At 57.9% G+C, this 114,622-nt stretch carries 107 protein-coding genes and 13 pseudogenes; 53 read left to right on the forward strand and 67 right to left on the reverse strand.

Annotated elements, in window-relative coordinates; all coding sequences use genetic code 11:
• Positions 1–257 precede the first annotated feature (257 nt).
• Complete coding sequence (locus J2X76_RS30035; RefSeq protein ID WP_310221372.1) at positions 258–737, forward strand: hypothetical protein; 480 nt, start codon at positions 258–260, stop codon at positions 735–737.
• A gap of 593 nt (positions 738–1,330) precedes the next feature.
• Here the strand turns inward: J2X76_RS30035 and J2X76_RS30040 are convergent.
• From J2X76_RS30040 to J2X76_RS30050, 3 genes and pseudogenes are all read right to left on the reverse strand, one after another.
• Entirely contained in the window at positions 1,331–1,990 is a 660-nt protein-coding gene (locus J2X76_RS30040) for a DUF6766 family protein (RefSeq protein ID WP_310221374.1), read from the reverse strand.
• A 60-nt stretch (positions 1,991–2,050) separates the two neighbouring features.
• On the reverse strand, positions 2,051–4,198 hold the full coding sequence (gene catE, locus J2X76_RS30045) for a catalase C (RefSeq protein WP_310221376.1): 2,148 nt from the start codon (positions 4,196–4,198) through the stop codon (positions 2,051–2,053).
• Between the two features lie 107 nt (positions 4,199–4,305).
• Positions 4,306–4,677: pseudogene (locus J2X76_RS30050) on the reverse strand (cysteine hydrolase family protein); the annotation flags it as partial.
• Between J2X76_RS30050 and J2X76_RS30055 the strand changes: the two are divergent.
• Both J2X76_RS30055 and J2X76_RS30060 read left to right on the forward strand, forming a co-directional pair.
• A pseudogene (locus J2X76_RS30055) lies at positions 4,677–5,039 on the forward strand (DUF892 family protein); the annotation flags it as partial. The pseudogenes J2X76_RS30050 and J2X76_RS30055 sit on opposite strands and share 1 nt — an antisense overlap.
• Positions 5,040–5,167: 128 nt before the next feature.
• Positions 5,168–5,665 carry a ferritin-like domain-containing protein gene (locus J2X76_RS30060; RefSeq protein WP_310221378.1) on the forward strand — a complete coding sequence of 166 codons (498 nt, stop codon included), beginning with the start codon at positions 5,168–5,170 and terminating at the stop codon, positions 5,663–5,665.
• 231 nt (positions 5,666–5,896) lie between these two features.
• Here J2X76_RS30060 and J2X76_RS30065 read toward each other — a convergent pair whose 3' ends face one another.
• The gene (locus tag J2X76_RS30065; protein ID WP_310221380.1) at positions 5,897–6,829 is read right to left on the reverse strand and encodes an NAD(P)/FAD-dependent oxidoreductase; all 933 of its coding nucleotides are present in this window, start codon (positions 6,827–6,829) and stop codon (positions 5,897–5,899) included.
• Positions 6,830–7,437: 608 nt separating this feature from the next.
• Between J2X76_RS30065 and J2X76_RS30070 the strand changes: the two genes are divergently transcribed.
• The 3 genes from J2X76_RS30070 (at position 7,438) to J2X76_RS30080 (ending at position 9,484) form a co-directional block, all read left to right on the forward strand.
• The gene (locus J2X76_RS30070) at positions 7,438–7,701 is read left to right on the forward strand and encodes a hypothetical protein (protein WP_310221382.1); all 264 of its coding nucleotides are present in this window, start codon (positions 7,438–7,440) and stop codon (positions 7,699–7,701) included.
• A gap of 9 nt (positions 7,702–7,710) precedes the next feature.
• Positions 7,711–8,004 (forward strand): hypothetical protein, encoded by a 294-nt coding sequence (locus tag J2X76_RS30075; RefSeq protein WP_310221384.1) that lies wholly within the window; start codon positions 7,711–7,713, stop codon positions 8,002–8,004.
• A 469-nt stretch (positions 8,005–8,473) separates the two neighbouring features.
• A complete protein-coding gene (locus tag J2X76_RS30080) occupies positions 8,474–9,484 on the forward strand; it encodes an HWE histidine kinase domain-containing protein (RefSeq protein ID WP_310221386.1) in 1,011 nt (336 codons plus the stop codon).
• A 318-nt stretch (positions 9,485–9,802) separates the two neighbouring features.
• Here J2X76_RS30080 and J2X76_RS30085 read toward each other — a convergent pair whose 3' ends face one another.
• Positions 9,803–10,360 (reverse strand): HWE histidine kinase domain-containing protein, encoded by a 558-nt coding sequence (locus J2X76_RS30085; protein WP_310221388.1) that lies wholly within the window; start codon positions 10,358–10,360, stop codon positions 9,803–9,805.
• 127 nt (positions 10,361–10,487) lie between these two features.
• Between J2X76_RS30085 and J2X76_RS30090 the strand changes: the two are divergent.
• Positions 10,488–11,197, forward strand: a pseudogene (locus J2X76_RS30090) (IS5 family transposase).
• 12 nt (positions 11,198–11,209) lie between these two features.
• Here J2X76_RS30090 and J2X76_RS30095 read toward each other — a convergent pair.
• A pseudogene (locus J2X76_RS30095) lies at positions 11,210–11,422 on the reverse strand (PAS domain-containing protein); the annotation flags it as partial.
• Between the two features lie 388 nt (positions 11,423–11,810).
• Between J2X76_RS30095 and J2X76_RS30100 the strand changes: the two are divergent.
• The 4 genes and pseudogenes from J2X76_RS30100 to J2X76_RS30115 all read left to right on the forward strand — a co-directional run bounded on the left by J2X76_RS30100 (position 11,811) and on the right by J2X76_RS30115 (position 15,670).
• A pseudogene (locus tag J2X76_RS30100) lies at positions 11,811–12,246 on the forward strand (DNA-binding protein).
• Positions 12,236–12,409 (forward strand): hypothetical protein, encoded by a 174-nt coding sequence (locus J2X76_RS30105; RefSeq protein WP_310221390.1) that lies wholly within the window; start codon positions 12,236–12,238, stop codon positions 12,407–12,409. Before J2X76_RS30100 ends, J2X76_RS30105 begins: the two are co-directional and overlap by 11 nt.
• A 670-nt stretch (positions 12,410–13,079) precedes the next feature.
• Positions 13,080–15,263, forward strand: coding sequence for a PAS domain S-box protein (locus J2X76_RS30110; RefSeq protein ID WP_310221392.1), 2,184 nt, complete (start codon positions 13,080–13,082; stop codon positions 15,261–15,263).
• A complete protein-coding gene (locus J2X76_RS30115) occupies positions 15,260–15,670 on the forward strand; it encodes a response regulator (RefSeq protein WP_310221394.1) in 411 nt (136 codons plus the stop codon). The genes J2X76_RS30110 and J2X76_RS30115 overlap by 4 nt, the downstream gene beginning before the upstream one ends.
• A gap of 232 nt (positions 15,671–15,902) precedes the next feature.
• Here J2X76_RS30115 and J2X76_RS30120 read toward each other — a convergent pair whose 3' ends face one another.
• Positions 15,903–18,086 carry an ATP-binding protein gene (locus tag J2X76_RS30120; protein WP_310221396.1) on the reverse strand — a complete coding sequence of 728 codons (2,184 nt, stop codon included), beginning with the start codon at positions 18,084–18,086 and terminating at the stop codon, positions 15,903–15,905.
• Positions 18,087–18,471: 385 nt separating this feature from the next.
• Here J2X76_RS30120 and J2X76_RS30125 point away from each other — a divergent pair, with 385 nt between their 5' ends.
• Together J2X76_RS30125 and J2X76_RS30130 are read left to right on the forward strand one after the other, a co-directional pair.
• The gene (locus J2X76_RS30125; RefSeq protein ID WP_310221398.1) at positions 18,472–18,990 is read left to right on the forward strand and encodes a hypothetical protein; all 519 of its coding nucleotides are present in this window, start codon (positions 18,472–18,474) and stop codon (positions 18,988–18,990) included.
• Between the two features lie 50 nt (positions 18,991–19,040).
• The gene (locus tag J2X76_RS30130; RefSeq protein WP_310221552.1) at positions 19,041–19,610 is read left to right on the forward strand and encodes an exopolysaccharide biosynthesis protein; all 570 of its coding nucleotides are present in this window, start codon (positions 19,041–19,043) and stop codon (positions 19,608–19,610) included.
• 16 nt (positions 19,611–19,626) lie between these two features.
• Here the strand turns inward: J2X76_RS30130 and J2X76_RS30135 are convergent, their stop codons facing one another.
• The 6 genes from J2X76_RS30135 to J2X76_RS30160 form a co-directional block, all read right to left on the reverse strand.
• On the reverse strand, positions 19,627–20,151 hold the full coding sequence (locus J2X76_RS30135; RefSeq protein WP_310221400.1) for an NUDIX hydrolase: 525 nt from the start codon (positions 20,149–20,151) through the stop codon (positions 19,627–19,629).
• A 203-nt stretch (positions 20,152–20,354) separates the two neighbouring features.
• Positions 20,355–20,654: a hypothetical protein gene (locus J2X76_RS30140; protein ID WP_310221402.1), complete on the reverse strand. Its 300-nt coding sequence runs from the start codon at positions 20,652–20,654 to the stop codon at positions 20,355–20,357.
• 32 nt (positions 20,655–20,686) lie between these two features.
• Positions 20,687–20,869 (reverse strand): hypothetical protein, encoded by a 183-nt coding sequence (locus tag J2X76_RS30145; RefSeq protein WP_310221404.1) that lies wholly within the window; start codon positions 20,867–20,869, stop codon positions 20,687–20,689.
• An 86-nt stretch (positions 20,870–20,955) separates the two neighbouring features.
• Positions 20,956–21,096: a hypothetical protein gene (locus tag J2X76_RS30150; RefSeq protein WP_310221406.1), complete on the reverse strand. Its 141-nt coding sequence runs from the start codon at positions 21,094–21,096 to the stop codon at positions 20,956–20,958.
• Positions 21,097–21,217: 121 nt separating this feature from the next.
• Positions 21,218–21,643 (reverse strand): hypothetical protein, encoded by a 426-nt coding sequence (locus J2X76_RS30155; RefSeq protein WP_310221407.1) that lies wholly within the window; start codon positions 21,641–21,643, stop codon positions 21,218–21,220.
• A 224-nt stretch (positions 21,644–21,867) separates the two neighbouring features.
• Positions 21,868–23,028: a M20 aminoacylase family protein gene (locus tag J2X76_RS30160; RefSeq protein WP_310221409.1), complete on the reverse strand. Its 1,161-nt coding sequence runs from the start codon at positions 23,026–23,028 to the stop codon at positions 21,868–21,870.
• 544 nt (positions 23,029–23,572) lie between these two features.
• On the opposite strand from J2X76_RS30160, the gene J2X76_RS30165 reads away from it, so the two are divergent.
• The 3 genes from J2X76_RS30165 to J2X76_RS30175 all read left to right on the forward strand — a co-directional run bounded on the left by J2X76_RS30165 (position 23,573) and on the right by J2X76_RS30175 (position 27,457).
• On the forward strand, positions 23,573–24,478 hold the full coding sequence (locus J2X76_RS30165; RefSeq protein ID WP_310221412.1) for a LysR substrate-binding domain-containing protein: 906 nt from the start codon (positions 23,573–23,575) through the stop codon (positions 24,476–24,478).
• A 158-nt stretch (positions 24,479–24,636) separates the two neighbouring features.
• Complete coding sequence (locus J2X76_RS30170; protein ID WP_310221414.1) at positions 24,637–26,286, forward strand: tannase/feruloyl esterase family alpha/beta hydrolase; 1,650 nt, start codon at positions 24,637–24,639, stop codon at positions 26,284–26,286.
• Positions 26,287–26,395: 109 nt separating this feature from the next.
• Positions 26,396–27,457, forward strand: coding sequence for a serine hydrolase domain-containing protein (locus J2X76_RS30175; protein WP_405030128.1), 1,062 nt, complete (start codon positions 26,396–26,398; stop codon positions 27,455–27,457).
• A gap of 361 nt (positions 27,458–27,818) precedes the next feature.
• On the opposite strand, the gene J2X76_RS30180 is transcribed toward J2X76_RS30175, so the two are convergent.
• The 5 genes from J2X76_RS30180 to J2X76_RS30200 all read right to left on the reverse strand — a co-directional run bounded on the left by J2X76_RS30180 (position 27,819) and on the right by J2X76_RS30200 (position 32,569).
• Complete coding sequence (locus J2X76_RS30180) at positions 27,819–29,321, reverse strand: tripartite tricarboxylate transporter permease (RefSeq protein ID WP_310221416.1); 1,503 nt, start codon at positions 29,319–29,321, stop codon at positions 27,819–27,821.
• A gap of 3 nt (positions 29,322–29,324) precedes the next feature.
• The gene (locus tag J2X76_RS30185; RefSeq protein ID WP_310221419.1) at positions 29,325–29,984 is read right to left on the reverse strand and encodes a tripartite tricarboxylate transporter TctB family protein; all 660 of its coding nucleotides are present in this window, start codon (positions 29,982–29,984) and stop codon (positions 29,325–29,327) included.
• A 146-nt stretch (positions 29,985–30,130) separates the two neighbouring features.
• The gene (locus J2X76_RS30190) at positions 30,131–31,111 is read right to left on the reverse strand and encodes a tripartite tricarboxylate transporter substrate binding protein (protein WP_310221421.1); all 981 of its coding nucleotides are present in this window, start codon (positions 31,109–31,111) and stop codon (positions 30,131–30,133) included.
• Positions 31,112–31,173: 62 nt separating this feature from the next.
• A complete protein-coding gene (locus J2X76_RS30195; protein ID WP_405030129.1) occupies positions 31,174–32,253 on the reverse strand; it encodes a 4-oxalomesaconate tautomerase in 1,080 nt (359 codons plus the stop codon).
• 169 nt (positions 32,254–32,422) lie between these two features.
• On the reverse strand, positions 32,423–32,569 hold the full coding sequence (locus tag J2X76_RS30200) for a hypothetical protein (protein WP_310221423.1): 147 nt from the start codon (positions 32,567–32,569) through the stop codon (positions 32,423–32,425).
• Between the two features lie 173 nt (positions 32,570–32,742).
• Here J2X76_RS30200 and J2X76_RS30205 point away from each other — a divergent pair, with 173 nt between their 5' ends.
• The 6 genes from J2X76_RS30205 to J2X76_RS30230 all read left to right on the forward strand — a co-directional run bounded on the left by J2X76_RS30205 (position 32,743) and on the right by J2X76_RS30230 (position 39,349).
• Positions 32,743–34,284, forward strand: coding sequence for an ABC transporter substrate-binding protein (locus J2X76_RS30205; protein ID WP_310221425.1), 1,542 nt, complete (start codon positions 32,743–32,745; stop codon positions 34,282–34,284).
• A gap of 125 nt (positions 34,285–34,409) precedes the next feature.
• Positions 34,410–35,381 carry an ABC transporter permease gene (locus J2X76_RS30210; RefSeq protein WP_310221426.1) on the forward strand — a complete coding sequence of 324 codons (972 nt, stop codon included), beginning with the start codon at positions 34,410–34,412 and terminating at the stop codon, positions 35,379–35,381.
• Position 35,382: 1 nt separating this feature from the next.
• Positions 35,383–36,282, forward strand: coding sequence for an ABC transporter permease (locus tag J2X76_RS30215; protein WP_310221428.1), 900 nt, complete (start codon positions 35,383–35,385; stop codon positions 36,280–36,282).
• On the forward strand, positions 36,279–37,256 hold the full coding sequence (locus J2X76_RS30220; RefSeq protein WP_405030126.1) for an ABC transporter ATP-binding protein: 978 nt from the start codon (positions 36,279–36,281) through the stop codon (positions 37,254–37,256). Before J2X76_RS30215 ends, J2X76_RS30220 begins: the two co-directional genes overlap by 4 nt.
• Entirely contained in the window at positions 37,253–38,242 is a 990-nt protein-coding gene (locus J2X76_RS30225; RefSeq protein ID WP_310221430.1) for an ABC transporter ATP-binding protein, read from the forward strand. The genes J2X76_RS30220 and J2X76_RS30225 overlap by 4 nt, the downstream gene beginning before the upstream one ends.
• A gap of 42 nt (positions 38,243–38,284) precedes the next feature.
• A complete protein-coding gene (locus J2X76_RS30230; protein WP_310221432.1) occupies positions 38,285–39,349 on the forward strand; it encodes a serine hydrolase in 1,065 nt (354 codons plus the stop codon).
• On the opposite strand, the gene J2X76_RS30235 is transcribed toward J2X76_RS30230, so the two are convergent.
• Complete coding sequence (locus J2X76_RS30235; RefSeq protein ID WP_310221434.1) at positions 39,346–40,305, reverse strand: LysR family transcriptional regulator; 960 nt, start codon at positions 40,303–40,305, stop codon at positions 39,346–39,348. The two genes, J2X76_RS30230 and J2X76_RS30235, sit on opposite strands and share 4 nt — an antisense overlap.
• 466 nt (positions 40,306–40,771) lie before the next feature.
• On the opposite strand from J2X76_RS30235, the pseudogene J2X76_RS30240 reads away from it, so the two are divergent.
• Positions 40,772–41,777: pseudogene (locus tag J2X76_RS30240) on the forward strand (IS110 family transposase).
• Between the two features lie 252 nt (positions 41,778–42,029).
• Here J2X76_RS30240 and J2X76_RS30245 read toward each other — a convergent pair.
• The 14 genes and pseudogenes from J2X76_RS30245 to J2X76_RS30310 form a co-directional block, all read right to left on the reverse strand.
• Positions 42,030–42,962, reverse strand: coding sequence for a LysR family transcriptional regulator (locus J2X76_RS30245; protein WP_310221437.1), 933 nt, complete (start codon positions 42,960–42,962; stop codon positions 42,030–42,032).
• The gene (locus J2X76_RS30250) at positions 42,952–44,085 is read right to left on the reverse strand and encodes a PLP-dependent cysteine synthase family protein (RefSeq protein ID WP_310221439.1); all 1,134 of its coding nucleotides are present in this window, start codon (positions 44,083–44,085) and stop codon (positions 42,952–42,954) included. Before J2X76_RS30250 ends, J2X76_RS30245 begins: the two co-directional genes overlap by 11 nt.
• 9 nt (positions 44,086–44,094) lie before the next feature.
• Complete coding sequence (locus J2X76_RS30255; RefSeq protein WP_405030127.1) at positions 44,095–44,472, reverse strand: RidA family protein; 378 nt, start codon at positions 44,470–44,472, stop codon at positions 44,095–44,097.
• Positions 44,473–44,495: 23 nt separating this feature from the next.
• A complete protein-coding gene (locus J2X76_RS30260; protein WP_310221441.1) occupies positions 44,496–44,720 on the reverse strand; it encodes a hypothetical protein in 225 nt (74 codons plus the stop codon).
• Complete coding sequence (locus tag J2X76_RS30265; RefSeq protein ID WP_310221443.1) at positions 44,713–46,203, reverse strand: carboxylesterase family protein; 1,491 nt, start codon at positions 46,201–46,203, stop codon at positions 44,713–44,715. The genes J2X76_RS30260 and J2X76_RS30265 overlap by 8 nt, the downstream gene beginning before the upstream one ends.
• A gap of 1 nt (position 46,204) precedes the next feature.
• Positions 46,205–46,999, reverse strand: a complete 795-nt coding sequence (locus J2X76_RS30270; protein ID WP_310221445.1) for an ABC transporter permease — start codon at positions 46,997–46,999, stop codon at positions 46,205–46,207.
• A gap of 8 nt (positions 47,000–47,007) precedes the next feature.
• The gene (locus J2X76_RS30275) at positions 47,008–47,895 is read right to left on the reverse strand and encodes an ABC transporter permease (RefSeq protein WP_310221447.1); all 888 of its coding nucleotides are present in this window, start codon (positions 47,893–47,895) and stop codon (positions 47,008–47,010) included.
• Positions 47,892–48,959, reverse strand: a complete 1,068-nt coding sequence (locus J2X76_RS30280; protein ID WP_310221449.1) for an ABC transporter ATP-binding protein — start codon at positions 48,957–48,959, stop codon at positions 47,892–47,894. Before J2X76_RS30280 ends, J2X76_RS30275 begins: the two co-directional genes overlap by 4 nt.
• 24 nt (positions 48,960–48,983) lie before the next feature.
• Complete coding sequence (locus J2X76_RS30285) at positions 48,984–50,066, reverse strand: ABC transporter substrate-binding protein (protein WP_310221451.1); 1,083 nt, start codon at positions 50,064–50,066, stop codon at positions 48,984–48,986.
• A gap of 128 nt (positions 50,067–50,194) precedes the next feature.
• Complete coding sequence (locus J2X76_RS30290) at positions 50,195–51,211, reverse strand: dipeptidase (RefSeq protein WP_310221562.1); 1,017 nt, start codon at positions 51,209–51,211, stop codon at positions 50,195–50,197.
• On the reverse strand, positions 51,211–51,849 hold the full coding sequence (locus J2X76_RS30295) for a 2-hydroxychromene-2-carboxylate isomerase (protein ID WP_310221453.1): 639 nt from the start codon (positions 51,847–51,849) through the stop codon (positions 51,211–51,213). The genes J2X76_RS30290 and J2X76_RS30295 overlap by 1 nt, the downstream gene beginning before the upstream one ends.
• On the reverse strand, positions 51,842–53,323 hold the full coding sequence (locus J2X76_RS30300; RefSeq protein ID WP_310221455.1) for an NAD(P)/FAD-dependent oxidoreductase: 1,482 nt from the start codon (positions 53,321–53,323) through the stop codon (positions 51,842–51,844). Before J2X76_RS30300 ends, J2X76_RS30295 begins: the two co-directional genes overlap by 8 nt.
• Positions 53,324–53,745: 422 nt before the next feature.
• A pseudogene (locus J2X76_RS30305) lies at positions 53,746–53,997 on the reverse strand (transposase); the annotation flags it as partial.
• A pseudogene (locus tag J2X76_RS30310) lies at positions 53,996–54,378 on the reverse strand (IS5 family transposase); the annotation flags it as partial. The pseudogenes J2X76_RS30310 and J2X76_RS30305, both read right to left, overlap by 2 nt.
• 49 nt (positions 54,379–54,427) lie before the next feature.
• Here J2X76_RS30310 and J2X76_RS30315 point away from each other — a divergent pair.
• Positions 54,428–54,604 (forward strand): annotated as a pseudogene (locus J2X76_RS30315) (ArsB/NhaD family transporter); the annotation flags it as partial.
• A gap of 63 nt (positions 54,605–54,667) precedes the next feature.
• Here the strand turns inward: J2X76_RS30315 and J2X76_RS30320 are convergent.
• From J2X76_RS30320 to J2X76_RS30365, 10 genes are all read right to left on the reverse strand, one after another.
• Positions 54,668–55,327 carry a GntR family transcriptional regulator gene (locus J2X76_RS30320; RefSeq protein ID WP_310221456.1) on the reverse strand — a complete coding sequence of 220 codons (660 nt, stop codon included), beginning with the start codon at positions 55,325–55,327 and terminating at the stop codon, positions 54,668–54,670.
• Between the two features lie 167 nt (positions 55,328–55,494).
• Positions 55,495–56,958 carry an ATP-binding cassette domain-containing protein gene (locus J2X76_RS30325; RefSeq protein ID WP_310221458.1) on the reverse strand — a complete coding sequence of 488 codons (1,464 nt, stop codon included), beginning with the start codon at positions 56,956–56,958 and terminating at the stop codon, positions 55,495–55,497.
• Positions 56,955–57,890: a branched-chain amino acid ABC transporter permease gene (locus J2X76_RS30330; protein WP_310221460.1), complete on the reverse strand. Its 936-nt coding sequence runs from the start codon at positions 57,888–57,890 to the stop codon at positions 56,955–56,957. The genes J2X76_RS30325 and J2X76_RS30330 overlap by 4 nt, the downstream gene beginning before the upstream one ends.
• A 4-nt stretch (positions 57,891–57,894) precedes the next feature.
• Positions 57,895–58,767, reverse strand: a complete 873-nt coding sequence (locus J2X76_RS30335; protein WP_310221461.1) for a branched-chain amino acid ABC transporter permease — start codon at positions 58,765–58,767, stop codon at positions 57,895–57,897.
• A 34-nt stretch (positions 58,768–58,801) separates the two neighbouring features.
• The gene (locus tag J2X76_RS30340; protein ID WP_310221463.1) at positions 58,802–60,055 is read right to left on the reverse strand and encodes an ABC transporter substrate-binding protein; all 1,254 of its coding nucleotides are present in this window, start codon (positions 60,053–60,055) and stop codon (positions 58,802–58,804) included.
• Between the two features lie 128 nt (positions 60,056–60,183).
• Positions 60,184–60,612, reverse strand: coding sequence for a carboxymuconolactone decarboxylase family protein (locus tag J2X76_RS30345; protein WP_310221465.1), 429 nt, complete (start codon positions 60,610–60,612; stop codon positions 60,184–60,186).
• Positions 60,613–60,727: 115 nt separating this feature from the next.
• Positions 60,728–61,483, reverse strand: a complete 756-nt coding sequence (locus J2X76_RS30350; protein ID WP_310221467.1) for an SDR family NAD(P)-dependent oxidoreductase — start codon at positions 61,481–61,483, stop codon at positions 60,728–60,730.
• Positions 61,480–62,247: an SDR family oxidoreductase gene (locus J2X76_RS30355; RefSeq protein WP_310221469.1), complete on the reverse strand. Its 768-nt coding sequence runs from the start codon at positions 62,245–62,247 to the stop codon at positions 61,480–61,482. Before J2X76_RS30355 ends, J2X76_RS30350 begins: the two co-directional genes overlap by 4 nt.
• A 35-nt stretch (positions 62,248–62,282) precedes the next feature.
• A complete protein-coding gene (locus J2X76_RS30360; protein ID WP_113125931.1) occupies positions 62,283–63,467 on the reverse strand; it encodes a serine hydrolase domain-containing protein in 1,185 nt (394 codons plus the stop codon).
• Positions 63,468–63,522: 55 nt separating this feature from the next.
• Positions 63,523–64,353, reverse strand: a complete 831-nt coding sequence (locus J2X76_RS30365; protein ID WP_310221471.1) for an N-acyl homoserine lactonase family protein — start codon at positions 64,351–64,353, stop codon at positions 63,523–63,525.
• A gap of 123 nt (positions 64,354–64,476) precedes the next feature.
• On the opposite strand from J2X76_RS30365, the gene J2X76_RS30370 reads away from it, so the two are divergent.
• Entirely contained in the window at positions 64,477–65,397 is a 921-nt protein-coding gene (locus J2X76_RS30370) for an NAD(P)-dependent oxidoreductase (protein ID WP_310221473.1), read from the forward strand.
• 46 nt (positions 65,398–65,443) lie between these two features.
• On the opposite strand, the gene J2X76_RS30375 is transcribed toward J2X76_RS30370, so the two are convergent.
• From J2X76_RS30375 to J2X76_RS30385, 3 genes are read right to left on the reverse strand one after another with little or no spacing between them, the layout of a single operon-like run.
• Positions 65,444–66,289, reverse strand: a complete 846-nt coding sequence (locus J2X76_RS30375; protein ID WP_310221475.1) for a fumarylacetoacetate hydrolase family protein — start codon at positions 66,287–66,289, stop codon at positions 65,444–65,446.
• 35 nt (positions 66,290–66,324) lie between these two features.
• A complete protein-coding gene (locus J2X76_RS30380; RefSeq protein ID WP_310221477.1) occupies positions 66,325–67,059 on the reverse strand; it encodes an SDR family oxidoreductase in 735 nt (244 codons plus the stop codon).
• A complete protein-coding gene (locus J2X76_RS30385) occupies positions 67,056–68,207 on the reverse strand; it encodes a mandelate racemase/muconate lactonizing enzyme family protein (RefSeq protein WP_310221564.1) in 1,152 nt (383 codons plus the stop codon). Before J2X76_RS30385 ends, J2X76_RS30380 begins: the two co-directional genes overlap by 4 nt.
• 82 nt (positions 68,208–68,289) lie before the next feature.
• Between J2X76_RS30385 and J2X76_RS30390 the strand changes: the two genes are divergently transcribed.
• From J2X76_RS30390 to J2X76_RS30420, 7 genes are all read left to right on the forward strand, one after another.
• Positions 68,290–68,976, forward strand: a complete 687-nt coding sequence (locus J2X76_RS30390) for a GntR family transcriptional regulator (RefSeq protein ID WP_310221479.1) — start codon at positions 68,290–68,292, stop codon at positions 68,974–68,976.
• Between the two features lie 233 nt (positions 68,977–69,209).
• Positions 69,210–70,325, forward strand: a complete 1,116-nt coding sequence (locus tag J2X76_RS30395; RefSeq protein ID WP_310221566.1) for a sugar ABC transporter substrate-binding protein — start codon at positions 69,210–69,212, stop codon at positions 70,323–70,325.
• A 70-nt stretch (positions 70,326–70,395) separates the two neighbouring features.
• Complete coding sequence (locus J2X76_RS30400; RefSeq protein WP_310221481.1) at positions 70,396–71,313, forward strand: sugar ABC transporter permease; 918 nt, start codon at positions 70,396–70,398, stop codon at positions 71,311–71,313.
• Positions 71,314–71,316: 3 nt separating this feature from the next.
• Positions 71,317–72,162, forward strand: coding sequence for a carbohydrate ABC transporter permease (locus tag J2X76_RS30405; RefSeq protein ID WP_310221483.1), 846 nt, complete (start codon positions 71,317–71,319; stop codon positions 72,160–72,162).
• Positions 72,163–72,172: 10 nt separating this feature from the next.
• Positions 72,173–73,252, forward strand: a complete 1,080-nt coding sequence (locus J2X76_RS30410; RefSeq protein ID WP_310221485.1) for a sn-glycerol-3-phosphate ABC transporter ATP-binding protein UgpC — start codon at positions 72,173–72,175, stop codon at positions 73,250–73,252.
• A 145-nt stretch (positions 73,253–73,397) separates the two neighbouring features.
• Positions 73,398–73,805, forward strand: coding sequence for a hypothetical protein (locus tag J2X76_RS30415; RefSeq protein WP_310221487.1), 408 nt, complete (start codon positions 73,398–73,400; stop codon positions 73,803–73,805).
• 85 nt (positions 73,806–73,890) lie between these two features.
• On the forward strand, positions 73,891–75,228 hold the full coding sequence (locus J2X76_RS30420; protein WP_310221488.1) for a PepSY domain-containing protein: 1,338 nt from the start codon (positions 73,891–73,893) through the stop codon (positions 75,226–75,228).
• 256 nt (positions 75,229–75,484) lie between these two features.
• Here the strand turns inward: J2X76_RS30420 and J2X76_RS30425 are convergent, their stop codons facing one another.
• Both J2X76_RS30425 and J2X76_RS30430 read right to left on the reverse strand, forming a co-directional pair.
• Positions 75,485–76,183: a nucleotidyl transferase AbiEii/AbiGii toxin family protein gene (locus J2X76_RS30425; protein WP_310221489.1), complete on the reverse strand. Its 699-nt coding sequence runs from the start codon at positions 76,181–76,183 to the stop codon at positions 75,485–75,487.
• Between the two features lie 11 nt (positions 76,184–76,194).
• On the reverse strand, positions 76,195–76,458 hold the full coding sequence (locus J2X76_RS30430) for a hypothetical protein (protein ID WP_310221490.1): 264 nt from the start codon (positions 76,456–76,458) through the stop codon (positions 76,195–76,197).
• Positions 76,459–76,806: 348 nt separating this feature from the next.
• Here J2X76_RS30430 and J2X76_RS30435 point away from each other — a divergent pair.
• Both J2X76_RS30435 and J2X76_RS30440 read left to right on the forward strand, forming a co-directional pair.
• Positions 76,807–77,432 (forward strand): annotated as a pseudogene (locus J2X76_RS30435) (plasmid pRiA4b ORF-3 family protein).
• Between the two features lie 148 nt (positions 77,433–77,580).
• On the forward strand, positions 77,581–78,294 hold the full coding sequence (locus J2X76_RS30440; protein ID WP_310221492.1) for a hypothetical protein: 714 nt from the start codon (positions 77,581–77,583) through the stop codon (positions 78,292–78,294).
• A 207-nt stretch (positions 78,295–78,501) separates the two neighbouring features.
• Here J2X76_RS30440 and J2X76_RS30445 read toward each other — a convergent pair whose 3' ends face one another.
• Positions 78,502–79,932: a chromosomal replication initiator DnaA gene (locus tag J2X76_RS30445; RefSeq protein ID WP_310221494.1), complete on the reverse strand. Its 1,431-nt coding sequence runs from the start codon at positions 79,930–79,932 to the stop codon at positions 78,502–78,504.
• 372 nt (positions 79,933–80,304) lie between these two features.
• On the opposite strand from J2X76_RS30445, the gene J2X76_RS30450 reads away from it, so the two are divergent.
• From J2X76_RS30450 to J2X76_RS30500, 11 genes are all read left to right on the forward strand, one after another.
• The gene (locus tag J2X76_RS30450; protein ID WP_310221496.1) at positions 80,305–82,494 is read left to right on the forward strand and encodes a hypothetical protein; all 2,190 of its coding nucleotides are present in this window, start codon (positions 80,305–80,307) and stop codon (positions 82,492–82,494) included.
• 176 nt (positions 82,495–82,670) lie between these two features.
• Positions 82,671–83,264 carry a recombinase family protein gene (locus J2X76_RS30455; RefSeq protein WP_310221498.1) on the forward strand — a complete coding sequence of 198 codons (594 nt, stop codon included), beginning with the start codon at positions 82,671–82,673 and terminating at the stop codon, positions 83,262–83,264.
• Positions 83,261–84,229 (forward strand): tyrosine-type recombinase/integrase, encoded by a 969-nt coding sequence (locus J2X76_RS30460; protein ID WP_310221500.1) that lies wholly within the window; start codon positions 83,261–83,263, stop codon positions 84,227–84,229. Before J2X76_RS30455 ends, J2X76_RS30460 begins: the two co-directional genes overlap by 4 nt.
• A gap of 79 nt (positions 84,230–84,308) precedes the next feature.
• Complete coding sequence (locus tag J2X76_RS30465) at positions 84,309–85,214, forward strand: hypothetical protein (protein ID WP_310221502.1); 906 nt, start codon at positions 84,309–84,311, stop codon at positions 85,212–85,214.
• Entirely contained in the window at positions 85,201–85,731 is a 531-nt protein-coding gene (locus tag J2X76_RS30470; protein ID WP_310221504.1) for a restriction endonuclease, read from the forward strand. Before J2X76_RS30465 ends, J2X76_RS30470 begins: the two co-directional genes overlap by 14 nt.
• 124 nt (positions 85,732–85,855) lie before the next feature.
• Entirely contained in the window at positions 85,856–87,487 is a 1,632-nt protein-coding gene (locus J2X76_RS30475) for an AAA family ATPase (RefSeq protein WP_310221506.1), read from the forward strand.
• Positions 87,484–88,623, forward strand: a complete 1,140-nt coding sequence (locus tag J2X76_RS30480; protein WP_310221507.1) for a UvrD-helicase domain-containing protein — start codon at positions 87,484–87,486, stop codon at positions 88,621–88,623. Before J2X76_RS30475 ends, J2X76_RS30480 begins: the two co-directional genes overlap by 4 nt.
• 141 nt (positions 88,624–88,764) lie before the next feature.
• The gene (locus tag J2X76_RS30485; protein WP_310221509.1) at positions 88,765–89,352 is read left to right on the forward strand and encodes a DUF6088 family protein; all 588 of its coding nucleotides are present in this window, start codon (positions 88,765–88,767) and stop codon (positions 89,350–89,352) included.
• Positions 89,342–90,286, forward strand: a complete 945-nt coding sequence (locus tag J2X76_RS30490; protein ID WP_310221511.1) for a nucleotidyl transferase AbiEii/AbiGii toxin family protein — start codon at positions 89,342–89,344, stop codon at positions 90,284–90,286. The genes J2X76_RS30485 and J2X76_RS30490 overlap by 11 nt, the downstream gene beginning before the upstream one ends.
• A gap of 291 nt (positions 90,287–90,577) precedes the next feature.
• Entirely contained in the window at positions 90,578–90,796 is a 219-nt protein-coding gene (locus tag J2X76_RS30495; RefSeq protein ID WP_310221513.1) for a hypothetical protein, read from the forward strand.
• A 10-nt stretch (positions 90,797–90,806) separates the two neighbouring features.
• Positions 90,807–91,163: a DUF2958 domain-containing protein gene (locus tag J2X76_RS30500; protein WP_310221515.1), complete on the forward strand. Its 357-nt coding sequence runs from the start codon at positions 90,807–90,809 to the stop codon at positions 91,161–91,163.
• A 43-nt stretch (positions 91,164–91,206) separates the two neighbouring features.
• On the opposite strand, the gene J2X76_RS30505 is transcribed toward J2X76_RS30500, so the two are convergent.
• Complete coding sequence (locus J2X76_RS30505) at positions 91,207–92,697, reverse strand: Shedu immune nuclease family protein (protein ID WP_310221517.1); 1,491 nt, start codon at positions 92,695–92,697, stop codon at positions 91,207–91,209.
• 343 nt (positions 92,698–93,040) lie between these two features.
• Between J2X76_RS30505 and J2X76_RS30510 the strand changes: the two genes are divergently transcribed.
• Both J2X76_RS30510 and J2X76_RS30515 read left to right on the forward strand, forming a co-directional pair.
• Entirely contained in the window at positions 93,041–93,823 is a 783-nt protein-coding gene (locus J2X76_RS30510) for a ParB/RepB/Spo0J family partition protein (RefSeq protein ID WP_310221519.1), read from the forward strand.
• 30 nt (positions 93,824–93,853) lie between these two features.
• Positions 93,854–94,231, forward strand: coding sequence for a hypothetical protein (locus J2X76_RS30515; protein ID WP_310221521.1), 378 nt, complete (start codon positions 93,854–93,856; stop codon positions 94,229–94,231).
• A gap of 47 nt (positions 94,232–94,278) precedes the next feature.
• On the opposite strand, the gene J2X76_RS30520 is transcribed toward J2X76_RS30515, so the two are convergent.
• From J2X76_RS30520 to J2X76_RS30560, 9 genes are all read right to left on the reverse strand, one after another.
• Positions 94,279–95,235 carry a hypothetical protein gene (locus tag J2X76_RS30520; RefSeq protein ID WP_310221523.1) on the reverse strand — a complete coding sequence of 319 codons (957 nt, stop codon included), beginning with the start codon at positions 95,233–95,235 and terminating at the stop codon, positions 94,279–94,281.
• A 68-nt stretch (positions 95,236–95,303) separates the two neighbouring features.
• The gene (locus J2X76_RS30525; RefSeq protein WP_310221525.1) at positions 95,304–95,573 is read right to left on the reverse strand and encodes a BrnA antitoxin family protein; all 270 of its coding nucleotides are present in this window, start codon (positions 95,571–95,573) and stop codon (positions 95,304–95,306) included.
• Entirely contained in the window at positions 95,518–95,811 is a 294-nt protein-coding gene (locus J2X76_RS30530) for a BrnT family toxin (RefSeq protein ID WP_310221527.1), read from the reverse strand. The genes J2X76_RS30525 and J2X76_RS30530 overlap by 56 nt, the downstream gene beginning before the upstream one ends.
• A gap of 161 nt (positions 95,812–95,972) precedes the next feature.
• Positions 95,973–96,962 (reverse strand): hypothetical protein, encoded by a 990-nt coding sequence (locus J2X76_RS30535; protein WP_310221529.1) that lies wholly within the window; start codon positions 96,960–96,962, stop codon positions 95,973–95,975.
• Positions 96,963–96,986: 24 nt separating this feature from the next.
• Positions 96,987–97,529, reverse strand: coding sequence for a hypothetical protein (locus J2X76_RS30540; RefSeq protein ID WP_310221531.1), 543 nt, complete (start codon positions 97,527–97,529; stop codon positions 96,987–96,989).
• Positions 97,530–97,536: 7 nt separating this feature from the next.
• The gene (locus J2X76_RS30545; protein WP_310221533.1) at positions 97,537–97,956 is read right to left on the reverse strand and encodes a hypothetical protein; all 420 of its coding nucleotides are present in this window, start codon (positions 97,954–97,956) and stop codon (positions 97,537–97,539) included.
• Between the two features lie 106 nt (positions 97,957–98,062).
• The gene (locus tag J2X76_RS30550; RefSeq protein ID WP_310221535.1) at positions 98,063–99,163 is read right to left on the reverse strand and encodes an XRE family transcriptional regulator; all 1,101 of its coding nucleotides are present in this window, start codon (positions 99,161–99,163) and stop codon (positions 98,063–98,065) included.
• 12 nt (positions 99,164–99,175) lie between these two features.
• Entirely contained in the window at positions 99,176–99,799 is a 624-nt protein-coding gene (locus tag J2X76_RS30555) for a hypothetical protein (RefSeq protein ID WP_310221537.1), read from the reverse strand.
• 85 nt (positions 99,800–99,884) lie between these two features.
• The gene (locus J2X76_RS30560) at positions 99,885–101,021 is read right to left on the reverse strand and encodes an RHE_PE00001 family protein (RefSeq protein WP_310221539.1); all 1,137 of its coding nucleotides are present in this window, start codon (positions 101,019–101,021) and stop codon (positions 99,885–99,887) included.
• Between the two features lie 523 nt (positions 101,022–101,544).
• Between J2X76_RS30560 and J2X76_RS30565 the strand changes: the two genes are divergently transcribed.
• A complete protein-coding gene (locus J2X76_RS30565) occupies positions 101,545–102,462 on the forward strand; it encodes a recombinase family protein (protein WP_310221541.1) in 918 nt (305 codons plus the stop codon).
• Here J2X76_RS30565 and J2X76_RS30570 read toward each other — a convergent pair.
• From J2X76_RS30570 to J2X76_RS30580, 3 genes are read right to left on the reverse strand one after another with little or no spacing between them, the layout of a single operon-like run.
• Complete coding sequence (locus tag J2X76_RS30570) at positions 102,449–103,513, reverse strand: TniQ family protein (RefSeq protein ID WP_310221543.1); 1,065 nt, start codon at positions 103,511–103,513, stop codon at positions 102,449–102,451. The genes J2X76_RS30565 and J2X76_RS30570 overlap by 14 nt on opposite strands.
• Positions 103,510–104,427 (reverse strand): TniB family NTP-binding protein, encoded by a 918-nt coding sequence (locus J2X76_RS30575; protein ID WP_207770913.1) that lies wholly within the window; start codon positions 104,425–104,427, stop codon positions 103,510–103,512. Before J2X76_RS30575 ends, J2X76_RS30570 begins: the two co-directional genes overlap by 4 nt.
• Entirely contained in the window at positions 104,424–106,061 is a 1,638-nt protein-coding gene (locus J2X76_RS30580; protein WP_310221545.1) for a Mu transposase C-terminal domain-containing protein, read from the reverse strand. The genes J2X76_RS30575 and J2X76_RS30580 overlap by 4 nt, the downstream gene beginning before the upstream one ends.
• Positions 106,062–106,326: 265 nt before the next feature.
• On the opposite strand from J2X76_RS30580, the gene J2X76_RS30585 reads away from it, so the two are divergent.
• Positions 106,327–107,271 (forward strand): aromatic alcohol reductase, encoded by a 945-nt coding sequence (locus J2X76_RS30585; RefSeq protein WP_112973373.1) that lies wholly within the window; start codon positions 106,327–106,329, stop codon positions 107,269–107,271.
• A 58-nt stretch (positions 107,272–107,329) separates the two neighbouring features.
• Here J2X76_RS30585 and J2X76_RS30590 read toward each other — a convergent pair whose 3' ends face one another.
• Complete coding sequence (locus tag J2X76_RS30590; protein WP_035209835.1) at positions 107,330–107,755, reverse strand: helix-turn-helix domain-containing protein; 426 nt, start codon at positions 107,753–107,755, stop codon at positions 107,330–107,332.
• 263 nt (positions 107,756–108,018) lie between these two features.
• Between J2X76_RS30590 and J2X76_RS30595 the strand changes: the two are divergent.
• Positions 108,019–109,167: pseudogene (locus tag J2X76_RS30595) on the forward strand (tyrosine-type recombinase/integrase).
• Between the two features lie 90 nt (positions 109,168–109,257).
• On the opposite strand, the pseudogene J2X76_RS30600 reads toward J2X76_RS30595, so the two are convergent.
• Positions 109,258–109,634, reverse strand: a pseudogene (locus J2X76_RS30600) (alpha/beta hydrolase); the annotation flags it as partial.
• Between the two features lie 45 nt (positions 109,635–109,679).
• The gene (locus J2X76_RS30605; protein ID WP_310221547.1) at positions 109,680–109,811 is read right to left on the reverse strand and encodes a hypothetical protein; all 132 of its coding nucleotides are present in this window, start codon (positions 109,809–109,811) and stop codon (positions 109,680–109,682) included.
• Positions 109,812–109,960: 149 nt separating this feature from the next.
• Here J2X76_RS30605 and J2X76_RS30610 point away from each other — a divergent pair, with 149 nt between their 5' ends.
• From J2X76_RS30610 to J2X76_RS30620, 3 genes are all read left to right on the forward strand, one after another.
• Positions 109,961–111,175, forward strand: coding sequence for a flagellin (locus tag J2X76_RS30610; RefSeq protein ID WP_310221548.1), 1,215 nt, complete (start codon positions 109,961–109,963; stop codon positions 111,173–111,175).
• Between the two features lie 529 nt (positions 111,176–111,704).
• Positions 111,705–112,088, forward strand: coding sequence for a DUF6632 domain-containing protein (locus J2X76_RS30615; RefSeq protein WP_310221549.1), 384 nt, complete (start codon positions 111,705–111,707; stop codon positions 112,086–112,088).
• 617 nt (positions 112,089–112,705) lie between these two features.
• Positions 112,706–113,854 (forward strand): IS110 family transposase, encoded by a 1,149-nt coding sequence (locus J2X76_RS30620; protein WP_310221551.1) that lies wholly within the window; start codon positions 112,706–112,708, stop codon positions 113,852–113,854.
• Positions 113,855–114,121: 267 nt separating this feature from the next.
• On the opposite strand, the pseudogene J2X76_RS30625 reads toward J2X76_RS30620, so the two are convergent.
• Both J2X76_RS30625 and J2X76_RS31700 read right to left on the reverse strand, forming a co-directional pair.
• Positions 114,122–114,481, reverse strand: a pseudogene (locus tag J2X76_RS30625) (DDE-type integrase/transposase/recombinase); the annotation flags it as partial.
• A 57-nt stretch (positions 114,482–114,538) separates the two neighbouring features.
• Positions 114,539–114,622, reverse strand: an 84-nt coding sequence (locus J2X76_RS31700; RefSeq protein WP_405030106.1) for an IS3 family transposase, incomplete at its 5' end; no start/stop codon positions are given.

The raw sequence follows: 114,622 nt of genomic DNA on the forward strand, positions 1-114,622 counted from the left end.
AGGGATAATCGGATGGCGCCTGTAAAGAACCGCCAGCGGATCAAGCTCCCCGCGCCGATCTACATCGTGCTTGGCATCGACCTGCTGATTGTCGTGCTTTATATGCTGGGTGCGTTTTCCTGAACGGCGAAGATAGGGGGACAGCCTACACTACCGTCAGCCTGCCTCACGCCCGTGCCGGCAGTCGAGCCAACGCATACATTGTCACTTTTTGTGAGAATCTGGCTCCGGGTATTTTTTGCCGGAGCTTTGCATGAGTGACATTTGCCGATGAGATTGACGAGGCGCTTTGGGATGAAGCTTGCCGGCGCGCGGATGCGATTCGAAGCTTCCTGGTGCGTAACTCCACCGGCGCGACTGCGGCAGAAGTTGCGGATTTAGCGGCAGAGCTCAGCCTGAGCCAAGCGGCAGCGTACCGCCTAATCAAGCTCTTCCGCGCCGGCGGAACTATCCTGTCACTGGTGGATCGCAAATGTGGGAGGCCAGAGGGTCATCGCACCCTGGATGAGAAGCGAGAAGAAGTCGTCCGGTCAACCATTAATGCGTTCTACTTGAAGCGGACCCGGCCGACGATCTCGCAATTGGTCCGGGACGTGCAGACGAACTGTATCTCGGCCGGGCTGCCCACGCCTGCAAAACCATCCTACCGCTTCATATGCGGTCCGCTCTGCTTGCGGGAATTGCCATCGTCGAGCGCGCGGGACCGGAGATGCTCCGAATGCTGCGTGGTCACATGATGGGTGACAACCGGGTCCGCTTTACCGAGGCAACCGAGCGGATGATAGCCCAAGCGCGCAGGTCGAACGCCCGGTCTCAGATGCTATTAGTTTGAGAATCCCGTGGCCACGATTCTCACAGTTAAATGCCCAGCCTGAACCAAACTGCCGCATTCTTACAATTAAGTGCAAGGCGACAGATGACGCCGGCAACACCGTCTGGCGGGTTGCTTCGTCCGACGGCAAGTTCACGCCGCAGCCAATCGGCACGGACCAAGTTTCGATAGACCCGCAAGTCTCGACGAATGCGAAAACGGATCGCACTACTCCCGATGCGATTCCCGGCCTCGGACAAGAAACGACGGGTTCGACCGCCCAATCCCAGACGCCGCGGGCCTCGGCCGACGAGCGCCTGACCACCAGGAACCACTTCCGGGCAACCGGACAAGTTCCAACCTGTGCAGATGCAGATCGCTCCTGCGACCGGTCCCTAACAAAAACCTTTGATCGGAGGCTTCAGCCATGCCGACCATATTTGGGTCAGAACGAGAGCTGCCTCCTTAAGGGCCGCTGAGCGTTCAATCTCCGGGCGCTCTCCGAGCAATAGTGAAGGTTCAGGAGCCGGTTTCACTATGGGGCGACGCGACGGGCTTCGATTCCGGAGATCCCCTGAAGCGCAGGAAAATCGACAGGACAACCAGAACGGCGGTCGACAGGAACTCGGATTGCCAGTTCTGAAACGACTCGAACCAGAATTGCGTGCTTGCGAGATGATCCCAGATCGACTGGATCGGTTGTCCGTGCGTCAAGGCCTCCACATTCTCCGCTTCGGCGCTGTAGCGCAGGTGAAGCAGAAAACTCAGAAGGAACAGAATGGCCAGAGCCAAGCCAAGTGAATAGGAATAGAGCTGCCGCGTCAGGCCCCCTAGGCGGACCGGTAAAGGCGCGGTGCGGTCATTTGCCTTGTCGGCGGGGTTTTGATCCTGCGCCGCTCTCTCGTCCGGGTCCTTGGATTCTGACGATCCGCGCTGGAAAAGAAAAGCCGTCAGAACGACATAAGCCGACATCTGCAGAAACTCGCTCTCCCAATTTTCGAAAAGGGCCGAGAGAAAATGGCCTGAGGTGGCATAGGCCGACAGTGCGATGGCCTGACTTCCATGCGTAACCAATTCCTCGTTGTAGACATTCCAACCGGTCAGGTACATCCCAACGATTGTTGCAAGTGACGCCACCGCCAACACCATCGTAAGGCCGTTGTCGCGCAAAATATGCATTACTTTTCCCTGTGAACTTGGTGCTAAGGGGCGCCGCAAAAACGGCGCCGGTTGCGCGTGCTAACCTTTGATCGGCGGTGAGGCCTTCCCAAGCTTTACCGATGGCTCGCGGCCCCAGACGCGGAGTTTGCCAAGTTCCGACACGAAGGCGGACAGACCCTCTTCTCCCGGCAGAGCCAGGACACCTTCGTCAAGATCGTTGGCAATCCCGGCCTTCTCCAGCAGCGGTAACGCCGACAGGTCGTAGCCAATGAACTTGCAGTGCTGGAAGGCGTCAGCGACGAAGTCTCGGGCGGTCGCCTCCTTCACCAGATCGTCAATTGCCGCGGTCGACGTGAGAAGGGCAACGGCATCGAAGAGAACCGATGGTCCGCCGTCGATCATGTGATGCGCCTCGATCCAGGACCCATCAGATGCCGTCACGCCACCGACCTTCGGCGCAATCAGTTCGAAAACCGCCTTCTCCTTGGTGATCGCCGTGGTCAAGCCCTTCAGCAACTTGGCATCAAGCCCGTCGGTGATCAGGATCCCAAGCTTACGCCCCTCGAAACGCTTGGGGCCGCGCTTGACGATGCTAAGCGCTGGCGAGGGCTCGAGATCCTGACGGGTCGGCATGGCCGCATCGGCTGGCTTAGGCATCGACCGGAACCCCAGTTTTTGCGCGACGGTCGTTGCCAGGGTCTCATCGATGTTCATCAGATGTGATACCATGCGTTCCCGAATGACCGGCGCTTCGACCTTGCTGAGCTCAAAGGTCAGCGCCATTGCGATGTGGCGCTGCTCCGGCGGGGTCTGGCTGATATAAAACTGACGGGCTTGGCTATAATGGTCGGCGAAGCTTTCTGGACGAAGCCGGACCTTCGGCCCCTGTTCTTCGGACGGAAAGTGCCGGTAGCCCTTCACCGGGGACTCCCGCGGCCCCTCGTTGCGCGAGTTCGGCTGATAGTTGGTCCGGCCCACCGGGTTGCGCATGGCCATATGGCCGTCCTGCTGAAAATTGTGGAACGGACACTTCGGCGCATTGATTGGCAGATGCGTAAAGTTCGGGCCGCCCAGGCGCTTCAGCTGCGTATCGAGGTAGGAGAAGTTGCGCCCCTGCAGCAGCGGATCGTTGCTGAAGTCGATACCCGGCGGCACGTTCTGGGTCATGAAGGCGACCTGCTCGGTTTCGACGAAGAAATTGTCGGGCATGCGATCGAGCACGAGTCGGCCGATTGGCTGAACCGGCAGGATTTCTTCCGGGATGATCTTTGTCGGATCCAGGATGTCGAAATCGAAGCTGTCGGCGAACTCCTGGTCGAACAGCTGGACGCAGAGCTCCCATTCCGGGAAATTGCCGGCCTGGATCGACTGCCAGAGGTCACGACGATGAAAATCCGGATCGGCCCCATTGATCTTCACCGCCTCGTTCCAGGCGACCGACTGCAGCCCCAGCTTCGGTTTCCAATGGAACTTGACAAACGTCGACTCTTCTTTGGCATTGACGAACCGGAAGGTATGCACCCCGAACCCTTCCATGAACCGGAAGGAGCGTGGAATGGTGCGGTCCGACATGATCCACATGACCATGTGCATGCTCTCGGGCGTCAGGCTGATGAAATCCCAGAAATTGTCATGGGCTGTCTGCGCCTGGGGGAATGCTCGATCCGGCTCTTGCTTAGCGGCGTGGACGACATCTGGAAATTTAATGGGATCTTGAATGAAGAACACCGGGATGTTGTTGCCGACAAGATCCCAATTGCCTTCCTGCGTATAAAGCTTGACCGCGAAACCCCGCACGTCGCGGGCAAGGTCGAATGAACCCTTGTTGCCTGCGACCGTCGAGAAGCGCACAAATGCGGGCGTCCTGCCCCCGGGCCGCTGAAATAGATCGGCCCGCGTGTAGGCCGCCAGCGATTCATAGGTTTCGAAAAACCCATGTGCGCCATAGCCACGTGCGTGCACTACCCGCTCGGGAATGCGCTCGTGGTCGAAGTGGAAGATCTTCTCACGGAAATGAAAGTCATCGAAAAGAGCTGGGCCGCGGGCGCCGACGCGCAACGTGTTCTGATCGTCCGCTACCGGGCCACCTTGGGCGGTTGTCAGTGTCGGCGTGTCGCCTTCGGCAATCTGGTGAAGCTCTCCGCCTGCCCCTCGTAGCAGTTTTTGATCGTGAATGGTCGCGGTCTCTGGTGTTGACGCGCGTTTTGGGGCGGATTTTTTCGGCATGGAGCGCTCCGGGCGGGAAGATGACATTGATGATGAAGGTTGACTTCACGAAACGGTGAGTGCTGGAGGTTTGTTCCATGGTCTCAGTGGACGTGGCTGGCGCCTCGTTAAGCAACGCTCAGAAATGCTTCTGTCTGTATGATCTCAAGCTGAACTAAGTATCGAGCCCCGAGAAGCTCCAGCGAGTCGTCATGGGCGCCGTCGGCTCGGCTGCACACAGCATTCTTCAGTACGATGACCTTGTATCCCAGATCGACCGCGCCGAGTGCCGCCGCCTGGACGCAGACATCGGTTTCTCCGCCTGACAATACGACGGTATCGATGCCGTCCTCCAAAAGTGTCTTGTGCAGTTTGCCGTTCACCCATGGAGAGTAGGTCATCTTGTCGAGCACCCGGGCTGGAGGAACCAGTGCTTTTAGAGAGGCAACGAGATCGACCATCTCCAGGCCCAGCTGCGTAGTGGTCATCATTGGCCACTGAGACAGAGGGTCAGATTCGCCGGATTGAAGACGTGCTCTCGGGACTGGACGAGGACCATTCCTCGCTCAAGGATATGGCCCTGTCGTTCACAGGGGCGATGGCCGCGATGGGTCACACCATGGCAGGCGACGAGATCCTTAAGAATTCGTTTGCGAACTTTGGCTTCGAAAACTACGAGATGGCGGCGTACAAGTCACTGCTGACAGTCGCCAAAGCGGGCGGCTACGGCGCCGCGACTTAAGCGCTTCACGCAAATCTTGCCGAGGAAAAGGCGATGGCGGCGTGGCTCGATGAAAACATCATTGCGGTCACCACGAAGTTCCTGTCGCTTCGAGAAGCTGGGGAGCAAGCCAAGGTCTAGGGACCGGGCGACATCTCCTCCCTTGGCGAGCATCGGCTTGGCTGCGCCGGGCCCACCTGGTTGCACATTGGAACATTCCCCCGATAGTCGGCGTTGGGTCGGCAACATCTATGTCAAAGGAGAATCCCATGGCTGAGAAGACATTGAACGACCTGTTCCTCGATACCCTGAAAGACATCTATTTTGCCGAAAAGCAGATCTTGAAGGCTTTGCCAAAGATGGCGCGCGCAGCGCAGTCAGAGGAAGGCAAAGCCGGCTTCCTGCAGCACCGGGAAGAAACGCAGGGACAAATCGAGCGCCTCGAGCAGGTGTTCGAACTCCTCGGCAAGCCGGCCCGCGGCAAGACCTGTGAAGCCATCCAGGGGATCATCGCCGAAGGTGAAGAGATCATGGAGGAATATAAGGGTACCGTCGCGCTGGACGCTGGTCTCATTTCTTCAGCGCAGGCTGTCGAACATTACGAGATTGCCCGCTACGGCACATTGATCGCCTGGGCGAAGCAGCTGGGGCTTAAAGAGGCCGTGCCGCTCCTTCAGGCAAACCTTGCGGAGGAAGAGGCAACCGACAAGAAATTGACGCAGCTCGCCGAAGCTTCTGCGAATGTTAAGGGCAAGAAGGCAGCTTGATTGCAGCGAAATCGGGAAAGGCGCCGTCTGGCGCCTTTTTGCGTTTGGGGATAGACGACAGCTATCCCGCCGGCGCCATTTCCCGGAGGGCTTTGACGGACAAGGAGAGACTATCAGGTCTGACGCGCTGACCAAGGCAAGTGCGGTATTGAGCTGCTCCTGACTAAACGGTTTCAAAAGACGCGCCAGCCCCGCCCCCTGAGATTGATCTTTACCTGCAGGCCGGTCATCTCAGCGGACCAATGCTGACAACTCGCACAGATCATTCCGGATCGTCGTTGCCGCGACTCCGGCCTGTCCCATCGCATGGCTGATCTGATCCAGGCCAATCACCACGTCTCCTGCGGCATAGAGGCCAGGTACGCTCGTGCGTTGGTGACTGTCGACGCAAATGCATCCTTCCTCCGACACCCTCGCTCCCAGCCCTGAGGCGAGTTCCGATCTGACGTCCGATCCCAGCGCGGGGTAGATGGAGTCGAACTGGAGCGTGCCCTCGCCTGTGTGGATTACGATCGCGTCTCGTTCGACCTCGATTTCCAACGGGCCACTCTTCACCAGGATACCCAGTTCCTGCAGCCGCGCTTCCTCGCTTGCCTCGAGGTCATGCTCGCCGGAGGGCGACAGCAGGGTAATATTTCGGCTATAACTTCTGAGAAACAGTGCTTCCATATATGCTTTCAAGCCATGACCGATAATCGCCACGCGCTTGTCGGTCACTTCGAAACCGTCGCAAACGGGGCAGTAGCGGATAAGCCCTCGTTTCAGCGCCTCATCGTGCTCGGTCTTTGGCATCGAAGGCATGCGGTTAACAACGCCCGTGGCCATGAGCACCGTTCGCGCCGGCATGGCACCATCGGAAAAGGAGAGGACAAAGTTTTTTTCTGCCCTGCGCAAGGCCGTCGCGCGTTGATCGAGGATATCGGCGCCGTACATGATGGCTTGAGCGCGCATCCGTTCGAGCAACTCGGCGCCGCTGATGCCGCCGGGAAAGCCCGCATGGTTATGAGAAACGGGGATGCTGGCCGCCCGGCTGGTTCCATCGTCTAAAACCGTCACAGACAGGTGATAGCGCGCAAGATAAATCGCGGCTGTTAATCCTGCCGGTCCACCTCCAACGATCACGCAATCTCTTAATGTTGGATCCTCCATCCTATCGTCCGTCATGGGCGCTCGCCCTGAGGCCTCGCGAGTACGGAACAACGGCCGAGAGGGATAGTTCCCTATCGCTATGAATCACCATTCGGGAGACCTCGTTTTGGATACAGCGCTGATCGTCGGATATCTGCGTCTGTCTGTTCCGTCTGCAGCTTTGTTCCACAGGCCTGGGAAGGTCGTTCGCAGCGGAAGACACCGAAGCGAGTTCGGTGAGGATGTGATGTCTTACCGTAACAGGCTTCGTTCTCTGGACCGCCTTCGGCGTCACGCGGCCCGAGTGGCCAATCATCCTTACGAACGCCGCCCGCTTTCTACCGTCGGCGTTTATCCTTCTAAAGAACGAACAATTCATCTGAATTTTGCGCCTCCTGGCGAGCTCGTTCTTGCTCGAATGCGGCGACGGCCGGTGATTTTGAGGTATTCATTCGCTCTTCCTGGCTCGGTGTCATGCAGCCGGTTTTCCGTGGCTCGCCGGAGAACTCGCACCAGGCGCCGTAGTTCCAGACCGGGTTTGGCCTCGAAGCGACGTTTCCAGTGTCTGATCCGGTCTCCTACACGGTAACCTCGATTCCAACAGGGCTGCATGCCCCGACCAAGAAGCTACGGGTGAGGCTCCCTTGGTCGACATCGCCCTGGCAAGCGTTCGTGAGCATACGGATATGTCCGCGAGTGTGACATCGGACGAAGAACTGGCCGCCCTCCGGGCCGAGGTGAACAGGTTAAGCGAAAACGTCGTCGAAATCGGATCGGCGTCGGTCCGGGTCTTGCGAGCAAGGGGCGAAGACATGCTCGAAGATGCTCGTGACCGCATCAAGGCTCAGCCGGTAAAAGCGGTTGCCTTGGCCGTGCTGGCCGGGTTCTTGTTCGGCGCCGTTCGCTGAGGCTCTCCCGTGGCCGCCCTCGTCGAAATCCTGCTTCCAGTCCCCCGGAACAAGGGACCAGCTTATCGGAACATCCGCGAGCAGCTTACGGAGACGTTCGGAGGCGTCACATTTTACGCGAACACGCCGGCCGAATGCCTCTGGAAAGATGGAGTGGAAACCGAGGCAGATCAAATAATCGTTGTCAAAGTCATGGTTGATGAAATCGATGGTGAATGGTGGCGTGGTTATCGGCAAGAGCTGGAAGCGACCTTCGAACAGGAGGAGATCGTCATCCGAGCAACGCCAATCGAGCGGCTTTAGAAATGGCGAACTCCCAGCTTCGGAGGCGGGCGCTTGGGATTCTTCGGGCTCGGCGTCCAAACGTAGTCCATTGGTTCTGAGAAGAAGCAATTCACCACACGAGGGTCAAACCAGCAGCTAACTCGATTGCCAAAAACGTCGACGTACCTGTCGCCCGTCTTATGGGTCGGCGGGAAAAAAGCGGTGGCCGTTTCAGGCGCGTGTGCTGGGAAAACTGAAGTCAAACAGTCGCGGCCAGAGCGGTCCTTCGGCTGTCACCGCTAATCAGGCCAAATAGCATCGCCGAAGCACTTGGTCGCGCTGTGCCATCGGCCGGGACCTAAGCCTTCAACGGCTCAATGACCGTGCCCCTTAATCCTGCGCGATCCTTGCGGAGCCTTGCAAGGTGGTAATCCTGGCCTTGCCCATGCGCATGGGTGCGGGCTATGATCAAGTTTTACGCCGCCGACCTCTCGGAATTTTCAGGCTCATGAACGACACCCAGCCCCGAAACACCAGAGCCCGTGAGCGCTTCCTTGACGCCATCCTGCAGAGCGCGATCGAATATTTGGATGGTCTTGTAACGAGCTGGAACGAAGGCGCTATGCAGGTCCTCGGCTGGGCGCCTGAAGAAGTGATCGGCAGGCCCGGCGCGATCATCTTCACGGAACAGGATAAGCAGGACGGGATCCCGCAACGCGAGATGACCGCCGCACTTGATCAAGGCGGCGGGACCGACGAACGCTGGCACCTCAAGAAAGATGGCAGTCTGTTCTGGGCCTCGGGGCAGATGATGGCGCTTCGCTCAGAGGATGGTGCTGTGGAAGGGTATTTGAAAATTCTGCGCGATCGCACGGACCAGCATGAAGCTCAGGAGCGGCAGCGCATGCTAATGCATGAGCTCAGCCACCGGATGAAGAATACGCTGACGGTCGTACAGGCGATCACAAGTCAAACGTTTCGGAATTCCGCCACGTTGGAAGATGCAGCCGCCTCGATCTCGGCGCGCCTCACAGCCTACTCGAAGGCCCACGACATCCTTCTGCAGCGCGACTGGCTGGCGACAACACTAGCTGCCATCGTTGAAGCGACAGCCGAAAGCGTCGGCATTAAGGAATCCGGCCGATTTCGTATGCATGGGCCTTCGGTTGAAGTCGGACCACAAGCCGCGCTGGCGTTTTCTCTCGTCCTGCACGAGCTTGCCACGAACGCCTCGAAATATGGTGCCCTATCGACCGAGCCAGGCGCTGTCGAAATGAGATGGGCAGTGGTATTGCACGATGGCCTAGAAAGGTTGGCGTTTACGTGGACCGAAAGCGGCGGCCCGGAGGTCAAGCCGCCGGAGAGGACTGGATTCGGGAGCCGCCTCATTACCTCCACCCTTCAGAGTTTCGGAGACGTCGTGGTAGATTACTGGCGGGAGGGTCTTCTCGCCAGTTTTGAAGGCGACCTAAGGAAGCTACAGTACAAGACCTATGCCGACGCCGCCCAGGCGGACTGAAAAGCATTTTTGGGCTCTCAGTTTGCCTGTCCGGTCGTTGAGAGTTCAACGGCGTCTACTGAGAATGATGCCTGTCATAGCTTCAGGGTTTGGATTTGAGGTCAGCGCCGACACGATTCAGCGACGGCAACTCGATCGCGATGCGAAGGCCTTGGTCCTGCCACTCACGCATTATCCGCCCGCCGAGCTGCCTCTCGAGCACGGCACCAAGCAAAACGGTCCCAAATCCCTCTCGCGGCGACACCTCGCTCGCTGTGCCACCCTGCTCATACCATTCGATGATCAACGCGTTGTTGTCGTCTCGCCGCCACGTGATCGTCAGGTTGCCTTCGGGATGCGAGAGCGCACCATGAACCGCTGCATTTGCGGCCAGTTCAGCAACGCAAGACCGAGCGGCTGGACTGATGGCGCAGGGACCATAACAGATGGGCCGGTAATCTCTACGTTTCTGTCGCCATAGATGCCGACCTGGAGGCGTATGATGTCGCGAAGCGCGGCCTCCTGCCAGCCGTTCTCCGCAAGGAGCATGTGCGTTCTGGCAAGCGCTTGAACGCGCTGCTGCGCAGACGCAGCATAGGTGGCCGCGTTATCGGCGGGGGTCAGGCGGACAATGCTATCGACGATGGCAAGGACGTTCTTTGTCCGGTGGTCCACCTCCAGGAGCAACCGGTGCTCCGCCTCTTCAAGGGTCTGAACCTTTCTATATTCGGTGATGTCGATCTGAGACGCGAAATAGTACGCGAGTTGGCCGTCGCTGTCCCTGATTGGACTAAGATACAGTTGGTTCCAGAAGGCGCTTCCGTCCTTCCGATAATTGAGGATTTCAACGGTGCCTTCACGCTCCGCCTTGATGATGGCTCTAGGAGCAATCGACATTCAGGATTCAATTCGGTTTTGATGTGTGATTCATAGCCCTCCAGATTTTTCCGTCTGGAGAGCTATCATGGTGAAGTCTAAGCGCTACGAACTGACACCTGAACAATAGCGCAGGATCTGCGACCTATTGCCCGGTAAGCCCACCGATCCCGGCCGTTCCGGGGCAGACAATCTCAATTTTATCAACGGTGTGCTCTGGGTCCTGCGCTCGGGCGCACATTGGCACGATCTGCCTGAGCGCTACGGCAAATGGAAGACCGTCCACAAGCGCTTCACGCGATGGGCCAATGCTGGCGTATGGGAACGTGTCTTCGATCATCTGATTGAAGCTCCCGACAATGAATATGTCAGTCTCGATTCAAGCCTCGTGCGCGCTCACCAGCAGGCAGCGACCGGAAAGGGTGGTGCCCAAAAAGGGGGGATCAGGCTCTGGGGCGTTCCAGAGGAGGACTGACGACCAAGATCCACATGGCCGTCGATGCCTTCGGACGGCCGCTGAAGCTGATCCTTACGCCCGGCCAGCGTGGTGATGCGCCACTCGCGGCAACCTTGCTCGAAGGCCTTTCACCACGCCGAGTGCTAGCCGACAAAGCGTATGATTCCAATGCCCTGCGTAGTCTCATCGCAGACATGGGAGCTGAGGCCGTCATCCCATGTAACCCAACGCGAAAGCGGCCAATACCCTACAACTTCGAAGCCTATAAGGTGCGCAATACCGTCGAACGATGCTTCAACAAACTGAAGCACTTTCGACGGATCGCAACGCGCTTCGACAGACGCGCATCATACTTCTTGAGCTTCCTACAACTGGCCGCAGCAATGATATGGATGCGATGAATGTCGATTCAGCCTAATCTCGGCGACTGCCTCTCTCGCGGTGCTTTCGCCCTGAAGAAGTCTGCAATTCCGTCCCAGCAGTTCCCTCGCTGGGTAACCAGTAAGGTCGAGGAACGCGTCGTTCGCAAGCACGATCGGGTAGTCGGGCTGCCGCGCGTCAGCGACTACGATCGGCATCCGCGTTCGCTGAAATGCGAAGGTCGCCAGTTCTTTGTGATCGGCCATGCCTTGCGTCGACGCCGCAGCCGGCTTGTCCCCATGAATGTCTGACGGCTTGGCTTCAGTCACGGCCTACCTTTTCGCTTGTTGGATTTCAAACGTCGAAGCGAGACAAATGTTTCGCCCGCGACCGTCGCTTTGCGCAGGGACTGCTGATGAGTGAGGTGCTGCGCGGACCGAGACATTTCCGAGCGCAGCGTGAAAATCTGCAACGAGGCTCGTAATGTGTTCTTGGTCGGCACTTTGCGGGCGTATTCCATGGGAACCGGCACAGGAAACCAGCAGCCGCCTTTACGTCGCAGCGGTCAACGAAAGGCGTTTCGCCGACGGTCGGCGCAAAAAGGCCGGAGACAACATCTCACTCACTATATAGGCGGCCTAAGGAGATATCGTTATGGCCAGCCAGATAGTTCATTTCACCGGATTGTCGGATCCGCGACAGAAAGACAGCAACGCCCTTGCTAAAGCTGGTTGCCGGCGACAGGCTTGAACTCCATGCAGGCGGGAAGGAGCGAACGCTCTCGACCCCACCCTCGGCCGCCGCGGCTGTTTAAGCCCTTCTGGCGCATATGTTGCGCGGCGACCGTATTGCGGTGCTGGGCGAAGACCAGGAACTGAGCCCGGCCGAGGCATCGGCCATTCTCGCCATCTCCCGTCCGCTCGTCGTCCTGCGCATGGACCGGGGACCCGCCATCCCGCTATGTAGGCAAACACCGCCGCACCCTCCTGAAGGATGTGCTTGCGCTGAAGACTAAGCTCGACATGCGGCAGGTGGCAATGGAGCGCTTGCCGAGGACACAGAAGACCTGATCGGGACCCATGGCCTCTAACCCGCCGGTCGCGGTCTATGACGCCTGCGTTCTCTATCCCTTCCACCTACGCAACATCCTGATCCAGTGCGCCTTCGACGGTCTGGTCGAGGCGCGCGGGACCGACGACATCCATGATGAGTGGATGCGCAATCTGGCCGCCAACACGCCAGATTGTCGGTAGAACCCTTGGAAGCTGGCGCGGCATGAGGGTCTAGCGATGGTTTACGAGTGGGATGCCCGACGTGCAAGACGTGCGTCGTTAGTGAAGATGATCTCAGCCCTGGTGGCAGGTTTGATTATCGCCGGGGTCCCTGCCTGGATCGTGACCAAAGCTATTGACCTCTAGAAAAGGTCGCATCTTTCCTTTCCAAGCCGCGATGTTGAAGGGCGTCGCTGCGACGGCGTCCCTTTGGTATCCTTGCGGCAGGTTACCTGATGCGCTGCGGATTGGGCTGGAGCAGCCGACGTCAAAACGGTGAGCGCTGGTCCATAGGGGGAGGATGCCATAGCCTTCTGCTCGGTGCGCTCAATCTCGCTAATCCTATACCAGCCTGGTCTTCATGACGGCCGGACGATAAGCGGCAACCGTTCGCGCCCGCCTGGGGAATGTGGATTCGGCCCGGCGGGCGCGCCGGCGCCCCATTCTGCGCGATCAGTTGGTCGTGATTAGTGGAAGACCAAGCAGACCGGCAGCAACCACCGCGGGACCAATGTGTCCGCCATCCTTTCACAATCATGCCCTCGCCAGGAACGAATAGCCGCCTCGGTCGTTTCAGCGTGTTACCTAATCTGCTTTTGGGCGGAGGATTGGGTGCGCAGGGCGCCCGAAGGAAGCAGGTGTAGGATCGCCTATGTCAAATGTCGAGGAATTCCCCATCGCTGCGCGAAAGCTGAGCGAATATGATGCGTTAATGGCGGCGCTGCCCGGCGTACTCGACGCCATCCCCGGGGGCGTTTGGCTCTGTGACCATGACGGTTGGCTGGTCCGTTACAATGCGGAGGCTGTTGAACTTTGGGGGCGACCTCTATCGCTGGAGGAGACACCGGAGCGCTTCTGCGGCTTGAACCGTCTTTTCCTTCCCGACGGCACTCCACTCGCACACGAACTTTGCCCGATGGCGAGGGCAGTCTTCACCGGTGCCGCAACTCGCAATGCCGAGCTCGTGGTAGAGAGGCCGGATGGTCGGCGCTTCGCCGCTCTGGTCAATACCCGGCCACTGAAAGATCGCGACGGCAGGATACAGGGAGCCATAGCCTGCTTTCAGGATATTTCCGACCGAAAGGTTAAGGAAGACGAAGCTCGTCGAAAAGGGGACGACCTCGAGGACTTTTTCGAAAACAGCGCCGTCGGACTTCACATCGTTAGCGGTGACGGTATCATTCAGCGAGCAAACAAGGCAGAACTTGCTCTCCTGGGGTACACAGCCGAAGAATATATCGGCCGCCACATAGCGGAGTTTCATGCCGACGCACCTGTTATCGGGGACATTCTCCAGAAACTTTCCTGCGGCCAAAAGCTTGACCGTTATCCCGCGCGGCTCCGCGCCAAGGACGGGTCGATCAAGCATGTGCTGGTGACGTCCAATAGCCGCTTTCAACACGGCGCATTCGTCAACACACGCTGTTTTACCACCGACGTGACCGATCTTTTCGAGTCTGAGAACGCGCGCCGCGAAAGTGAGGAGCGTCTGGCGGCCACGTATGAGGCTGCCACCATCGGGATTGCTGAGGCAGACGCCGAGGGCCGCCTGCTTCGCGTCAACGATGCGCTCTGCGGGATGTTAGGGCGCTCTCGTGAAGAGCTGCTCAGCATGACCTTCTTCGATTACACTGAGGAGGAAGATCGGGAGCAAGACGCGGCTCAGTACACGCGTCAGATCAAGGGAGATTTGAACTCCTATTTCCTCCGGAAACGCGCCATCAGGCCGGATGGTAACACGGTGTATCTCGACGTTCACAGTTCTACCGTGCAGGATGAGGCTGGTGGATTTCGCTATGGCGTGCGCGTCCTGCAGGACGTGACAGCAGCCAAACAGATGGAGGACCAGATACGCGCAAGCGAGCGGCACATGCGCGATCTTCTGGAGGCGCTGCCAGCCGCCGTTTATACGACCGACGCGACGGGCCGCATCACCTTCTACAATAAGGCGGCCGTGGATATGTCGGGACGGACCCCTCAACCCGGCGACATGTGGTGCGTTACCTGGCGCCTCTACAATCCGGACGGCAGTCCTTTGCCACACGACCAGTGCCCTATGGCCGTGGCATTGAAAGAAGATCGTCCCGTGCGCGGGGCGGAGGCAATCGCCGAGCGGCCGGATGGTAGTCGCGTTCCCTTCATCCCCTACCCCACGCCCCTTCATGACGCCGAAGGTAATCTCATCGGCGCGATAAACATGCTGGTGGATATCAGCGAGCGCAAACAGGCCGAGAACAGCCAGAAGACCCTCATCGATGAGCTTAATCATCGGGTCAAAAACACACTCGCCACCGTGCAGTCGCTGGCGGGGCAAACGGCACGATATGCTGACGGCGTGCACGACTTCATAGAGCGGTTCGAAGCAAGGCTGCTGGCGCTGTCACGTGCCCATGATCTGCTGACCAGGCACCACTGGAAGGATGCACCGTTGGATTTGCTTGCCGGGGAAATACTGACACCAATGGCCGGCGAGGCCGCGGGTCGGATCAAAATTGAAGGCCCCGCAGTCGTTCTCGATCCGCGCACCGCGCTGAATCTCACGATGGTCCTCAACGAACTCGCCACGAACGCCATCAAATATGGAGCGCTGTCATCGGACGTTGGCAGGGTCTTAGTTAACTGGGACCTCCAGAAGGACGAGATTCTGCCGAGGCTTGTCCTAGAATGGCTGGAATCTGGCGGACCGGCGGTCAGCCCTCCCACGCGACGGGGCATCGGCAGCCGGCTGATGGAACGATGTATAGAACGAGATCTGGCAGGTGAGTTTGACCTCGCCTTTGAGCCCGCTGGCGTCAGTTGCCGTATCACGGTTCCTATTGAGGCGGTTCAGGCATGACCGATTACTTTGGACTGAAGGTTTTCGTTGTTGAGGACGAAGGATTCGTGGCCCTCATGATCGAAGACATGCTCGAGGATCTCGGCTGCGAGATCGTGGCGTCCGCAGCGCGGTTGGCGGATGCACTCCGGCTTGCTGCCACCGTTCAGGTTGACCTGGCAATACTGGACGTCAACCTGGCTGGCCAGCCCAGCTTCCCCATTGCAGAAATCCTTCAAGAGCGTGGCATACCCTTCGTATTCAGCACTGGGTATGGGCAAAGCGGCCTATCTCGTGAATTCGCTGACCAACCCCTGATTGGCAAGCCTTTTTCGATCAAAGAGCTGCAGCAAACGATCGCGTTCGCACTCGGGACGAATAGTCCATGGATACGGAGAGCCGGCGGCGACCAAGCCTCACCATCTTAAAAGCCTTCGGACGTGGAGGCAACTCATCGGCGGGGGGTGTCGAAATCAAATCCTGTCGAGCTTGCGGATCGACGGTATATATCGGCCGCCGGAGTTTCGACCGGGTATTGTCGGAGTCGACCATCCGCGGGAGAACCGTTGATGGTTGCGAAGGAGCTTCTACCGGAGCTGTCTGGCGCGCAAATCACCCAAACCCCTGCCTCTTCTCGGTTCGGTCGTCTAAGTGAACCGTTTATAAGTCAAGCACGTCCCTGACGCGCGTTGCCAGGTCTTCGAATGAGAATGGTTTTGGCAAAAGGTGGACACCCTTATCCAATCGACCGTGATGGACGATCGCGTTGCGGGAGTAACCCGTGGTGAACAGGGCCTTCATCGTGGGATAAAGCTCTCTCGCTCTCGCAACCACGTCGGCACCGCTCATACCTCCGGGAAGGACGACATCCGTAAAGATCAGATCCACCGGCCCATGAGCCGCCAGCGCCTGCAGCGCTGTCGGGCCATCCTTGGCCTCCAGGACCTGGTACCCCAACTCGCGCAACGATTCCACCGAATAGGCCCGAACTTCGGGGTCATCCTCGACGACGAGGATTACTTCGCCATCGGCGGCTTCTGGAATGAGCGCGCTCTCGGCCACCTCTTCCTCGGCGCCTTCGGCAACCAACTTCGGGAGATAGATTTTGACAGTCGTGCCTTCGCCGACCTCCGAGTAGATCTTCACATGGCCCTTTGATTGCTTAACAAAACCATAGACCTGGCTGAGGCCTAAACCAGTGCCCTTACCCTGATCCTTGGTCGTGAAGAAAGGTTCAAACACGCGGGACAACGTTTCGGCGTCCATGCCTACCCCAGTATCGGAGACGCTGATTGCGGCATACTGGCCGGGTAGGACCTCGGCATGCATCGCGGCATAGGCTTCATCGAGATGAGCGTTGAATGTCTCGACCGTCAATTTCCCACCATCTGGCATCGCGTCGCGTGCGTTGATCGCGAGGTTGAGCAAGGCACTTTCAAGCTCATTGGGATCCGCTTCTGTCTTCCAGAGACCACCCGCGAGCACCACCTCGATCTGGTAGATCTCCCCCAGCGTGCGATGAAGCAGTTCCGACATCCCGCGGATGAGCGCGTTGGGATCGACGGGTTTTGGGTCGAGCGCCTGACGGCGAGCAAAAGCGAGAAGCCTCTGTGTCAGTGCCGCCGCCCGGCGCGCACCATTCATCGCCTGAGCGGCGGCGCGGCGCAGGCGCCCGGATTCTGGCGGCAGGTTCCGCATCAGCGTATCGAGATTGCCGACGATGATCTGAAGCAGGTTGTTGAAGTCGTGGGCCACCCCACCCGTCAGTTGCCCGACCGCTTCCATCTTTTGCGCCTGGCGAAGAGCGTCCGCGTTGCGCGTAAGCTCATCGGTCTTTTGCCTCACAAGATCTTCGAGATTGGCATTGAGTTCCCTCAGCGCTTCCTGAGCGCGCTGGCGCTCGTCCAATTCACGCTGCGCCGCCTCGAAGAGCCGCGCGTTATCGATGGCGACTGCCGCCTCGCCGGCAAGACCGGCCAAGCCTTTTTCGGATTCCTCGTCAAATACGCCCGGATCAGCATGACCGAAGAACAGCCCACCGATTACCTCCCCCGTTCGCGAGATCACGGAGACCGCCAGATAGCTGCGGACAGGGAGATGGCCTTCCGGCATTCCGTAGCGAGGCGGATTTTTTCCGTAACGAGGATCCTTTGTGATGTCGTCGGATCGGACAATGCCTTCCCCGAGAAACGTCGGCGCAAAAACCTCCGTATTGCGGGGCATCGGGAACTTCGAGAAAGCCTCGTGCGGAACACCCGAAAGAGTGTAAAGCATATAGCTCTCGCCCGCCGCATTGATGACGTTGTAAAAGAAAGCCCCGAACTGCGCTCCGGTCAGATCCACCCCCGCGTCCGTCACCAGCTGAACAACCTTTTCCAGGTCGGTTTCACGAGCGAGGTCGGCGCCGGCCCGATTAAGAATTTCCAAGGCCCGGGTGCGCTCGCGAAGGATCGTCTCAGTTTGTCGCTGCTCGGTGCGATCCCGAAGGATCTTCACGAAACCGGCAAGCACCTGACCGTCATCGAAGAACGGCGTCGTCTCGCCGACCGCCCAGATCCGACCCCCATCCTTTCGCATCCGCCAGCCTTCGCCTCCGCCCTTGCCCAACAGGCGGGCGTCGGAAAGTTCCGCTGCCAGCATGGCTGAAGCGCCTTCCTCAGCAGGGAAGATCTCGATCAGCGTTTTCCCGAGCATTTCTCCCTGCGACCAGCCCAGCAACCTCTCGGCACCTTTGCTCCAGCCGGTGATGGCGCCTTCTGAATCGAGCGTGATGATTCCGGTGTCGATTGCGCTGTCGAGGATCTGTTGGAGCCGTTCGGCGGGGAAACGGATTGATGGTGTCATTCTATTCCTGATCCACGGGCCGTATTTGATGATCAAAAACTGGAGCTTACCACAACGCAAGAGCACGGGAAGTGGTTCAACAATTGCTGCAGATCGCTTCTGGCGGCCTCTATGCGCTCACTTCGAAGCCGTCCCAGATATTACCCCTTGCTGGGTTATCATAATGAACAGAGAGTTAGAGCGTCGCCCCCTGCGAGGGCCTCCTCTTGAACTTCTCACAATCCAGGAACTAGTTATTCGGCGGATGATCGCTCGAAAGAGATTCTGAAGATGGGTACGTGAATTCCACCACGATACCTGACCGTAACTTCGCAAGACCTTCTGAGCTGCCTTGACCTCGACCTCGCCTTCCACGGGCCACGTCTGTGTGACAAGGTAATACGACATGCGGAATTCCTCTCAATTTGCGCGATGCAATGTGAGCGGTCGGAACGACTTGCGCCGTCAGGGGCATAACGGCATTGAATCCAGCCATTCAGTTTCCCACATCACTCTCGACCCGCTGGTCCGGGCCCCTCTGGTGAAAGTCCTCGGCGCTTTCATGATGTCGGACCTCAAACCGACAAATGCCGCACGCTACGAGGGCCTGACTATGATTGCAGATATTGCTGCATGGATGTTCACACTGTTCGTTGTCGATCCGCTTCACGCCGAGATGCGGCAACATCTCGAACGCGCGAGCGCGCCGGTTGAGATCGTGCAGCAGTCGCGCCAATGTCTGGTCGTCCAGGTACCGCTCCTCATCGAAAAGGCCGGCAACGAACCAGGCTGGGCGATTGCCACGGTCGTCGGCATCTCGACGGGATGGACGTCACCGGAGCGGCTGTTTGACGGAGCCGATCCGAACTGCAGCGCGCTGCGTGGACTGATCGGCGCAGAAAACGCACGCGAGGCGGAAGGCTGACCTTGGCAACGCCTGGCTTCGAGCAATCTACGAGCACAGCGTCCAAGACCTTGTCCCGTCTTGTAGCGGAGGCACGGAGCCGGGAAGGCCTTACAATAGCCGACGCCCTTGACCTTATGGGAAAGTCCGGCTTTGGCTTTGTCATGTTGCTTCTGGCTCTGCCAGCGCTGATCCCTATTCCCGGCCCTTTCGGGATGGTCTTCGGATCCGCGCTTGCGATTGTTTCGATTCAATTCGCGCTCGGATTTAGATCCTTGTGGCTGCCATCGCTCCTTGCCGATCGCCGCGTATCGACGAATGCATTCGAGGCGTTGGAGCGGCACGCGTCACCGCTGGTTCGAAAGATCGAGCATTTCGTCCGGCCGGGTCGAATGGAGACGTTTGCCGGGCCGCGCATGCCTTACCTGCTTGCACTTCCGGTCTTCTGCCTTGCGGTCGCCGTCGCTTTACCAATTCCGTTTGGAAACCTCGCCCCTGTCGCAGCACTCTGCGTTATCGCTATCGGACTAATCGAGCGTGACGGGCTAGTGGTTCTACTCGGCCTTGGCGTGACCCTGATCGCGCTGGCCGTGACAGGAGCCCTCCTCTACACGGCAGCGGGTCTCATCCCCTGGATTTGAACCTAGCCTGCCGCTATCACCGTCTATTCTTGTCGTGCGGCTTGAACGCGACGAGTATCGATTTCAGCTCGACCTCCCGGACACGTCGGGCGGCTTCATCGGGGCTGACCCAATGGCGCTGGCGTTGGCCGTGCTCCTTGAAATTCTCGCGGATCTCGGTGACTGCGATCTCGAAGACGTCCACGATGCACGGGGCCACGTCCCCATTATCCAGCTCTTTGAGATAGGTGTAGCGGCCAACCGGCTTCTTGCGCACATCGCCGCGTACCCCGGCTTCCTCCCAGGCCTCAATCGCCGCTGCCGCATGTGGCTTGCGCCCCTTCATCGGCCATCCCTTCGGGATCACCCAGCGACCGCTGTCGCGCGAGGTAATCACCAGGATTTCGATGGCATCGGTTGCCGGCTGGCGGCGAATACACAAGGCATCGAACTGCTGGCGGAACTTGCCATTGAAGAGCTGATCCGGCGTCGCAGCCAGCCTTTGCAATAGCCGTTGCGATTTGGTCGGCTTTTTCGGCCTTGCGGCGTGCTTGTCCTTCATGCCGATGACGTTGCAAAAACCCAGCGTCCTGCAAGGTGCCGATGATCGGCGCTCCGGCTCGAAAACACAGGGCCGATCATGCTCCCGCGTTTTTGATACATTCATGCGATGGGAGTCCACATTCGCGTTTAAAATGACCTCGATCAGCCGGTCCTGTGGCGGCGTTGAGAGGCTAGATTCTCGAAGCGTTCGGCGCCGTGACTTCAATCCGTCGTTGGATCGGAGATCAGGCGTATCAGAGTTCCGTCATTCGCCGCGGCGCTGATTGCCGTTGCGATCAGCCGGAGCGGTCCGCGCGCGATGAGCGCCTCTGGCGGAGGGCGTTTTCCGGGGCCTGCATCGACAAAGGCTGAACACTCATGATCTGAGTTCAGTGTTACTATGAATGATGTCGCGACGATTGCTTCACCACAGGCGGCGCACCGGAGAATGTACGAGCCGAAATGGACGACAGAGTCTGTTTCATCCAATCCGCAAGACGTGCAGGCGAGCAACTTGTCCATGTGGAATTATACCCGAACGGTCTGATGGCGAGCTATGAAGCGGCAGCCAAAACGATCGCGATAACGAGCAGCAATGGCCCCATCCACTTGAAGTGACGAACCAACGGTAGCCGGCTTGCCGGATTTCTCGATAAGGGCAGATAACCAAAGCCCACGGACGTCATCCACAGGCCGGCGCAAAGCATGATGAATTCGTCTATATAGGCCGCGATCATAGCTCTCCCGCTTTCGACGCATTGCGTTAAGTTGGCCTGCTCGCCGATGGCTTCCTGCCGGTGCCAATGGGAGCAGGGATGGCCGGTTATGTCGGCGGAACACCGTCGCTTTGTGCGTTGTCGGGCTGCTCCAGAGGCTTGATGCGAGTGACACCCCAAAAGCCTTTCAGCAAGATACCGATCAAAACGACAACGCCAAGACTCATCAGCACGTTATACAAGGTCATAGGCTCTTCCGCACTTGCTCTACCCTTAGCAATATCTGCTTGCCTGGTCGCTTATGGCAAGTGGATAGTAAGTCGTCCCAAAATTTCGAGCTCCAGCGCCGACGGTGGCGGCTTCGGACGGCTAGGTTCGAGCGAGGGAGATCGGCCTGGATTCCTGAATCACATAACGTTCGTTTTCGTCGAGTTCGTCGGGGTCGACCAAGACAACGGATTGCTGCCCGCCACTCGATACTTTTACGAATGAGTAGGGATTGGCAGTCGCATCGTTTGCCAGCAGCAGAGATGTGTCAAATATTACAGCGAAACGAGAGGCGCTCTCGAGGATGTCTGGATGTTCCAAAGGCTCGGACAGATAGATAGTGATGAGCTGGGAGTAGGGATCGGCGCTTCCCGGCTCGACCACGCAGGTGACCGGAAGAGAGCCAATCTCGCTGATGCTGTGGACGACGGAAACACTATCAAAAGAAATTGCGAGCATCGCCGCGATTCCACGCTGCAGCCTTTCGTCCTCGATCGGCCTCTCTAAAACCGCATCAAACCAGATCATTGCCGATACCTACAATTCCGCTTTCGACGTTTCAACAGCGCTTGGCGCCACCGGAACCGAACCTCCTTCGACAGGTGCAGCTGGGCGAGAGCCGCTTGACACACCTTCGCCGGCACGGGTGCGTGTCCCTGTCCGGTGAGAATGTCTGCTCTCGGGCAGGCGCATCAATGGCCTCAATGACCGGAACGAAGGAGCGAAGCGGAAAAGGCTCGGACTTATTGCTGTCATGCTAACGGCAAACCAGCCTCCACGATCGCCTTGAAATACGCGACACCGAACGGAATAGCGGCGTCGTTGAAGTCGTAGCGAGAGTCATGCACGGAAGGCCCATCCCCGTTTCCGATGAGCATGATGTTTCCCGGCCGAGCTTCGAGCATAAACGCGAAGTCTTCTGATCCCATCAGCGGCTCTATTGAGTCATTGACGTTTTCTGTCCCCACCAGCGATCTCGCTATGCTCACTGCGAAAGCCGTTTGACGCGGGTGGTTCACGGTCGGCGGAAACATCCGCTTGTAGGTGACCGTTGCTTTTGCTCCATAAGCCTCGGCAACATGCACCGCGATTTCCGTTACTCGTGTCTCTATAAGATCGCGCGTGGCGGGATCGAAGCTCCTCGTCGTGCCGCCCATCTCGGCGGCCTGCGGAATGACATTTCCAGCCTTTCCGCCCGCCATCCAGCCTACTGTGACGACGGCGCATTGACGAGGATGGACATTGCGGGAAACTATCGTCTGCAGTGCCAAAAGGATGTTCGCGCCGACAACAAGCGGATCAACGCTGACATGGGGTGACGCACCGTGAGCGCCTTTGCCTTCGATCTTTATCCGAAAGCCATCGGCAGATGCCGCCAGTGGACCATTGGCCGTCATAAACCGTCCGATTGGCAACCCCGGCTCTGTGTGCATGGCGTAGACTTCATCGATCTCGAAGCGCTCCATCAATCCGTCGTCGATCATCGCCTTTCCGCCACCGCCACCTTCCTCTGCTGGCTGGAAGATAACCACCGCCTTCCCGTCAAAGGCTCGGGTCCGTGCCAGGGAGCGAGCGGCACCCAGAAGCATCGCGGTATGTCCATCATGCCCACACGCGTGCATCACGCCTTTGGTCGTCGATGCCCAGGGCACTCCCGTCTCTTCCTCGATCGGTAGCGCATCCATATCAGCCCGCAGTCCAATTACCTTCCCGCTAGTCTGCTTTTGGCCGTGAATGATGCCGATGACACCCGTCCTGCCGATGCCCGTGACGATTTCGTCGCAGCCGAATTCGGCTAGCTTCGCTGCCACCAAGGCGGCTGTCCTGTGAACCTCGAATTGAAGTTCAGGGTGTGCATGAATGTCGCGTCGCCATTCGACGACATCGGCGTAATCGGCATCGGTGCAGTCCATGAGATACCCCAGCGGCCTAGCGGCGTTGAACCCGATTATAGGGCCCGTCCAGCGAGTAATGTCGAACACCGGCGCAGTTGCCGTCAAGACATAGCCAATGCGGTGTCTACTTTCTGGGCAGGGCATGGATGGCCGCCGCTACTACCGAGATTCGCGCGAAGCGACCGTCGACCGCATGGGTGGCAACAGGCCTGAGCACTGCATTAAGGCACTCTTTCGCCTTGATGGGACCCGAACCCAAGCCCCCTTGTCGCGGGAGCTAAGGCCTTGATCTCGCGGCATAGCCAGTTTTTCGATCTTTTAGTTTTTGTCTTCAGATGTAAATGCGCTTTACTTGGCTCAAAGCCACTGTGAGATCAACCTTTCGCTGAGTCGAGCGATCAGCAAGCAGACCCAGAAGATGCCCGGGGGCGAACCACAGCAGCAAATATTTTGCTAAAGGATTGACTACAATCCAGTTGCTAAGCTGCTAGATTGGCGCTGGTGGACATCATCTTTCGACATCTCAAAGCGCGCTTCGCCGCGGGAATACAAGGTAAAGTGCATGCGTGTTAACTGCGAGATATTCGACCTTCGCGCGTTTCAGACCGTCGTCGAACTGGAGAGTTTCCACCGGGCCTCAGAAGCGCTCAATATTTCTCAGCCCGCGCTGACGCGCCGAATACAAAAGCTGGAGCAGGCTGTCGGGATCACGCTTCTCGAACGCACCACGAGACATGTAGCGCCAACCGCAGCAGGCCAGGAGATCATGCCGCTGGTAAGACGAATGCTGGAAGAGTTTGACAGCTCGCTTTTTGCTATGAAGGACAGCGGATCTCAGCGGCGCGGTCTGGTGACAATGGCCTGCGTGCCGACGGCTGCTTTCTACTTTCTGCCCAGCGTCATTAAGGCGTTCAACAACGATTATCCGCAGATACGATTCAGGATCCGCGATTTAACTGCGAATGAGGGATTGCAGGCTGTCGCGCGGGGCGAAGTCGAGTTTGGAATCAATCTGATGGGAAATTCTGATCCCGAACTGTCGTTCGAGCCATTGATCGACGATCCTTTCGTGTTGGCGATAAGGCGCGATCATCCGCTCGCCGCTTTTGACGAAATTCAGTGGCCGCAACTGGAGGGCCACCATCTAGTCGTCGTCGATCGGTCAAGCGGCAATCGGACCTTGCTAGATTCCGCTCTCGCTCGCTCGAACTTGAAACTCGACTGGTTCTATGAGGTCACTCATCTGAATACCTCGTTAGGTCTGGTCGAAGCGGGACTGGGTATTTCTGTTCTACCACAGTTGGCAACACCCCGGGACGAACACCCGTTTCTCGTGACACGGCCCATCGTCAATCCTGTGGTGACACGCACGATCGGCGTCGTGAGGCGCAAGAGCTCGATTCTATCACCTGCTGCTGATCGCTTCATTCAAATGCTGCTTACGGTCTGGAAGCGAGCGGAAAACTGATTGCGTCGTAACAGCGCCGATTGCATTGATGCGAATCACTTAATAATTGAGCCGATATTTGCATTTAACCTCGATATCTGGCCCGCGTACTATCGGCCACGATGTTTCCGAAAGAGCATCGCAACCGGCCTCACCGCCGGTCGGATAGGGAGGAAATCATGCGAATTTATTCGAGAACGCTTTCGCCGATGGCGTTGGCGGTCAGTGTTTTATACGCTTCAACATCACCCGCATCGGCGCAGGCAGGCGATCCCGCTGCGCAATGTTCGGCTTTGAACTCAGTTACATTGCCTGCAGGCACGATCACTCTGCCGACATCAGGCGCAAAGGTGACATCAGCGATATTCATGGTGTCCAGCGACTTGGGGAACCAGCAAGGCGAGTTTTGCAAAGTCTTGGGCGAGACGTCACCCGTCGATCCCCAAGCGCCCAAGATATTATGGCAGGTGAACTTGCCGAGCAGCTGGAACGGGAAGCTTCTGCAATATGGCGGCGGCGGCTATAATGGCAGCATTCCGCCGACAACAGAAAAGATCACGCTTGGCCTCGACGTGGTGCAGACCCCGCTCGCGCAAGGTTATGTCACGTTTGGCAGCGATTCGGGTCATCAGGCGCCCAATGCCGACGATGCCTCTTTCGGTAAGAACGACGAGGCCATGCTCAATTATGGCTACATGCACATCAGGAAGACGCTCGACGTGGCAAAGGCGCTCGTCGAAAAGCGCTACGCCAGGCCAATCAAGAGAGTCTATTATCAGGGCGGCTCCACAGGCGGCCGGGAAGGTTTGACGGCGGCGTCCCGCTGGCCTGATGTCTATGATGGCATTCTGACGAATTATCCCACCGCCAACTTCGTTGGTCTCAGGCTTTGGGGTGCAGGCCTTGCCCGTGCCGTCTATGACGACAAATCGGCTGGGTGGATCCCTCCGAAGCTGGTCGAGACAATTGCAAAGGATGCGATTGCAAGCTGCGACGCGCTAGATGGTGCAAAGGACGGTCTGATCAGCGATGCATCCGGCTGCCGCAAGCAATCCGCCACGCTGGTCGAAAAGCTCAGTTGCAGGGCGGGCGAAACCGGTAATCCGGAAAACTGCCTCACGAAGGCCCAGATCGACCGGACCCTCAAGATTTATCACGGGGGATACACCTTGTCGTACCAACTGGCGAACGGCATCGACAGCTACCCCGGCTATAACAGCCTCGAAGGCATCCTGATGCAGCTCGGTTCGGAGCCGCAGATACGCAATCCGCCTGTCTCGGGACCGAATGCCCATCATTCCAGCCGCTCGTTCGAATTCCTCCAGAACTTCGTTGTGCGTGACCAGTCGCTCGACCTGCTGTCCTTCGACATTCGCGATCCCGGCAAGTTCAAGGACCGCATCGTCGAACTGTCCGGCGTCATCGGCGCAACGCAGACAGACTGGTCGGCCTTTGCCAACAAGGGTGGTAAGATCATCTGGCTTCAGGGAACCGACGACCCGAGCGTCAGTCCTTACGGCAACGCCAAACTCTACGAGGCCATCGTCGCAAAGATGGGTCGTGAGAAAGCAGCCGAATTCGTCCGCTTCTATCTCGTGCCCGGCCTAGCCCACGGCGGCGGACGTTTTTCGCCCACCTGGGACAACCTGACCGCTCTCGACAACTGGGTCGAAAACAGCGTTCCGCCAATCAACCCGATCGTCATGGATGCCACCAAATCCGATACGCGCGGACGCACCCGGCCTCTTTGCGAGTACCCCTCCTGGCCGAAATACACCGGCAAAGGCGACATGTCCCAAGCCTCCAGCTTTACCTGCGCCCGCGATTGACACCATCGCAGCGGCCACAATCTCATTTTCAGGAAAGAACGTTATGACCCAAGACTTCACCCTATCGCGACGCTCCATGCTTGCCGTTTCCGCAGCGGGTTCGGCTGCCATGGCCGGCCTTTTTGCGCCTCGCGCCGCTGCCGCAGCCGATCCCACCTGCCCTGACGCTTCCTCGGGCGAGCCTTGGAAATCCGTGAAGGATATTTCGGCGGCCGGCTGGTCGGCTGAGAAAGTCGCGAAGATGGAAGAGAAGCTCTACCCGATGGCAACGACGTCGCTGGCGATCGTCAATAAGGGAGAAATCGTCTATCGCTACGGTAACATCTCCGACGTCAATTATCTTGCCTCCGCTCGCAAAAGCGTGCTTTCGATGCTGTTCGGCAAATACGTTGCGGAAGGCAAGATCGATCTCGACATGACGATCGGCGAAATCGGGATCGAGGAAGACGGGGGCCTTCTGCCGCTCGAAAAGACCGCAAAGGTCAGAAATCTGCTGATTTCCAGTTCCGGCATTTATCATCCGGCCGGAAGCCCCGGAGGAAACGAGAACACGCCGGAGCGCGGCAAAACCGCTCCGGGCTCGACATTTCTCTACAACAACTGGGACTTCAACGTTCTGGGCGCGATCTTCGAGAAGCGCACCGGCCGCAAGATATTCGAAGCGTTGCAGACCGATCTCGCGGAACCGCTGGGCTTCCAGGACTATGATATCGGTCGGCAGCGGATGATGGGTTACGAAAACCAGTCGCGTTATCTGGCCTACCACCTATTCCTTTCGGCGCGCGACATGGCGAAGCTCGGCCAGTTGATGCTTCAGAAAGGTAAATGGGACGGCAAGACGATTATACCCGAAGCTTGGGTGAGCGAGAGCACGAAAATGCATGTCACGCCAGAACGGACCAAAAGCAAGGAAGGTCTCGGTTACGGCTATTTGTGGTGGATACCGACCTCGACGACCCCCGCTTTAAAAGGCTCGTTTCTGATGAACGGCAATTTTGGCCAGTTCGTTCTCTGCATGCCGGCGATCGACACCGTGATCGTCCACCGCCGCGCCGTCACCGATGAATTCGCAGTAGCGCGCAATCTCGGTAAAACCACCTACGAACCGACAAAGGTCAACGCTGCCGAGTTTCTGCAAATTGTGGAAATGGCCGTCGCCTCACGCACCTAGGGTCCCGCGTGCAGACCTGGAGCGCGTCGAGGTTAATCCCGTCCGCGCGCGATCGCTATAGAAACAGCACGGGTAATGGCGGGCCTGTTATCCGTGCTGACGCGCGTCTCGGTCAAACATGCCTGTGAAATCACGTATTACCCGACCGCCGCTCCAGCGGCCGACCGGTATCGCTTCAGGCCAGTTCGATCACGGCGTCGTTCACCATGCCTCTGTTCATTTCAGCATCCACCGCGGAGCGCTTCTAGTCGGTGTAGAATAAGGGCCCAGTTCTCCACCGGAGGCGGTTCTCGCAATCGATAAAAAATGGCGGCCCTAATGATGCCGCCATTTCTTTGAGTATATTTCGTGCTGTGTTGACCTATTCCGTAAAGACCTCGTCGCGGCTCCTGCGCAGGCTCGGCAGGAACGAGATGACGAGAACGACGACCGCGATCAGCAGCAAGGTGGCCGAGATTGGGCTTGAGACGAAGGTCATCAAGTCACCGCGTGACATCAGCAGCGCCCGACGGAAGTTTTCCTCCAGCAGGCGGCCGAGTACGAAGCCGAGAAGCAGAGGTGCTGGTTCGAAACCGAGCTTGCTTATCGAATAACCGACCAGGCCGAAGACGGCGATCAAGATAACCTGAACCGGCTCGGAGTTGATCGAGAAGATGCCGATGCAGCAGAACATCAGGATCGCCGGGAACATCAGCTGATACGGAACCTTGAGCAGCCGCACCCACATGCCGATCATCGGCAGGTTGATGATGAGCAGCATGAGATTGCCCACCCACATAGAAGCAATCATGCCCCAGAATAGATCCGGCGTATTGGTCATGACCAGCGGACCCGGAACGATGCCATGAATGGTCATCGCACCGACCATCAGCGCCATGACGGCATTCGGCGGGATGCCGAGGGTGAGAAGCGGGATGAAGGAGGTTTGCGCTCCTGAATTGTTGGCGCTTTCAGGTCCGGCAACGCCTTCGATCGCGCCCTTCCCGAAACGGCTTGGGTTCTTCGCGAGCTTTTTTTCCAGAGAATAAGAAGCGAAAGGTGCAAGCACGGCGCCATTGCCCGGGAGGATACCGAGAATGGAGCCGATAATCGTGCCGCGCGCGATCGGCATTGCGGAATGCTTGAAGTCCTCCTTGCCGGGCAGGAGGCGACCGATCGTCTGGCGCACGACGTCGCGGGTCTCGACATTGTCGAGATTGCGCAGGATTTCGGCGATGCCGAAGACGCCCATCGCCAGAACGGCGAAGTCGATGCCGTCATAGAGGAAATCGAGACCGAGGGTCATGCGGTCCCGGCCGGTTTCGATATCGACGCCGACGGTGGAGAGCAGGATGCCCACGAGGATCATTGCGATCGCTTTGAGGACCGAGCCATGCGCCAGCACAACGGCGAGGACCAGACCCATCAGCATCAGGGCAAAATATTCGGAGGGGCCGAAGACCAGCGCAAGGCCGGTCAGTGGCTTTGCCAGGGCTGCAATCGTGAGCGTCGCAAACGTGCCGGCGATGAAGGAGCCGATTGCTGCGATGCCGAGTGCGACACCCGCACGACCCTGCTTCGCCATCTGGTGGCCATCCAGCGTGGTGACGACAGCGGTTGCTTCCCCGGGAATGTTGACGAGGATCGCCGTCGTCGAGCCGCCGTATTGCGCGCCGTAATAGATGCCGGCGAGCATAATAAGTGCTCCGACCGGGTCAAGTCCAAAGGTGATCGGCAGCAACATCGCAATCGTGGCGATTGGCCCAACGCCGGGCAAAATGCCGACCAGCGTGCCGACGATGCAGCCGATGAAGCAAAGGCCGATATTCTTGAGCGTCAGCGCGACAGCAAAGCCGAAGCCGAGGTTGGAAACAAAGTCCATCATGACTTATTTTACCTCATCGTGCTTGGCGACCTGCAGAGACGCAGAGGAGCCTCGCGTCGTCAGGTACAGGATCACGGCAATGCCGAACATCACGGCAGCCGTTACGCGCAGGGCGGTTTTATAGGAAATGCCGGCAAACAGATTTTGACCGACGAAGCGCGGCAGGATCGGAATGGGCAGGTTGAGCATGTCGCCGAAAAGGACCATGCAGAACGGTGTCAGCGCCAGGGCGAGAAGCACGAGATCGCGCAGCCGCGCTTCAGGTGACGCATAACCGCCGATGATGATGGCGAGCGGACCAGAGATCACAAGCCCCAATTCTGGCGTGTCCAGATTACCGAAATGCATTGGCTTGATCGTAAGCGCAAAAATGACAATTGAGCAGGCCACCAACAGAGGGCCGCGAAGTGTCCAGATGGCTTCCTCGTGATCCGATGGCTTCGTCAGGCCGGTGATAAGGAGCGCTATACCGCAAATGCCGATCAAGGCTGCGATCGCCTGCGGCAGCATGGCAGGACCGACAGAGTTAAGGGTTCCGCGCGGCAAGTCGATCGTCAACCAGATCGCAGATACCGCGAGCAGGAGCAGCACAATGCCGCCCGCCACGTTTTGCGGAGATCTGATCCGTCCTGTCGGACGGGCCGCACTATTTTGAGATGTCATGGTGCATTTCCTCCTTATCGCTCAAATATCGCGATGCCCTAGAATGCTGCTCCGGATACGTTTGCTCTTGCGCTACAGAAAACGCTCCGGCTTATGACGGAGCGTTCTTTTGGGGAAAAGCGTCCAGGGATGAGCTTTTCTACAGTTTACTTGATGCTGATGCCGGCGGTTGCGAGGAAGCCCTTCCAACGCTCGGATTCCGCTTTCATCATGGAGGCGAATTCTGCGGGGCTATCGCCGACGAGCGTGGTGCCTTCTGCTTCAAGGCGATCCTTGATTTCCTTTGACCCCATGGCCTCAATTGTCGCCTTGCGCAGCTTCTCGTTGATAGCTGCGGGCGTGCCTTTCGGAACGACGAAGCCGTACCATGCAGCCGAAACGTAATCCGGATATCCGCTCTCGGCCACGCTCGGGGCGTTGAAACGCTTGACGCGCTCCTTTGTCGTGACGGCGAGCGGGACCATGTCGCCGCTGTCGATCAAACCAAGGACGGAAGGAGCGGTGGTGATCATGAAGTCGCCACGGCCACCCAGCATGTCGTTGAGAGCCGGGCCTGCACCCTTGTAAGGTACGTGAACGGCCTGGATACCAGCCATCTTCAACAACATCTCGGTCGCCAGATGGCTGGCTGAGCCGTTGCCGGCCGAGCCATAAGTGAGTTTGCCGGGATTTGCCTTACCGAACGCCATCAGGTCGCTGAAGCTCTTGTACGGCGAATTCTTCGAAACGACGACAACGAGTGGCGAGCGCGCGATCAGTGTGACCGGGTCGAATGCGGTCAGCGGATCAAGCTTCATGTTCTCAAACAGATGCGGGTTGACGACCATCGGGCCCTGGTTGGCCATCAGGACCGTGTATCCATCCGGATCCGCCTTGGCCGCAAGCTGTGAAGCGACGTTGCCGCCCGCGGTGCCATTGTTTTCCACGACCATCGACTGGCCGAGCTTTTCACCGACGCCATTGGCAACGAGGCGGGCAATCGCGTCAGTCCCGCCGCCCGCGGCATAAGGCACGATCAGCTTGACCGGTCGGCTCGGATAATTGTCCGATTGGGCGTGGGCCGCACCGAGAAAGGACCCGGATGCGAAGACTGCCAGCATGGCAGTGAGAACGCGACGTTTTATCATTTGTATTCCTCCCAGTTGATGGGGCATCCCAAACGTTCTTTCGGATGCCCGGTGATCTAGATTTATTCCGTGACGAGCGGCGGCACGATCACGACCCCCTCGAAAATCCGCCGTGCGGTCCTGATCAGGCTGGCGTTGCGTACGTTTCCAGAAGCATCGAAATCGAGTTCGATCTGGATGACGCCGGACGGATGCTCCACCATCACCGAACCGGTACCCCCCGCAGCGATACCGTGGGCGATAGTGCCCACGGAGCGGCTTGCCACGGCAACGCATAGCGCGCCCGTCACCGCATGGCTGCGGTGCGTCTTATGCGGCAAAAGATATCGAGAGGTAATGGTCCCGTCGGAACGGCGGGGACGGGAGAGTATCCCGACCTTGGGAATGACCAATTTGGAGACGTCGCCCAGTCCCATACGGCGACCCGCTTCAAGCCTCAATGCTTCGATCTTGGCGAAAAGCTCCGTTCGCGCGTCGAGTTCGTCCGGCGTCTCATCGCCGGAAAGATCCAGGTCTTCTGCACGAAGCAGCATCATCGGCATTCCATAGTCCGCCAACGTCACCTCTATACCGTCGATGACTTCGAGTCTCTGTCCACTTGGGAACAGCCCGCTGGTCTTCGATCCCATCGCATCCATGAAGGTGAGCAGGATCGGCGCGGCAGACCCCGGGACGCCATCAATCGTCGTGGCACCCTGGTAGTTTACGCGCCCGCCGGGTGTTTGAACGATCGCACGCACGTGTGTCGATGTGTTGCGATTGAAGATGCGGACTTCGGTTTCTCCATCTACGGCTTCCACCAAGCCTGCATCGATCGCGAAAGGACCCACTCCAGACAGCATGTTTCCGCAATTCGGATTGGTGTCTACCGTGGCCTCCGTTACGGAAACCTGCGCGAATAGATAATCCACATCCGCATCGGGTTGCGTCGAAGGCGCTACGATAGCGACCTTGCTTGTCAGTGGATGTCCGCCACCCAAGCCATTCAACTGAAGAATATTGGGGGAGCCCATGATCTCGATCAAGGCTCTGTCGCGCAGCGCGGGCTCCGAAGGAAGGTCACCTTCCAATAGATAGGGACCTCGGGACGTACCCCCACGCATCAGTACGGCCGGAACTCGGCTCTCCGACATCCACTTCATCATGCACCATATTCACTGTCTCGATTATTGGTGAATACGGTCGCGACACAGAATACTCAAATGCAAATATCGGCGATATTAATGCGCAAATCACATCAATCGCCGATCCCCATCTTGGAGGTATCCGCCGCCCCGGTGGCTGGCGCGCTAGGCGGCGGAAGATAAGTCTTTAGGCAGCCAGGTAGCGCAGAACGGTCTGGAGGATGCCGCCATTGTTCATGTAGATGACCTCGTCGAGCGTATCGACGCGGCAAAGGATGTTGATTTCCTTCACCGTGTCGTCGCGATAGGCGACCTTCAACACGACTGGTAACAATACCGTCCCATATTCGCTCTACGAATAACGGATAGGAAAAATATTCATTTGATCGATGTGAAGTATTCCGCGATCTTAAAAAAAGGAGGCACGCCGCCGGTTACCCGACAGAGCGACTTCGTCTCTAAGCAAAACAACAAGAGGGAACCATGTCCTTGAAAAGAACACTTCTGATGGCGTCGGTCGTCGCCTTCGGCGCGCATCCGCTGTGGGCTGAAGACCTCAAGATCGGCCTTGCAGGTACAGTTACGTCGATCGACCCACACTTCTACAACGCCTCGCCCAATAACAGCATCGCGATGCAAATCTTCGACCGCCTCACGGAACGGACGGCGTCGGGACAATTGGTGCCGGGCCTGGCCGAAAAGTGGACAAGTGTCAGCGACACTCAATGGCGCTTCACGCTACGGGCCGGGGTCAAGTGGCATGATGGCAAGCCTTTGACATCCGACGATGTGGTGTTCACGCTAGGCCGCGCCGGCACAGTACCGAACAGTCCGGGCGGGTTCGGCGGTTTTCTGCGCAATGTTGCGAAGGTCGAGGCCGACGGAGAGTTGTCGGTTCTTGTCACGACTAAAGGACCGGCCCCCACCCTTCCCGGAGAACTCGCAAACGTCGCGATCGTGTCACGGCACGCAGGCGCATCCGCCGAGACCGGTGACTATAATTCTGGCAAAGCGGCAATCGGTACTGGCGCGTTTCGCTTCGGCAGTTTTCGCCAGGGTGATGAAGTCGTTCTGGAAAAGAACCCTGACTGGTGGGGGCCGAAGGTCGAGTGGGACAAAGCAGTTTATCGCATGATCGGCAGCGCCAGCGCCAGAACGACAGCCGTTCTGGCGGGCGACGTCGGTGTGATCGACGCTCCGGCAGCAACCGATATCAGCCGTTTCAAGTCGGACTCAAAACTCAATTTCGTGTCGGCACCCGGCCTCCGCGTGATCTATTTGGCCCCGACAGTATCGGGAGACGCCTGGAGCGCCTTCGTGAAGAGCGCCAAGGGCGAGCCGCTCAGCAAGAACCCCTTGGCTGATGTCCGCGTTCGAAACGCGCTGTCGATGTCGATCAACCGCGAAGCGATCGTTGACAAAATCATGAGCGGCACGGCAACTGCCACCGGACAGTGGCTGCCACAAGGCGCATTTTCTTTCACACCGGACATCAAGGTCCCGGTTGCCGATGCAGCCAAGGCGAAGGCGCTTTTGGCCGACGCTGGCTATCCGGAAGGCTTCCGGTTGACCGTCCATGTCCCGAACGATCGCTATCCCAATGCACCCGCCGCGGTTCAGGCGATTGCTCAGATGTGGACCCGGATCGGCGTCGCCACCAACGTGGAAGCGCTTCCGTGGACCACTTTTTCTTCGCGCAAGGACGAATTCGCGGTCAAGCTTCTCGGACTTGGAAATGCGACATATGATGCGAGCTCGATGCTGGTGAACGTTCTTGGAACCAAGGACGCTAAGCGTGGCCTCGGCGCCGCAAACGACAGCGGATATTCCAACGGGCGGCTCGACGATCTGGTCGGCAAGGCAATGGCTATCTACGACGATGCAGCGCGCGAAAAGGCTCTGGTGGAAGCGGTAAAAGTTGCGTTGGACGATGGCGCGATCATCCCTCTCTACATGCAGAGCAACGCTTGGGTCACGAAGAAGACCGTTTCCTATGAGCCACGCATCGATGAACGGACGCTCGCCAAGGACGTCAGGCTCACGAAGTAAGCTTGTCTACGTTCGCAATCAGACGATAAACGCCATACGTCTCAAAAGACCGCCATGCCGCATTCCTCGTCTATTGGAATGCGGCAAATCGGCGATCATGCTACGGCGCGATCAGCGGAACAACCATGACCATATGGATCATTCAGCGGGCAGCACAGGCTGTCCTCGTCGCCATGGCGATGGCGCTCATACTCTTTTTGAGCCTGCACTTTATCGGTAATCCCGTTGAAACGCTTCTTCCGGCCGAGGCAACGCACGAAGAACGCTTGCGACTGATCGCCGATCTGGGATTGGACAGACCGCTCTACGAGCAGTTCGTCCTGTTCCTCAGAGGGCTCGTTCAGGGCAACATGGGTGTGAGCTACGTGTACAAGGAGCCTGCCGTGACCCTCATCCTGTCGCGGCTTCCCGCCACGCTCGAGCTGGCCTTAGCCGCGGTGTTGCTGTCGCTGGTCGTGGGAGTACCGCTCGGACTGATCGCGGGGCAGAAGCCGGAAAGCTTTCTTGCCCGCACGATCATGACCGGGTCGATCCTGGGCTTCAGCCTGCCTGTTTTCTGGATCGGCATCTTGCTGATCATGACGTTCAGCGTCTACCTCGGCTGGCTGCCGAGCTCCGGCCGTGGCCAAACCGTCGAATTTCTCGGCATCCCCTGGTCGTTCCTGACATGGGACGGGTTACGGCACATGATCATGCCCGCCGTCAGCCTGGCGTTGTTCAACATCTCGATGGTGGCGCGGCTGACCGAGGCCGGCGTGCGCGAAGCAATGACGAGCGACTACGTCCGCTTCGCTCGGGCAAAGGGGATCAAGGCACGACGCATTCTCAACGTCCATGTTCTGAAGAACGTCATGATCCCGGTGGTTACCGTCGTCGGCCTGGATATCGGCCAGACAATCGCCTTTTCCGTAGTGACAGAAACGATATTTGCGTGGCCGGGATTGGGCAAGATCATCATCGACAGCATCGCGGCTCTCGACCGCCCGGTCATCGTCGCCTACCTGATGCTCGTCGTCGTCATGTTTGTCCTCATCAATCTGTTGGTCGATATCACCTATCGGCTCCTCGATCCCCGTATCCGGCTTCAGGGAGAATGACATGCAGTCCGCCATGACCAACCAAATGCTCAAGGACGGCGTCGGCTTCCTGCGCCGGTTCTGCAACTCTCCGCTGGCCTGTCTCGGATTGGCCGGAACGCTCCTGATCGTTCTGGCAGCGATCTTCGCGCCGCTTCTCTCGCCGCAAAACCCCTACGACCTGATGCAGCTCGACATCATGGACGGCAGACTGCCGCCCGGCAGCGAATCCATGGCAGGCTTCAGATTTCTGCTCGGCTCCGATGGCCAAGGACGCGACATTCTGTCGGCGATCCTCTACGGGCTGCGGATCAGTCTCGTCGTCGGGCTTGGATCGGCGGCACTGGCCTTCGTCGTGGGAACGACGTTTGGCCTCGTCGCGGCCTATGTGGGCGGCCGCACGGAAACGGTGATGATGCGTATCGTCGACCTCCAGCTGTCTTTTCCGACGATCCTCTCCGCCTTGCTCATCCTCGCTTTGCTGGGAAAAAGCATCGGAAACGTCGTCTTTGCGATCGTGCTGGTGGAGTGGGCGACCTATGCTCGAACGGCGCGAGGATCGGCGCTCACGCAGATGCGCCGCGAATATGTTGAGGCGGCTCGCCTTCTGCGCCTGCCGCACTGGAACATCCTTCTACGCCAGCTTCTGCCCAACTGTATCTCCCCGCTCGTCGTCCTCCTGACGATGCAGGTCGCGCGGGCCATCACCCTGGAGGCGACATTAAGCTTCCTGGGGCTGGGTGTACCCATCACCGAACCTTCGCTGGGCCTGCTCATCTCCAGCGGCTTCGAATTCGTGTTGTCCGGAATCTACTGGATCAGCCTGTTTCCGGGCGTGACGCTCGTGGTGACGATCTTCGTCATCAATCTGGTCGGCGACCGTCTGCGCCAGATGCTTGATCCCAAAGGAGCGCAACGGTGAGCGACTATCTGCTCGATGTCAAAGAGCTTACGACCGAAGTTTCCGGGCCGGAAGGCAAGACGCCTCTCATCAACAACATAAGCCTCCAGCTTCGTGCCGGGGAGGTTATGGGACTGGTCGGAGAATCCGGATCTGGCAAGTCCCTGACCGGACTGTCCATCATGGGACTGCTCGACCGTCCGGTCCAGGTGGCCGGCGGGGCCATCAGGTTCAAGGGCCGTGATCTGCGCAATCTGTCGGAGGAGGAGCTACGCCAGATCCGCGGCGACCGCATCGCTATGATCTTCCAGGACCCTATGTCGACCCTCAATCCTGTCCTGCGGATCGACACGCAGATGATCGAAACGATCCAGGCGCATGCTCGGGTGGGAAAAGAAGAAGCCAGGCAGCGGGCGCGTGATACGCTCGGTATGGTGGGCATTCCCAGTCCCGACGAAAGACTGAGCGCCTACCCGCATCAGTTTTCCGGCGGTATGCGCCAGCGTGTTGCCATCGCCATCGCCCTGCTCCTTTCTCCCGATCTGATTATCGCCGACGAGCCGACGACCGCACTCGATGTGACGATCCAGGCGCAGATATTGTCTATCGTGCAGAAGCTGGCACGCGAAAATGGAACGGCGTTGATCTGGATCACCCACGACCTCTCTGTGGTCGCCGGCCTCGCCGACACTCTATCGGTCATGTATGCGGGCCGCATCGTCGAACAGGGCCGGACCAGGGAAGTCCTCCGGCGGCCTTTCCATCCATATACCCACGGCCTCCTCGGTAGCTTGCCTTCGCGTAACGCGCGCGGTCGCCGGCTGACGCAAATTCCTGGAACGACGCCGCCGATCGCCAGCCTTCCGCCAGGCTGCGCTTTTCGACCGCGCTGTTCACGTGCATCAGACGTCTGCCTTACGTTGCCGGCATTGGACAGGGTGGAGGCGAGGAAAGTCCGCTGTTTCCATCCCGTAATGGAAGGAGCGATCTCGTGACCGACCGTGTGCAAGTCAAAAATGTGAGCAAGCGCTTTTCACGGAAATCTGGGTTGATCGAGCGCGGCGCCGAGGCGCTGCACCTGAAAACACCGAACCCGGTCGTTCATGCGCTCGATGATGTCAGTCTGACAGTCTCCACCGGCGAAGTCGTCGGCATTGTCGGAGAATCGGGATGCGGCAAGTCCACGCTCGGACGCGTGATTGCCGGCCTCCTCGAACCGACGGAGGGCGAAGTCAGCCTGCAGGGCAAGCCGATCGCCGAGCATTCGGCACGCGAAATCGCGGCGGCGCGCTTGAAGGTTCAGATGATCTTTCAGGACCCCACGTCGTCCCTCAATCCCCGGCAGCGGCTCAAGGATATCATCGGCGTCGCACCTCTTTATCACGGGATGACGAACCGCCGGTCAATGGGCGATTATGTTGCCGAACAGATGCGACGTGCCGGCCTCGATCCCGCGCTGGCCGACCGCCTCCCGCATCAACTCAGCGGAGGGCAGAGGCAACGCGTCGGCATTGCCCGTGCGCTGGCGGTCCAGCCGGACGTACTGATCTGCGACGAGTCCGTCGCAGCGCTCGACGTGTCCATTCAGGCGCAGATCATCAACCTCTTCCTAGACCTGAAGGAGGATCTTGGTCTCACCTACATCTTCATCAGTCACGACCTCTCCGTAGTCGAACACATTTCGGACCGCGTCGTCGTCATGTACCTTGGGCGCGTCGTCGAGGAAGCGCCCGTCGAGGAGCTCTTTGCCAGCCCGGCCCATCCATACACGCAGGCTCTGCTGGCCGAACGGCCCGATCTGGATGCCGAGAGGAAAGATTACGCGACGATCAGCGGAGAGATACCGAGCCCTCTTGCCCCGCCCCCCGGCTGCCATTTCCATCCGCGCTGCCCGTTTACAATGGACCGCTGTCGCGTGGAGCGACCAGCCCTTCGCCAATTGTCCGCCGGCCATCACAGTGCGTGCCATCTCAACGCTTAACACCGCTTCGATTCGCATTCCGCATTATCAAAAGGACTATCCATGACAGATGCAGCCCTGTTTCCGTCTTCCCTTGCCGTTCCAGGCGCGTGTTGGGAGGCCGTAGCGCCGACAGATCCGCAAGCGTTGCCGACAGAGGTTAGCAATTCCGTTGATGCTGCTCTGAACGCCTTGCCAACCACCTCCTTCGTGGCCGCGCGCGGCGGCAAGACACTTTACAGCTACGGCGATATTGCGCTTCCTAGCTACCTCGCCTCGACCCGCAAGAGCATCCTTTCCATGCTTTTCGGCAAACCCGTGGCTGACGGCGTCATCGATCTCGATCTGACGATGGAGGATCTCGGGATCGACGAAGATCATCCTCTGCTCCCGCTTGAAAAAACGGCGCGGCTGCGCGACCTCCTCATCAGCTCTTCGGGCGTCTACCATAAGCCCGGCAGCCCGGGCAGCAACACAAAGAACGTCCCGGAACGAGCCTCGAAGACGCCTGGATCCCATTTTCATTACAACAACTGGGATTTCAACGTTCTGGGAGCCGCGTTCGAGCAACTCACGGGCCGCAGCGTCTTCAAGGCGTTCGAGGAGGAATTCGCTGGCCCGTTGCAATTGGAAGACTTCGACCCGGCGAAACAAAGGATGCTGGGTTATGAAGGCGCATCCCGATATCTTGCCTACCACTTCTTCCTTTCTGCCCGCGACATGGCCCGGCTCGGCGTTCTGATGTTGCGCAACGGGGCATGGCAGGGCAAGCAGATCATTCCCTCACCATGGATCCGGGAAAGCACGCGGATCAGGGTCACGGCCGAACAGATGAACGAAAGCCGAAAGTCGCGCATCGCCGGTTACAGCTATCTCTGGTGGGTGCCGGTGGCGACACCGGAAACGCCCGAATGGAAGGATGCTTACATCGCAGCGGGACACTTCGGCCAATTCGTTCTATGCCTGCCGGCGCTCGATATGGTGCTCGTCAATCGCCGCGCGATACCCGACGACCTGGCGATGGCACGCAACGACGGGAGCTTCACCGAGGAATTGCCGGCGGTCAACATGGAGCAATTCCTAGCAGTAGCCGATCATTTCGTCTCCGCTGCAAGGAAGCCGTCTTAAGGCGTTCCCATACCGTCATCCGGAAAACAGGCAGAAATCTGTGCCCTCAGCCACTGGCTTGCCGAATCCTTCTCGTTTTCGGCAAGCCATATCATGCTGGTGGACTGTCGCTCCTCGCTGAAAGGCGAGTCGAAAAGCAGAAGATTGTGCGATTTTTCGAAAAGGCGCGCGACGCTTTCCGGCATGATCGCGACCAGATCGCTCTGAGAGACCACCGCCACAGCCGCTGAAAAATGCGGGACTACCGCAACGACCCGCCGCTCGCGTCCCAGGGTATCGAGGCGTTCATCGATCCATCCGCGCCGATCCGGTGCGGATGTGACTTTGACATGCCCAAGTCCCAGAAGGCTTTCGAGTGTCAGCGGTGTCTTCGCAGCGGGATTTAAGGCGGACATGATGCAGACCCGCTTTTCGGTAAACAGCGGCGCGCAGCGGTATTTTGGGGGAAAGTTATCGGACGTCATAACGGCGACGTCGATTGTCCCTTCATCCAGATAGCTCTGAACCAGCGTCAGGGAGCTCCTGCCATTGGACAGAAGCGTCCGCGGCATGTGGATGACTTCGATAACGCTCTGGTCAGCTTCGGCTCGAACCCGCTGCAGCAGCAAAGGCATCAGCACTACCGAAAAATAATCATTCATTCCGATGCGAAAAGTCTTTGCCGAAAGGTGCGGATCGAAGCGATGGCGCGAGAATAATACGGACTCGGTCTCTTCGATTATCCGCCGCACGCTTGGAAAAATCTCGGAACAAAAGGTTGTTGGTACGAACCCTGTCGAGGTTCGAACAAACAGGCTGTCGCCAGTCACCGCCCTCAGCCGCTTGAGCGCATGGCTTACCGCTGGTTGGGAGAGGCCCAGAAAATTTCCTGCTTCCGTGACGTTTCCTTTGATCGCCAGAGCATAAAGGACCTTGATTAGATTGAGATCGACCGATCCGAGAGCGAATTGACGCACGTTACCGCCTTAATGTTTATTCTTATTTCGCCTCCACGACCAGCGGTCGATCGCGAGCTTTACAGATGCTGAAGCCTTCGACGAACCTATCATAGATAGCGTCATCGATACTATATCCTCTTGCGAAGTGCTAACAGACGCTTACCCTCGAAGGCTTATCCCCCGCATATTACCACAAAGGGAGAGACGCCCTCTAAGATCGAAGAGCTTCGCTCACAGGCCCCCTGCCAAGGTGCTGGATCACTGGCAGTATGCCGTAGCAGCTAAGAATGCTCAAAGATCCACTACTGCTTCGAACATGGGTCGTTTAGTGCCCGCCAAATCCCCGGACGCGATCTCCCACTTGTTAAGTGTTAGGAGTAATGTGCCGTTATGACCAGTCATCGGGTAATTTGTGGCCGCCTCCCTCGGACCTGAAAGATGGATCACACTTCTGGCTATCCAAAGCTGAAGGAAGGACGCAGCCATGACGTATTATGCCGGGCTGGACCTGTCGATGGAAAGCACGCAGGTCTGCATTGTGGACGAAACTGGTAGGAAGGTCACCTCGATGAAGGTCGAGAGCAGTCCTGATACGATCGCATATGCATTGCGCGAAGTCGGCGGCGTCGAACGAGCTGTTATAGAAACCGGACGTATGTCGCCGGCGATCTGCCATGGCTTGCGTGCTCTGGATATTCGCATTGTCTGCATCGATGCCCGGCAGGCACATCAAAGCCTAAAGGCATTGAAGGCCAACAAAACCGATCCGCATGACGCAGCCGGCCTGGCCCAACTGGCCAGAACCGGGTTCTACAAGGAAGTGCACGTCAAATCTCCCGCGGCGCACGGCGTGCGAAGCATCATTACGACACGCAACCACCTGGTCGAATCTTGAGTGCGCCTCGACAACATGATCCGCGGTCTGTGCGCGACCTTCGGCTTCAAGCCCGGGCCTGGCCAAGGCAAGGCATTTATCGATCGGGTGATGGAGGCAGCTAAAACACCGTTTAGGTCAGAGCATCACCGCACTACTAGCAGTGAGAACAGCCCTGACGGCGCAGATCAAGGAGATGGATCGTGTTTTACGTGAGCTCGCTCATCGATCGCAATCTTGCCGGCAACTCATGAGCATCCCCGGTGTCGGTGTGCAAACGTCTGCTGCTTTTGTCGCTGCCGTTGATGAAGTCGGCCGCTTCCGACAATCACGCACTGCCGGTGCCTACTTTGGCCTCGTCCCCAAACGTCATCAATCAGGAGAAATCGATTGGACGGGTCGGATCACCAAACAAGGTGACAGCACGGTGCGGAAACTCCTCTACGAAGCGGCCAACTCGATCCTCACACGCAGTCGCGGGAGCTTTGCGCTCAAGGGCTGGGCAATGAAGATCGCCAAGCGGCGTGGACTGCTGAAGGCACGGGTGGCGCTGGCGCGTCGTCTTGCCGTCATCATGCATGCCATGCTGCGCGATGGCACTTTGTTCGAAGCATGAGGTGAGATAAGATTTATTTGCCAGCGGTGAAGCCGGATAGCTGATCCGAGGGCGGTGTCCCGAGAGGGAACGCAGGGACGAACGATCTGCGAAGGTTACCGGATGGGTCAGAAGCCCGCATCGAGTCAATGCAACGTTCGACCTTGTGAAACCCGATACAGCACGATCGCTGCCTGCAGCCATCAGTGCGGACAGATCCTTGAAAACCTCAAGGGACAACACCGCCAAGCTCTGCAATTTACAGATCTGATCCTAGGCGGGGATGTCCTTGTGTCTGCGGAAGTTCGGTAGTTCAGCTGCCCGATGGCCGATGGCCGCAATAAGATGCTGCACGGTCGAGGATAAGGGTGCGCCGGTGGCGGTAATAACACCCCAGTAAAACGGAATATGAAAAGCCAGCGGCAGGATCGCGACGTCCTTGACCGGCAACCCGCTGATCGTTACGGATTCGACGATCGCGACGCCGAGCCCTGCCCGCGCCAGCGACAGCGACACATAGGTCGCATTGCTGTCGATCACGCCCCCGGTCTCAATCGACTGCCCGGCCAAAGCCTTGTCGATGCGCATCCGCAGCCGGTAGGGGTTGGCGGATGCAATCAGCCGACGCCCCTGCAGATCTTCCGGCCGGAGCATATCGCGAGTGGCGAGAGGATCCGAAGCGGCAACGACCGCGACGCACGGCACTTCGCCGATCCAGTGGACGTCTACACCGGGATTATCGAGCGGAAGGCTGGCGATCCCGACATCCGCAGTCCTTGCCACCACCGCCTGAACGACGTTTTCCGACGCCGTGCTCTGGAGATGCACATGCTGCGGAAACTGATCGGCAGGAATATCCTGCAGCGCCAGAGGAACGACACTCGCGGCAATGGCCGGAATGGAGGCCAGCTCGACGGGCCTCGCTTGTGCTGCCTCGATACTCCTCGCCCGCTCGCTGATCGTGCGCAGACCGCTCAGGAAAAGCTCCGCCTGCGTAAAGAAGGCAACTCCCTGCTCCGTCGGGCCGATGCGCGGTCCATTGCGATGGAGGACTGGAAACCCGAGTTCCTGCTCCAGATCCTGGATCAGTCGTGTAATGACCGGCTGCGACTTGCCGAGTGCCTTGGCGGCGCCCGTCATGCTGCCGATCGAGATGACCGCGACGAACGCTTCGAGTTGTCGTGTATCGAGATAATCAGGCGGCATCGGCAGTCCTGAACTCGCCTGTGTCGATGAAGGTCTCCAGCATCTCGCGATAGGGACTGATATCGATCCGGTTCTTCTCCAGCCAATCCGGATTGTAGTAGGTCGCCGCATAACGATCACCGTTATCGCAGATCAGCGAAACGAGCGATCCTTCCCTTCCCTCCCGCATCATCGATGCCGCGATCCAACAGAGACCGTAGAAGTTGGTTCCGGTGGAGCCGCCAACCCGTCGGAACAGCCGATCCGACAGGACATGCATGGCGGCAATCGACGCAGCATCGGGGATCTTGATCATGTGGTCGATGATGCCCGGAATAAAGGACGGCTCGACGCGCGGCCGACCGACACCCTCGATACGCGATGGCGTCGAGCAGGTAACGTTCCGATCACCCGAAGCATAAGAGGCGTAGAACGCCGAATGTTCGACATCGACGACACAAAGGCGGGTCGAGAGGTTGCGGTAGCGAATGTAGCGGCCGATCGTGGCGGAGGTGCCGCCCGTTCCCGCATTCATGACCACCCATTCCGGCTCTGGATGAACTTCCGCCTTCATCTGCTCGAAGATCGACTTGGCGATATTGTTGTTGCCGCGCCAATCGGTCGCCCGTTCGGCAAAGGTGAACTGATCGAGATAATGTCCACCCTTCTTGGCGGCCAGCCGTTCCGCCACGGTATAGACCTCGGCGGGACTGTCGACGAAATGGCATCGTCCGCCGAAGTGCTCGATCGCATCGACTTTCTGACGGCTGGTCGAATGCGGCATTACCGCAATGAAGGGCAGATCGAGAAGATGCGCAAAATAGGCTTCGCTGACCGCCGTTGAGCCGGAGGAGGCTTCGACCAGCGTGGTTCCCTCGCGGATCTGGCCGTTGCAGATGCCGTAGAGGAACAACGAACGTGCCAGACGGTGCTTGAGGCTGCCGGTCGGGTGAGTGGACTCGTCCTTCAGATAAATCGAGATACCACGCAACCCCTTGAAAACGGGCTTTACCAGATGCGTATCGGCGGAGCGGCGACCGTCCCCCTGAAGGATACCGATAGCCATCCGGCTCCATTCGCGGTCTTCGCAGGCTGGAAGTTCGGACAGGGGCGGACTGGGCAGGCATTTTGCGTTTTCGGTCATCGGCATATCCTATGCAAGTTCGATAACCGCTTCCACCTCGACCTTGGCGCCTTTCGGCAAGGCCGAAACTTCGAAGGTGGCGCGCGCCGGATAAGGCGCTTCGAAGAAGGCACCATAGGCTTCATTTATGGCCGCAAAGCCGGAAAGCTCGGTGAGCAGGATCGTCGTCTTGACCGTTTTCGAAAGGCTGGTCCCGGCAGCTTCCGCAATCGCGGCAATGTTGCAGATACATTGCTTCATCTGCTCAACCGCATCCTGCGAAACGAATTCTCCGGTTGCCGGATCAATTGGCAACTGGCCGGATACGAAAAGCAGGCCACCGGCGATACGAGCCTGCGAATAGGGCCCAATGGCGGCCGGTGCCTTTTCGGTCGATATGGCAGTCATGATCAAGCTCCCTCTGAATTCTATTATTTGACCGCGTCGGAATGGCCGAGCGCATACATCAGCCGGTTTGCCCAGCGGAAGATCGGAGCCGCATGAATAGGATCGATGATCTCGCCTGTCGACAACCTATTCTCCCGGAGGGCATCTATATGTCCGATGCCATTCACGAATTCCAGACGCTCGCACCCTATCGCAACCAGGGCCGGTTGCGGGTGAACGCCGGCCACTCGATCTATCTGGTCAGTCATGCGGAGTTCCCCACAATACCGTACGATGGTCGAAAGGGTCCGTCACGACATGGAAATTACCGTTTCCCATGTGAAGAACGTGCGGCACGGAGGCCGAATATTGTGGCCAATCACCGCTTGGCATCCGTGGCGCCTCACCACGGACGAAGGAGACCCAGACGTCGTGCACGCCTTCCGCAAATTTGCGATCGGCCACAGCCTGACGGGCTGGCAGGTGGCTCACGTCCATTCCGCGCCGATACCAGACCTCTCCGACTTCAGCTCCATGCGGAGCACCAAGCTCATCAGCGTCGATAGTCCCGTACAGATATTTGTAGACCGGCTGATGAGCGGAATGCAGCCGCGCGAAACGCGTGGTCGGGTTCTGGAAAACCAGGTCGCCGCCCACTGCACGCCATATGCCGCGCGGCGAGTGATCCGGTAGCGCTTGGCGATAACGGCGGACAATCTCGGCACCGGTCGGGCCCAGCGGCAATACGCGCTCATGCAGCAAATTCGCCGCGATATCGAAATCCATCTCCGGCTGCGCGGTCGCGTGAGTGACGTATTCGCCGGTCGTACAGCCGATCATCATAGGGACGGCGGCAGTCTCTCCTCGCGCGGCCGCCTCCTCGGGATGGTATGGAAGCGAGACACCGTCGATGATAGGAACGAAAGGCACGCCGAGCATCGAGGCCGAGCCATCACGCTCGAAATCGTGCTGTTCATAGGATTGGTTGCAGAGATCCCGCTGCGCGACGAGCAGTACCTCGAACGGTATGTCGCGAAGTTCCGCTTCGGTGATCTGCAAGTATTCGAGCATGCGCCGGTTGAGCTTTTGCGCATCCTCCATGGTCGAGACGCCGGTGCTGGCGCCGCTTTGCGGCATCGCCCGCGAGAAAAGTCCGTGAGCGGCGGGCATCGCCATCACCGCAGCGATCGAGAACCCACCGGCCGAGCGTCCGGCAAACGTCACCCGCTTCGGGTCGCCGCCGAAAGCGGCAATATTGTCACGCACCCATTCCAGGGCGGCGATCTGGTCCAGAAGGCCACGATTGTCCGGGGAACCGTCGTTCAGGTGCAGGAATCCGAGCGCTCCCAATCGATAGTTGACGGTTACCTCGACCACGCCGCTTGCCGCAAACGATCCGCTCTGCAGCACAGCCTCGTTGGCGGAACCGACCGCGTAACCGCCGCCATGAATCCAAACCAGAACCGGAGCCGAACCGGAGACGGACGGCGTACGGATATTCACTGTCAGGAAGTCGGTGCCGAATTCCAGCTTCGATGCCGCTGCCTTTCCGACTGGACCATAGGTCGGGATTTGCGGACAGACAGCACTGAGCGTCTTGGCAGCACGAATGCCGACCCAGGGCCGGACCGGCCGCGGCGCCACGAAACGCAGTTCGGGCGTGATCGGGGCAGCATAGGGAACACCGAGAAAGACGGCATAACCGTTTTCCTCGAAGCCCTCGACGATACCGGCACGCGTTTCAACAAGCATGTCAGAGCGCCCTGCGCAGGCCGATCAGCTTCTCGACCGCGACCACCACCCCGACCGAGATCAGGATCAGAATGACGGAAAGCGCTGCGATCTGCGGATCGGTGGAATATTCAAGGTAATGGTAGATTTCCGTCGGCAGGGTAGACGCCTTCACCGAAACGATGAAAAGCGAGATCGTCGCCTCATCGAAGGAAATGAGAAAGGCGATGACACCACCCGCGATCAGACCGGGACGCACCAGCGGCAGCGTGATGCGCCAGAACACCATTCGCGGTGACGCGCCATGCACGAGGGCCGCCTCCTCGACGCGGGTATCGACAGCCATCAGGCTCATGGTGATCGTCCGCACCGTATAGGGAATGGTAATCCCGAGATGGGCAAGCACGATGCCCGGATAACTGTCGAGCAATCCGAGCGGCGCGATCACCAGCATGATGCCGACCGCCAGCACGATGTGAGGCACCAGAAACGGGGCAAGGATGAGAAAATTCACCGCCGCCTTGCCGCGGAACTTGTAGCGCACCAGCGACAGGGACAGGAGCATGCCCGCAGAAACCGCCACAACGCCGACGATCCCGCCGATGATCAGGCTGCGCCAGAAAGCCGAAATGAATTTCGCGTTGTGGAAGACCTTCACATAGGACCCGAGGGAGAAGCTCTCCGGCGGGAAGGCCAGATATTGGCGCGTATCGAACGAGATGATGAAGACGATGATGATCGGCGCCAGCAGAAAGATATAAAGCAGCGTGATCAGTGTATTCCAGGTGATGCGGGCGAGAAGTGCGTTTTCCTGCATGGCCGGCCTCACGCTTCAAGCGCGCGCAAGGCGCGCTGATAGAGCAGGATGATGCTGCTGAAGAGCACCAGCAAGATGACAGAAAGGGCAGCCGCGAGGGGCCAGTTCAGCGTCACGGTCGCTTCGTTGAAAACCTCGGTGCCGAGCACAAACACCCGCCCGCCGCCCATCAGCCGCGGCGTCACGAAGGACGAGATCGCCAGAACGAAAACCAGCAGTGCCCCGGTCAGCACGCCGGGCAGGCTGAGCGGCAGGATGATGCGGGTGAAGACCTTGAACCTGTTCGCCCCGAGCATCGCGGCCGCCTCCTCCAGCTGCGCATTCAGCCGACCGAAACCGCTCAGCATGGCGAGAATGGCGTAAGGCATCAGGATTTCGATCAGCGCGACGGTTGCGCCGAAACTGTTGTTGGTGAGCTTGATGACACCGCTGGTGGCCGATAGCGATTGAAGCGTGCTGTTGATAACGCCCCGATCGCCGAGGATGACCATCCAGCCATAGGTTCTAACGACCGAAGACGTCAGAAGCGGCGCGACGGCCAGGGCAGTCAGCACACCGCGAAAGCGGCTTTCCGTTCGCGCCAGAAACAGTGCAATCGGATAGGACAACACCACGGCGAAGATCGCGACATTGAAGCCGAGGACCAGCGTATTCCAAGCCACCCGCCAGTAGAACGGGTCGAACAGCACGGTGGAATAGGACTGAACGGTCAAGTCGCCGCCGCCGAATGCGCTCATCGTGGAGGATGCAAAGGAGGCTCTCAGCAGCCAGATGAGCGGCAGCAGAAAGGTGATGACCAGTGCCGCAAGCCCCGGCAGGAGCAACATCAGCAGGATGCCACGCGAGACGCCGGCTGTGGGAGAGGTCGCAGCCGGGACTGTAGCGGCCGCACTCATGGCGACACCTGCCCGACCAGCGTCACGTCCTCCGCTGCGACCGATAGCGTGACCGCACTACCTTTTTCAGGCAGCATGCCGGCATGTGTGGGAAGATCGGCCTGCAACAGCCGGCCGCCGCAGCGAACATAGAGGGTCAGCGTCTGTCCGCGATAGACGATGTGCTCCACCGTCCCGGTAAAGCTGTTCGGCTGGCCCGCATCGGCGACGAGGCGCAGCCTGTGCGGCCGGATCATCAGCTTGACGGCCGATCCGAGCGGAGCGTCGCCAACGAAGCGTAGCGCCTTCAGGTCCTCAACCATGGCAAGCCCACGCTCGACCACCTTGCCTTCGAAGAAGGTACCGGCACCGATGAATGAGGCAACGAATTCTGTCTGGGGCCGGTCGAAGATTTCCCGCGGTGTGCCGATCTGTTCGAGACGCCCGGCGGACATGACCGCCAGGCGGTCGGCCATCGACAGTGCCTCGTCCTGGTCGTGGGTGACGAAGATGGCGGTCACACCCGTTCGAGCCTGAATATCGTGGATCTCGTCCCGCATCTCGTCGCGCAGTTTCGCATCGAGGTTCGAGAGCGGTTCATCGAGCAGCAGCAACTCCGGCTCGATCACCAGCGAGCGGGCAATCGCCGCGCGCTGCTGCTGGCCGCCCGAGAGCTGGCTGACCTTGCGGTCGCCAAGCCCCGTCAGCTTCACGAGGTCGAGTGCCTTCCTGACCCGCTCCTCGCGCTCGGCGCGACCGACCTTGCGCATTTCGAGCCCGAACGAGATGTTCTGGGCGATGGTCATGTGAGGAAACAGGGCATAGGCCTGAAAGACCATGCCCATGTTGCGCTTATAGACGGCGATCGACGAAACATCCTTGCCGTCCAGCCTGATCGCTCCGGAAGTCGGCGCGATCAGGCCTGCGATCATGCGCAGGATCGTCGTCTTGCCGCAGCCGGAAGGTCCGAGCAGGGCCAGCATCTCGCCGCGCGGCAGCGAGAAGCCGACATGGTCCACGGAAGGCTTCTGGGCGCCTGGATAGGTCTTCACGAGATTGTCGATGATGACGTGATGATCAGCCATGACGGCCAGTTTCCCCATAATGGCTCAGTTGAGCGCGATGACTTCGCGGCTGATGCGCTGGATCCAGGCCGAATATTTGTCGGCGACGAAATTCCAGTCGAGCGACATCTGGGCAGCCTGGGCTTCCTTGGAACCGTAGATGCGCGCAGCAACGGCATCCGGCAGGCTCACCTTGCTGTTGACCGGACCATAGAAGCTCTTTTCGGCAAATGTCGCCTGCGCTTCGGTGCCGAGCGCGTAGTTGATGAAGAGCTGCGCCGCCTCGGCATTCTTGGAATTTTCGACAAGACCGACCGTGTTCGTTTGGCCGATCGAACCTTCCTTCGGAGCGGCTACGCCGATTTTGCCGCCCTGTGTGTCGTGCAGATATTGCGCGCGGCCATTCCAGCAGATCGAAAGATCGACTTCGCCGCTCTGGATCACCGCATAGCAATCCGGCGCCGGCTCCCAGGTGGAGACGTTCGGCGCGATCTTCTTGAGAAGGGCGAGTGCCGGATCGATGCTCTGCTTGTAGTCGGCGCCTGCCAGCTTGTCGAGGATCGGCAGCAGGATGACACCACGGGTATCGCTGAGCTTGGCGGCGATCTTGCCCTTGTATTTCGGGTCGGCGAGATCATTCCAGCTGGTCGGCGGCTGCTTCACTGTATCCGTGTTGTAGAGGATCGCCAGATTGTCCTGCGAGAAGGCGATCGCCTTGTCGCCTTCGAGGCGTGCCCAGGCCGGCATTTCTTCCAGCGCCTTGACCTTAGCCGGATCGAGCTTGGTGAAGATGCCATCCTTGGCCGCCTTGATGGCGACTGCAACGTCGATCAGGGCGACGTCAACCTTGGGGTCTGCCCGCTGCAAGGTCAGCAGCGCCAGGGTCTCGGCAGAATTCTTGCTCTGCTGATAGGTGACGCTGATACCCGGATACTTCGCCTTGAAGGGATCGATGATGAATTTCTGGTAGTTGTCGGCAAAAACGCCGGAAAAGCCGACGATATTGACCGTCCCCTTGACCGCGGCATCCTGAGCCTGGGCGCCGCCCAGGAGCGTGAACAAGCCGGCGGCGACCACGCCGGCGCGGATGAACATCCGCGAAATTCCATTCTGCATGTAAGTCGTCATGTCTGTCTCTCCAGTTATGAGCGAGGCCTACTTCTATCGCCGCGCAGTTCCCCGGGCTCGCAATGCCAAGCCCTTGTTTTCCGTGGTTCGGCAATTTCCTTCCCTGCAGCTGCTCAGGCCGGCAAGGATCATGCGGTCGGCGTCCAGGCCCGATCGAGTACCCGTAGCCAGTTGCGGCCAAGCAGCTTCAGAACGAGTTCCTCACTCCAGCCGCGTGCCAACATGCGCGCCGTCAGGTTCGGCATTTCGGTCATGCGCTGAATACCCTTCGGCTTGGAAATCTTCACCGACCCGAACTCGGTCAGCGTGCGAGCCGTGCCCTTATCCTTGTTGGCCCAAAGCAGCCATGGACCTGGACGCGGGCGATCCAGTGAAAAGTCTGTCCCGATGCCTACATGATCTTCGCCGACCAGATCGATGATATGGGCCATGGCGTCGAGATAGTCCTCGACGGTAGCATCGTTGCCGGCGGCAAGACCCGGCGCGAAGAGGCTTACCCCGATCAGGCCGCCCTTTTCAGCGCAGGCCACGAAGAGCTCATCCGGCTTGTTGCGCTTCACATCCTTCAATGCACGCGGCAGGATGTGGGAAATGCAAACCGGGCTTTTGGAACGTGCGATGACATCAGCGCTCGTCTTGTCGCCCACATGGCTCAGGTCGCAGAGCACGCCGACGCGGTTCATCTCGGCGAGAATTTCCCTGCCGAACCCGGTCAGGCCGCTATCGACCTCTTCCAGATACCCGGCGCCAGAATAATTCTGGGTGTTGTAGGTCAGCTGCATGATGCCGACGCCGAGATCCTTGAATATCTCCACGTAATCCAGCTTGTCTTCCAGCGGCGACGTGTTCTGCCAGCCGATGATTATCCCGGTCTTGTTTTCCGCCTTCGCCGCATGAATGTCTGCAGCGGTGCGCACCGGGCGGAGAATGTCGTCGTTTTCCCGCAGGAAACGCTTCCATTCAGAGACATAACCGATGCCCTCGCGGAAATTCTCCCAGAGCAGAGAGGAGACGTTGACCGCCGTCAGGCCACCGGCGCGCATTTCCTCGAATATCGAGCGGCTCCACTGGCAGGTCTGCAGGCCATCGACGATGATCGCATCGTCATGCAGTGTCTTGGCGGCAGTGTTTTCGGCAGCGGACATCATGCGGGTTCCTTCAATGCATCGGTCGTCTCGCGGCCTGTTTTCAGCGCCCTGTCGACGAAATCCAGCCGGTCCTGTCCCCAGAACAGTTCCTTGCCAAGGACATAGGTCGGCGTGCCGAAAATGCCGAACCGTTCGGCTTCGGCGAGATTTCCATGCCATTCCTCGACAATCGCGTCCGGTTGCGGATCGACAACCAGAGCCGCAGCGTCCGCCCCGGCAGTCGCAAGCGCGATGGCCCGCAAAGTTTCGAGATCGGCGATGTCGCGATCTTCGGACCAGAGGGCTCGCTGAACCGCAAACGAAAACGATATTGCGTCGAGACCGGCATTCTGCAATGCAATCACGGCCTGCGCAGCCGGCTCGATGGTGCGGCAAGGATAGAACTTCGGCTTCAGATTCAGAGGCATGCCGAGAAACTCCCGCCAGCGGCGCAGTTCGACTTCATGGTAGAGCTGGCGGGCATCGGGCCGCTTGCGCAACGGAATTCCGCCATTCGCTTCGATGATCCGGATCGGCCGCAGCCGCACTCGAGCACCGTTGTCTCGAGCAATCGCTACGGCCTTCTGCGCACCGAAATAGGCCCATGGCGACGAGATGCCATAGAAAATCTGCAGATCCGGGATTGGTTCACCCATTGGCACGGTTCATTTCCTCATAGATGTCTGCGTCGGTCCACTCGTCACCGAGGAGTTCCGGGGTATCAAAGCCGAGGAAGCGATCGAGATGATAGGCGCGATCCTCGACGAACAATGACCTGGCCAGTCCCGTCGCAAGGCGCGTCGCCCCTTCACTGATCGAAGGAATGCCGCTTGTGATCTTTCCGTGCGACGGGACTGCCGGATAGGCGAAGCAGCAGATCCGCGAAATCGCGGCTGCCGTTGCCGGATCGAGATCCGGTTTCGCCTGGAATTCAAAGGCCGGACCGAGGTAAGGTGCCGCCCCGATTCCGGCGTGCTCCCATCCTGCAGCCGGTGTATGGACGTCCCGCCAGAGCAGGACCTTGTCCTTCAGGGCCGCGAATTCCGCGCGCTTGTCGAAATCAATGGAGAAGCCGGTTGCGAAAATCACCAGATCGGCGGCATACCGGCCCTTAGGCGTCACCACCTCGACAGCACCGTCAGCCTCGGCCAGATCGTCGACCGGGCTGCCGACATGGAAAAACGCGTTCGGATGCCGCGAGACCCGCAGGACACTGTGGCGGGGCGGCGGAATCTGCGCCCGCTCGCCGGCGACCATATAGGTCCATTTGTCCGCATCCGGCAGGCCGAGATAACCATGCGTCATGCCCTGGCTGCCCACGCCGGTGAACTTGTCGACACGGGGGATATCCGCGCGGCGAACGAAGATATCGACGCGGGCGGCACCGGCTTCGAGGGCCGCCGCCGCATTGTCCATCGCCGAGGCGCCGGCACCGACGACGGCGACCCGCCTGCCCTTGAGCGCGGACATGTCGATCAGATCGGCGCCGTGCTTCACGAAGCGCTTCGGCACGCGGGCCGCTACATCGGGCAAGGTCGGCGCTCCGAGGCCATCAAGGCCGGTCGCCAGAACCACGCGGCGGGCGAGAGCCTTCTTCGCCGTCTCGCCGTCGCCAAGGTCGAGCGCCAGGAGGCCATCCGACCGCAGCTCAAGACCGGAAAGCGCCAAACCGTTTGCGACATCAAGGCCGAGAACGCGGCGGTACCAGACGAGATAATCCATCCACATGGGACGCGGAATAAGCCCCATCTCCAGATAGGCCGGCGCACCGTATTGGGCCTCGAACCAGGCGCGGAATGTCAGAGATGGAATACCGAGCGCCGGTCCAACGGCTTCCTTGCGCGTCCGCAATGTCTCCATCCGCGCATAGGTGATCCAGGGTCCTTCAAATCCTGCGGGGGCGCGATCATAAGCCCGAACATTCTCGATGCCGACTTTCTTCAACGCCGCGAGCGTGACGAGACCGCATAGGCCCGCACCCACCACCGCAACGTCCAGAACCGGGGCGCCGTTCACCTCGGTGGCCAGCATCCAGGCCTGTGGCGGCTGGTTCAACCATAGAAGGTCGAGTTTAAGGCGGATTTCCAGTGCACCGAGAGACGCCGGACGCGACATATCGTACGTTTCCATCGCCAACCTTATTATTCCGAAATAACATTATAAGCACGGTACCATGTGACTTGTGGAATGTAAATGCGATACATGCCGAAGGATCAGGCAAGCATAATCTTTAAGCATCAGATGCAGCGAAGCCTGGTAGCGAAAGGTCCGCGTCCTCTGGCGAGGCAAGCCCTGTTCAGGATTCATCACAGCGGCTGGTCCCCTGTGAGTCCTGGCAATTATGGTGCAGCCTGAAGACCGAAATCGTGACCGGCGCCGGCCGCCCCACCCGTATTGACTAAACCAATCTGCGGCCTTGCAGATTGGTTTAGTGATAGGCTTGTGGGGGATCGGGAAAATCGGTAACCGGCCGGTCGCTCACGGGATCGGTCGACAGGCCGGCTCAGTGTGATTAGGCATGGAATAAGGGGTCTGACGCAATCTCGATGACATCAGGGCGCTCCGACAATAAGTGCTTCGAGGAGATCCAGCTTTCCGCGCCCGTACATCTGCCGCTTGATAAGTTTGAGCTTGGTAATCTGTCCCTCAGTCTGGCCGTTTGACCAACTTGAAGTGGTTGCGTTCTGGACCGCTGCTCGGTCGCGGATGACGCCGTTGGCGAATGACGCGACCAGGCTTCCTGCTACGCGGTCGATCCACGTATCGAGATCATCGTTAGACTTGCGTCGCAGCATTTCGTGAAAGCTCCGTCGTCAGGCCGCCGCGCGAACGTCCCATGCAGGGATCGGCAGATCCCCCTTTTTAGCGTTGGCACCATGCTGGTGAACGCGAACGCAAGAACTGTCGATCATCACGATGTCTCCATCGTAACGCTTTGAAACGGCGTCCAGAAGGCGATCCCAGACGCCCGCCTTGCGCCAGCGGGAGAACCGATTGTAAAGCGTCGTGCGCGGACCGTAGCGTTCCGGCACATCTCGCCAAGACGAACCAGTCCTGAAACGCCACAGGATGCCGTTGATCACTCGGCGGTCGTCGACACGTTCGATTCCACGGCTGTTGTTCGGCAAAAGGGGGGCAATGATAGTCCATTCTTCGTCGCTCAATTCGTGACGGCGCATGGCAATCTCCTTTCAAGGAGAGTGAATCACACACCGTCAATAAGATGAACCCCGTTTATGGGGACACTGCCTAGGGCCAAACCTGTCGGTAACAGGATCGCTCGCGACAATCCTCTGGTCGTCAGCGCTTAGGCGTGAGGGCTTGCACGTCGGCGCACTGGATTTCGCCAGACTGGGCATGATCGTTATGACGCCCGCGTTAATATTGGCCCCGGCGGCTTTGTTTGTCTGACTGACAATACCGCATCACGAGAGCCGGCAGAGAACCGCAAATGGCAACTTGCTGCTTGTCGCGTTAGCCGATCTTCTGATCGATCGCTTCTAGTGCAGAGGCGGCAGCAGCTTCGATGTGTGCAACACAGAGCTTGTAGGAGAGCTCCTCATCCCGCGCCTCTAGTGCATCCAGGAACTCACGAAGTTCACGAAGGGATTGCCGAGCACGTTCCGAGCGCGAAAGGGATACGACCCTGAGCTGTGACGCCCTGGTGTGAATCCGCTTTAGCATGTCGCCTGCGATCGGGTTTCCCGCTCCTTCGAGTAAAATCTCGTAAAATCGAGTTTTCGCTGTTATGAAAGCCTCCGCGGAGAAGTCCTCGTAGACATCCGCGAGGTGATTGACGCTGCGTCGAAGCGCTCTCAGTTGCTCGTCGGTTGCGTTCCGTGCGAAGAGCCGCGCGGCCAGGCCTTCCAGAGCAGACCTAACCTCGTATATGAGGCGTGCGATCTCAGGTGTGACAATACTGACGCTCAGGCCCTTGTTTGGCTGCAGTGTCACCAAACCGTCCACTTGCAGTTCCCTCAATGCCTCCCGCAGCGATGGACGCGAGACGCCCAGCATTTCGCACAACTCACGTTCGACCAAACGAGCTCCGGGTGGAAATCGCCCAGTCGCGATCGCCATTCTCAGTCGCTCCGCAACCTGCTCGCGCAAGCCAGGAAAGCTTTGGATACGCATTGAATCATTGCTAGCAGTGTTCAATAGGTCAAACTTCCATTCAAATTTCGCGGACGGTCACCATGGCCGGTTTATCTATAACTGAGACAACTTTTCATATTGTCATGTTGTATGTCAATATTCCAGGCTGGTGCAGGCCGGCCACCTTCATGGAATACAGGTCCCCGTCACAGAATCTTGCCGCCGACCTGCTCGACGAACTGGTCGGCCGGGCCCGACCATTCGATGGCGCCATGCTCGATCAGGTAAACACTGTCAGCATGCCGGGAAGCGAAAACCATGTTCTGCTCGGCCAACAGAAGCGACAGTTCGCCGCTCTTGCGGAGGGTCTCGATGGATTCCGAGATAATATCCATCACAATCGGCGCCAGCCCTAACGTCGGCTCGTCAATCAGGAGCAGTTTCGGCTTCATCATCAACGCGCGGCCGATCGCCAGTTGTTGCTGTTCGCCGCCCGATAGCGTTCGCGCATACTGCCCACGCCGTTCGCCCAGTCTTGGAAAGATCTGTTCGACAAAATCCAGCCGCTCGCGTTTGTCGGCAGAACTCAGATGCATGCCGCCAAGCTGCAGGTTTTCATGTACGCTCATGTCGCCGAAGAGCTCGCGCGACTCCGGGCAAAGCACGATTCCGGATCTGGCGATTTCATGCGCCGGCGTCCCGGCGATCGATTGCTGCCGGAATAAGACCTCGCCGCGAGAGGGTAAGAGGCCCGCGATTGCGTTAAACAGAGAGGTCTTGCCCGCGCCGTTCAAACCGACCACCGCTGTTACGCCCCTGTCGACGACATCTATGGAGATATTGGAAAGTGCCTGGGCCTTGCCGTAGGTAACATTGAGATTTCTGACGCTCAGGACAGGCGGCGCTTCGCTCTCACGCTTGCGGACGTGCGCTCCGCTCGTTTCGCTTTGGCTGCCAAGATAGACACGTCGAACATCAGCATTTGCGAGTACTTCGCGTGGGCTGCCCTCGGCGATTTTCTGGCCAGAACTCATGGCAACTGCACGATCAACCAGGGCCGCAACGCTCTTGACGTTGTGATCGACGAGGATCAGCGCCCGTCCCGCCCCTCTCAGGTTGCGAATAAGGTCGGAAAACTCCCGCACCTCCCCGGCGCTCAAGCCCGCAAAGGGTTCGTCCAGCAGCAACAGATCCGGATCGCGTGCCAGCGCCTTGGCGACTTCAAGCCGGCGAAGACCGGCGAACGGGAGCTCGGAGGGGAATTTCTCCTCCATTCCACCAAGACCGACCAATCGCAGAGATTCGAGCGCCTTATCGCGTTGAGCGTCCGTAACGCGCAAGTGCGTCACCTTGTTGGGCAGGCAGGCCAGAAGCACGTTCTGTAGTACGGTCTGTTGCTGAAGCGGGCGCGAGTGCTGGAACACCATGCTCACCCCCATGCCCGCGATACGGTTCGGCGCCCAGCTGGCAATGTCGACGCCATTGAGGTGGATGGAGCCGGCGTCCGGCTTGTGGAGCCCCATGACCAGGGACATCGTCGTCGATTTTCCTGAACCGTTTGGTCCGATCAGGCCAAGGATTTCGCCTTTGTCCACATCGAAATCGACCTTGTCCACGGCGGTCAGACCACCGAACCGCTTGGTAAGCTGCCTTGCTTCCAGAAGTTTCATGATGGTCTCCGAGCAAGCCGAACAAGCCCCAGCAAACCGCCGGGCAGGAAAAACAGGACGATCAGGGCGATCAGAGCGACTGCAAGCTCACTCAAAGAGCCGAGGGGCCGCAGATATTCGGAGGCGATGGCCATGAACAAGGCACCCAGGATCGGTCCGAATACGGTACGTCGCCCGCCCACTATCGCTGCGATGATGATCTGCACACCGACAGACGCATCGACGAAGACATTCGTGGATGCGGTGCCGAGATAGAAGGTCATCAACCCTCCGGCGAGCCCGGAAAAGAAAGCACTGATACAGAACGCGGTGAGTTTGTATTTGACGATGTTGAAGCCAAGAACCTGTGCATTGACCGGGTCCTGGCCGATCGCTTCCAGGATGAGACCAAAGGGCGATTTCACCAGGAGGTAGAGGACCAGAGCGGTGACCGCCGCAAGCCCAAGGGCAATATGAAAGTTTGTCGCCGCTTCGACGGCGATCACATCGGGTACGGCGATGCCGATCTCGCCGCCTGTCTTGTCGGAAAACAGAATGATCAACTGGCGCATAATAAGGACGGCGACCAGCGTCACCAGTCCGAAATAAGGGCCACGCAACCGAAGTGCTGGAAATGCCAGTACCGCACCGGCGACGACGGCGCCCGCGGCGCCCGCGGCCACGCAGATGAGCGGGGTCGCCACGCCATTGCTCGACATCAGCGCGGCAGTATAGGCGCCTGTCCCGATCAGGAAGGTGGCGCCGAAATTCGCCTCCCCGGCGTAGCCGAAGAGCAGATCCCAGCTCATCGCATAAACCGCGAAGAAAAGGCCGAGGGTCAGAATGCTCAGCGAATATTCCTGAAGGCCGACATAAGGCAGCACAGCCGTAGCGAGGCTGACGATAGCCAGCCCGATCAACGGACGGCGGATGGAAAAAGTATTGCCAGCCATTGGATTAGCGCCTTCCAAATAGACCCTGCGGGCGTACATAAAGCACGATAATCAAGATGATCAGCGCGGGAAGTGTTCTGACCGACGGGCTTATCAGGTAAGCGGTGCCGGTCTCGATAAAGCCGATGAGATTGGCGGCAATCAATGTACCGCCAACGCTTCCCAAGCCACCCAGAACTACGATCGAAAATGCGGTTGCGGTCAGTTCAAGGCCACCGCTTGGCGAAACGCCGAGGATCATCGCCACCAGAACCCCGGCGAGACCAGCAAGGCCGCCATAGATCGCCCAGACCACGATATGAACGGCGTTGAGGTTGACCCCGCATAGGGTGAGGCCCTTAGGATTGATGGATGCAGCCAGGATCGTTTGGCCGGACCGGGTTTTCGACACATAAAACCAGAGTGCCGCAATCACGCACCAGGACAGACCAGCGACTAGAACACTGGAAATCGGAGTGCGTACGCCGAAGATCTCGACAATGCCCGGCACAAGTTGAGGCACGCTCACAGGAACGTCACCGAACAGATAGGACAGTGCTTCCTGCAGGATGATGGTCCAGAGCAGCGTTGCAACGAGCATGAAGACGTGCTCATCGGCGACGCTGAGTTTCATGAGCGTGCGCAGTGGACGGATGATCAGGATAAAGGTCAGAAGACCGATCACGATTCCCGTCAGGATACCGAGCACGATGGCCAGCAACGGGTTCAGCTGCGCCGTACCCATCAGATACCACGTCGCGATGCCCGATGCGGCGAGCGTGGTTCCATGTGCCAGGTTCAAGATACCGCTCACACCGTAGAGGAGGGTAAACCCGGTGGTTGCCAAAGCATAGATCGCGCTGATCAGCAAGCCGCTGACAATGACTTGAATTAACATTCGGGTTCCCTCCCCAACGCTGCCACGGCAGCGCTTATTTCGGTGCGCTGTTTACGAAAGCCGGAAAGGCGATCTTGTTCTTGGCGATATCGGACGGCCATACGGCGACCTGCTTGCCATCTTGCCACTGGATGGCGACGCCGGTGACGAAGTCCTTGCCGAACTTCATGTCATGGGTCAGCGGGTCATTAGGTCCCTGGAAAACGATCCGGCCACTCGCACCGACGAAATCGGCTTTTTCGAGTTCCGTGACGATGGCGTCAGCATCGGTCTTGCCGGCCTTTTCGATGGCGTTTTTCAAGAGATAGATTGCATCGTAAGTGGCATAGGAGTGGGCAGCCGGCGTGGTGCTGAAGCGCTTTAGATAGGCCTCGCCGAACGGCACGGTCTTGGGCGTCAGTGCGGAGTCCTGGGAGGCAGCCGTAAAGGTCACCAAGCCTTGGGTCGCTCCGCTGGTCTCCTTCCAGAACGAGCTTGCGCCCGCCTGTGCGTTATAGCCCATCAGCAGCATCGGCACCTGCTGGTTTGCCCACTGGACCACGGGCTTGTTGCCGATGATGCCGACGCCGGTGACGATCACGTCCGCCTTCATCGCCTCAATCTTCTGGAAGATCGGCGTGAAGTCGCTGGTGTCGGTTGCAACCTTGATGGTCTCGGCGACGTCGAGGCCATGCTGAGGAAGGCAGGTTTTCAGAGCTTCATCATAGCTCTTGGTCCACGCGGCATCTTCCGTCATCAGGACGGCGCGCTTGTATTTGAGCTGCTTGACGGCAAGATCGCTCACCGACTGGCAAACGCCGTCCGCGGTGGAGCTAGCCGGCAAAATGGTCCGGAACACATATTTGTAGGCGGGGTAATTGTCATGGACGAGCTTGCCGACCTGATCGGCGCCCGCGCCGGTGACGATGTAGGGCACTTTCAGGCGAGCGGCCCAGGGCGTCAGCGTGATCGCGATCTCGCTGAGGAAGGTCCCGACCATCGCGCTGACCTGGTCCTGACGGACGGCGCGCTGGAAGGCGAGCGTCGCATCGCTGGCGGAGCCCTGGTCGTCGTACTGGATCAGTTCGATCTTGCGGCCTTTGACGCCGCCGGCGCCGTTGATTTCCTCGACCGCCTGCGTCGCGCCATTGAGAATTGCGGCGCCGTTGATCTGGGCGAATTTCGCCATGACCCCGATGCGGATCGGCCCGTCGTCCGCCGCGCTCGCCTGAACGGACATGGCTGCGGCGATGAAGCCGCCAAGCGCGAGTTTCGATAGGGCTTTCAGGCCTGAATGGACTTTTGTCATGCTATCCTCCCTGGGTGTGAGACCTTGTCTCGGATAAAGGAACCGATTTTCGGCGCGCGGCCATTTCGTCTGCGCATCCGTATTCGCGGGCAGTTCTCCTCCCGCCCGCAGCTGAAAATTCAGATATTTCAGGCGCCGGTGCTCGGCGTCGGAGAAACGACATTCATTTCGAGCAGCACCTCGTTGGCTGCCTTGAAGGCGTCGAGGCCTGCCGGAATCCCACAATAGACGGTCGCGTGTAGCAGAACCTCTCGGATTTCCTCGGCGGTCAGGCCGTTATTGACGGCGCCACGCACATGAAGCTTGATTTCGGCGGCGCGGTTGAGCGCGGTCAGCATGGCAAGGTTGAGCATGCTGCGCGTCTTCAGATCCAGCGTATCGCGTCCCCATGCGTAACCCCAGCACCATTCGGTGGTGATGCGCTGGAACGACATCATGAAATCGTTGGCATTGGCGAGAGACTTGTCGACGTATTCGGTTCCCAGCACCTGCCGACGCAGCGCAAGGCCTTTGGAAAACATATCTTCGATGGTTTCGTCCTGGGGTTTTGTAGACATGGACAGGTCCTCGTTTCTTGGCTCCTACGGAGCCGCTGCGTAGGTCGGGAACATATTGGGCAAGTCGGTTGCCTGGAGACGAAGGCGCCAACGTCGCCCCGTCTCCAGCATCCGCTCACATCGATTTGACGGAAATTCCGCCATCCACATGCAACACCTCGCCGGTGACAAAGCTGGCATCCGGGCTGAGAAGAAAGGCGATGCCGGCGGCGATCTCGGCTTCTTCGCCAAGGCGTCCAAGGGGGGTCTGCCTGCGCCGCAGCGCATAGCCTTCCTCGTTGACGATCGCCCGCGCGCCCGGCGTCGGCACCGCACCCGGTGTCACCGCATTCACCCGAACACCGCGCGGGCCGAGTTCGACGGCGAGTTGCCGGGTCAGCGATGAGATGGCGCCTTTGACGGCGGTGTAGGACGCCGTGTTGGCCATGCCGAGATCGGCGACCGGCGAGCAGATATTGACGACGGCGGCGCCGTTTTTCGACCCATGCGCAAGCAGGGCCTGAACACCCCAGAACGCGGCCTTGACGCCGACGGCCAGCATCCTGTCGAGCACGTCTTCCTCGATATCGTCCACGGGTCCATAGCGGATCCACATCGCATTGTTGACGATGCCGGTCAGCGGGCCGAAGGCGGCTGCCAGCCGCTCGGCTACGGCCAGAAGCGCGGCGCGGTCGCTGACATCGGCGGCAAGTCCGAGTGCTTTGCCACCCGCCGCTTCGATTGCCTGCACGGTCGATGCCACGTCCGCTTCGTTTACGTCGACTACACCGACCGATGCGCCACGTTTGGCAAGCAGTTCGGCGGTCGCGCGGCCTATGCCCCGCCCGGCTCCGGTGACCAGAACCACGTCGTTCGACAGATGCTCGTTCATTGTTTTTCCTCCCGGTCCGGTGCTTCGGGCACGCCGCCGTAAAGAGACCAGAGCTGTGCCGCAAGCGTGCCGGAATCGACGGACAGCTCGATGCCGGTTATGCCGGAAGCGGCATCCGAAAGCAGGAAGGCAATGGCGTTGGCCACCTCTTCCGGCTTGACCAGCCGTCCGAGTGCCGTCTGACGGATCATCGTTTCCGGGTTTCGCTCACCGCGCGCGTAACTTGCCTCGACGGCCGGGGTGCGGGTTGGGCCGGGGCATATGGTGTTGACCCGAATGCCGCTGCGTCCCCACGCGACCGCGAAGTTCCGGGACATGTTGATGATGCCCGCCTTGGACGGACCGTAAGCCTGCAGCGGAGAGGAATTGAACGCCGTGATCGAGCCGACATTGACGATGGACCCCTGTCCGCGCTCGAGCATTCCGCGCCCGAACTCGACCATGCTCCGGAATGTGCCGGTCAGATTGACCCGCAGGATATCGTCCCATTCCGCCGCGTCCTGCCGTTCCGGCCTGTGCGGATTTTCCAGATGCGCCGCGACGCAGGCAAGCCCGGAAATCGGCCCGACCTCGTTTTCCACGAAGCGGGCGGCATCCACGATGCTTTGCGTATCTCCGATGTCGACGGCGTACCCGACGCCGCCGAACTCATCGGCCACGGCTGCCGCCGCGGCTCCGTCCAGATCGAGGACCGCGACGCGCCAGCCGTCCTGCGTCAGCTTGCGGACGCAGGCCTTGCCGATTCCGCCGGCGCCTCCGGTCACGACGGCGATTTTTCGAGGATCACGCAGGGCCATGCTCACAGAACAGAGTAAACCGCTTCGATGATACGTCTTGCGCGCGGACCGTTATCCGGTCGCGTATGCATCTTGTTGCAGGCATAGGAAAACCCGATCTTGGCGTCTGGATCGCCGAAGCCGATCGCCCCCCCGAAACCATGATGCCCGAAGGCGCGGGGATTGGGTCCCATCCAAACCGATTGCGGCGTGTTGAGAAGAATGCCGCGCGCCTGATGGTACGGACGCTGCTGCATCTGCTCGGTCTGGTTATGCTGCTCTGTCGTCATCGCACGGATCGTTTCAGGGCGCATGATCCTCACGCCGTCGAGTTCGCCGCCGCGCGCGACCATGCCATAGATCGCCGCTACCGAACGGGCCGTTCCATGGCCGTTGGCGCTGGCGATTTCGGATTGCCGCCAGCCCGCCGAATTGAGCGTCACATTCATCGGCTCTTTCGGATGCTGAAGAAAACCCTTGGCCAGCAGCGAATCCGGCTCGTTGTCCTTGCGGGCAAACAACGTTCCCTCGATGGTCGGCACGAGTTCGGCGCATCGTTGCCTGTCGGCTTCCGTCAGGCCGCCGATACGGTAATCGAGCTTCAGCGGCGCGATCAGTTCGTCATGGATGAACTGCGGATACCGTTTGCCGGTGATGCGCCGGACAATTTCGCCCAGAATGTTTCCCTGGGTATGGATATGATAGGCGGCAACCGTGCCCGGCGCCCAGATCGGCGCCTGTTTTTCGAGCGCTTTCACAATCACATCGCAGTCGAAAATCGCGCCGGGAAAAAGTGGATCGAGGACGACCGGCAGACCGGCGGTATGGTCGAGAACGTGGCGGACCAGCAGGCCTTCCTTGCCATTCTGCGCAAATTCCGGCCAGTACTGGGCAACCGGCGCCTCGGGATCAACCAGACCCAGGTCGATCAGAATGTTGAAGGCGATGCCTGATATGCCTTTGGCGACCGACATCATGCAGACGATCGTATCGCGTTGCCAGGGCTCGGTCCTGGCTTCGTCGCGATAGCCGGCCCAGACGTCGATTACCTTTTCGCCGTCGACCAACAGCGCCGCAGCCGAGCCTATTTCTTCCTCTACACGATAGTTCTCAAGGAAGGCGTTGACGGCCGGCTGGAATTTCGGATCGAATTCACCTGCAAATGTATAGGCAATGTCGCCGATCTTGATCGTTTCGTCTAAAAGCATGCTAGGTCCTCCGTAACCACCGATCTATTTATTGTCAGACAATCTGTCAATAAGCTCATTTCTTGAGCGTGCGCTTTAGCGGATGGAGGTCTAGCCTAACGACATCGGGGAGATCCGCGCTGAGGATGGGCCATCGGAGGCGAACGTCTGGATCGTGCCCAGGGATCAGCAGATCCGCGTCGCCGCCCACTAATTCTTCGCATCGGATAAATCCTTCCAGCATCTCCCCAACATGATAAACGATGGGAAATGGAGCCCGACGAGTTCGGTTTTCGTTGAAATGAAAGGCATCTGAAGCAAGCAGGACCTTACCGCGGGCAGTCGCAACGCGAACAACCTGCAAGCCGTCGGAATGTCCGCCCATCCGAAACACCTCGATGCCGGGAAAAATCTCTGCATCACCATCGTGAAAGACCATTCGTCCGTCGAAGACGATTTTCACCGCCTCCGTCACGTCGCGGCACTCAAACGGCGCCCTCAGGCAGGAGTGGCACATATGACGGCCCGTAGCGAAACGCATTTCGCTCTCCTGCAGATGAAATCGCGCTTTAGGAAAGCGGTCGAGATTCCCTGCATGATCGTAATGGAGATGAGTGAGAATGACGTCAGTAATCGTTTCTGGATCGATACCAGCTTGACGCAGAAGATCGGCCGGATGATGCAGTAGAATGCGGTTTCGCGTCTGCGCGGCCTCCTCTCCGAAGCCGGTATCAACCAGTAGGCAGCGCCCCTCGCCGCGAACGGCCCAGACATAGTAATCGAGCGGCATCTCCCCATCATGCAGATCCATGCCGGGGAAAAAGTTTTCACGTCTGGGCCGATGCAGGTAGGTTGTGGCGTATCGCAGCGCCAGAACTTCATACGCCGGTTGATCACTCATCGTCATGTCCCGCCTCATCTCCATTTCGAGCTTGATTTAGCATACTGTCACCTTGTAAGACAATCTTGACCTCGTGCAGTTAACTCGCGAGATTGTCGGCAGGCCAAGCGATTTTACGGAGGACGGAACGTGAGCCACGAGAACGACTTCCCACGGGTAGGTTTCATTGGATTGGGCGCCATGGGCGTACCGATGGCGAGGCGAGTGGCCGAGGCCGGCTACCCGTTGATGGTTTTCGACGCGGATTCCGCTCGCACGGCGCAGGTCGCCGCATCGTTGTCGGCTGAGGCAGCTCAAAACGCGGGGGAACTGGGAAAGACCTGCCAAATCGTTGTGACGATGCTCCCGACCAGCGATGTCGTCAGCGATGTCCTGTTCGGGGACAATGGGCTTGCTGCCGCGCTTGCGCGCGGAAGCATCGTCGTCGACATGACCAGCGGCTCTCCAAGCAAAACCCAGGAGATTGCGAAAAAATTGGAACAGTCTTCGATCGCACTTTGCGACGCCCCGGTCTCTGGCGGCGTACCACGTGCCAAGACGGGCGAATTGGCCATCATGCTTGGCGGCGATGCAGCCACAATCGAGAGGATCCGGCCGCTCGTCTCCTGCATGGGCACCAGCCTCACTGTGGTCGGCGGCGTCGGTTCCGCGCATGCGATGAAGGCACTCAACAATCTTGTCAGCGCCGGCGGATTCCTGATTGGCATGGAAGCGCTGCTGATCGGCAGCCGGTTTGGCCTTTCGCCGGAGACCATGGTCGATGTTCTGAACGCCTCGACAGGCATGAACAATTCGACCCAGAAGAAATTTAAGCAGTTCGTGCTTTCGCGTAAATTCGATGCCGGTTTCGGGCTGGACCTGATGGTCAAGGATCTCGGCATTGCGCTGGAGGTCGCTTCGCAGACGGATACTACGACGCCGTTGTCCTCGCTTTGCCTGGAACTATGGAGTGCTGCGAAAAAAACGCTCGGGCCTGGCCAGGATCACACATCTGTTGCTCGATTCCAAGAGTTGATTGCTGGATCTGAACTCGGGCAAGAACCGCGTTGAGAATGAATTGCCGCTGGTCATTTATCGCGCTGAATGAATCCCACAATCAAACTGCATCCGCGACAAATGTTTGTTTCTGGGTGCCGAGGCCATCGATGCCGAGTTCGACCATGTCGCCGGCCTTCAGGTAACGCGGCGGCTTCATGCCGAGGCCGACGCCGGGAGGCGTGCCGGTGGAGATGACATCGCCGGGATGCAGCGACATGAACTGGCTGAGATAGGAAACCAGATAACGCACGCCATAGACCATGGTCTTGGTCGAGCCGTTCTGGACCTTCTCGCCATTGACGGTCAGCCACATGCCGAGGTTCTGCGGATCGGCAACCTCGTCCCGCGTTACGAGCCACGGGCCGATCGGGCCGAACGTGTCGCAGGACTTGCCCTTCGTCCACTGGCCGGAGCGCTCGGCCTGGAAGGCGCGTTCGGAAACGTCATTGGTCAGGCAATAACCGGCGACATAATCCATCGCGTCGTCTTCGGAGACATATTTCGCGGTCTTGCCGATCACGACGCCGAGTTCGACTTCCCAATCGGTCTTTTCGGAACCGCGCGGGATAATGACATCGTCATTCGGGCCGACAATGGCCGAGGTCGCCTTCATGAAGATGATCGGCTCCGGCGGAACCGTGGCGCCGGTTTCGGCAGCGTGGTCGGAATAGTTGAGGCCGATGCAGATGAACTTGCCGGTGCCGGAAACGCAGGCGCCGATCCGGCCGGGAGCGATTTCCGGCAGGCTTTCCGGGTCGATCGCGGCGATCTTCTTCAGGCCTTCCGGCGAAATCGCGGCACCGCCGATATCGGCGACATGGCCGGAAAGGTCACGAATCTTGCCCTTGGAATCCAGAATTGCCGGCTTTTCCTGGCCCAGCTCACCAACGCGCATCAGTTTCAAGGTCTGCTCCTTTCAAATTTGTTTCGGAGAACAGGTCAGATCGTCCAGCCACCATCAATCGCGAAAGCCTGTCCAGTGGTGTAAGTTGCACCCGCGATATAGACTGCGAGATCCGCAATCTCCTCGGCCGCTCCTAGTCTGCCCTGGGGCTGGCGCGCAATGAAATTCGCAAGAGCGCTATCATAGTCACCCGTTGCCTGAAGCCTTTGATGCAGTGACGGACTGTCTACGGTTCCCGGGCAAATCGCATTGCACCGAATCCCCTGCGCTACGTAGTCGGCGGCGATCGACTTGGTCATGCCGATGACTGCCGCCTTGGTCGTCCCATAGGCGAAGCGGTTCGGGACGCCTTTGATGCTGGAAGCAACCGACGCCATGTTGATGATACAGCCCGATTTCGCATGGATCATGCCTGGCAGAACCGCGCGGGTGGTGCGTACCATCGCTTTCACGTTCAACTCGAACGCAAAGTCCAAATCACCCTCGGCCATATCCAGAACCGAACCACTGTGCACGATGCCAGCGCAATTGAAGAGGATATCTACCCGGCCAATATCGCCGATGGCGGCCGCAACCGCGCCACTATCGAGAACATCAAGCATGCTTGCCCGGATACCGGAGATACCATTCAGTTGCTGGACGAGGTCTGCGTTAATATCGGTCGCATGAACTCTTGCGCCAGCGGATGCAAACGCCAGCGCCGCTGCCCGTCCAATTCCCTGCGCGGCAGCCGTCACGAAAACGGTCTGCCCATCCAGTTTTCCACTCATGCGACGCCTCCGAAGACCGGTAGACGAGGATTAAACGGTGCAGCACCAAGCTCGCTTCGGTCCAGACGCTTCGGGCGGGCCCAATTCTCGCGTGCAGTATTTGAAAGCACTAGCCCATGTCCGGGCCGGTCGGGCGCATAGGCATATCCGTCCCGAATCTCGATAGGCTGCTCGACCAGATGGTCAAAGTTCTGGAATGAATATTCCAGCCATTCGACCTCGGGCAGCGCCACGGCCATATGCACGCCCACTTCCAGGAACGTATTCCCGATGGTCACCGGAATTCCGAGGTCGGCGGCAAGCCATCCGATCCGCATCACATCCGTGACGAAAGCATGGACATTGAGAATGTCGGCGCCAAAGGCCTCCAGCAACAGCCGCTTACCGTGAACGTCAAGATATTCGCCGGAATTGATCTGCGTCCAGCTTGCGGCATGGCGAAGCGTGCGCAGACCCTCGTAGTCATGGCGGAGGATCGGATCTTCAACCCACAGCAATTCGTGGCCGGCGGCCCGAATTGCTTCGAGCTTCATCAAGGCTTCCTTGGAGTTCCAGGCCTCATTCGGATCGATCATCACCTTGGAAGCCGCGGGCACGCAGGATTTGAGCAGTTCCAGACGTCGCATGTCTCGCACGAAATCCGTGTGACCGACCTTGATCTTGAAGGCCTCATAACCTTGTGAGGCCGCATATCCGAACAGTTTCACGAAATCATCGTCGCTCAGGTGGAAGTCGAGGCCTGAGGCATAGGCGCGAACCCGGTTTCGCCGGCTTCCCAGCAGCACATGCAGCGGCAATCCCGCTTCCTTCGCGGCAAGATCCCATAGCGCAACCTGAATGGCCTCACCGAACGGCAGTGAAAACGCCCGCTGGTTTCCGCCGCGCGGGCGGTTCACGCGATGGACGAGAGCGATCGCTTTCTGTCCTGCCAGACCCGGCCACACTTCCCGCTCAAAAATGCTCTCGATTTCCGCCTGATCCGGCAGAGCCGTGAACAGGGTCTGGATAAAGCCGAGGCCGACTTCGCCGCTTTCTGAAATCAGCTCCAGGGCGGCGACGTTAGCATCATCAGCTCGAACCTGACTATCGCCAATTACCCTGTCGCGGGCGAACTGAAAACGCGTTATACGGAAATGAGAGAGAGTCATCACGGTTGCCTTCTGATCGATTATTATCGATATCTGATCTATCAGATGCCTACCGATTAGCAAATCAACGGAGTGGCCGCAAGTGGCGCTGAAGGCAAAACCGAGCAACGATCAATCCCCCGCGGCACAACGCATGAGCGACGTCGCATACGATCGGATCCTTGAAGGTCTCTTTGATCGTCGCGTTCCGGTCGGCGCTTTCATCTCGCAAAACGAGCTTTCCGCGATCATCAACGTGCCTGTCGCGCCGCTGCGCGACGCCTTGCGGATGCTGGAGGCGGAGGGGATTCTGACGATCCACCCAAGGTCAGGCATCCAGTTCGTCCGTCCAGGAATGGAGCTGACGCGATCAACATACCAGTTTCGCATCATCATCGAACGCGCGGCCGTGCGGGTTTTTGCAGAAGAAGGCGACGAACACGTTATGGCAACGCTGGAAGTACGCCATTCGCGGCTCGCTCGGGTCATCGAGAAGGGAACAATGGCACCCGGAATGCTGCAGGAACTCGACGCTCTGGAGATCGAACTGCACAGCAGCATCATTCAAGCGTTACGTAATCCCTTGATCGAGACAACGTACCGCCGCATGCATAATTACCTGCGTCTCTTAAGGCTTGACCGAAAGCTGACGCCCCCGATCATCCTGCGCACGATCGGCGAGCATCTCGATATTCTCGAGGCCTGCAGCAAGCGCAATGCGGAGGCGGCGGAAGCAGCCCTGGTTGCCCATTTCCAGGCTGCGATTCAACGAAACCTCGGCCTGATCTGATGTAACCGCCGGAGGTCAAAGCAGCAGTTGCGCCTGCATTGGAATGATGTTATCCAATCTCCGACTGATCGATCAGAACTATATTCTGATATTTCTGGGAGGAGATGGATATGCAGCTGAATCGCAGAGAGCTTCTGGCTGGCGCGACCGCAATGGCATTGGCAAGCCAGATGGGTACCGCTCGTGCCGCCGGGGCAATCAACTATTGGCATCACTTTGCCAGCCAGTCGGAGATGGAGGGTCTCGCGAAGATCATCGCGCTCTTCCAGGCGAAATATCCCGGCACGAAGGTCACACAGGAAGGCATTCCGAATTCGGAATATATGGCGAAAGTATCCTCCGCTGTTGTTGCCGGCGGCAAGCCCGATACCGGCATGGTGATCACCGAACGTTTCGCCGATCTCGTGGCCATGAATGGTCTTGTCGACCTCAGCGCGCGGGTGAAAGCCTGGCCTGGAAAATCGAACTTCCCTGATAATCGTTGGAAGGGTCTGTCCCAGGACGACAAGATCTATGCGGTGCCCGCATTCGCATTCGTCGACTGGATGTATTATCGCGCCGACTATTTCGAGCAGGCCGGCCTTTCAGGACCGCCGAAGAACTTTGACGAGTTCGTTCAGGCAGCGCGCAAACTGACCGACCCATCCAAGGGGCGCTATGCTTTTAGCATGCGCGGCGGCGCTGGCGCTTTCAAATACGTTATCGACGTGATGGAAGCTTTCGGGTCGCCGATCGTCAAAGACGGTAAGCCTGCTATCGACCGCGCGGCAGCCATTGAGGCAGTGACCTTCTATTCCGACCTCTTCGTGAAAGAAAAGGTTGTGCCCCCGAGTGCGCCGAACGACAGCTATCGTCAGATCATGGAGGCCTTCAGGACCGGCCAGACAGCGATGGTGTGGCATCACACCGGATCGTTGAGCGAGATTTCCGGTGCACTCAAGCAAGGAACGCAGTTTCAGACAGCCCCAATGCCAGCGGGACCAAAGGCACAGATTGCCCGCGTCGCCTATGCGGGCAACGGCGTCATGAAGGAAGACAATATCGAGGCCGCCTGGCAGTGGGTCAGCTTCTGGGGAGAACCGGAAGCTGCAATCGCGTTGCTTGAGGCAACCGGATATTTCCCCGCCTCGACCGCGGCACTGCAGGATCCCCGCTTGACGTCGAACAAGATCTATGACGCGGCGGTCAAGACGCTCGATTTCGGGCGCCTGCCCAATACCTTTGTCGGGGCTGCGGGCTGGTCGGAAAATGTCGTCAATCCCGCATTCCAGTCCGTTTTGACCGGTCAGTCCAAACCGGCCGATGCAGTCGACAGGATGATCAAGGGTCTCGACGCAGCAATGCGCTGATCCCAGACGAGGGCGCGCCTCGCGCCCTCTCCCCGCCTTCTTCAGGAACGGCGCGAAAGCCGAGGATTGAATGGATACTGGATCTCATCTTCCCAAAACCGGGATGATTGGGGAGCTTTCCGAGACGCGATACTGGATCTACCTGCTCCTTTTGCCGAGCTTGGTGATCATCTTGCTCGTGATCGCCTACCCGACCATCTACGGCATGGCCATCAGCTTTCGCGAGATGCGGCTGACACGGCCGGGCCTCACCGGCTGGGTCGGGTTGAAGCATTACCTCGTCATGATCGACGATCCGGTATTCTGGGTCGCTCTCAAGAACACCGTGCTCTGGGTGACCTTCGCGGTGGTGCTGGAACTGGGATTGGGTTTCATCGCTGCCACGGCTTTGAATCGCAATGTGCCGGGGACCGGGATCTTTGCAGTCCTGATCCTGGTACCCTACTTCCTTCCGAACGTCGTCGCCGGCCATATGTGGGCGCTGCTGCTGGACCCGCGCTTGGGCGTCATCAACGACATCCTTGTCGGCATCGGCATATTGAGCAGCTACAAAGCCTGGTTCGCCGATCCGAACACCGCCCTCGCCGCCACGATCTTCGTCGAGGCCTGGCACGGTTTTCCATTTTTCGCCCTGCTGTTGCTTGCCGGCTTAAAAGGGATCCCGCAGGATCTTTACAAAGCCGCCGCCGTGGATGGTGCCGGGCCAGTCGCTCAGTTCAGGCTGATCACCGTCCCGATGCTGAAGTCGGTCATCGCGGCCGCCGTGATCCTGCGCGTCATCAGCCTCGTCAACTCGCCGGATCTTCTGCTCATTCTGACCGGAGGTGGCCCGGGCGATGCGACACAAGTCCTGTCACTCTATGCTTTCCAGACGGCCTACAAAGACTTCAACTTCGGATATGCATCGGCATTGTCGGTCGTGATGTTCGTGATCCTGATGGTATTCGCCTACGCCTACATCCGCCTTTCCAAGATAGGTCAGGAGTAGATCATGGCCGCAACCCGCCGCAGCAGGCGAATGGCTGCTGACATTCTCACATATGTTGTTCTGGTCTCCATGTCGCTGTTTTGCATCGGACCGATTGTCTGGATGCTTTTGACCTCGCTGAAGCTCGAGGCGGACATCGTTACCCAGACGATGCAGTATATTCCGAACCGGATCACGTTTCAGAACTATGTCGCGATCTGGACCCAGTCGAGTTTCCCGGTTCTGATCGGCAACAGTTTCATCGTCACCCTCATCACCGTTGTCGTCTGCCTCGCCACAGGAACGCTCGCCGCATACGCGTTTTCTCGTTACACCTTCAGGGGTCGAAACACGCTGATGCTCGGATATCTCGTCGTGCGCATGTTCCCGGCGGTCATGATGATCATCCCGCTTTACGTGGTTCTTCGATCCGTTGGCCTTATCGACAGCCGCATTGGTCTCGCCCTTGCCTACACGAGTTTCCTGCTGCCTCTGTTCGTCTGGATGCTGAAGGGCTTTTTCGATGCAGCGCCGAAGGAGCTTGAAAGTGCCGCCCGGATCGACGGTTCCACCCGCTTCGGCGCCATGCTCTGGATCGTGATCCCGCTCGCAAGGAACGGCTTGGTCGCGAGTTCCGTCTTTATCGCGATCGCCGCATGGAATGAGTTCCTGTTTGCGCTGATGCTGACGACCGGACAAGGATCTCGCACCTGGCCGGTTGGCCTCCAGTTGATGGTCGGCGAGTTTCAGCTTCCCTGGGGCGTGCTCGCCGCCGGGGGCATACTCAGCATTCTGCCGGTCATGTTGATGTTTGCGCTCGTGCAGCGCGTGATGGTGCAGGGCCTGACGGCCGGCGCGATCAAAGGCTAAGGACACCGTTATGGCAACATTGTCTCTTCAGAACGTCCAGAAATCCTACGGCGGTCTTCAGGTCCTGCACGGGATTGATGTGGAGCTTGAAGACGGAGGCTTCCTTGTTCTCCTTGGCCCGTCCGGGTGCGGAAAATCCACTCTCCTCAACCTGATTGCCGGGCTCGATGACATTTCCGCTGGCGATATCCGCATCGATGGCCGTTCGGTCGTCGAGCTCGCACCAAAAGACCGCAATATCGCGATGGTTTTCCAATCCTACGCGCTTTATCCAACCATGACCGTCGAACGGAACATCGGATTCGGCCTGGAGATGCGCGGCGTCAATGGCGCTGAACGTAGTGCGGCAGTCAGGCAGGCGGCCGACCTCTTGCAGATATCGCATCTCTTGGACCGACGGCCCGCCAATCTCTCCGGGGGACAACGCCAGCGCGTCGCCATGGGCCGCGCCATCGTGCGCAATCCAGATCTTTTCCTGTTTGACGAGCCCCTTTCAAATCTCGACGCGAAGCTCCGCGCGGAGATGCGCACCGAGATCAAGCGGCTTCATGGGAGGCTCGGCACGAGTGTTGTTTACGTGACGCACGACCAGATTGAAGCCATGACGCTCGGCACTAAAGTGGCCGTCATGAAGGGGGGCTACATCCAGCAATTCGCAGACCCTCAGACGATCTACGAAAAGCCGGCCAACATGTTTGTGGCCGGATTCATCGGCTCGCCCTCGATGAATTTCGTGACTGGCACCCTGACGTCCGATGGCCGTCTTGCACGTTTCGAGGCACCTGGCGTCCGCGTGGAGGCCCCAATGTCTTCCGGCGAGGTTTGCGGCGCGAAAGCCGCCGTTCTCGGGATCAGACCTGAGGAGTTGAAGGTAGCCGATAGTGCAGGCTCGATGCTGACAGGGGTAATCGACGTCGTTGAGCCGACCGGACCGGACACCATGGTGACTATTCGCATCGCGGAGCAGCCAATCGTCGCGCGCCTCCAGCCACGCTTTTTGGGCAAGGTTGGAGAGACGATCGGATTGTCCGCTGATGTAAGCAGCATCAGTTTCTTTGACGCGAAAACGGAGTCTCGGATCTCGCTCTAGATGAGCTTAATTTTTGTTCAAAGCCCAAGTCGTGAAATCTCCAGCCCCTCTGGGATATGCGGCGATATGGTACGGTCGTCTCCGAAATCACCCGTTGAGAACCGGTGCGGAAGCCGCTATCTCTTTTCGGACATGGAGTGAGCACGTGAGCCGGTTCTGGAAGATCGAGACATGGATAGTTCAGACGCTCTGCGTCCTGGCGCTCCTGTTTCTCGGTCTCGCGCATCAGCCACCCGTGCTGGCAAGCGATGCTCGCGCGGCCGAATTTGCCGATTTCGTGCTTCCTGACGGCACCTTGCCAACACTTTGCGTCACCTCGACCGAGGATGGCGGTAAGGGTTCCTCTTCCCCGCATAAGGCCCATTCCCAAGGATGCGAGGCTTGCCGGATCAACGCTGCGGTCATCCTGCCAGGACCGACCGACACCGGCGGGATTTGGGTCGGCGTCGCTTCGGTGACTGAACTGCCGCTGCGTGTCGAAACCATTCACCGCCAGATCTACCCACCCAACACAGGCCCGCGCGCTCCTCCGCTCGATCCAGCCGTCGTCTGAATCCGCGTTTCGGCAGGTGCCGGGGCGCCTGCTGTAATGATTGTCAGCCTGCTCGCGCAGGTGGCTACGGATCTGGATCAATCTCATGCCTTCCATTACGATCGCCGACACGGCGGACACCGCTGTTACGAGCGTTTCGCTCTACCGCGCCATCTGGCGCTGGCATTTTTTCGCAGGCCTGCTGGTCATCCCTTTTCTCCTCAACCTGGCCGTCACGGGCTCTCTTTACCTGTTCAAGGACGAGATCAACGATACTGTGTTCGGGTATCGCTATCTCGTTGCGCCCGACGGTCGGGCGCTTTCGCCGCAAAAGCTGGTAGATGTAGCAGTCGCCGCCGTTCCAGGATCGACGCCGACTTCCTATAAGGACCCCGCTTCCCCAGAACGCTCGGCCATCGTTACCGTCTCGCATGACAAGGTCGCGACCCAGGTTTTCCTGAACCCCTATGACGGGAAGGTCCTCGACACGGTCGCAAGCGATGAGGAGTTCAACTACGTCGTCAAACGCATCCATAGCCTCGCCCTGTTTGGTGATGTCACCAACAAGCTGATCGAGATCGCTGCTGGTTTTGCAATGGTTTTGGTGGTGACCGGCATCTATCTCTGGTGGCCACGCCAGCAGACAGGTGGTGTCGTGACCGTTCGCGGAACGCCCGCTCGCCGTGTGTTCTGGCGTGACCTCCATGCCGTCACCGGCGCGTTCGCCGGCATCCTGATCTTTTTCCTGGCGTTGACGGGCATGCCCTGGTCGAGCTATTGGGGCACGAACGTAAATTCGTGGCTCGGGAGCCATGGCCTCGGCTATCCCACGCAGCTTTGGGATGATGTGCCAAAGTCGCAGAAGGTCACGTCAGACATTCTACCAAAAGTCGGCTGGACGGTGGAAAAGGCACCCGTCCCGCTGTCCGATATCGCCGCCGCCCGATCGAAGAAACCTGTCGGGCTGGACGTCGCCATCGAGGTAGCCAGAGCTGCAGGCATCCGACCTGGATTTGACATTGCAATTCCGGCCGACGCCTCAATGCCGATGCTCTATGACCTGATCAAATCGGTGCATATCGTTGCGATGGTCGTGTGGTTTGGCGGCACCATGTCCGCAGTCCTCGCGCTCGCCTATGCGAACCCAGAAATCATTGCCAAGTTTGCTCGTTTCGATCGTCTTGTCACGACGCCGGCCCTCGTCCTCTTATGGTTAGCCGGAATCACAATGGCCGTCTGGTATGGCTGGTTCAACAGCGGTTGGCTGGTCACGAAGCTGGTTTTCGTGGTCGCTCTTTCAGGGTTCCACGGCATGGTTTCCGGTAGGCTGAGGCGCGCGCAGGCAATATTACCCGATCAGCCCACGGCCATATCGCGGGCCATTCCCGCGATAATCGTCGGACTTACGATCATCGTGACCCTCGCGGTGACGAAAATGTTCTGATGAGGCTCGGTGCCGATTTCCTATCAGCGGTCTCGAACTGATTCGAACCGTCAACCACGTGCCGTAGACTCGCTAAACGTTTGAAAACGGCTCACCCACACGGGGAGATGTCCTGCATTACCAAGCCTCGCAGCAAGGACCTCCGCTCGTTGACGCCGCCCTCACTTGGTTCCGCTGGCTAACCCGCAATGATCCGCATCGAAGGGATAGTTAACCGAACGCCAGTACAGCTGAGGTCGCCAGGTTGCTGAGAAAATCAGCGTGGGAACGGAGAGGAAGGTGCGGCGGATACCGGTGGCTTGTATTCGCACACCGCTTTCAAAAGCGAGATTGTCTTCGCTTGTGCAGTCCTCGAAATATCCGCATATCCTTCTCTGTACTGAAGCTTCCCCATAACCGTACTAGCGAGGCCTGCGTTCATTCTCTCGGCGACTGCCAATGCAGCGGCGACGTTGTTTTTGAACGGCAAGAGAGCTTCAACAACGTATCCATCGCCGAGTGCCTTGGCAATGCACGCGATATCGAACATGTCGCGTGGTTGAAGAGAGGCACCCCGGTAGTGAACCTTCTTCACGATGATCTCGCCCGGTGTCTCAAGGTCAACTTCGATCCCTCGCACCGTGACACGGGACGTAGGATCGTCGGTCAGGCTTGGAGCGCAAATGTAGTCGATTTCACCAATTCCCGCGAACACGATCTTGAGCGCATGAGTACCATCCGAAACATATTCATCTGGGTTCACCTGCAGGGTATAGCCCTGCGTTGTCGGATTCAGATATGGGAGGACCTGCGGATCATCGATGAATATGTCGATGTCGAAGCTTTCACGATGGCCGATCTGGAGCATAAGGGCAGTGCCGCCACCGAACGTCCAGCTATCGAGGAGCGTAAAAGACGAGTTCGCCTGATTAATAATCGACACGGACTGGTCGAAGAGGCTTTCCCATTGGCTCATCACGACTTCCCTCAGGCGGCTAAGGCGAGCGGGTATCCGGCGAGCTGCGAGAATTTCTGGGCAATCTCGGATGCGGCCCCGTGGTCGATTTCCATCTCATCCAGAAATTGGTACTGGAGGTCGGCTTTCACTTCGGAATAGAATGAGAATGCGGAAGCATCGAAATTCTCAACGCTCGCGAAATCGGAAATCTTCGAAGCGAGTTGCTCAGCCGAAAGGTTCGTCCCGTAGGGGGCGTTCACCGTCGACAGTACCTTAAACGCAACGATAGACATCGTCATCACCACCAGTTTTCAATAAGCTATGTAATACATATCCCTCAAAAACGCAAGAAACACCGCAGATGCAGGCATTCAACGGCAATTATACAAATTGGAAATGATGTCGCAACGAGCAAGCGCCAGTCGCGAGATGATCAGCGACCCAAAAACGCCGCCGACTGATTTATAACATCCATGATCGCTATAAAATCCCGTAAGCCTCAGAATATTCGACAGCCGACAAGTAATCCGGCATGACGAATGCGCTCTGATGAAATCGAATGCGCCACGGCTCAACATATCCTGGCGTGCGGCGCGAGCTACCGTCTTGACGATCGTCCTCCCTCGATGTTCATTCGGACAATGTTCAAAGCCGCAAACGCTGTACAAATCAAAGTATCTCTCGACGAGGTCGCGCCGGACGTCTGGCGCCGTCTGGTCCTGCCGGTCCACTGGAACCTGGAGCATCTGCATCTCGGAATTCAGGCCGCGTTCAACTGGTGGAGCTATCATCTCTATGAATTCCGCATCGGTGGTCTGAGGTATGGGGATGTCGAGATCCTGACGGAAGATGCGACCGATGACGATCCTCCGGTCTTCGATCAGAAAGAGGTTCGCTTGCTGGACTTTGATCGAGGTTCTGTCTTCAGCTACCGCTATGATTTCGGGGACGGTTGGCGGCACACCGTTGCGGTCGAGGAGCTCTTAACGCTCACTGCTACACCCAAAAACGGGAGCTGCATCGCCGGCGAAAGGGCGCGCCAGCCCGAAGATGTTGGTGGTGTGTCGGGATAAGAGCGGACGATCCGGAATATGCCGAAACAATTCGGTGGTGCGGTGGGTACTTTGATCCGGAGTGGGAGTGGTTCGACCTTTCGATCGCAGACAAGGATGTTCGCAATGCTCTGCGTTCGAACGTCAAACGGCGCTTATATCAACCGAGGCCGAAAGCCGTTCCGAAGAAAAGAAAAGGCAATGGGTCAGGGTGAGCGCCTTGAATGGATTCGAACCTTCAACCCGTAGATATCCCAAACGCTCATCGCGCTGAATATCCATGATAATGTCCTTTATCATGGATATGGATTCGACGTGGTCGGAACCTCACATACACGCGACCACACCTAATCGAAGAGACATATGCCCAGCAAAAAATATAGCCAGCATCTTTGTGTTTACTGCCGAGCGAAACACTCAACGCCGACAGCAGATCATATTTTTGCACGCGAGTTTTTCCTGATCCCCGATCGCGGCTCCTTACCGAAAGCACCTTGTTGCGGCGAGTGCGGGGCAGAGAAATCTAAAGATGAGCACTATCTGACAGCAGTTCTGCCGTTCGGGGGCTTACATTCTGGAGCACGTGAGAACCTTACCACCATGGTGCCAAAGCGGCTGGCGCGAAACAAGAAGCTCCACCAAGAACTTGCGGTAGGTATGCGAATCTCCGAGGTGGGCAAACCCACGGTCGTTCCATTGGATACAAGCCGTCTCGAGCGCCTCTTTGAGCGCATCACCGTAGGATTGGTTTGGCATCACTGGGAATGCTATCTTCCCGCAACGCACCGCGTGGAGGCTGCGTTACTAAGCCCCCATGGGGAAGCATTCTTTGACAGCCTTTTCGCTATGCCCCCCAAAGAGCGGGCATTCGCAAATTTAGGCAACGGCACTATCGAATACGCAGGCGCGCGCTCCCACGGGGAAGAAACATTTTCGATCTGGCGTTACCGCGTCTATGGAGGATTGCAGATGACGGGAGACATTGATGCGCCCAACGTCACTTCTCATGGGATCGGCTGCATGACCGCGTCAAACGGCTTTTTTGAGCGCAATCCGTTCAAATCACACGTGCGCTAGGCCGGAATGCCAGCCTGACGGGGTCTTAATGTTACTAAGCGATCAAGTCTCTTGGTAACCCAATCCAGTTCAGCGAACTCTGTATCTGTCAGCGTGATGCTGGCAGTTATTTCTACTATCGCTGTAAACGGCAGGACCTTCCGGCCTTTGCTATCATCGTTGACGCTTTGACAGAGAAGACTGGAGGAAATAACGTCTCAGGCGATCCTATTTTCGTTTGCTAGCAGAGAGCTTCCGGGTTGCGTCGATTACAATAATTTCAGACGCGCGCTCCCCCCGCGCAATGCGGTCACGCTGAATTTCGAGAATGTCATCGAGCTTATTGCCCATGTCACCGAAGTCCATCACGACAAAGATCCCAAACTCGGTCCGCGATGCAGTCTTGTAGATTTCGAGCTGCTTTTCGTATCCATGCTTGACGGTTCCGCTTGAGCGCTTCATCTCGACAAGCACGCGGGCCGTGTAGCCCGTGGAGAACTTGAAGTCGATTGGACCGCCTCCCATGTTGGCTTCAGGCGATATATCAACGTTGTTCGCGGCGCAGAAACAGTCTGCGAGAGCGTAGTAGATCAACTGCGCAGCACGTTCTTTTTTAGGCTTTCCGCTTACCCATAGTTCTTCCCAGAGATTGCCGTTCTCAACATGGTGTTTGAAGAAATTGATCGTGTCTCTGACAAGCTCGACGATACGATCGGCGCCACTACTGAGATCATAAGCCTTGGATTGCTTAAGCCCGTCGAACCCATTCGCAAAAATTGATTTCAGTCTATAGTAGCCGAGGCTATCGGTATTTGGATCGTAGAACGCGACATGCTCTTTTACCGTTGCGAGGAACATCGCGAAGTCGTCCGCGGACTGTAGCGCGGCACCACGCAAGGCCGCTTTTCGATCCGCCACAGTAGGTTGAGCGATCGACCCAAGCATATCATTGACCCGCTCCCGAATTCGAGCATTCGCGAGGGCGGCGGCCTCGATGTCAGACCAGTCGTTCGCAACTGGTAGTTCCCTGACTATATCCTTCGGAACAAGAACTATCGGCACCTCCCGCGTACCGTTTTTGTAAACAGGCAAATGATGATTCGGGCTAACAGCAGTTTCCTTAATAGGAATTTTGTTCTTCCGACAAAACTCGGCTGTCAGCTCGGCTAGTTCGTCGATGATAACGCGTGTCGTGAAATCGCTGATAGTGTCCGGCCCAACGTTTTCCTCAAAGAACCCCATCAATGAAATCATCTCGGGATCCTTCGAGCCAAGACGGACGATTTCGCTGCAAGTCTGCATGATAGACGTTTGCACTTCTTCCGGACGAGAGCTTCCGGAACGTCCAGCACCACCGTAACCAAGACCGTTTTCCGGTGGCTCATTCAAGTTCAAACGTTTTTTTGCGTTACGCCACGCTACGTCGCCTTCACGTTCGGATCCTGCGATCAGTCGAATGAAGTCGCTAAAATGTTTGCGGAAGGTGGCGATCGCTTTCTTCGCAATTATTTCATGTCCCGATTTTTCGAGTAGGACGGGATCGATGAAGAGCGGGGTATCCACATCGATGAAGGGGTCAATGAGCCCTGCTTCGTCCAAGACCTTTTCGGATATCTTAAAGTATTCTGAAAATAATATCGGGTCCTTTATATGGGCCATTTGCAACCTCCCATCTTAGGTAAAACCTACATCAAGGCAGCCAGTTTGCAATACAACCAGATGATATGAATGTAAGGAATAAGCCCGGAAGCTGAACACCGAAAACTGTAAGGAAATCATGTCCGAAATCTAATGGCCATAACGTTGCGTCGCGGGATGCGGGTCTGACGTCTGCTTTCGGCCCAAACCGATCATACGAGCGATTTCAGAACGAGCGAGATGCGGTGGCAATCAGCCATTACGCTATCTGCACTTGCATGATAGAAGCGGACCCTCGTTAGGAAATTCCTCCGGCAGCTCCCCGGAAGGCCCAATAAGCGATAATCTTGCAACATATGCTTTTGCCGCGTTTGCCCCAACAAAGAGGGTGATTTGACTCAGTCGCCGCCAGTCTCCAATCTCGTAGCCCGCCTGCTTTCCGAAAAGACCCAGGCATCCATGGTGGCATTGCTCCGCGCGGAGGCACGCCCACCCGCGACTAAGGCTCTTTCGGCGGAAGTAAAGGCACACGTCTCGGTCCTCGCTGAGCACCTGACTGGAAAGCGGCCGCGCGAGGCGATCGCCACCGCTTTGGCAATGATCTTTCTTGACCCTGACCACGCAATCTCTTGCATTCGTCGCGATGGTGTGCTCCGCGCGTCGCGATACCAATACAGCGGATCACTTATCGGCAGGATAGCCAAGGCCGTGCTGAACATTCGCGACCTTCTGACCACGTCGCCGGATCGCATCGCCTACCTCGAATCGGTCGAGGCATTGTCGCGCCTTGCCGGAAACGCCCTGACCTTGAAGTCGGAGGTCGAGGCAAAGGTGCGAGCGCATCGAGCCGTTGTGTTGAAGACCGTTTTCGTTATGGTCAACAGCCTGTTCTATCATGAATGGAGCAACGACTTGGAGGCTAATTCGCTGGATGCCAGGCGTTACTCCTCCGAGGAATACGCTGAGGCTGCCTCGTTCATACTGCATACCTATGCGTCGATGTTCCCAGTCGACGACTTTTCCTTCGCCCAGGTCGACACTGAGGCCTTCGGGAAGAACGCGCTCGTCTACCAGCGGCTGTTGATGGACGCAATTCGGCTCACGAAGTTTAGGGAGGCGGAGCTGTTGATCGACGGGCTGCCGTATCGCGCGGACTACGAAGGTAACACGGTTACGGTCTCGTCGATTGACCCAGATCTCGAGCGTGCTGTCCGCCTTGGGTACATACAGCAGCAGATTCAAGGGATGGTTCGGCAGATCCATTTCGCGAAAACGAAGCCAGCAATCTCCATCCGTGCTGCGATAGACTCGGGATTTGATCGCGGCGGTTTCGAACATCTGCTCGAGATCAAAGATCAGATCGTAAGGCGTTTGGTTCTGCGGCTTCCCGCGATCCCGGAGTTGTTTGATGCCCTCTTCGCGACGGATGTTCTGTTTCATGATGAGATCCAGATGCTAACGGCGCTGGACGTTGACAACTTCGGAACGTTTGATGACCTCGTCTTTCCGATTACCGACCGCATCTCGTCGATGGACGTGTTCAAGGTGCAGCGCTACTTCAACTTCATCAGTTGCGCCTACCAGCGTCGGCTGGCGGACCTTAAGGATCCAGCCGAGCGCGCAGTCTTGAACCTGACCTCGACCCTATTGGTCATACCGCACAGTGATATGGTTAGGCAGATGCGGCTGATTTTTGGCGACGAGGACAAGAGCCGCGAGATCATCGGGCTTTTGACGATGAATTCCAGAGATCCGCACCTCGATCTCCAGTATCGCCCGTTCGTAGATGTCGGTGGCTACTACGTGGTTGCCCCACACGTGGTGGCCGTTTCCAACCTCGTGCGCAACACCATCGTTGCCAACCGCCTCAGGTTGGCCGCGATTGGCCCGAAGGACCGTATGGTCCACTCTGTCACCAAGGCGCTTCGTTCCGCAGGCTTCGAGGTCGAAAACGACTTCAAGGCGAAGGTCGCTGGACAGCTGTTAGAGCTGGATATCGTTGCGCGGCGCGACAGCGCGCTCTTCCTTTTCGAGTGCAAGAACGCCTATCATCCCGTCTCTGTCCACGAGATGCGCAACAGTTGGGACCACATCCGCAGTGCACGGAAGCAGCTCGATAGGCGGCAGGAAATTCTCACCGTTCCGGCGAACCAGGAGCAACTGTTTCGGAGGCTTGGCTGGAAGGGCGATTTTCCGTGCTCTGTTCATACCGGCATCGTGATTGCAAACCGCGTGTTCCATGGAGCCAACCTCAACGGGCACCCGATCCGGCAAGCACACGAACTGATCAACGTACTGAGGAGCGGTCGGATCGCCGCGAATGACGACAGCCTATCGTTCTGGCTCGGGGCAGAATTCCAAACAGTCGATCTAACCGCTTATCTTGGTTCCGGGTCCATTGCCACCGACCAACTTGCAACGCTTGATGCTCGAGAATGGCACTATTCGATGGGCTCCCGCCATCTCGTATTCTCGTCCTACATCCTTGATACGCTCAAGTGGGACCGGGAACTGCGAGAGAGGTATGGACTGCGAGTGGGTGAAGGTGACGCGGAGTCTGGCTTCGCTGTTGACGACTTGTAAAATACGCCCTCACAAGCGCAGCGCCTAAGCCCTATTGTTTCGCCTAAATGTCTGCCGTTGGGATTGCGCTGTCCGCTATTGGCGCCGCATAGCTGGCAAACATTACCCGCAACTGTCCATGTCAAAGACGCTATCATGCCGTTGTCCGGAAAACGGTCTTTCGGCACTATCCTTACATGCTCATCGGATACGCACGCGTCTCAACGCAAGATCAGAACCTCGACCTACAGAAGGACGCGCTTCACCGCGCCGGCTGCGAGAAGATCTTCGAGGAGAAGAAGTCGGGGAAAGCCGGAACGAAGCGCCCTGCCCTCGAAGCCGCCCTCGCCTATCTGCGCCCCGATGATTCTCTTGTCGTTTGGAAACTGGACCGGCTTGGACGCTCACTTGTCGAGATGATGCGCACGATCGACGAGTTGCGTCGCGACGGTGTCAAATTCCAAAGCCTCACGGAACAGTTCGACAGCGAAACCGCCCATGGTCGCTTCGCCCTGCAGATGCACGGTGCCATGGCGGAATATTTTCTCGACCTGAACCGTGAACGGACGATGGAAGGCCTGAAGGCCGCCGTCGCCCGAGGTCGTAAAGGTGGCCGGCCGTCGAAGCTATCCGCCGGCGACATCGAGGTTGCGCAAGCACTTCTCGCCGCCGGCACCATTCCCGTGGCGGACATCGCCAAACGGATGAATGTCAGCCGCACGCAGTTCTACGAATATTTCCCGCAGGCGCGCACCAACGCAGCCAAGCGGAAGAAGGAGGGAGATGTATGAATGCCCTCACCCCGATCTCGTTGCCGTCACTACCCGCGATCGTAGCCGATGCGGATGCGCAAACCCAATTTCATTTCCTCGAATTCTTCACGGCGACCATCCGCAATCCGCACACCCGTCGTGCCTATTCCAGCGACATTGATCGCTTCCTCAGCTGGTGCGCCGGCCACGGGATCACGGCGCTTTCGCAGATCCATTCTCTCCATGTCTCGACCTATATTGAACTGGCGACACGGACTCATTCCGCCCCTTCGGTGAAGCGGAACCTATCGGCCATTCGCCATCTTTTCGACTGGCTGGTGGTCAAACATATCGTCCCATCAAATCCCTCCACTTCGGTACGCGGGCCGAAACATTCGCAGCGCAAAGGAAAGACACCTGTCCTTGCGCCAGATGAGGCGCGGGATCTACTCAACGCTATTGATGCTACTACCCCGATAGGCCTTCGCGATCGTGCGTTGATCGCCACCATGCTGTTCAGTTTTGGACGCGTCGGTGCAGTCACCGGTATGAAGGTGGAGGATGTGGTCATCCAGCAGCGCCGCCACTGGATTCGTTTGCACGAAAAAGGTGGCAAGGAACATAGCATGCCATGCCACCACACGCTCGAGGGCTACGTAATCGAATGGCTTGAAGCCAGCGGCCTCAAAGAGGAGCCGAAGGCACCTCTATTTCCGACCATCCGGCGGGGATCGGGGCGCGGCGCGGGCGAATTGACCCGCACACCGATGAACCAGTCCGACGCATATGAGCGTGTCCGTCGTCACGGCCTTTCCGCAGCGATTGGCACGAAGGTCGGAAACAATTCCATGCGTGGCACGGGCATCACGACCTATCTCAAAAATGGCGGCACACTGGAAAAGGCCGCACAAATGGCCAACCATTCCTCGACGCGGACGACCCAACTCTACGACCGCCGTAGCGATGATGTAAGCCTGGACGAGGTCGAACGAATTCTTATTTAGCTCAACTATAACGACTTATTGGCAAGGCGTTTTCGCTCGTATACGGTGTGGATGAAAACGCTCGGGAGTTGAGGGGCGCGTGACTAACAAAATTACGACTTGCTACATTTCGGCACCCCCAGGTGCAAATCTCGACTCTATTCGTTCAGCTCTGACCGATAAAGGTATCGATATCCTGATACCTGATGATTTTCCCCAATCGACCGATCTGGCAACCCATACCTTCTCTCTTATAGAGCAGGCGGATCTTGTGATTGGCGTGCTTACTAACGAACGTCGCTCGCAATGGGTTTTGGTCGAACTCGGTATGGCAATCGGTCTGAAGAAACAGACCATATTGATCGCCCCTCCGAAGAGCTTTGTGCCTTTACCCCTTCAAGGCGTTTTGATTCTGCGTATACCGCTGAATAACAAGGAAGCGCTTGGCTTTACCCTGGAGCAACTGCTGGCAGCGCCTGCACCCACTCCAAAATCCTCTCCCTCTCCAGTTCAACAGACGTCCGGCCTCGGTCAACGGGCAAGTTTCTATCTTAACGAGGTCAATCGCTATATCGATGACCGTGAGTATGCCGCCGTCGAGCGTGTCGTCGCCGACGCTCTTCGAGAAAGCGGCCTAGAAGCTTTGTCAGAGTCCAAGCACAACGATCATCGGTTCGATATCGCCGTGTGGTCAGACGAACTGCAGCCATTTGTCGGGAACCCCTTGCTGATTGAAGTAAGGGGACAATGGCGGGATTCGGAACGCGAAAAATCCATGTTACGATCCTTCCAAGTCCACTCTTTGGCGGCTGGTGCACAATGGGGTCTGCTTATTCATGGTGGCAGCGAGATTCCACGAAAGTCACTTACGTCCGTCGCCCCCACCATCTTGACGATCTCGTTCGAAGTGCTCTTCAAAAAGCTGGAAAATCGGTCGTTCGCGCGCATAGTCACCGATCTGAGGAATGACAGGGTTCATAATAGAGGTCGCGATGCCTCCAATTGACGCCGCTGTCATTAAAGCGCACCTAGCGACAGGTGCCAACGGAGCTACGACGACCGAGAAAGGACGAGCGCTAGAGGATCTCATTTGCTACCTCTTTGGACTCGTGCCGGGCATTGCTGTCACACGGCGCAATCAAATGAATGCTTTTCACACCGAGGAAATCGACGTTGCTTTATGGAATGACACCGATCCTCTAGGGCTTCCCTTTCTTCCGAACATTATCCTCGTTGAATGCAAAAACTGGAGTGCCCGTGTTAGCAGCAATGAGGTCAGCTGGTTCCTCACGAAGATGCGAAATCGCGGACAGGATTTCGGAATTCTTCTCGCGCCGAATGGAATCACAGGTGTACCCGAAGATCTAACGGCGGCTCACAGCCTAATTGCCGGCGCCCAAGCAGAGCGGAGGCGGCTGGTAGTCCTGAATGCAGATGATCTGCGAGCGTTGACCCATACCGATGAACTCATCCTCATGATCAAAGAAAAGCTGTGCGATCTTGCCGTCAAAGGTACGATTTAGTCGAGCGCCTTTGGTCCAGCTTAGTGGGTCGACTGCACGGGAGGCTGTAGAACAATTCAGCATTCTTTCTCGCCGCGTTTCGATGAACAAGCTATGGTTGCTTCGCGGGAAAATGGGGTGAGCGATGTATATCGAGAAGGTCAAAATCAAGAACTTCAAGTGCTTCGGAGACTGGTTCGAGGTCGATCTCAATGAAGGCGTCAACATCATCGTCGGGAATAACGAGGCCGGCAAATCGACCCTTCTCGAAGCCATCCATTTATGCCTGACCGGCGTGTTGAACGGGAAGTATCTTCGCAACGAGCTGTCGCCCTACCTCTTTAATCGCAACGTCGAGCGGGCGTACCTTGAAAGCGTCGGGACGAAAAATCCGCTGCAGCCGCCGGATATCCAGATCGAGCTGCATCTTGCCGGCGATAAGGATGTGCTCGAGGATCTCCGTGGGAACAGGAATTCCGAAAAGAACGACAAGCTGTCCGGTCTTCTTTTCACGATCGAGTTCGATCAAAAATATAATGGTCCCTATACCGAACTGCTGAAGACCAAAGAGATCAATTCCATCCCGCTGGAATTCTATCAGGTCCAGTGGTTCGAATTCTCCCGACAGGCCGCGACCGCGCGGACCGTGCCCCTCAAGTCCGCCCTGATCGATTCAACAAGCACCAGAGTGCAGAGCGGCTCGGACATGTATATTTCGCGCATCGTCAGGGAGTTCCTCGACGAGAAGGAACGAGTTGCGGTCTCGCAGGCGCACCGGAAGCTGAAGGACGCGTTCAAAAAAGACGGTCACGTGGACGCGATCAACAAACGGTTGGCGGAAGCGGCCAAAATCAGCCGCAAGAATGTCAGCATCTCGGTCGATATGTCGTCCCACAATGCCTGGGAAAACAGCCTCATGACCTACATCGAGGATGTCCCGTTCCACTATATCGGCAAAGGCGAACAATGCATCATCAAGACCAGACTCGCGCTCAGCAGCAAGAAGAACAGCGAAGCGACCGTCCTGTTGATCGAAGAGCCGGAAAATCATCTCTCGCACTCCAAGCTTAACCAGCTAATCAGTGACATCAGCAGGGATAATAGTGGCAAGCAGGTCATCATCACCACCCACAGCAGCTTTGTTGCGAACAAGCTGGGGCTGGACCACCTCATATTGCTGCGCGAAGCGCGGGTGACACGTATCAAAGGGCTGAAGGCCAGCGATTTCTTCCACAAGCTTCCCGGTTATGACACCCTGCGTCTCGTGTTGGCGAAAAAGTCGATCCTTGTTGAAGGGGATTGCGACGAGCTTATCATCCAGCGAGCCTACATGGACGCGAACGACAGGAAATTGCCGATCGATGACGAAATCGATGTGATTTCGGTGGGCACGGCATTCCTGCGTTTTCTTGAACTGGCAAAGGCACTGAAGATCCCCGTGGTGGTCGCCACAGACAACGATGGTAATGTCGACAGGCTGAAGAAGAAGTACGCTGATTATGAAGGCATCGACCACATCAAGATCTGCTACGATGCCGAGATCGATACTGGCGACCTGGTCATTGGTGACAAGGCCTTCAACTACAATACGCTTGAGCCCAAGCTGCTGAAGGCGAACAGCCTTAAGCTGTTCAACACGCTGTTCGGCACGGATCACACGCTCGACAACCTTCACAAATACATGTTGGGCAGAAAGACCGAGTGTGCGCTGACGGTCTTTTCGTCGGATACCAAGATCACCTACCCGCAATATATCCTGGACGCGATCGCCAAATGACGGGGCTTAACAAGCTGGTGATTGCAGGCGCCGGATCGGGGAAAACCACCTATCTCGTGAAACAGGCGCTCGCTGTTGCATCGCAACGCGTTCTCATCACCACCTATACGGAATCGAACGAAGAAGAGATCCGCCGGAAATTCTTCGAACTCCATGGTTCGGTCCCTGGCAATGTGCACATCCAGACATGGTTCAGCCTATTGATCGAGCACGGCATCAAACCATTTCAGGGCAGGCTTTTCGAGTGGGATGTCGCCGGCATGCTGCTCGATTCCAAACGGTCGGGATTACGCTACAAGAATGACCGAGGCTTCCCCGTTTACTGGGGAGAGGACAAGTTCCAGCGCTACTATTTCGATCGCCGCAATCGCGTCTATTCCGACAAACTGGCGAAGCTGGTCATCCGGTGCAACAAGGAGGCCGCCGGCGCGGTGTTCGAGCGGTTCACACGCATCTACCCGTTCATTTTCGTGGACGAAGTGCAGGATCTTGCTGGCTACGATCTCGATATCCTGGTGGCCTTGTTCAAAACGCCTTCTCATGTCGTGCTCGTAGGTGACCCGAGGCAGGTCACCTACCTCACCCATCTGGAAGCCCGTTACGAGAAATACAGGAACGGCGGAATCGAGAACTTCATTCGCGAAAAACTGCCTAAAAAGGTGGTCTGCGAGATCGACACGGCGAGCCTTGCCACATCGCACCGCAATAGCGCTGCTATTTGTGCATTGTCCTCCAAACTCTATCCTGCCATGGCAGCGACCGCTTCATGCGACTGCGACCATTGCCGTCAGCCGGTCCCTGATGATGCAGGGCTTCATATCGTCAGGCGCAAGGACTTGCCTCGCTACCTCACAACGGGCAAGCCGGTGCAGCTTCGATGGAGTTCCAGCACCAAGGTCGCAGCGTCCGATCAACCCACACTTACGTTCGGACGATCCAAAGGCCTCGGTTTTGACCGCGTCGTTATCTATCCCACGGAAAAAATGATGTCGTGGCTACAAGATCCAAAGGACCAGCTGGAGGGAGAGGCGCGTGCCAAGCTGTACGTCGCCCTGACGAGGGCACGTCATGTCGTCGCTATTGTCCATGATCTTCCGGAGGGCAAGTCAGTTCCGGGTTTTTCGCTGTTCGAGTAGTAGAAATTTCCGGAAAATTTCCCTACATAACTCCATGATTTCAGCTAACTAGATGCTCCACCGCCACAAGAATTTGCATGAAATGTGGAAAAAATTGCATTCACGCCCATATGTCGCTATAGTGAGTGCAGGAGCTACCCCATGACGAAGTTACAGGAACTGAAAAAGCATCTGCGGTCCGGCAAGGTCTACCGTCGGGAGGATCTCGCCCAATGGTCGGCGTCTGTCGACCGGCACCTGCAGCAGCTGCTGGCGGAAGGATACCTGACTAAGCTATCGACCGGCGTCTATCACCGGCCGAAGCAGACCGCGTTCGGCAAAGCCCCTGCTGAGGACGACGCGCTCGTCGAAGCCTTCCTGAAGGATGACCGTTATCTCATCACCTCGCCCAATGCCTATAACAGCCTGGGTGTCGGCGCGACGCAGCTCTATAACAAGACCGTCGTCTATAACCATAAGCGCCACGGCAACTTTATGCTGGGCGGCCGCGAGTTCGAGTTCCGCAAAAAGCCGGCCTTCCCCAAAACCCTGACCAAAGAATTCCTGCTGGTCGACCTGGTCAACAATCTCGACCAGTTGGCTGAGGACCGCGATCAGGTGCTGGCCCGCGTAAAGGAACGTGCCTTGCAGGGCAATCGCCCCGCCCTCACCCGTGCCGCAAAGGAATACGGCATGGTGCGCACGCGGAAATTCTTCAACACCCTCGCCGCGGAAACGCATGCCAGCTGATTTCCTCCATAGGCACAAGGATTTTGCGTCCCTGCTGCGCATCGTCGCTGACCGGATGAAGGTGCAGCCGGTGCTGGTCGAAAAAGACTACTGGATCATGCACTGCCTGTACGGCCTGCAGCAGCTGGAGATGGCGTTCGAGCTGAAGGGGGGCACCTCGCTCTCGAAAGGATACCGCATCATCAACCGCTTCTCGGAGGATATCGATATCCGCATCGAACCGCCGGAGGCGATGGAGGTCAAAACCGGGCCCAATCACGACAAGGCGGCGCATCGTGAAAGCCGGAAGGCCTTTTATGACTGGCTGGCCGCGACGATAACGATCGACGGTATCCAGAAGATCGAGCGCGATACCGAATTCGACAACGAGACCTATCGCAGCGGCGGCATTCGCCTCTACTACCCCGAGACCACCGGCACGAAAGCGGATCTCAAGGACGGCGTGTTGCTCGAAGCTGGCTTCGACACGGTGGCGCCCAATATCAACAAGGATATCAGCTCCTGGGCCTACGATTACGCGGCATCGCGCGTCGAACTGATCGATAATCGCGCGCTGGCCGTCCCCTGCTACGAGCCCGGCTATACGCTGGTCGAGAAGCTCCAGACCATCTCCACCAAATATCGCAAGCAGCAGGAAACCGGCCAGTTCCCCGCCAATTTCCTCCGGCATTATTACGACGTCTACTGCCTGCTCGACCAACCGGACGTGCAAGCCTTCCTCGGCTCGGACGCTTATGGTGCCCACAAGCAGAAACGCTTTCCGAAGGCCGACAATCAGGACATCAGCAGCAATCCCGCGTTCAGCCTCTCCGACCCCGAGACGTTCCGGCTTTACGAACGCGCATATGAACGGACGTCGGCCCTGTATTACCACGGCAGGCCCAGCCTGAAAGAGATCCTAGCCCGCATCGCATCCTACACCGCACGCCTCTGACGATCCCGTCGCATTCCGGCTGACCTTTCGCGGGTCCACTCGTCTGCGTGTCCGTGTGCGGTCGCCTTCGGTTTGCAGGTTTGCACGAAATCCAACGCATCTCGGCAGGTGGGTGGTGGTTTTGAGTTTGGACCGGATTCCTACACAGCGCGGACGCTTTGTCCTGTTCGCCTGCCCGCTCCATTCGCCGCCTGCAGCGTCTCCCGTGTTGGGGGACAAACCGCCCTTCATCGCCGTGTTCTTGGGGAACCGTCCATCAGGACAACAACCCATCAACCAAGGAGATGAACCATGAATTTCAAGAAACAAACCCCTAGCAAACCGGAGCCGAAAACACCTTCCTTCCACGCCTATGTGGTCAGTGAGGCGAAAGGCGAAGGCCAGAAAGGCTTCTGGACGAAAATCGGCGCCTTCTTCGCGCACGAAGATGGCGACGGCGGAACGCTGGTCCTCGAGGCCGTGCCGCTCACCGGCCGCATCGTCCTTCGCGCTCCCAAAGCAGACGCGTAAGGGGGCCGACATGAAGCTCTTCACCAAAGAGATTACCTCACAGCTGCTGGCGAATGGTCGCCAGCAGCAACCGGTACGGGGCACCGACGACGAAATCGACTTCGAGCCGGTGGTCAAACTCTTCACCCCGTGGGGCAACGCCACCTGGCTGTTGACCGAGATCGATCCGGAGGAGCCGGATCTGGCTTTCGGGCTGTGCGATCTCGGGATGGGCTTTCCCGAGCTTGGATCGGTCAGCATCACCGAGCTGACCAGCATCGCCAGTCCGTTCGGCCTCAAGATCGAACGCGACCTGCATTTCACGGCCAAGCGAACCCTATCCGCCTATGCCGAGGAAGCAAGCAGGATCAGCAGGATCAATGCGTAGACTGTAGGGGCGTCATCTCAGGATGGCGCCCTACTCTTCGCGATCATCGCAGCACGATGATTTCTTCCTCGTCGAACTCCGACTCGTCTTCCTCGTCATCCGCATCGATCTCGAACGGCGGCTCGCCGTCGTCCTCTTCGTCGTCGATCGGCGATACATACCGTTCGCCTGTCAGCATCTCGCGCAGCAACAACAGCTTTCCGAACAGTTCGTCGAAAGTCACGATCCGTACATCCTTGAACTGGCTGCGCACCATTTCGAACGAACTGATTTGGGCAGTTTCCGTTGGCATTGTCCCGACCACGATCACGCAATCCACTGCATAGGCCTGCAGACTCGATAGCTCGGGTGAGTTGAACTTGGTCATCGGCAAGCTGATCGTGAATTTCTGACGCTGGTCCAGCACCTGTGCAACCGCGCCCATCAGCTGGTTGGAAGGCTTAAATACCCCACCCCGATACTCGGTTCCGCTGACCGGTGTTTGCGGTGTTTTGATCTCGACGATAGCTGCGTTATGGCTGGAACTGTTCTTCGACAGGAAGTCGGCGATCTTCGTCCCGTTGCCGGCGATCGAGCCGCCGCCGACGGAGGCGCCGGGCTGCACGATGACGATCGGGTAACCGAAGACCATCGACAGGATGAACGGATTCAGCTCCAGCATCTTCTGCCAATGGCTTTCGTTGTGGTTCCTGCCCAGGCTCTTTTCAAACGTGCGGATCAGCTTGTCGAGGCTGACCAGTTCGAGATCCTTTTGCAGTTGAACGAATTCCTTCGGATCGCGATCGGCGATGGCCGCCGCGTTGCCGACGACGGTCTTCAGCAAGGCGGTGCGGTCCTTTCCCTGAAGGACCGTTTGCGCGGCGTCCTGCCCGCCGACAAGCTTGTAGATGGTGCCCGGACGATAAGGCGGTTCCTTCAGCCGGTATTTTTCCGGATACACGTTATGCAGAACGTTGTTATGCGCGAGGATGTTGCGCTCCATCAGGCTTTCCTGCTGGTGCCGTCGGGTCGTTCGGCCGAACACCATGCGCAGGTTGGAAAAATCGCTCTCGCGGAAATAGAAGACCGAATGCTCGTGCCTCGTGGTCTCTCTGGTGCCGATGACAATACGGCTGACGCCTTCGATCTCTTCGACGGCATGGATGATGGGGCGCAGCTCCTTCGTCACTCCAAGGCCGTAGGTCGGGTCCTGAACGAAGCCGCCTGGCAAATAGAGCTTCAGGAATTCCATCGCACTGTCGTGATCGGTGGGCACGTCCCAATCATCCGGCGGCAGGTCGAACCAGATCGACCGGATTTTTTTGTATTTCTGTGAGTAGATATTGCTTGTTCGGTAGGTGATGAGCGGGAAAACGCCGGCGACCTTCTTGTCGAGGTCGATCGTAAACAGCAGGGTCGGTTCGTTGACATCCGGCTGATTGTAGAAGCTGTTAACGCTTTTCACCAAACGGTCGTTGAGCTGCAGATCGACATTGATCGTCTCCCCCAGGTTACGAACGATCAGTCGCAGCTCTCCATCCCATTCATCGGCCATGTTCATTCCCCCGATTATCAATGCCCGTTATCTCTATACACGCGATGCGAGCGAAATCCATAATGCCGGACGGAAGTTAGGCATCTATACGGGCTGTCGTTAACCGAACCCGTGACCGGTTTCGGCCTGCCGGCTTCCATCCCTGATGAAGGGTCTTTTGGCCACAGACGTGGCCTGTGGGAAGGGCGAGATACTGCCCCATCCCTCCCCAGCAAGCATCAATAGCGGTCTCCCCGATCTTCCTGCGCTATTGACGCTTGCCCCCCCTCCCTCTCCCCGCGTTCGCCACGTGGCAAGGGTGCAGCAGCAGTGCTGACACCCTCACCAACCAAGGAGAAAGACCATGACCATCCAACAAGCTATTGCCCTCAATACCCTCGTCGTTTCCAAAGCCAACGTGCGCCGGACCGGTGCCAAGGACGGAATTGCGGAACTGGCCGCGTCCATTGCCGCCCATGGGCTGCGACAGAATCTGAACGTCAAACCGACCGATGAAGGACGCTTCGAGGTGGTGGCCGGTGGACGCCGGTTGCGTGCGCTGCGACAACTGGCGAAGGAAGGATTGCTGGCAAAGGATGCGGGCGTGCCCTGCCTTGTCCACGATGACACCGACGATGCCGCGGAAATCTCGCTCGTGGAAAATACCGTCCGTCTGGCCATGCATCCCGACGACCAGTTCCAAGCCTTCTTCGACCTCGTGGAAAAAGGTATGGGCATTGAAGATGTGGCAGCATGTTTCGGCGTCACTCCGCAGGTCGTGGAACGCCGCCTCAAACTCGCGAAAGTCTCCCCTAAACTTCGTGCACGCTACCGCAAAGGCGAACTCGCCCTCGACCAGATGAGGGCCTTCGCCATCACCGATGACCATGAGGCGCAGGAACATGTCTTCAAGGAACTCCGAAGCTGGAACACCTCCCCTCGCAGCATCCGGTCGGCACTGACAGGCGAAGCGTTGCCCCTCACCCATCACCCCGCTGTCTTCGTCGGAGCAGAGGCCTATGTCGCAGCATGCGGTGCCATCCTGCGCGACCTCTTCGATACCGAGAATGAAGGCTATCTGAGCGACCACGCGCTGGTGATGCGACTGGCCAACGAAAAGCTCGAGGCAGCTATCGAGACCGTTTAGGCCGAAGGCTGGAAATGGGTGAAAGCCGAGATGGACCGCGATTATTCGACCAGCTATGGCCGCGTCTGGCCGTGGAAACAGAGGACAAAGATGCAGAGCCGGTCTTCGCCGTCGAAGACCACCAAGTTCGACAGTGAGTCCTCGCCCCGACTGGCACAGGCCGGTACGCTGGCCACGTCCCTGTCGCTCGACATGGCGACATGGTGGCAGCCGAGCGTTGAAGGCTTCTATCAGCGCCTGCCGAAAGCGACGATGCTGCATATCGTGAAGGAAGCGAAAGCGCGCTTCTCGCTCAACGCCGACAAGCTGAAAAAGCAGGAATTCGCCCGTCATGTCGCGAAAGCTGTCACGGGCTCGGGTTGGCTCCCTGCGCCGCTATGCCATCCTGCCCTATCGCAGGCGGCGTGAATCCAGTTGGTGGGCGGGACGGGTCACCGGTAACGGTGGCCCGTTCTTTAGTCATCACGACTTGTGACATGGTCACAATAGTCGCACAGGCTGGGGTTATTGACCGATTGTGTATTGATAGTCAGGTCGGCGGAGCAGCGGGCGCACTCCCCCTCAATCACGTACTGGCAGAAGTAACAGCCTACATAGATGCCCGCTTCCACATAGGTCGGGTTTGCGCATTCTGGGCAGTCGTAGATCGTCTGCTCGCCGCCATCCTTCACGCGCTGGAATTCATCTACAGCAAAGACGGATGTCACAATCATTTCGACCGTCTCTTCAGCCGTAAAGTCAGACCCGCACGCCTTGCATCCACCCGTCATGAAGGTCGGCTCCGAATTGCTGGCGTCGGTCTGGAACAATAGGGACGAGCTGCATTCGGTGCAGGAAAAGACGCTGCTGTCTTCGACGCTATCCCACCACGGCAAAACCTGAAGCGTGGCGTCGCAATCGGCTTTTTGCTTCTTGAAGAACGCCCGCTCGGCCAACATGACGTCCCATGCGCTTCCGAGGGCAGCCTTGGGACTTTTTTGCAGTATCGCGAAGAAACCTTCCACCAGTGGAAAGCATGCGGCAATGGCCTGCCGGATGGTCTCCTTCGGCGCTTTGGAATGGAAATGCTCGAATTCGTTGCGAAGCCTCTGCAAATCCTTGATGTTGCCATCCGGCCATTTGAGCTGGAACGTCCCGAACCTCTCCCGCAATTCGTTGAGGTCGATGGTGGTCTGTCCTTTCGGCGTCATGACCAGGTTGCCGTCCCCGTCCAGTGCGGGAACGAACTTCGACGCCAGGATCTCCATCGGTTCTGCATCGGGCGCAGCGTTCAACAGACATTCTTTCCCCAGCAGCAGAACCCCCGCGTAGAAATTACGCAGTGCGCTGATCGGCCGACGGTCATCGTTAGATTGGTAGTCCTCAATGCCGAGCTGGATGGAATAGATTGCGTTGTCGAGCAGATCACTCATGGCTGCGGTCTCAAAAAACGGTCTGTGGAGCCTTCAGCCGATGACCGGCAGGTGTCCCTGCCGGCATTCTACTGGTGTGCCCGTACGTAGGCTTTGAGGACATCCTGCATACGCGTCAGATGCCCCTTTCCTTTGCGTTTGAAAAAATCAAACACTTCCGGGTCCAGTTTCAAATGGACCGAGCGGGGCGATGATGGCTCTACCACCATCGCGTCGGCCCAAAAGTCCGGACCCAGATCCTCACCCGCAGGAGGTGAGGAAGGGTTGGCGAGTTTCCCCGCGTCATTCATTTTTCGAATAGTTTCGAGTGATGCCCGCTTGATATTGGTCTCTTTCAAGCTGACCTCCTTTCCATGCAGTGATTAGGCGTGTCGCCGTTCCTCTCGGTGTATGGACAACAACAAAGCAGTCGTCCTCCACCATGCCGAGGGAAATGAAGCGCTCCTCTCCGTAATCGGTCCTTTCATCCTTCTTGGTGAGGACCGTCCCTTCGAAGATCAGCGCGGCGTAGACCATATCTACGCCCCTCGTTCTCAACACATCTGTACGTTTGTTTTCATCCCATTCGATATCCAATGAATTATCCTTAAATTATGCATCTTCATGATTTGGTCTTTCTGAAATCAACTATGAAAATATGCAGCCAGCGTTCTATAGGGCGGAATCTGCCCTACCTCTTAAGTGTATTAAAAAAGTGTACACTTTGTCAAGGGCGAATGTTTGGGTCGAATGGCGCGTCAGGCGAACCGGAACCCGTATAGGCCGCCCGCATTCCACCGCCAGAAGAAGCCTCCTTCCCCCAGCACGTCATTGGCTATCTCGCCAATCGGCGCGAACTCGCTGCGGTGCTCCCATTGGCCGTAATTGCCCCACAGCTCCCGCAGTGCCGCTTGCAGCCGATGGAAATAAGGGGCGTACCAATGGCTGTCGAGCGCGTCCCTGACCGAGGGCACATCATCCAGCGATAGATCTCGTCCGTCCATGTGACCCAGCAGGTAGGCACTCACCTTGATGAGGTTGCCATAATAGCCGGTCACCTCGGTGACGAGGCGGTCTTCGTCATAACTCTCGTCGGTCTTGTAGTTCTCGATACATGCGTCGGCGCGTTTCTTTGTCTCGTCCAGATGCAGGATGAAGCTTTCCGCATAGTCATCCAGCGGGTCACGGCCGAACCTCGCAGCGATCCTGCACGCCGCATATTCGTCCCAACACGCGGATTCTGTTTTGCCCTCGAATGCGTCGGCCACATCCTCGTAGGTTGAGCGCAGCAGGGTGTTCGGGAAGGCCTTGTCGGTCATCATGCTGATTTCGACATGGGCGGATTCATGGGCCAGCGCATGGAGCGCATGGGAATAGCGCTCATCCTCCGGATTCGGCAACGCCTCGATATAGGCGGCATTGAGGATCATATGGACCTTTAGGACCCCGTCACGTATGACGCTCGGAGCCATCGCGATCCCTTCGACCAGTTCCGAACTCGCACTTAGTTGGTAACTGGTCTCGTATCCGCGATCGAGATCGCGCAACGCCTGATGATAATCGGTGTCGATCGTCACGCCATCGAGGCGTTCCAGATCGATATGCCGTCCGAGTTCACCCAGATAGGCACCCACACAATAGGCGAGTGATTTTCCCTGTTCTTCTTCCAGCCCCCTTACCGAGATGTTGATCGCCGGTAAGGTTGAGTGACGTTCCGTCTCTTCGGTTTCGTCAGGCACTTCGCTCATGCTCCGCCCGTCCTGCTTGGTCGGCTAAAGGGATAGCTCCATCTGCGACATATACGCGAGGTGATAATGGTAGGCCTGCCCTTCACAGGCGTCCGCAACATCATCGTAGATTTTTTTCAGAAGCGCATCGGGGAACGCCTTGTCGGTCGTCATCGTTAGTTCGACATGGGCGCATTCATGGGCGAGCAGATGAAGCGAATGGGCATAATGTTCGTCATCCTCATAAGGAAGGGAGTAGATATAAGCAGCGTTTAGCACGAGGTGCGATTTAAGAACGCCGTTACGGACGACGCTCACCGCCATGGCTACACCTTCCACAAGTTCCGAGCTGGGAGTTAGACGGAAGTCCGTTTCATATCCGCGATCAACAGCGAGGAGCGCTTCCTTGTAATCGACGGCGATCGTTACGCCGTCCAGCCGTTCCAGATTGATGTAACGGCTCAACTCCCGCACATAATCGCCGACGCAATAGGCAAGCGTCTCACCTGCTTTTTCTTCCATGCCCTGAACCGAGACACCAAAGCTCGGTACGCTGATCGGTCGTTCTTCTTCGAGGGTCTCCGTCATGGCTTCCTCACACTGACTGCAAATGTGTTTTCGCCCAGACCAGCGCGGTCAAAGCCCCTGCCCTTGCCTCTTCCACGGAGGCGAATTCCTTGTTGCCGCTGCGGGTAGCGCCGTTCTTCCGGTTCGTGACCACCACACCAAAGCCTGCATTCTTCGAGAACACCGTCAGGTTATATCCTTCGGTGTTGATGTAATCATTGCCTTTGGCGGAGCGCTTCCATGCGCGCTCGGCCCATGTCTTACGGCGTTTGGAGAGGCTCCTTAATCCCCTCTCCCGTTCTTTCGGGCGGACATAGTCCTCTTCCATATGTTCGGCGCAGACACAGCCAACGGCCAAGGATTCGGTGGTCTGGTCGTGCTCCATGTAATGGACGTAGCGGATGGTGACGCTTTCGCACATTTCGCAAAGCTGGGAAGGCTCACCCAAGTCCTCAACCCCGACACATGACCATCCTTTTTTAGGCACCCCTACTTCGGACCATTTGCCATGACTCGTGTGATCCCTGGTCATCGCGTTCACTCGATCTTGATATCTATTTCACGATACTGAGCTTTGAGCTTCGGACTCCTCCACCCTCATTGTCGATACCGGACTGGGGCAGAATACAAAATAAAAGTCGTTCGACCTCAGTCATTGGAAGCGATAGCTCCTCGGCAACGTCCACGAGACTTTTCCGCTCCGCCCAAAGCTGAGATAAAACTTTCCCCCATAGCACAGACGTTTCCCTGGGGATGCCATCAGGTTCGCTCGTGCGATAACCGCGTTTCCCGAGCTCTATACATATGGAACGATATTGCCATTCGGAGAGCATGGGTCTGGTAAGATGCGCCAGGCGATATGCCAGCGCCATTGCCGAGACGCGCCACCTCTTCTTCGCCCGTAAAACAAGATCAGCCGTTATAAGACGGGGCATTCTGACCCTAACGTCTTCCTCCGGCATTAGAAAAGCGGAAGCGAAGCGGTTTGCCTCTACCTCGGCCGTGCGTGTATCTTCCTCCGCGCCTGAGGTTTGGCCATGCCTGTGCAGGACCAAATGGCCCAGTTCGTGAGCCGCATCAAAAATACTGCGCTCCGCCGATTTGAACGAATTCAGAAACACATACGCTTTGTCATTTTGCCAGAACGAGAATGCATCAACATTTGCCGTGGTTTCTTCTAGCCCCAGGACGCGGATGCCTTTAGCCTCGATCAGTTTCATCATGTTTGCGATGGGTTGGTAACTAAGGCCCCAGTGCTGGCGGAGAGCATCGGCGGCAGCTTCAGGTGTCAATTCCGGGTCGAAATGCGGCAAATCCAACGCCGGTAGATTGTATCGATTCTCAAGCCACTCATAGACTTCGACCCCGTTATCGCCGGCCGAAAGGGCAGCATTTCGTTCTTTCGCGGTCATGCTCGACAGGCTGCGAAAGCTCACGATTTCTGCTGAAAGGAGTGCGGGGTCCTCCTTGAAGAAAAACTGCACGGGATATCCCAGAACCTCTGCGAGCTTCTCAAGTGTTCCAGAATCCGCCTGGTTCTGGCCGGTTTCAAGCCGCGTGATTGTGACCGGCGATACGCCGGCCTTTTCTGCGAGTTCCTTCGCTGTCAGCTTCTGCCTTTTTCTGGCGAGGCTGAGTCTCTTTCCATTGAACATGATTGTTCGGCTTTATTTTCGACTGACGACGATATCCAGATCTGGATCGTTGGTCGGTTCATTGATGCCAAAATCGACCGCATCCAGATCGCCACCCTCAATCAAAAATACTCGATCGATACAGCGAAGGAATTGGCCATTCTTCACCACAGGTAAACTGAGTTCCATTGCGCCAAACTGGTCGACCATCAGGTAATAAGTTTTGTGGTCTCCATGAAACTTGACCACACTGATTGGGAGGTCGATACCGGCCGCTTCAAACATATCGCCACAAGCCACGCGCTCGGAGCCAGCGCCTTTTCGAGACCGCGCTTTAGGACCCGCTTTGCGACAGGCTTGGTTGACATTTACGAAGAGAACTCGAAGCTTGAGGACGTCATTGCGGATGCCTTCCACACCTTCTTCGCTAAAGATTTCCCAATTTCCGCCGAGGTTTTCGGCGCGAAGGCCCTTCACTCCGTCCATATACGCGAACATGCCAGCCGCATTGGCCGGATGCAGTGGTGAGGCATTCGCAGCAGCAGCAAGTGCGTGATGACCTGCCGCGATCAATTTCTCACGCTCAAGTCCCAGGCGAGCAAGGTAAAGGTCGCCAATCTCAGGATCAGTGATTGTCTTTGGGCTGATATTTTCCATGCCGCCTACTCATGTTAATTTTCCCAACCTCATTTGTGGAGGAGAAAATTAACATCGTCAAGCCAGAAGAATCTATGAGACTAGTTCACAAGACACCCCACGCCCGAAACCTCCCCCTCCCCGTCATCTCCCTGAGGCCGAGCTCCGCAACAATCCGCCGCGCCGCCTGTGGCGTGACCTCGAGTGTTTTCGCTACCATCCCGGCTGACACCAACGGTTTTGCCATGACGAGCTCGACCAGCTCCGGCAGCTTTGAAGACGTCCGGCGTCCGTCCAGCTTTCGCTCGAACATTTTTCGCGCCAGCGCCAGCCGGTCATGCTCCTTCAATCCGATCTCGGCGGCCGCGATCAGTCCGTACGCGATCGCGAGCAGCCGGGTTTCGCGATCACGATGCCGGCGCCGATCGACGGGGATGGTTTTCAGGCCGAGATTGATGGCGGCGAGATGCGCGCCGGTGGTGACGCCGGCCTGACGCAGGATCGAGGCGGCGAGGTGCCGGCCGAGCCACGGGGCGTGCTGCAGCACCTCGAGCGTGTTCCATGCATCTAGAGCGACAATGGCCTGCAGCACCGGCGGCAGATTTTCGGCGTGGCGCAGCACGGTTCGCCATTCCTCCAGCCGCGCGTCCTCGTCCCAGTCGAGATCGTAGACGAGCGGGTCACGCTCCCGCGACCGACTTTTCTGGGCGGTGGCCGTCTCTAACACCGCTTCCGAGCGGGCCAGCACCGCATCGATGGCGGCCAGCTCGGCGTCGAATGCGCTAGCGTCCTCGCTGTCCTCGCCCTCCCCCGCTTCCGACGCCTCAACAGGCACCCCGGCGTCTTCGCTCTCGGCGGCGCTATCACCGAGAGATGGTTCAGGCGCGCTGGCAACAACGTTGTGGCGGCGCAGGCTGCGGAGACCATCCGGGCTGAGCGCCCAGCCGGGCGGCTGCGCGGCGATGCGCCGGCGGGTGCGCAGGACGTCGCGGGCGATGGTGAGCTCGTGAGTCGGAGTGCGAATATCGCGTGTGGCGTCGTGCAGGACCAGGTCCTCGAGGTGGACCAATTCGCCGTCGATCCACAGCGAGGCACAGGCATCGGCAAAGTGGGTGCGCTCAGTCCAGCCCGCGCCCACTGCCGAACGGGCGATGCGCTCGTCGAGACGGGTCATGGCGACGGCCGCGTCAAATGCGGGCCCCATCAGGTTTGAAATGCTGATTTTCGCGAGATCGTAAGCCATTGATTTTATGATAAACTATCTTTTAAAGGAACTCTATATGAATATTACTGTTCCTCACATGGTATGATTGCTGGTCGGGGTCATAACCATCGATAAGTATCGCTTATCGATGGTAGTTGATCTGGAGTCGCAAATCAGAAATGTCAGCCGTCTTAGATGACCGAAAACCCTTGGTTTTCCGGCCTTTTGGGTAGATTTCGGCGAGGTTCGGCGGAACCGTCTTCGCTCTTGTGGTCCCTTCGAGCAGCACTCCCCCTGTAGGTGAGTGCATAATTCTGCGTCGGCTCTGTCGCTCGAACGGCCTTCGATCGCCCTCCCCTCCTCAGATCTCCTTAAATTCAGGCCTTTCCGCCGCAGAAGGCCGCCAGTGGGCGTTTCAGGCAGGTTACGGCCGGATGCTCGTTCGGCGTCGCATTTCGAGTCTGACGGCGCTGCATTTAGGTCATAAAACACGCTTGCAACTGTTCATTTTCTCGCGCATTCCTTATCTGTACAAAGCACCTGAAAAACGCACGAGAAAAACATGGCAAAACGGCATGCCGCCAATCCAGCGCCGAGCCCCAAACGGCTTATCGGTTATGCCCGCGTCTCGACCGACGATCAGGTCCATGATGCGCAGATGGACGAGTTGCGCGCCGCCGGTTGTGAGCGGATTTTTCAGGAGCACGGATCCGGCGCATCACGAGCTCGACCGGTGCTGACAAGGTTGCTCGGAGACCTGACTGCCGGCGATGTGCTCGTCGTCGTCCGCCTGGATCGCCTCGCCCGCTCTGTCAGCCACCTGTTGCAGGTGATCGAGGACCTTGAAGAGCGCGGTGCTCATTTCCGATCAATCCGCGATCCTATCGACACGTCCACGCCACAAGGGATGTTTTCCCTCCAGGTGCTCGGCGCCGTCGCACAGCTCGAACGAGCTCTGATCGCCGAACGAACCAAAGCTGGCATCAAGGCGGCAAAAGCGCGTGGCAAGCTACCGGGCAATCCGGGACTCCGAGAGCGGCGACCAGAGGCGATCAAGGCGGTGTCGAAGGCACGAGAAAAACTCTATCTCGACGAGCTGATCTCCTCCGCCCAAACCTGGCTGCCGATGGTGCGGCAGCTGCGGCCCCAACACAGCTGGGACAATGTCGTCCGGGTACTCAATCGCCGGGGCCATGACTGGACGGCCGAACGGCTGCGCCGCGCAGTGCATCGGATGGTCCGCGAGAAGCTGGTCGATCCCGAGCTTCTGGCGCGCTCGCCCCGTCGTGCCCCGGAAGATCACCTGATGAAGCTCGTTGCAGCGATTGCCATTGCTGATCCCGGCCTGTCACTGCGCGATATTGCCGCCCAACTGGATCAAATGGGTGAGCGGCCGGCGCGCGGTGGGCGGAAATGGCAGCCTTCCTCCGTTCGCCACCTGCTGGATGAGGCACATCGGTTTGGCCTCATTCGTCATTGAGGGCGCGGAGCATCAGCTTGCCGATTGCCCGGTTTCTTGCGCGCCCTGCTTTGGATGGCAAAGATTTCCAGCCTTCGCTTTGGATAATGCCGCGTGCCAACTGCCGGTATTCGGTTTCCGCACGGAGATTCACGACTGACGCCGTCCGCGTTGGTGGAGGTGCCTGATGACACTCTTCGGTCGGCCCTTGCTCGAATTGCCGAAAGGCTTCGCGAACGGAGGAAGAGAGCGGAACCGTTTTGGGAGCCACCTGAAAGAGGAGGTTGGCAATGGTCGTAATGGTTACAGCTCGCCATGCCGGTGGAAGGCTGGCCAGCGGCGCCCCGCCTTTCGCGACTGACGGCCGCTGACCATAAGGCAGTGATAAGCCCAGCGCGGCGATGTATGGCATCCCCTCCGGCCGAGGCGACCAGAGAAAGCGGCTTGCCGCGTCGATACGTTCAAACTCCGACCCACCCTTGCCGATAGCCTCACCTACCAACGAAGCAACCTGCAGCAGGTCTGTTTGATCGCGGCGCGGGAACCGCCGCGCCGAGACAATCGCATCGCAATCACGGCAAAACAGTCTGACAACGCCAACAGGTGTGGACCGAAACTGAAACAGACCACTACGGAAACACCCACTGCAGTTAATCTCGAGGCCAATCTTGTGGCGGGGGCAGGCAACTGCTTCGACACATGCCCAAGATCGCCGGCAATAATGATCCCTCCCCTCTTCTGCGTCTTCATCCAGGCATGTCGGACAAACGCCTCGATGGGCGGGATCGCTCACGAATGAAGCCCTGCTGCGCCCGGTATTTTGCAAAGACAGCCGCTCCAGATCGACTTGACGCAGGCGACAGGCAAGCGCCCATAAACGGGTTGCGGGCTGGTCGGCCGAAACATCGTGGCGAAAGAGATGCGGGTTAGGGCCTACCGAGCCCCCACTTATCCAGTTTTCCACCTGCCGAGGTGAGCAAGAATAATGGCTCGACACCCGCCAATGCCAACAGCTTAGGAGTTCATCTTCAAAGGGTCGTGGAGCCAAAGCCAGCAGCCGCACCGGTCTCACTGGGTTGCACGTCGCTGCAGGCGGCCTTCAGTGCGCCGCGCCATCGCAACAAGCGGCAGGATCAAGTTGTCGCCGTCGAAGCTCTCCAAGGTGATCGCCTCTTTGCCATTTCGGACGGCTTCGACGGCAACTGTCTCGATCAAGCGAAAAATTCGCACCGTGACGCCGTCGGTCATATCCAACACCTTGCGACGCAACGCTGCGGTCCCGAGCTGTGATGGCTCGCGTAGAGGCAGTATGCTCCCGAGACTTGCGAGCAATTGGGCGAGCTGCGGCGTATTGGACCAGCGCTTCAGGTGAAAGGCCTCAAACCTTTCGGCAAGCTGCGGATCCGTCAACAACGCCTGCCGGGCGAGATCGGTGCCTGCGCAGATCAACGGCACTTTCAGATCGTTCGCCAGAAAGCGGATTACGTTGAGGAAGACCCGTTGCTGCCGATATGTCCCCGTCAACATGGCATGGATCTCATCGATGATCAGCATCCGTACCCCTATCCTTCGCATCAAGGTCCGGCACGTGGTCTTCAGTCGGTAGGTCGCGTCTCCACTTGGACCTGGTGCACTCAACGCATTGAGGAGTTCGCCGTAGACATCGCGCTCGACGGGTTCGGCCGGCATCTGCATCGCCACGACCGGCATGCTCGTCACACCCGTTCCACGATCGAAGACGGGCTGGTGATCCCGAAGAAATTTTCGAATGATCTTGGTCTTTCCCATACCCGTATCGCCGTAGAGAAGCAGACAGGGCATTCGGTCCCTTGGCGGATAGGTGAGCAGATCCTCAAGCCTCGCCAGCGCGGCCCTCGCATCGGCTGTTTCCAACCAACGATCAGCACGGATCCAGGCGATCCGTTCTTCAATCCCCATCTCGGCATACTGGCGATAGGCAGGCAGCAGATGGGAATATCCCGTCATGACCATTCCTCCACCGACAAGGGCGCCAAATCGGAGAAATCCTCGTCGTCGGCATCATCCGTCAGTTCTGCCTCGTTCCAGTCTGTCGCTGCCAGCGCTCGCGACCGTCTTTCGGCTCCGCGGCGGATGCTTCGCGTTTGGCGGCTTGCCCCCTCGACAAGCTGACGTTGGGCTTCGATGGTCTCGAAAATCAGATGCTCATCGACCGATTGAAAACCACGGGCCCTCAAAGCGGCCACGGCTTGCCGGTGCTCCCCGAGCGTGATCCGTGGCCGGCTGAGGTCTGCAAACCGAACCGGCCAGTTTTCGCCGTTTGGCCCGTCGATGAACACGCAGGAAATATCCCGAGGATCGTAGCGGACGCGCATCTTATCCGGCGCACCGGTCCATGGGCTCAGGACATCGTCCCAATATTTGAGGCCGAACAGGTGCAGTCCGTCTCGACGGATGACGCGTTCCTCGAACGGCAGGAAATCCAGGACGAACCGATGTTCGTCGTAGGGAAGCCGCAGAGGCCCCCCACGCGAGAGGACGGCATCTTCCCAAGCCAGCCGAGGCGGAATCTTTAGCGCACGGTGGACATCGGCGTGATAGCGGCCGACGATCTCGAGGGTGAGCCATCGCTCCAGCTCGTCAAAGGTCATGACAGCATGTTTTTGAGGATCGTAGTCGCCACGAGCGCTTATATCGCTCGACGTTGAGCCGGGCAGAAAGTGAACGGCACCCATCATCGTGCCGATAAGCCGCTCGATATGGCCACCGTAATGTGGGCGAGCAACCGGTCGATGGATGAGCTTTATGCCGTGCTCGGCCGTTCCCCAAGCAAGTGCCTTTCCCCGAAACTCCCGAGCATTGTCGAGATGAATGGCGGTGGGCAAACCATAGACAGGCCAGTCGCCGACCACGTTTTGCTCCACGAGCCAGGAAGCCTTCGGCAAGACCATGTGCCGGATGGCCAGGGCGACAGATGTTGACGATGGGTGCTCAAGGCTCAGATAGAAGCCGACCACCATGCGGCTGGCGACATCTATCGCCAAGGTCAGCCAAGGGCGCTGCAATGGTTGGCGGTTTACAGCGTCAACAACAAAGAGATCGACCAACGTGTGATCGATCTGCACGACTTCCAGCGCGTGCACGACTGAATACTCATCGACAACCGGCACGTATTGCTGACGGGCGACGCTAGCACCCTCACGGGCTTTGGCCAACTTCCTCTGGTCGGAACGATCAATTCGAACCTTCACGGCCTTCCAGGAGGGCGCAGATATGTTTCGCTGACGGCAAATGAACCGGACATGATCATGGACGGCGGTGATCGTCGGTCGCTCGCGGCGGCAATAGATTTCTTGGATGGCGCAGCCGACTGCGTCTTCCTGCTCCGACAACAGCAGCCGCCTTCCCTTCTTCGGACCGGGCGTTTCATCCAGCAATGAACTGGTCACCGGCTTTCGCCGGAATTGACCGAGCAGCTGATAGAACCTTGTGGCTTTGAGACCCAACTCCCGGCACGCGGCAAATCTCTCCGCGGCGCTCAGTTTCTTTTCGAACGCGAGGGGCCGAATGACGGCCTCGCGAACCACAGCCTTTTGCCAAGCTGTCTCCCTGTTGAGCATCTTGTCAGGTGTCTGCACCATTGGGGCTTCCTCGCCAACGTGTCGGCTTCGCCTTGGTCAATTGCTGCAGATGTCAGGATGCTCCCCAAGAATGACAGGTGAAAGACGCTTGGTCTCGGACGCCATTCTACCGAAAATGGCAAGACATGCCGTCACTCGACAAAGAGAAACACAACGGATCGCTGTCCGTCATCGTTTTCGATGGAGTATCATCCGTGTGCCTTCTTTTACTGAGATTCAATATCGCCAATTAGAGGCCTCATTCGATTTGAAAGAGGCTTGAAAAATGAATGACTTCGTTTCCGGCGTGAAATCACGCAACATCCTCGTGCTCGGTGCAGGTGAGCTTGGGATGCCTGTCCTGCGCAATCTGGCTAGCCGCGCAAAGGTCATCGAAGGAGCAAAGATAAGCGTCCTGCTGCGCGCCAGCGCCGTGGAGTCCAGCGCGCCGACAAAGCAGCGGGACGTCCGCGAGATCCGTGACTTGGGCATAGAGATCGTCATAGGCGATCTGGTGAAGAGCTCAATCGACGAGCTGGCATCCCTGTTTTCACGGTACGATACCGTCATTGGCTGCACGGGCTATGCGGCGGGGATCAACACCCCGATGAAACTCGCCAAGGCGGCGTTGCAATCCGGAATACCGCGCTATTTCCCTTGGCAGTTCGGCGTCGATTTCGAGGCGATCGGTCGAGGCGGTCCGCAGGACATCTTCGACGCGCAGCTTGATGTCCGCGAACTTCTGCGCTCACAGGATAAGACCGAATGGGTCATCATTTCCACCGGCATGTTCATGAGCTATCTCTTCGAGCCGGAATTCGGTGTTGTTGATCTGGAAAAGAACGCCGTGAAAGCCTTGGGCAGCTTCGATACGGCTGTCACGGTGACGACGCCCGACGACATCGGCGTACTCACTGCTGAGATCGTCTTCTACGAGCCGACCATCAGCAACGAAATTGTCTTCCTGGCAGGTGATACCGTTACCTATGGCGAGCTCGCTGAAAAGCTGGAGGTGGGTTTGAACCGGCCCTTCAACAGGTCCGAATGGACTGTTCCAGCTCTTATGGAAGAACTGGCAAATGACCCCCAAAACATGATGCGCAAATACCGAGCAGCCTTTGGCATCGGGCGCGGAATGGCATGGGACAAGGCCAGCACTTTCAACGTACGCGAAGGCATTAAGGTCACGGATGTGTCCGATTGGATTAACGCGAACCTTCGCAGCAACTAGATAGCCCTAAGCACCCGGCGTACTCAGCGGTCCTAGCCGAGCGGCCGCAGCCCTCATATTAAAACGTCTGCCAGGAAGGCTTCTCTGGCGGACGAGAATCATAATCCTCGCGTGATTTTCGAAACAGGTCGGAATTCTCCACGACCCATGTCCAAAGTGGGATCATGCGAATAAGAAGACCCATGCCCAATTCCGTGAGTTCATATTCTACGCGAGGTGGCATCTCAACCAGATCGTAGCGCGTGACGAGACCGTCTCTTTCCAGTTGACGCAGGGTACGGGTCAGCATCCGTTGCGTGACACCGTGCATTCGTCTTCCAATTTCCGCGTGTCGAAGCCTGCCATAAACCCCGAGAGTGTGTATCACGCCGAGCGACCATCTATTTCCTGCGTGCGTTAGAACCTCTCGTCTAACTCCGTCTTCGTCCTCGCGAAGGCCGTCGCAAACCGCTTGAGAGTAGCTAAGAATTTCTTCTCTGGTCATTTTTCTTGTGTCCGGTACCCTTTGTTCGGTCTTATCAGCCTTTAAGCTGCGTCACACCTCTCCCTTTGAAAGATTGATTACGCTAACCTTGCATGTCCGTAACGGGGAATTCCGGCGAATACGGAAAATTCCAATGATCCTGGCAGGCAATAAACTGAATTATCCCAACGAGATTGATTCCGCTTAATCAAGCGGATCGACAAGAAAGAATCGAGGCAAATCACGGCCTTGTCGGCCGCCGAAACCGTCCTTTTGGAGCGCCTGTGGCCAAACCAAAAAAATCACTAACCGCCGTCGAACGCCGCGCCGAAGAGCTCGACACCATTGCCGCCGTCTTGCCGATGGAACGCCGCGACGAACTCGCCGAGTTGCTGACCGACCAGGATGTCGAGACCCTCAAGCATCTCGTCGAACGCGGCATGGGCGACAATACGCTCAGGGCGCTGACTTCGGATCTTGCCTATCTCGAAGCCTGGGGACTGGCCGCGACCGGTTCCTCCCTGCCCTGGCCGGCGCCGGAGGCGCTGCTTTTGAAATTCGTCGCACACCATCTGTGGGATCCGGAGAAGCGAGCGAACGACGCCGATCACGGTATGCCGGCCGATGTCGACGACAATCTCCGGCGCCAAGGTTTTCTGAAATCCACCGGCCCGCACGCACCGGATACGGTGCGCCGGCGGCTGGCCAACTGGTCGACCCTGACGAAATGGCGCGGGCTCGACGGCGCCTTTGCCTCCCCTGCCCTGAAACAGGCGATCCGCCTGGCGGTGCGCGCCGTCCCGAGACAGCGTCGTCGCAAAAGCGCGAAAGCCGTGACCAGCGATATCTTGGCAAGGCTTCTGGCGACCTGCGCGACCGACAACCTGCGCGATGTCCGCGATCGGGCGATCCTGATGGTTGCCTTTGCCTCCGGCGGCCGCCGGCGCAGCGAGATCGCAGGCCTTCGCCTGGAACAACTGACCGTGGAAGCTCCAATCGAAGTTGAGGGCGGTCCTCCCCTCCCCTCGCTCGCCATCCATCTCGGCCGCACCAAAACGACGACGGGCGAAGAGGACGAGCTCGTATATCTCACCGGCCGACCCGTCGAGGCGCTGAATGCCTGGATGGCAGCGGCGAAGATCGACAAAGGGAGCGTGTTTCGGGCGATCGGGCGCTAGGGAACTATCTCGCGGCGGGCGCTCGATCCGCAGTCGGTTAATGCGATCATCAAGCAGCGAGCGGAGATGGCTGGGTTGGACAGTGGGGCGTATTCGGCGCATGGATTGCGATCGGGATATCTGACGGAAGCGGCGAATCGCGGTATCCCGCTTATCGAGGCTATGGAGCAGTCGCGCCATCGTTCGGTTCAGCAGGCATCGAGCTATTATAACAGTGCAACTCGGCGAAGTGGTCGGGCCGCTCGCCTACTCTAAATTCTCTTGTTCTGTAATAACCCGTGAATTAGCTGGTCGTGACGGCGGTCGCGGAGCTTGGTCGAGAGACGTCCGCGGTCAATCGGCTTTTCAATTTCGCAGAAACGCCAAGATCGCGGCCGCGAGATCACGAGGACTCTCTTCCGCGACATGGTGGCCGCTATCAATACCGAAGCCTCGGACGTCATCAGCCCATTCCTCCAGATAGCTAACGGGTCGTCATAGGCTTCCGCGCCCATAAGATCGGGCGGCAGCTTATCATACCATCCCAGAGGGTCTGCCGAGATCATTCGTTCCGGCTTCTCCGGCTGGGCGAAAAAGAACCGGTGATACCAATCGCGAGCGAGTTTCCAGTCGGCGCGTTCTAGATGTTCGATTATCGGCAAGCAGTCGACGCGGACTAGCTTGCTCATGGCGTCGGGATGATCCCGGAAGGCCGAAGAGCTGCTGCGGTCGTGTCCGACCACAGAGGCCCCTGAACATCAAAGGGGCACAGATATACGGTAGGCGGATCAGATCGAGAACAGCAGTGTTCGGACGCCCGAATTGTCGAGCGCCGGCTTGTCTTCCCATATGTAATCGCCGGTGAGATTTACGCGCTCCCAGGTGAGCGGGGACAGGCTCGACAGCAGATGATCGGGCACATGCTATCCGGCGCGATGCAAGGCCTCGACAATCTCAAGGTTCCGAGATTTCACATTCTACATTTACTATCAATTAACCATCTCCACCTCAGATGTGGAGGCCCATCGTGAGGCAAGAATTCAAGCAAACACGATAGTTTGAGCCATTTATGACAAGCCTTTTGACGAATATCAGCGCCATGTCGGCTCTGAAGACACTCCGCCAGATCTCTGGCCACATCGAGGAAACGCAACGGCAAGTCTCTACAGGGCAACGTGTGAGCTCAGCCTCGGACAATGCTGCGTATTGGTCTATCGCGACCACTATGCGTTCTGATAATGGCGCTCTGTCCGCAGTCCAGGATGCCCTTGGACTCGGCGCAGCCAAAGTGGATACCGCCTATGCGGCAATGGAGTCGTCCATCGATGTTTTGCAGGAGCTGAAGAATAAGCTGGTTGCAGCATCCGAATCCGGTGTCGATCGCGCTAAGGTGCAGGAGGAAATTAGTCAGCTACAGGATCAGCTCCGTAGCATAGCCTCGTCGGCTTCATTTTCCGGTGAGAATTGGCTGCAGGCGGAGGTCGGCGGTAAGTTCGATTCGGCCAGCCTCGGATACGTTGCAGGAACAGCAGTTCACAAAAGCATCGTGGGGTCGTTCACGCGTGATGCCTCTGGAAACGTCGCGCTTCAGACAGTGGACGTGAAGCTCGACCATTCCAATGTCCTATTCGACTTATCGGGAGGCCATGGCGGCATTCTTGACCAAGGGATACTGGTGGGGGTGCGAAACTCGGGACATCAGGACACGGCTGGGGCGGATATTTTTGTACCGACGATCGATTTTAACCCAAATTGGACGTTGGACGGTACTGTCGCTTGGGATGATGTGTTCGCCTACCGGCCCTACGTGCAGCTAGACGGAGCTTGGGTTGTTGCTTGGCCAAACATGGGGGTGTGGGACGGAGATTCCATCGAGACGAGCACAAGAGCAACCGTAAGCGCAAGCAACTACGAGAACGAGATAACGGTAGCTACTTTCGACATCACCAAGATGGACGACTACAAAAGCAAGCTGCGTCTCGGTACCAACGCCACCGACGACCAAGTCATCGCGACATTGCTGCCGTTCGTCGATCGGCAACTGGAGAAGTTGATCAACGCTGCCGCAAAACTGGGCTCAGCCGCAACACGAATTGCTATGCAGGATTCATTTGTCTCGAAACTCACCGATTCTTTCACCAGCGGCGTGGGCCGCTTGGTCGATGCCGATATGAACGAGGCCTCTTCCCGGCTGAAAGCGCTTCAGACACAGCAGCAACTGGCGACGCAATCCCTTTCAATCGCCAATGCTGGTGCCGAGAACATTTTGACACTGTTCCGTTAGAAACACAACGTTCCGCCTCGTAAGCCGATATCCCTTTACCCCCCCCCCGATTTTGGGAGTTCCCCCCTCAGCGTGGGCGGCTATACCTATGAGGTGCTTCTCCGAGGGGGACGGGATGGAATTGGTTGTCTTTGGGTACCAGATCGTGCCTGGCCGCGACGAGCCCTTGGCCTTTGCGGCTTCACTGGAGGAATGCCAGCGAGATGCCATGTTCGAGCGGGAAGAACTTCGGCGGAACGACCCGGATCTCGAAATGCTGGGGGCAATGGCTATCTACCGGCTTACCCTAGCTTGGCCGACATCGATGGACTCCTTGCCGTGTTGAATGAGAAGACCTCTCTGCTCGATGCCATTGTTGTCGATCGCAAGCTTGTGGGGCTCGTGGCCGACTGAACTGGCAGCCCCGTACCGGCCAAACCGGTCGTAACAGGAGTGAGTTGCATACTTCTGATTTCGGGTGGAAAGCAGACGCCTAGAATAGGGACGCGCCTTCGGCATGTGTTATCTTCTTAGTTCGGGAGGAACTGGAATGTTCGATTCCAATCGGCTCTTGTCGGCTGCGCTGATTATCTTCGGGGCAATCTGCTGTCTGCTTTATCCGTTGGCAGTTTTCTGGCCATCGGGCTGGGCTTGGCACGAGGGCAGTCCCGCTGAAAACAACTATTACATGATGATTGTTGCGATTTACGCGACTCTCGGAGCTTTCCTGATCAGGGCCGCGAAAGCTCCTATGGCCAACGCATCGTTAATTTGGTTCACTGTCGTGTCGAGTATCGTTCACGCGGGCGTAATGACGGTCCAGGCGCTCGCCAATCCCATGCAACACGGGCATTTGGTTGGCGACATTCCTGCTCTGTTGCTCGTCGCCCTCGTGTTCGGCGTGCTGATGCGCAAAGCTCACCGTTCAAGGTAGCTTACCTCCAGCTGACCTCCGGATGCTTTAACGTGTTTCGCGCTCTCGAAAGAGAAAGAGCCGGCCGTTGTGACAACTCGGGCAACTTCCTGCGTGAAAATTGCTTCATGGCGCTTTGGGTTTCGCGGGGCTGGCTCACCCGCATTGCATCAGCGAACAGAACAGCACTCGAACCCTTCCACCCACGCTAGAAAAGGCTCTGGCTCAGAAACTGCGCTATAGGGACAGCAGCTAGCATCTCCTCGGTGTTTCGCCGTTTGAGCGCCTTGGTCGAACGCCAGGGAGAGGGATCGCTCAATATCCGGCGGCGCGTCACCGTATCTCCGGTCGATGAATGCAGTGAAAGTCTCTTTGCAGCGAGTGACCTGCCACCGAATTTTCATCCGACTGCTATTAGGCCTCAGCGTTTTTTTGAGGTGCTCCCCGTTTTTGGGCCAGCGGGAGCTGGAATTTTCCGGGGTTAAAGCTCATGTCGGCGGGGATGCCGATGAGCTGTTCATGAGCGAAATTGGCACCTTGTTGCCGATCGCGCTATGTGGCCGGAACTCGTTATAGATCCTATGCAAGCTCGCCGCGGAGCTTGATAATTCACCTCCGCTTTTCCACGGAGGATGATAATGAGCGCTGATAGTGTCAATGATTGCTATATCGCCCTTGAATTGAGCCAGAAAACGTGGCTGGTCGGCTACCTCTTGCCTGGCTCGGATAAGGTACAGACGATTACGGTTGCCGGCGGCAACGCCGAGGCTCTCCTGTCCGCTCTTTTAAGAATTCAAAGCATGACACGAGATCGCTCTCCGTCAGGATTTGCGGCAGGGCCGCTGCGGGTATGTTTCGAGGCGGGCTATGATGGCTTTTGGCTTGCCCGCTTTCTCCTCAACAGCGGTATCGATACCACTGTTTTGGACCCGTCCAGTTTTTTGGTTTCCCGTCGAGGCCGACGTGTGAAGACAGATCGCATCGATGTTGAAGCGATGGTGTTTACCCTAAAGGCCTATCTGCTCGGAGATAGGTCGGTTTGCCGCCCGGTGCGGCTACCCAGCCTCGATGAAGAGGACGCCAAACGCCTATCCCGAGAACGTACCCAATTGAAGAAAGAGCGCACGCGCCACGTCAATCGCATTCGCGCCTTGTTGGTACTCCACGGTATTCGCTCGGTTCCCGGTCTTTGGGGAGGGCGCTGGAAGGAAGCACTCTCGAATATCCGAACTGGCGACGGCAGGGGGCTGGGCCGGTTCATCTTCCGTGAGCTGTGCCGCCAGTTCGAACGGCTGGACCTCGTGCATTCGCAACTCAAGGCTCTGGAGAAAGAGCGCATTCAGGCTTGCGGATCCGAAGGAGAGATCAATAACGGCGCCAAGATCAGAGTTCTGAAGCAGCTTGATGGCATCGGCGAAATCGGTGCTTCACACTTGGTCGCGGAAGTGTTCCATCGAACATTTAAAAACCGAAAGCATCTGGCCTCCTACCTCGGACTGTCTCCCAGCCCGTATGCCAGTGGAGAGGTGCATCGAGATCAGGGCATCAGCAAAGCGGGCAACAAACAAGCACGCGTGATGCTGATCGAACTGGCTTGGTGTTGGCTCAAGTACCAACCACAAAGCCAGCTCACGCGATGGTATCGCTCCCGCTTCTCGGGGCATGGAAGTCGGTCTGGAAAGGTCGGCATAGTCGCTTTGGCTCGCAAACTTGCAATAGCATTCTGGCGGTTCATCGAAGACGGTGTGGTGCCCGAAGGGGCCACTCTATCTATCGCCGCCAAATAAGGTTCAACCGCCGACGGGCAGTTGAGAGGGAAGCGTGGCTACCGTGCGTAGAGATGGAAATCACACGCCGAGTTGTAGTTTGGTACCGCGTTTCGAAGCAGGCGTTTGGCCACCATGAATCGGGATTATGGTCGGAGGCAGCCGCCTCAGCCGGATACAAGTGGAGGCACCATCGGGTGCCGGATTGCCAGACGACTGCGAACAACCGATGGAAAGCAACTTTGGGAGGGATGACGATGGATTGACAAACGCCGCTTCATACAAGTCTCTACGCCAATCCTCCATCTTCGAACGCGCGTCGTCAAGGCTCATGAACCAGTGGGCGTTCAGGCACTCGGCGCGGAACTTGCCATTGAAACTCTCGATGTAGCTGTTGTCGGTCGGCTTGCCTGGTCGCGAGAAGTCGAGCACGACGCCCTTATGATAGGCCCATAGATCAAGGTCTCGGGAAATGAATTCGCTGCCATTGTCCACACTAATGGTGGCAGGGTAACCAACCTGGCGACATACCCGTTCGAGCGTTTGGACCACATCCTCGCCCTTATAGCTGAAACGTGCATCGACCGCCGGCGAGAAGCGAGAGAAGGTATCGACAACCGTTAGAACTCTGATCTTGCGGCCGGTAGCCTGTCAGTACCGGAGCAATACTCCCCAATAGGAGGTGCGGACAAATTCTTGGACTGTTTATGCTGCAATTCCAAGGTTCCGGCGGTATTCCGTGGGACTTACGCCGCCCAGTGAGATTTTTATACGGTGCTGATTATACCA

The sequence above is a fragment of the Neorhizobium sp. 2083 genome (assembly GCF_031455615.1).
Taxonomy (GTDB): Bacteria; Pseudomonadota; Alphaproteobacteria; order Rhizobiales; family Rhizobiaceae; genus Neorhizobium.

Coding starts and splice junctions, on each gene's coding strand:
- J2X76_RS30040 (WP_310221374.1), bottom strand. CDS start 1,990: ATGCATATTTTGCGCGACAACGGCCTTACGATGGTGTTGGCGGTGGCG.
- catE (WP_310221376.1), bottom strand. CDS start 4,198: ATGCCGAAAAAATCCGCCCCAAAACGCGCGTCAACACCAGAGACCGCG.
- J2X76_RS30060 (WP_310221378.1), top strand. CDS start 5,168: ATGGCTGAGAAGACATTGAACGACCTGTTCCTCGATACCCTGAAAGAC.
- J2X76_RS30065 (WP_310221380.1), bottom strand. CDS start 6,829: ATGACGGACGATAGGATGGAGGATCCAACATTAAGAGATTGCGTGATC.
- J2X76_RS30080 (WP_310221386.1), top strand. CDS start 8,474: ATGAACGACACCCAGCCCCGAAACACCAGAGCCCGTGAGCGCTTCCTT.
- J2X76_RS30085 (WP_310221388.1), bottom strand. CDS start 10,360: ATGTCGATTGCTCCTAGAGCCATCATCAAGGCGGAGCGTGAAGGCACC.
- J2X76_RS30105 (WP_310221390.1), top strand. CDS start 12,236: ATGGCCTCTAACCCGCCGGTCGCGGTCTATGACGCCTGCGTTCTCTAT.
- J2X76_RS30110 (WP_310221392.1), top strand. CDS start 13,080: ATGTCAAATGTCGAGGAATTCCCCATCGCTGCGCGAAAGCTGAGCGAA.
- J2X76_RS30115 (WP_310221394.1), top strand. CDS start 15,260: ATGACCGATTACTTTGGACTGAAGGTTTTCGTTGTTGAGGACGAAGGA.
- J2X76_RS30120 (WP_310221396.1), bottom strand. CDS start 18,086: ATGACACCATCAATCCGTTTCCCCGCCGAACGGCTCCAACAGATCCTC.
- J2X76_RS30125 (WP_310221398.1), top strand. CDS start 18,472: ATGCGGAATTCCTCTCAATTTGCGCGATGCAATGTGAGCGGTCGGAAC.
- J2X76_RS30135 (WP_310221400.1), bottom strand. CDS start 20,151: ATGAAGGACAAGCACGCCGCAAGGCCGAAAAAGCCGACCAAATCGCAA.
- J2X76_RS30140 (WP_310221402.1), bottom strand. CDS start 20,654: ATGGACAAGTTGCTCGCCTGCACGTCTTGCGGATTGGATGAAACAGAC.
- J2X76_RS30145 (WP_310221404.1), bottom strand. CDS start 20,869: ATGATCGCGGCCTATATAGACGAATTCATCATGCTTTGCGCCGGCCTG.
- J2X76_RS30150 (WP_310221406.1), bottom strand. CDS start 21,096: ATGACCTTGTATAACGTGCTGATGAGTCTTGGCGTTGTCGTTTTGATC.
- J2X76_RS30155 (WP_310221407.1), bottom strand. CDS start 21,643: ATGATCTGGTTTGATGCGGTTTTAGAGAGGCCGATCGAGGACGAAAGG.
- J2X76_RS30160 (WP_310221409.1), bottom strand. CDS start 23,028: ATGGACTGCACCGATGCCGATTACGCCGATGTCGTCGAATGGCGACGC.
- J2X76_RS30165 (WP_310221412.1), top strand. CDS start 23,573: ATGCGTGTTAACTGCGAGATATTCGACCTTCGCGCGTTTCAGACCGTC.
- J2X76_RS30170 (WP_310221414.1), top strand. CDS start 24,637: ATGCGAATTTATTCGAGAACGCTTTCGCCGATGGCGTTGGCGGTCAGT.
- J2X76_RS30175 (WP_405030128.1), top strand. CDS start 26,396: ATGGCCGGCCTTTTTGCGCCTCGCGCCGCTGCCGCAGCCGATCCCACC.
- J2X76_RS30180 (WP_310221416.1), bottom strand. CDS start 29,321: ATGATGGACTTTGTTTCCAACCTCGGCTTCGGCTTTGCTGTCGCGCTG.
- J2X76_RS30185 (WP_310221419.1), bottom strand. CDS start 29,984: ATGACATCTCAAAATAGTGCGGCCCGTCCGACAGGACGGATCAGATCT.
- J2X76_RS30190 (WP_310221421.1), bottom strand. CDS start 31,111: ATGATAAAACGTCGCGTTCTCACTGCCATGCTGGCAGTCTTCGCATCC.
- J2X76_RS30195 (WP_405030129.1), bottom strand. CDS start 32,253: ATGAAGTGGATGTCGGAGAGCCGAGTTCCGGCCGTACTGATGCGTGGG.
- J2X76_RS30205 (WP_310221425.1), top strand. CDS start 32,743: ATGGCGTCGGTCGTCGCCTTCGGCGCGCATCCGCTGTGGGCTGAAGAC.
- J2X76_RS30210 (WP_310221426.1), top strand. CDS start 34,410: ATGACCATATGGATCATTCAGCGGGCAGCACAGGCTGTCCTCGTCGCC.
- J2X76_RS30215 (WP_310221428.1), top strand. CDS start 35,383: ATGCAGTCCGCCATGACCAACCAAATGCTCAAGGACGGCGTCGGCTTC.
- J2X76_RS30230 (WP_310221432.1), top strand. CDS start 38,285: ATGACAGATGCAGCCCTGTTTCCGTCTTCCCTTGCCGTTCCAGGCGCG.
- J2X76_RS30245 (WP_310221437.1), bottom strand. CDS start 42,962: ATGCCGCCTGATTATCTCGATACACGACAACTCGAAGCGTTCGTCGCG.
- J2X76_RS30250 (WP_310221439.1), bottom strand. CDS start 44,085: ATGACCGAAAACGCAAAATGCCTGCCCAGTCCGCCCCTGTCCGAACTT.
- J2X76_RS30255 (WP_405030127.1), bottom strand. CDS start 44,472: ATGACTGCCATATCGACCGAAAAGGCACCGGCCGCCATTGGGCCCTAT.
- J2X76_RS30260 (WP_310221441.1), bottom strand. CDS start 44,720: ATGACTGACCAGATAGATCGAGTGGCCGGCGTTCACCCGCAACCGGCC.
- J2X76_RS30265 (WP_310221443.1), bottom strand. CDS start 46,203: ATGCTTGTTGAAACGCGTGCCGGTATCGTCGAGGGCTTCGAGGAAAAC.
- J2X76_RS30270 (WP_310221445.1), bottom strand. CDS start 46,999: ATGCAGGAAAACGCACTTCTCGCCCGCATCACCTGGAATACACTGATC.
- J2X76_RS30275 (WP_310221447.1), bottom strand. CDS start 47,895: ATGAGTGCGGCCGCTACAGTCCCGGCTGCGACCTCTCCCACAGCCGGC.
- J2X76_RS30280 (WP_310221449.1), bottom strand. CDS start 48,959: ATGGCTGATCATCACGTCATCATCGACAATCTCGTGAAGACCTATCCA.
- J2X76_RS30285 (WP_310221451.1), bottom strand. CDS start 50,066: ATGACGACTTACATGCAGAATGGAATTTCGCGGATGTTCATCCGCGCC.
- J2X76_RS30290 (WP_310221562.1), bottom strand. CDS start 51,211: ATGTCCGCTGCCGAAAACACTGCCGCCAAGACACTGCATGACGATGCG.
- J2X76_RS30295 (WP_310221453.1), bottom strand. CDS start 51,849: ATGGGTGAACCAATCCCGGATCTGCAGATTTTCTATGGCATCTCGTCG.
- J2X76_RS30300 (WP_310221455.1), bottom strand. CDS start 53,323: ATGGAAACGTACGATATGTCGCGTCCGGCGTCTCTCGGTGCACTGGAA.
- J2X76_RS30320 (WP_310221456.1), bottom strand. CDS start 55,327: ATGCGTATCCAAAGCTTTCCTGGCTTGCGCGAGCAGGTTGCGGAGCGA.
- J2X76_RS30325 (WP_310221458.1), bottom strand. CDS start 56,958: ATGAAACTTCTGGAAGCAAGGCAGCTTACCAAGCGGTTCGGTGGTCTG.
- J2X76_RS30330 (WP_310221460.1), bottom strand. CDS start 57,890: ATGGCTGGCAATACTTTTTCCATCCGCCGTCCGTTGATCGGGCTGGCT.
- J2X76_RS30335 (WP_310221461.1), bottom strand. CDS start 58,767: ATGTTAATTCAAGTCATTGTCAGCGGCTTGCTGATCAGCGCGATCTAT.
- J2X76_RS30340 (WP_310221463.1), bottom strand. CDS start 60,055: ATGACAAAAGTCCATTCAGGCCTGAAAGCCCTATCGAAACTCGCGCTT.
- J2X76_RS30345 (WP_310221465.1), bottom strand. CDS start 60,612: ATGTCTACAAAACCCCAGGACGAAACCATCGAAGATATGTTTTCCAAA.
- J2X76_RS30350 (WP_310221467.1), bottom strand. CDS start 61,483: ATGAACGAGCATCTGTCGAACGACGTGGTTCTGGTCACCGGAGCCGGG.
- J2X76_RS30360 (WP_113125931.1), bottom strand. CDS start 63,467: ATGCTTTTAGACGAAACGATCAAGATCGGCGACATTGCCTATACATTT.
- J2X76_RS30365 (WP_310221471.1), bottom strand. CDS start 64,353: ATGACGATGAGTGATCAACCGGCGTATGAAGTTCTGGCGCTGCGATAC.
- J2X76_RS30380 (WP_310221477.1), bottom strand. CDS start 67,059: ATGAGTGGAAAACTGGATGGGCAGACCGTTTTCGTGACGGCTGCCGCG.
- J2X76_RS30385 (WP_310221564.1), bottom strand. CDS start 68,207: ATGACTCTCTCTCATTTCCGTATAACGCGTTTTCAGTTCGCCCGCGAC.
- J2X76_RS30395 (WP_310221566.1), top strand. CDS start 69,210: ATGGAGGGTCTCGCGAAGATCATCGCGCTCTTCCAGGCGAAATATCCC.
- J2X76_RS30400 (WP_310221481.1), top strand. CDS start 70,396: ATGGATACTGGATCTCATCTTCCCAAAACCGGGATGATTGGGGAGCTT.
- J2X76_RS30405 (WP_310221483.1), top strand. CDS start 71,317: ATGGCCGCAACCCGCCGCAGCAGGCGAATGGCTGCTGACATTCTCACA.
- J2X76_RS30410 (WP_310221485.1), top strand. CDS start 72,173: ATGGCAACATTGTCTCTTCAGAACGTCCAGAAATCCTACGGCGGTCTT.
- J2X76_RS30420 (WP_310221488.1), top strand. CDS start 73,891: ATGCCTTCCATTACGATCGCCGACACGGCGGACACCGCTGTTACGAGC.
- J2X76_RS30425 (WP_310221489.1), bottom strand. CDS start 76,183: ATGAGCCAATGGGAAAGCCTCTTCGACCAGTCCGTGTCGATTATTAAT.
- J2X76_RS30430 (WP_310221490.1), bottom strand. CDS start 76,458: ATGTCTATCGTTGCGTTTAAGGTACTGTCGACGGTGAACGCCCCCTAC.
- J2X76_RS30440 (WP_310221492.1), top strand. CDS start 77,581: ATGCCCAGCAAAAAATATAGCCAGCATCTTTGTGTTTACTGCCGAGCG.
- J2X76_RS30445 (WP_310221494.1), bottom strand. CDS start 79,932: ATGGCCCATATAAAGGACCCGATATTATTTTCAGAATACTTTAAGATA.
- J2X76_RS30455 (WP_310221498.1), top strand. CDS start 82,671: ATGCTCATCGGATACGCACGCGTCTCAACGCAAGATCAGAACCTCGAC.
- J2X76_RS30460 (WP_310221500.1), top strand. CDS start 83,261: ATGAATGCCCTCACCCCGATCTCGTTGCCGTCACTACCCGCGATCGTA.
- J2X76_RS30470 (WP_310221504.1), top strand. CDS start 85,201: ATGCCTCCAATTGACGCCGCTGTCATTAAAGCGCACCTAGCGACAGGT.
- J2X76_RS30475 (WP_310221506.1), top strand. CDS start 85,856: ATGTATATCGAGAAGGTCAAAATCAAGAACTTCAAGTGCTTCGGAGAC.
- J2X76_RS30480 (WP_310221507.1), top strand. CDS start 87,484: ATGACGGGGCTTAACAAGCTGGTGATTGCAGGCGCCGGATCGGGGAAA.
- J2X76_RS30485 (WP_310221509.1), top strand. CDS start 88,765: ATGACGAAGTTACAGGAACTGAAAAAGCATCTGCGGTCCGGCAAGGTC.
- J2X76_RS30490 (WP_310221511.1), top strand. CDS start 89,342: ATGCCAGCTGATTTCCTCCATAGGCACAAGGATTTTGCGTCCCTGCTG.
- J2X76_RS30495 (WP_310221513.1), top strand. CDS start 90,578: ATGAATTTCAAGAAACAAACCCCTAGCAAACCGGAGCCGAAAACACCT.
- J2X76_RS30500 (WP_310221515.1), top strand. CDS start 90,807: ATGAAGCTCTTCACCAAAGAGATTACCTCACAGCTGCTGGCGAATGGT.
- J2X76_RS30505 (WP_310221517.1), bottom strand. CDS start 92,697: ATGGCCGATGAATGGGATGGAGAGCTGCGACTGATCGTTCGTAACCTG.
- J2X76_RS30510 (WP_310221519.1), top strand. CDS start 93,041: ATGACCATCCAACAAGCTATTGCCCTCAATACCCTCGTCGTTTCCAAA.
- J2X76_RS30515 (WP_310221521.1), top strand. CDS start 93,854: ATGGACCGCGATTATTCGACCAGCTATGGCCGCGTCTGGCCGTGGAAA.
- J2X76_RS30520 (WP_310221523.1), bottom strand. CDS start 95,235: ATGAGTGATCTGCTCGACAACGCAATCTATTCCATCCAGCTCGGCATT.
- J2X76_RS30535 (WP_310221529.1), bottom strand. CDS start 96,962: ATGAGCGAAGTGCCTGACGAAACCGAAGAGACGGAACGTCACTCAACC.
- J2X76_RS30540 (WP_310221531.1), bottom strand. CDS start 97,529: ATGACGGAGACCCTCGAAGAAGAACGACCGATCAGCGTACCGAGCTTT.
- J2X76_RS30550 (WP_310221535.1), bottom strand. CDS start 99,163: ATGTTCAATGGAAAGAGACTCAGCCTCGCCAGAAAAAGGCAGAAGCTG.
- J2X76_RS30555 (WP_310221537.1), bottom strand. CDS start 99,799: ATGGAAAATATCAGCCCAAAGACAATCACTGATCCTGAGATTGGCGAC.
- J2X76_RS30560 (WP_310221539.1), bottom strand. CDS start 101,021: ATGGCTTACGATCTCGCGAAAATCAGCATTTCAAACCTGATGGGGCCC.
- J2X76_RS30565 (WP_310221541.1), top strand. CDS start 101,545: ATGGCAAAACGGCATGCCGCCAATCCAGCGCCGAGCCCCAAACGGCTT.
- J2X76_RS30575 (WP_207770913.1), bottom strand. CDS start 104,427: ATGACGGGATATTCCCATCTGCTGCCTGCCTATCGCCAGTATGCCGAG.
- J2X76_RS30580 (WP_310221545.1), bottom strand. CDS start 106,061: ATGGTGCAGACACCTGACAAGATGCTCAACAGGGAGACAGCTTGGCAA.
- J2X76_RS30585 (WP_112973373.1), top strand. CDS start 106,327: ATGAATGACTTCGTTTCCGGCGTGAAATCACGCAACATCCTCGTGCTC.
- J2X76_RS30590 (WP_035209835.1), bottom strand. CDS start 107,755: ATGACCAGAGAAGAAATTCTTAGCTACTCTCAAGCGGTTTGCGACGGC.
- J2X76_RS30610 (WP_310221548.1), top strand. CDS start 109,961: ATGACAAGCCTTTTGACGAATATCAGCGCCATGTCGGCTCTGAAGACA.
- J2X76_RS30615 (WP_310221549.1), top strand. CDS start 111,705: ATGTTCGATTCCAATCGGCTCTTGTCGGCTGCGCTGATTATCTTCGGG.
- J2X76_RS30620 (WP_310221551.1), top strand. CDS start 112,706: ATGAGCGCTGATAGTGTCAATGATTGCTATATCGCCCTTGAATTGAGC.